Genomic DNA, 114,703 nt, shown 5'->3' on the forward strand with positions numbered 1-114,703 from the left:
CGGTCGGTTGCCGTCTGGTCGTGTGCGGCTCCGGTCGCCCGACTGTTCCTGTCGCTCACCGTCCGAATCGCGCGCCATCTTTCGGTCGCGCGCGGCTCGGGCTGTCGGTTGGCTCCGGTCGGTTGCCGTCTGGTCGTGTGCGGCTCCGGTCGCCCGACTGTTCCTGTCGCTCACCGTCCGAATCGCGCGCCATCTTTCGGTCGCGCGCGGCTCCGGCCGTCCGTTGTCTCCGGCTGTCGGTTGTCTCCGGCTGTCGGTTGCCTCCGGCTGTCGGTTGCCTCCGGCCGTCCGTTGCCTCCAGTCGCTTGCCGTCTGGTCGTCCGCTGCTCCGGTCGCCCAACTGATCCCGCCGCTCACCGGCCGGTCGCGCACCGCTCCGGTCGCCCACCCCGTTCCGGTCGCGCACCGTTCCGGTCGCGCACCGCTCCGGCCGCCCACCCCTCCACCCGTCCATTGCTCCCGTCACCCAGCCCCACCTACCGTAGACAGAGCTTAGACAGCGCTTTCCCCGTAAACCGCCGAGCCGGAAGGCCACCTCCTTGACCGAGCGCCCCCGGGCACTGTTCGCCATGACCCCCGAGAACGTGCCGCAGGTCTTCCCGCCGGAGGTGCTGGCCCGGCTGCGCGAGTCCGTGGAGGTCGATCCCGCCCTGGTCGCGGAGGACTTCACCGACCCACGGATCCGCGCGACGCTCGCCCGCACCGAGATCCTGATCACCGGCTGGGGCTGCCCGCGCCTGGACGCGGCGGTCCTCGACGGGGCCCCGCACCTGCGCGCGGTCCTGCACTCGGCCGGCTCGGTCAAGGGCTTCGCCACGCCCGAGGTGTGGCGGCGCGGCATCGCGGTCTCCTCGGCGGCCGCCGCCAACGCGCTGCCGGTCGCCGAGTACACCCTCGCGATGATCCTGCTCGCCGGGAAGGACGTCTTCGCCGCCCGCGAGCGGCTGCGCACCGAACGCACCTCGCCGGGCTGGGGAATCGTCTCCGGCATCGGCAACTACGGCCGCCGCGTCGGCGTCGTCGGAGCCTCCCGCATCGGCCGCCGCGTCCTGGAACTGCTGCGCCCGTTCGATCTGCGGCCCGCCCTGACCGACCCCTACGTCGACGAGCGGGAGGCCGCCGCCCTCGGCGTCCCCCTGCTGCCGCTGGACGACCTGCTGCGCACCTCGGACATCGTCACCGTCCACGCCCCCGAGACGCCCGAGACCCGTCACCTGATCGGCCGCCGCGAGCTGGCCCTGATGCCCGACGGGGCCGTACTGATCAACACCGCGCGGGGCGCCCTCGTCGACCACGACGCCCTCGTCGACGAACTCCGCGCCGGACGCCTGACCGCGATCCTCGACGTCACCGACCCCGAACCCCTGCCCGCCGACTCGCCCCTGTACGACCTGCCGGGCGCGTTCATCACCCCGCACCTCGCCGGTTCCCAGGGCAACGAGCTGGCCCGCCTCGGCCGGACGGTCGCCGAGGAGGCCGAACGGCTCGCGGCAGGAGGGGAGTTGGCGTACACGGTGGACCTCGCCGCGCTGGAGCGCACCGCCTGAGTGCTCTCGCTGAGATTTCACGTTGAGATTTCGCGCTGAGATTTCGCGCTGAGCTTTCGCGCGGATGTACCGGTGCGGCCGGTTCCCCGCCGCCGCACGGCCGTCGATCCGCTTGCGCGGCCGAAGGACGGCAGCCGGCCTCTGTCACGGCAGCCGGTCTCTGTCACGACAACCGGTCTCTGTCATCCAGCGGCCTCCCCGCACATCTGGCTGACCCCCGCTGCCCACGCGAAATACCCTGTTCAGTCAAGGCAAGCCATGCCTGCCTCCTGAGTTTCCTCTCTCCAACCTCTTGCCGACTCCGGAAGGCCACCCCTAGCTTCCATAGAGACCGGTTTCTACCGTCGGTCCCGGACACCCGGTATCCCCCTCTTCGCCGTTGTGAGGTACCCGCATGCCCGTCACCAGAAGATCCGTCCTGGCCACGGCCGCCGCCGGCACCGGCACGCTCGCGCTGACCGGCTGGTCCTGGACGGCGGCCGAGCAGGCGGCCGCCGCCGAGGGCGAGGACGCGGGCGCGGAGGGCGCCGGACGGCTCGACCTGCTGGACTTCGGGGACCCGGACTCCGAGTCCGCCCACGGTTTCCACGGTCCGGACACCGAGGTCGTCGACGGCCACGCGGGCGACCGGGCCCGGGTCGCCAAGCCGCTCGCCACCCCCGACATCAAGGGCGGAGACCTCCGCTTCACCCTCGCCGTCGACCCGGTCCACCAGAACTACCTCACCGTGAAGTTCTGGGGCGGCGACACCTCGGCGTACAAGACCATCGCGTACATCAACGGCGAACAGATCGGCTACCGCCGCTCCGGCGACTACGAGGCCCTGAACACCGGCACCAGCCGCCCGCTGCCCGGTCGCTTCTTCTACGCCACGGTGATGCTGCCGCTGGAGCACACCCGCGGGCAGACCCGGGCCGAGATCACCCTGCGGACGTACGACAGCGGTTTCAGCAACAAGGTCATGGCCGACTCCCGCGGCTACTACCGCGCCTACACCCACACCGGCGCGTACCTCGACCTCACCGGCGACCCGCAGGCCGGCTTCACCCCGCCGACGGACACCGTCCCCGACCTCGACGACACGGCCGAGCAGGCACTCGTGGACGGGTACGTCGCCGCCCAGGTGAAACTGTTCAACAGCCTCTCCGCGAAGGTCGACGCCTCGCCGACCGGCAACCTGTCCATCGTCCGGTACGTGGAGGAGCTGTTCTTCTACGCGGGCGCCCTCGCCCGCGCCTCGTGGTGCCCGGCCAGGACGCCCGCCCAGAAGAGGGCCGCGCTCCTGCGCGTCTTCAAGTGCGTCGACAACCACACCAAGGACTACTACGGCAACACCAAACTGCTGGCCCGCGGCGGCCACCAGGGCGACTGGGGCGGCTACTACGGCGCCCTCGGGCAGGCGCTGTACCTGGTCGAGAACGTCATCGCCGACAACGACGTCTACGGGCGTGACGCCTTCGAGGCGTTCCTCGACGAGCCGTTCACCACCGGCACCGACGAGGGCGAGACCTCGCTCAAGGACGTCGGCTGGGACGGCGGCCCGCTGACCCGGCGCGGCGCCTGGGAGCGCGTCCTGAAGGCCAACTTCGACTACGCCCGCTCCCGCCTGTCGTACATCTACAACCAGGTGATGTACACCTACGAGGGCGCCTGGGAGGCCCACGAGGGTCTGCGCGTCATCGGGTCGGGGTGCTACGAGGGCAGGGCGCGCAGCCACCGCATCGTGGGGGAGAGCCTGGGCTGGGAGCCCTTCCTCGGCGAGGAGGTCCTGGTCGGGCCGGACGGCCGGGAACTGGACCTGTTCCACTCGCTCTTCCACCACGACAGCACGGCCCGCTGGACCGACGACTACGTCAGGTACGTCATCAAGGGCCTCGCCAGGTCCAAGCTCGACGAGGACGGAAACGTCGTGCGCCGCCTGCCGCTCGGCCGGCACTACACGACCATGACCGAGGCCGGACACACCCGCGAAAACGGTTACGTCGCCAACTACGGCGAGGCCACCAACTACCTGCCCGAGTGGTTCCACCGCACCTGGGGCCACCAGGGCGACGAGGACCTCAACGACCGCATCCTGGAACTCGCGCTGCGCAACCTGCACGCCCGCTCCCACGCCCGCATGACCGACCTCGACGACACCCTCAAGCGCACCATGCGCATGGAGATGGTGATCGACGAGCGCAACACCAACTACCCCGGATTCCCCGGCTATGTGCTGCGGATCTCCGAGGGCAAGATCCTCCACTACGTCTCCCTGGCCCGGCACATCGCCGAGCACCCCGACCGGTACGCGGGCGAGAAGTGGCGGACCACCCGGGCGTACGCCCGTGAGGCGGTCGGCTTCGCCCAGCAGCAACTCGCCGACCACCAGTACTTCAGCACCTTCTCCTCGGTGCAGGCGAAGTACAAGTACGACCTCGAACTCGGCGAGACCTGGGGCTGGTTGAAGGCCCAGGAGCCGACCGGCATCGTCCACCCGCACACCGACTTCGCCTACTACACGCCCGCCGAACTGTCGGCGCTGGGCGTCCGGACGGGCGACTACGAGCGCTTCGCGTGGGTCGACGTGGACTGCATGTTCGTGTCGCTGCGCGACGGCGGCCTGCACCTGTGGGGCCACCTCAACGAGCGGCAGCGCGGCTTCGCCCGCAACGGCCGCCTGCACGTCCGGCACGCGAACCGCGACCACATCGTGCAGCTCCAGACCGACGGGCGCTTCCAGTACGAGGACTACTGGGCCCGCATGGACAACATCGACGTCGACTTCATGGAGGACCAGCAGACCCGCGACGGCTCCGCGCCCCAGGCCCTGGCGGGCGAGATCGCGCCGATCACGTACCAGCCGGGCGTCGGCACGGTCCACCGCGAGAACTTCGAGGCCGACCACGCGTACTCGGGCTATCCGGACCTGCTGACGGCCCGGTACGGCCGGTACGTCTTCGTCTTCAACACGACGCGGAAGGCGTACGGCAACGAGCGGACGTACGAGGTGGAGGTCGAGTCGGCCGGGCCGGCCGTCCTGGACCTGGTGAGCGGCCAGGAGCTCCCGGTGCGCGACGGCAGGGTGAGCGTGCCGCCGAAGACCGGGCTGGTGCTGAAGCTGCCCTCCGAGCGGACCGCCGAACTCCCGCCCTCGCACGTCGACTTCGTGCACACCCTGCCCGGCGACGGCTCCGTCACGGTCACCTGGCAGACCACGGCGGGCGCCACGCACTACGAGGTACGGCGGGCCACGCGGCGGCAGGGACCGTACGAGGTCGTGGCCGCCAGGGCGAGGGGCCGGCACTTCGTCGACGAGTCGGCGCGTGAAGGCGAGACGTACTACTACACGGTCACGGCCGTCAACGCCCACGGGCACGGCTGGACGTCCCACGCGATACGCACACCGGTGGAGCCTTGTGCCTCTCCCGGTCTGAAGAACTCCGGCTGGCGCGACGACGCCCTGTTCAAGGCGAGGCCGGGCAGCGCGGCCGTACGCGGTGCGACGATCCGCGTGCTCGGCGCCCACGGGGACGGGCTCGACGAAGGCGACGACTACAAGGTCGCGTCGCGCGGCATCGAGGACGAGCTGCACTTCGTGAGCCGTCCGGTGGCCGGCGGCTGCGTGCTCACCGCACGCGTGGACGGCGCGCGCGGCCCGGTCACGGCGCTGATGCTGCGCGACCGGCTCGCGGCGAACACGCGCCACGTCGCCTTCGGCGCGGACGCCGACGGCACCCTCGTCCTCCACAACCGCACCCGCGACAGCCGCCACGACTGGCAGGACGACGTGCGCTCCCCGATCACCGTCCGGCTCGACGGGCGGACCCTGGCCGCCACGCCGTACCTGCGGCTGGTCCGTGACGTCGCCACGCATCGCGTGCACGGCCAGGTCTCGGCCGACGGCGAGACGTGGGTGACCGTCGCGAGTCTCTTCACGCCGTTCCCGTACGCGGTCCACGTGGGCCTCGCGGCCACCGGTGACGCGGAGTTCACGCGGGTCGCCGTGGACCGGATCCCGGCGAACGCGGTGCTCGTGGGGGTCGAGCGGGACGGCGAGACCGTGACCCTGCGCTGGAACAAGCCGGAGGACGCGCTGACGTTCACCGTCTCCCGCTCGACGGACGGCGAGACGTGGGAGGTGACCGAGGCGGACAGCCGCGCCTTCACCCACGAGGAGAAGGGGCTGCGGCACGGCAAGCGGTACTACAGGGTCACCGCGGCCCTGGTCGGCGGTGGCACCCGGCCCTCCCCCGTCGCCGTCGCGGTCGCCGAGACACTGGCCGACGTGCTGGCCCGGGCCCGCCGGACCGGGGCCGCCGAGTGGACGAGGAAGAGCTACGCGGCGTTCGTCGCCGAGCTCGACCGCATCGAGCAGGACACCGGCACGGACGACGACTCCCGGATCGACCGGGTGTACGCGGCGTACGAGCTCCTCGTCTCCCGCGAGACGCTGCTGCGGCGGGTGCCGGTCACGGCGCCGATGGTGAAGGCGTCGACGATCGAGTGGCCGGGCCGAGGCACTCAGGCGTCCAACGGTTGGCGGGCCTTCGACGGCGACCCGGCCACGTACACCGACACGCTCGCGGCCGAGAGCTGGATCGACATCGACGCGGGCGACGCGGGCCCGCTGGTCGTCGACAGGCTCCGCGTCCTGCCGCGCGCGGGCTACGCGACCCGGGCGACGGGCACCGTGCTGCGCGGCTCGGCCGACGGCGGGGCGACCTGGACCGACCTCCACACGATCGGCGCCACGACCGAGGCCACCTGGTACGAGGGCAGGCTGCCCGCCACCGCGTCGTACCCCCGGCTCCGCCTCTACGACGGCCACAACGGGCGGTGCAACCTCGCCGAGGTCGAGTTCTGGTCCTACGCGCCCGAGGAGGACTGAGCACTGCGCGCCGCCCAGGGGCCGGTGCGCCGCAGTCCCGCCTCCGAGGGGACCCGGTCCCGCTCCCGCACACCCGTGGGCATACCGTGAGGAGTCGTACGCCTGAGCCGGGAGGAGACACGGGATGGGCAGCCGTACCGCGCTGGTCGAGGATCTGATGGAGCGATTCCCGCACGTACCGCGGGAGGCCGTCTTCAAGGAGGACCTGCTCCGCGGCGGTGTGGCCTTCGACCCGTCGGCGCTGAGCGACAACGAGAACGGTGAGGTCAAGCCGAAGTCGTACTTCATCTTCTCCTTCGACCACGGCACCCTGCCCGAGCTCGGCGAGGCGGCCCTCAGGCGCCCGCCGGAGGAGATCATCCTCACGGGCGGCCCGTACGACCTGCGCCGGACGGTGGTGTCCGTGCGCGTGAACCCGTCCTCGCCGTACCGCGTCGCCGCGAACGAGGACGGCATGCTCGGCCTCTACCTCGACGGCAAGCGCATCGCCGATGTCGGTGTGCCGCCGATGCCGGAGTACTACCGGCACACGCTCAGCAACGGAAAGTCGGTCATGGAGGTGGCCCCCACCATCCAGTGGGGCTACCTGATCTACCTGACGGTCTTCCGTGTCTGCCAGTACTTCGGCGCCAAGGAGGAGTGCCAGTACTGCGACATCAACCACAACTGGCGCCAGCACAAGGCGGCGGGCCGGCCGTACACCGGAGTGAAGGACGTCGAGGAGGTCCTCGAGGCCCTGGAGATCATCGACCGGTACGACACCCAGAAGGCCTCCACCGCCTACACCCTCACCGGCGGCGCGATCACCAAGACGGTCGCCGGGCGTGACGAGGCCGACTTCTACGGGCACTACGCCAAGGCCATCGAGGAGCGCTTCCCGGGCCGCTGGATCGGCAAGGTCGTCGCCCAGGCGCTGCCCAAGGCGGACGTGCAGCGGTTCAAGGACTACGGCGTGCAGATCTACCACCCCAACTTCGAGGTGTGGGACCGCCGGCTGTTCGAGCTGTACTGCCCGGGCAAGGAACGCTACGTCGGCCGCGACGAGTGGCACCGCCGCATCCTCGACTCGGCGGACGTCTTCGGCGCGCGCAACGTGATCCCCAACTTCGTGGCGGGCGTGGAGATGGCCGAGCCGTTCGGTTTCACCACCGTCGACGAGGCGATCGCCTCCACCACCGAGGGCCTGAGCTTCTTCATGTCGCACGGCATCACGCCCCGCTTCACCACCTGGTGCCCCGAGCCGACGACCCCGCTCGGCAAGGCCAACCCGCAGGGCGCGCCGCTGGAGTACCACATCCGGCTGCTGGAGGCCTACCGCGCCACCATGGACGACTTCGGCCTGACCTCCCCGCCCGGCTACGGCCCGCCCGGCCCCGGCCGCGCGGTGTTCTCCGTCAGCTCCTTCATGGACAGCCTCCCGGCGGAAGAACCGGTCGAGGTGTAACTCCCCCCGCCCCGCCGGACGTAGCAGGGTGTCACAACGGACGGCGGACGGAAGGGGGCAGGTGTGCCGCAGGACGCCAACGAGCTGCGCGGGCGGCGGCGCGACGGCCGGCTCGCCGCCCGTCTGGGCCGTACGGCACCGGTGGCGGCGGCCGCACCGGACCACGCCGGTGGAGTCGTCGAGGCGCTCCACGTATGCCAGGCGCTCGCTGCGCTGTCGACGCGCGACCAGGAGCCCCTCCAGCTCATCGGCCGGGACGGCCTGGACACGGCCGCCGCCGCCCATGGCGTCCACGGTGGCCCGCAGTCGATGTGGGCCGGGATCGATACTTCCTGGCCTTCCTTCCGTATGACTCTCGGAGCCAGGAGGACTGGATGCGGGGAGTACCGGGCCGAGGCGCTCGACGCGCGCGGACGGGTCGTCGAGGTGGTGTACTCCGACCGGTAGGAGCGGGTGGGGGTGCGCGGCCCGGGCCACGCACCCCCGGTTCCCCGGTTCCCGGGCCTCTGCCAGGATTTGAATAGCGCGCTTGTCAGTTGTGCGGGAGACGTGAAAGGCTCGTCTCCTGCCGCGAGGTTTCCCCCAACTCCATTGCCAGTATGGTGAGTTGACCTCGCTCGTGGATGCAGGAGACCCATGCCCGACCTGCCGACCCCCCAGGACGCCACCGAGGCCGCGCTGTTCTCCGAGTGCTGGGACGCGGTGCTCTCCTACGCAGATCTGTGCACGGCCGGTTCCACCGCCGCCGCCCAGCTGGCCCGGGAGGCGTTCGCACACGGCATACGCGAGGCCCGCGCAGCCGAGTCCGGCACGGCCCGCGGCGCCGGCCGCCGCGCGTCCCGGCTGCCCCGGATCCCCCAACTGCTCACCGCCGTACGCACCACCGCGGCGGCCTGGGAGGAAGAGGGGCAGGGACACAAGCTCGACCCCGACCTGCGCCTGTGGCTCAACTCGGACAAGGCCGCACGCTACACCGGACCGCCCCTCGAGCGTCCGCTCGCCCTGCGCGGACTGCGCGACCTGCAGCAACCGGACGCCGAACTGCTGTGGCTGGCCGAGGTGGAGGCGCTGCCGCTGTCCCTGGTGGCCCGCCGGCTCGGCCTCGACCCGGCCACCGCCGCCGACGAACTCGCCCAGGTGCGCAACCTGTTCCGGGACCGCTGTCACCGCAACCACCTCGACACCCCGATGGACGCCCGGTGCCGCAGCTACGCCCGGCTGCTGGACGCCGTCACCCGCTCGTCCGCCGCCGACGCCCCAGGCGACCTCTCCCGGCACCTCGCCACCTGCGTGCGGTGCGCCGAGGCCGCCGCCTGCCTGCGGCTGCACGGCGGAGGACTGCCCGGGGCGCTCGCCGGCGGAGTGATCGGCTGGGGCGGCCTGGCCTACCTGGAGCGCCGCCGCCGGGCCGCCGAGGTGCGCCTGGGCGCCGGGCGCCCCGACACGCCGGACGTGGACACCGAGGACCCCGGGGAGCAGAAGGCGCGCGTCGCCCGCAACGGCCTGCTCGTCGCCGCCGTCCTGGTCTCCCTGCTGGCGCTCGCCGTGTCGATGATGCCCTTCGGCGGCACCACCGACGACCCCGCAGCGCGCGCCGACGCCGACCGTCAGCCGGTGGCCGACCCCGGCGTGTCCCTGCCGAGCGCCGAGCTGCCGTCCCCGGACGGCTCCCCGGACGGCTCCCCGGACGACGCCGCGGAGCCGTCCGACCGTGCCCCGAAGGACGTGCCGGAGCCGAAGAACCCGGACCCCGAACCCCAGGGCAGGTCCTCCTCCACCGCCGGGCGGAAACCGTCCGAGAGCGAGAAGGCGACCTGCCGGGTCGCGTACGACCTCGTCAACCAGTGGCCCGACGGCTTCCAGGCCACGGTCACCGTCACCACCAGCGAGCCCCTCGACTCCTGGCGCGTCACCTGGTCCTTCAAGGACGGCCAGCAGGTCGGCCAGATGTGGGACGCCACCGTCGCCCAGAACGGCGACCGCGTCACCGCCACCGCCGCCGACTACAACAAGACCGTCCCCGCGGGCGGCGACGTCTCCTTCGGCTTCCTCGCCTCCTGGCGCGGCACGAACTCCCCGCCGTACGGCTTCACGCTCAACGACCGCCCCTGTGTGAAGGCTTGACGAAGACCGCCCCGGTGTGAAGCCCGACGAAGGCCCGGCACGGCGGCGGCGACCGGCACGGAAAACCGGTTGACGGGCCCGCACGGCAGCGGACTACTGTTGCGGCACGCACCGCGGTGGCCGCCGGCCGCCGCATGGGAACACGAGTGGACTGAGGAGGTGTCGACCGATGGCTGTCTCCGCGATGGGCGCTGCCCGCATCCAGGAATCCATCAAGTCCACCTCCGTGGCCGCCGGCTGACACTCCTTTCACTTCCGCGCGTGCGTATCCGCGTATCTCCGCGTGCGTACGCGGCTGCCGGGGCCACCCTCATGAAGGGTCACCCCCTTGAGTTCCACCTCTCTTCGCCCGGCGCTGGCTCCCTACGGCTGGGACGATGCCTGGGCCGACGCGTTCGCCCCGTACGCAGCCGAAAGGCTGCTGCCCGGACGGGTCGTCCGGGTCGACCGCGGGCAGTGCGACGTGGTCACCGCCGACGGGACCGTACGGGCCGACACCGCGTTCGTCACCCCGCACGACCCGATGCGGGTCGTGTGCACCGGCGACTGGGTCGCCGTAGAACCCGACGGCAACACCCCGCGCTACGTCCGCGCGTACCTGCCGCGCCGCACCGCCTTCGTGCGCTCCACCTCCTCCAAGCGGTCCGAGGGGCAGATCCTCGCGGCCAACGTCGACCACGCCGCCGTCGCCGTGTCACTCGCCGCCGAACTCGACCTCGCCCGCATCGAACGGTTCCTCGCCCTCGCCTGGGAGTCCGGGGCCCAGCCCGTGGTCGTCCTCACCAAGGCCGACCTCGTGCCGGACGCGGCGACCCGCGCGCACCTCGTGCAGGACGTCGAGACCAGCGCACCGGGTGTGCCGGTGCTGACCGTCAGCGCCGTGGACGCGGAGGGCCTGGACGTGCTCGCCGCGATCGTCTCCGGCGGTACGGCCGTGCTGCTCGGGCAGTCCGGTGCCGGCAAGTCGACGCTGGCGAACGCGCTGGTCGGCGAGGACGTCATGGACGTCCGGGCCACCCGGGACGTCGACGGCAAGGGCCGCCACACGACGACCACGCGCAACCTGCTCACCCTGCCCGGCGGGGGAGTGCTCATCGACACCCCCGGCCTGCGCGGCGTCGGGCTGTGGGACGCCGGCAGCGGCGTCGGCCAGGTGTTCGCCGAGATCGAGGAACTCGCCGAGCGGTGCCGCTTCCACGACTGCGCCCACGACTGCGAGCCGGGCTGCGCGGTCCGCGAGGCCATCGACACCGGGGAACTGCCGGAGCGGCGTCTGGAGAGCTACCGCAAGCTGCTGCGGGAGAACCAGCGGATCGTCGCCAAGACGGATGCGCGGCTGCGGGCCGAGATCCGCAAGGACTGGAAGAGGAAGGGGGCGATGGGGAAGGCGGCGATGGAGGCCAAGCGGGGGCGTCTGCGCTAGGCGGACGCGCCTGGCTGCCCCGGCGCGGGGTGAGCGAACCCGCCCCGCGCCGGCCCCGGTGGCGCTGAACCCACGCCCCGACGCCACGTCCGATTTCCGCCAGCGGCGCCTCCCGCGCAGGCGGAGACTGGACACGTGATGGAAGAAGACCCCCGGTACGAAGCCGTACGCAGCAGAGACGCCCGTTTCGACGGCGAGTTCTTCTTCGCCGTCGAAACGACCGGCATCTACTGCCGCCCCAGCTGCCCGGCGGTCACCCCGAAGCGCCGCAACGTGCGGTTCTTCACCACGGCCGCCGCCGCGCAGGCACACGGCTTCCGGGCCTGCCGGCGGTGCCGCCCGGACGCCGTCCCCGGCTCCGCCGACTGGAACGTCCGCGCGGACGTCGTGGGCCGCGCCATGCGGCTGATCGCCGACGGCGTCGTCGACCGCGAGGGCGTCGCCGGACTCGCCGCACGGCTCGGCTACAGCGCCCGGCAGGTGCAGCGGCAGCTCACCGCCGAACTCGGCGCCGGTCCTGTCGCCCTCGCCCGGGCGCAGCGGGCACACACCGCGCGCGTGCTGCTGCAGACCACCGAGCTGCCCATCACCGAGATCGCGTTCGCGTCCGGGTTCGCCAGCGTGCGGCAGTTCAACGACACCATCCGCGCCGTGTACGCGGCCACCCCGAGCGCCCTGCGCGCCGCCACGCCGAACGGCCGCCCGACCCGCCGCGCGGCCACCCCGGCCGCCGGAATCCCGCTGCGGCTCGCCCACCGCGGCCCGTACCAGGCAGGTCACGTCTTCGACCTGCTGGAGAGCGAGGCCGTACCGGGCGTCGAGGAGGTGAGCGGCCCTGCGGGCGCCCGCACCTACCGGCGCACGCTCCGCCTCCCGTACGGCACCGGGATCGTCGCCGTCGCCGAGCGGCACGGCGCGCCGAAGCCCGCCTCCGGCGCCCACCCGGGCGGCTGGCTCGACGCCCGCCTGCACCTCACCGACCCCCGGGACCTGACCACCGCCGTGCAGCGGCTGCGGCGGCTGTTCGACCTCGACGCCGACCCGTACGCCGTCGACGAGCGCCTCGGCGCCGACGCGCGGCTGGCCCCGCTGGTCGCCGCCCGGCCGGGGCTGCGCTCGCCGGGCGCCGCCGATCCGGAGGAGCTGGCGGTCCGCGCGCTGGTGGGGCGTACCCGGGCCGAACAACTCGTACGGCGCTACGGCAAGACGCTCGACGCGCCCTGCGGCGGCCTCACCCACCTGTTCCCCGAGCCCGCCGTGCTCGCCGAGGCCGAGCCCGCCGGCCCGCTGGGCGCGCTCGCCGTCGCGCTCGCCGACGGCGCCGTACGCCTGGACCCGGGCGCCGACCGGGACGAAGCGCAGCACGCCCTGCTCGCCGTGCCCGGCCTGGACGCCCGCACCGTCGCCGAGATCCGCAGCCGCGCCCTCGGCGACCCCGACGTGGCCCCGCCCGGCGCCGACGTCCCCGACAGCTGGCGCCCCTGGCGCTCGTACGCCCTGCACCACCTGCGCGCAGCAGGGGAGTTGGAGTCTTGATGACCGACGCGACGACCTCGACGGACGCGACGTACTGGACGAGTGTGGCCAGCCCCCTCGGGCTGCTGCTGCTCACCGCGGCCCCGACCGGCGAACTGACCTCGCTGTCCGTGCCCGGGCAGAAGGGCGGCCATACGGTGCGGGGCGGGTGGCGGCGCGACCCCGGCCCCTTCCGGGCGGCCGAGGAGCAGCTCGCCGCCTACTTCGCCGGGGAGCTCAAGGAGTTCCGGCTGGCGTGGCGCACCGCCGGCACCCCGTTCCGGGAGAAGGTGTGGGCCGCCCTCGACGCCGTGCCCTACGGCGCGACCGTGACGTACGGGGAGATCGCCGCCCGGATCGGAGCGCCCAGGGCCGCCGTACGGGCCGTCGGCGGCGCGATCGGCGCCAACCCGCTGCTGGTAGTCCGCCCGTGCCACCGGGTGATCGGCTCCGACGGTTCACTGACCGGGTACGCGGGCGGACTGGAGCGGAAGGTCCACCTGCTCCGGCACGAGGGCGTCCTCTAGTCGTCCCCTCGGACGTCCCCCTCGGACGTCCCCTTCAGACGTTCCGTCGAGGCCCCAGCTGTGGATCCACCGCGGATGGATCCGGATCAGCTCCTCGCTGAAGTGCGGGCCCAGGTCGTGCGGACCGGTGAGCAGTTCCGCCTCCCCGCGGATCTCGATGCCGCGCACCTTCCAGGGGCGCACACTGACGACGTCGTCGACGACGAGGGAGGCCTTCGGATTCTTCTGGAGGTTGCGCCACTTCTTGGTGCGGCCCAGCGCGTAGCCGCCGATCAGGATCGTCCCGTCGTCCTGCGGGAAGAAACCGACCGGGTTCGCCTGCGGCTGGCCCTTGGGATCGACCGTGGCCAGCCGCCCCAGCCGCTGCGATTTCAGATACGTCCGTTCCGCCTCGCTGAGTTCGGTCATGGCGGTCAGCCAAGCACGCGCCGCCCGCCCGGCGCATCGGTTCCTCGCCCTATGCACACCTAGGACCGGGGGCGTACGCCGGGGGCGGATCAGCCCCAGAACACCGCCCCCAGCCACGCCCCCAGGATCAGCAGACAGGCGAACAGCTCGGCCAGAACGCTGGAACCGCCGGAGCGCATCGCCGAGCGCAGGGACGCCACCGCCTCGCCGTGGCGGCCCAGGCGCAGGCGCTCGGCGAGGTAGATGCCGGCCAGGAAACCGAGGATCGCGCCGAGGACGGGGATCAGGAAGAAGCCGAGGAACGCGCCCGCACCCGCGTACCCCATCATCCGGCGGGTGGCGCCGGTCGCCCGCAGCCGCCGGGGCGGCAGCACCCAGCGCACCACCTGGGAGAGGAACAGCAGGACCGTCGCGCCCACGAGCACCCACCACGCGACGGGCTCCGGATCCTTCAGCGCCCACCACAGGACCGCGGCCCACACCAGCCACGACCCCGGCGCCCCGGGCAGCAGCACTCCGCACAGGCCGAGCAGGATCACCAGACCGACCAGCAGGAGGTCCCACGCTCCCATCTGTCCAGAGTGCCGGAGGACGAAAGGCCACGCAGGTCAGCAGCGCTGCCTTCGGGGCCCACCCGGCGCTCTTCGTCGTATGACCGTTCTACGACTCACTCGACACGCCGCTCGGCGCGCGGTCGGAGCGGCGGTTTTTCCGGATGCACCGTTTTCATCCGGCCCGTGCGGTGGACAATTGGGGGCATGAGCCAGCAGGGGGGAAGGCCCACCGGTCCCGAGGACGACTGGTGGGGGCAGCTGTACGACGACTCCACCGGCGACACGGGCCCCACGCCCGCGGCCGATTCCCTGGACGACCGATTCGCCTCGGCGGCCGGGGCGGTGAGCGGCCGGGCCGCCTCCGGGGCCGTGGTTCCGGCGCCGCGGGCAGGCACCGACGACTCCGCGGACGCCCCGGGCGCCGCCGGTCCCGCACCGCAGCGCGCCCCCTGGGAGCCGCCGCCCGCCCGGCCCACCGGTCCCGTGACCTTCCGGCCCGGACAGAAGCCACCGGATCGGAAACCGCCGGATCGGAAACCGCCGGATCGGAACACCCCGGATCGGGAATCGCCGGATCAGAAAACACCGGAACACAAGCCGCCCAGTCAGTGGCCTGCGGGGCAGGCCCCTGCCTCCACCGAGACCCCCGGCACGACGGTCGCCGCCTCCCGGACGCCCCCCGAAGCCGCGCCGCCCACGCCGTCGGCCCCGCCACCGCCCGCGCCCCCTCCTGCCCCGGACGACCGCAGGGACGACCGCCGGGACGGCCCCGGCTCACCGGCCGACCCCCAGCCCGTACAGGGCACACGGGCCGAGTCCCCTGGACCTCTCACCGAGCCGGACCCGCCGACCGCCCGCCCCGGCCCCCGCCTCGACCGTCCGGCTTCCCCGCCTTCGTCCCGCGCCTACGTCGGCTCCCGCCCGCCCACCTACGACGCCGAACCCACCGCGCTCCCGCCCGCCGACCCCGACGGCCTGGACGACCTCGTCGCGGACACCGTCCTGGACGGCGCCCGGTACGGGGCCTGCACGCTGCGCGCCGCCTCCGTGCGCGGGGACTCGGCGCGCTACCGCGGGGAGCCGCGCCGCGACTCGCTGCTCACCGCCCGGTTCGGCACGGGCGAGCAGGCCCTGGTCCTGGTCGCGATGGCGACCGGCACCCGGGCGACACCGGGAGCACACCGGGCGGCCGCCGAGGCCTGTCACTGGATCGGCCGGGCCGTGGGCCGCAGCCATCCCCGGCTCGTCGAGGACATAAGGGCCGGCCGGCGCGGCGACCTCAAGTCCGGCCTGCACCGCCTCACCGGCCGCAGCCTCGGCAAACTCCGCGCCAGCGCCGCCGAACAGGGCCTGGCACCGGAGGAGTACGCGGCCTCCCTGCGCTGCCTGCTCCTGCCCGCCGACCCCGAGTGCCGTACGCGGATCTTCTTCGGCGTCGGCGCGGGCGGACTGTTCCGGCTGCGGGACGGCCGGTGGCAGGACATCGAACCCCAGGCCGCCCAGGTCACCGGCGAACCCGTCGTGGGCTTCGGTTCCCCGCCCACCGAGACCCCCGAGGGCGACCGGCTCACCATGGACCTGGGCATCCCCACGCCTCCCAGCCCGTACGAACCGGCCCCGCAACCGCCCCCCGAGCCCTTCCGCTTCCGCGCCTCCGTCGCCCGCCCCGGCGACACACTCCTGATGTGCAGCGCCGGCCTCGCCGACCCGCTGCGCGGCGAGGCCGAACTGTGCGCGTACCTGACCGAGCGCTGGTCCGGCCCCGAACCCCCCGGCCTCGCCGCGTTCCTCGCCGACACCCAGGTCCGCGTCAAGGGGTACGCGGACGACCGTACGGCGGCCGCTGTCTGGGAGGCGTGACGTTCCGCGGGTTCCCGCAGGGCCTCCCGGGCGGGGCGGCGCGACCGTCGGACTTCGGCCAACTTCGCCGCCCCGCCGTGGGCCGGCACCACCAGCCCCACCTCTTCTTCGCGTACGGCCGGATGGGCAGACGGCACTCGGCAGATGGTCCGATTCCCGGCGGTCCGGTTCCGGGCCCCGGACGCGAAGGTCCCCAGGCGCGGGGGATCCGCTGACCCGCCGCCGTCTTTGGAACCACCCCCGCCGTCAGCAGCGGACGTACCGGCTCACCTCAGCCGCCGCGGTATCCCGCGCCGTTCCCCGGCCGTGCCGGGAACACCCTGCCCGTGGCCGAACACCTGGTCGTTGACGATTCGAGATGACTGGCGCGGTTTTGACCGGGCAAGGATCCCCGTGAACGTGTTCGAGCAGGAGGGGAACCGACATCGGCACGCGGGCGGGGGTCATGAAGAGGCAGGCACGAGGAGGCGGTCCCCTAGCGATCGGGGGCTCCTCGGCGGAAACGATGGAGGACAGGACCGACGGCGCCGCGGATCAGGCGCCGGCGCCTCAGCTCAGGCGCCGGCTCGGGCGGGCGGACCTGCGGGCGGTGCCCGAGGCCCGCAGGGCGCTGCGGGAACTGCTCAGGCACTGGGGGAGGCCCGGACGATCGGACATCGCGGAACTGCTCACCAGCGAACTCGTCACCAACGCACTCGTCCACACCGACCACGACGCCGTCCTGACGGCCACCGTCGGCCCGCGCGGACTGCGGGTGGAGGTACGGGACTTCGTGGCCCACAGACCCACGCCGCGCGCACCGGACGCCGGCGACGGCACGCACGGCAGAGGCCTGGCCCTGGTGCAGTCCCTCGCGGACGCCTGGGGGGTCCGCCCGCACGGGGTGGGCAAGGCCGTCTGGTTCGAACTCGACGCGGACGCCGCATGACGACGGGAGGGGTGCGGCCCGCAGGCCGCACCCCTCCCGCTGATCCCACTGAGGGCACCCGCTCCTAGCCGAACTGCTGCTCGAGGTCCTTGAGCTTGCGCTCCAGGGAGTCCAGGCGCGGCAGGGCCATCGTGTCGTCCTCCGCGGTGAGGTCGACGGTGACCGGATCAGATGCGCCGCGCACGGGCTGCAGGGAGGGACGCGAGCGGACGGGCAGCTGCTCCGGCGCGGATATGGCAGGCTCCGCGGAGACCATTTCGGAGCCGCGCTCCACGGCCTGCACCTCGATCTCGCGCCCGCCGCCGCGGCCGACGAAACCGCGGTGACCGCGGCTGATCGCCTTGAGCTGGGCGCGCTCCACGCGCTCCTGCTCGCGGCGGCGCCGCCGGGCCTCATCCTTCTGGCGCTTGTCCTCGCGCACCTCCTCGACCGCCTCGTCGAGGCTGCGGACACCCTCCAGGAGCATCAGCGACCAGGCCCGGTACGTCTCCCGGGGCGCCCGCAGCCAGCGGACGATGCGGATCTGCGGCAGCGGCCTGGGCACCAGACCCTGCTCGCGCAGGGCGGCCCGGCGGGTCTGCTTCAGCGCCCGGTCGAACAGCACCGCCGCGGACAGCGACATGCCGGCGAAGAAGTGCGGGGCGCCGTCGTGGCCCACGCCCCTGGGCGCGTGCACCCAGTTGAACCAGGCCGCGGCGAACGCGAACGTCCATACGAGTATCCGGGAGCCGAGCGCCGCGTCACCGTGGCTGGCCTCGCGTACCGCGAGCACGGAGCAGAACATGGCCGCGCCGTCCAGGCCGAACGGGACCAGGTACTGCCAGCCGCCGGACAGGCCGAGGTTCTGCTCGCCGAAGCCGACCAGGCCGTGGAAGGAGAGCGCGGCGGCCACCGCGGCACAGCAGAAGAGGAGGACGTAGGAGACGGTGCCGTATATGGCCTCCTTGCGCCTGCGGCGCTCTTCGGCACGTTCCCACGAATCGTCGGCGCTCGTGTCCTTGACCGAGGTGCGCTTGCCGCGCGCGAGCACCGCCACCGCCGCCAGCATGCCCAGGAGCAGCACGGCGCCCGGAAGCAGCCAGTTCAGCGATATGTCGGTCAGTCTCATCTAGGGGTCCCTTGCATTGGGATAGGGCGTAACGCCCGCCATAGTGGCCCAATCCCACCGGCCCTCAGGGGGTTTCGGGGCAAGAGGCCGCCAAGGAAGTGCAAGGGGATGCCCAGGGCGGCGTTCTGCTCGAACTGCCGCTTGAGGGGCGGGAGTTGAGTTCGAATAAGACTACCCGTACGGATGGTTCCACGGAAACTTCCCGCGACCGGTGAAGAAGGTGTGAATCCGTTGTGGCCGTGTGGGTGTCCCACTTGCGGATGATCTTACGGGACGCGGTGGAGTGCCGGGCCGTCCGCCGTTGCCTGAGGGGGCCTCAGCCGGTGGCGGCGGCCGTCGGTTTGGCGATGCGGTCCGTCTCGCAGGTGCGCGGGCAGGTGGCGCAGGTGTCCTCGGGGCGCAGTGTGTAGAACATGCAGCAGCTCACCCGGTCGCGGGTGTGACGGGGGCGCCCCCTGCCCGAGCGAAGTCGAGAGCTCGGGGGAGGCTCGCCACCCGGCCCGGGCAGCTCACGGAAGGCCGCCGCGCCGGCGTACGGCTTGGTCGACCCGGGCAGCAGCAGTTCCAGCTCGCGTACCGCCCGCTGCTCCGCCGCCTCGCCGAGCAGCTGGGCGACGTACCACAGCCCTTCGACGATCTCGTCGGTCGCCATGCCCCACAGGGCTCGGCCGCGGCGTCGCATGCGCGGGCCGAAGGCGACGAGGACGGGCTCCAGGTGCTCGGCGACCGCCGCGCGGACCTCGGCGCGCAGCGTGTCCTCGTCGGGGACGACGCGTGCGCCGGGCAGGGCGGCGGCCGGGTCGCCGGGCAGACAGGCGAAGCCGCCCGGGCGTACGGCCATGCGGCCGATGGCGAGACCGGGGGCCGTGCGGTCGTACGAGACGTGCGTCACGGGGTAGCGCGGCACCCGGCGGTGCAGGAACCAGGGCACGGTGATCAGGAGGCAGGCGGGCCAGGCGTAGCGGTGCAGGCCGAAGCCGGCGACCACGTCCGGGCGGGCCTGCCGGCCGTAGTCACGGCGTATCTGTGTGTCGTCCCACGCCAGGAACGCCTCCAGGGCCGCCCCGCCCTCCGCGAGCCGGTCGGCGCGGATCCAGCCGCCGCCGCTCGGGGGCTCCTGCCCGGGCTTCAGCTCGGTGACGGCCAGCCCCGGGAAGACCTCGCTCAGGCGGGCGTACGCCGCCGCGACGGGCGAGGGGGGCAGGGGCATGCGGACCACCGTTCCGTGTCGGGTCGAGGTCTGGGTGCGGCCTGGTCGAGCCTGGCTGGTTTCAGGTGAGCCTTACCTTACCCAAGATCGGCGGGATTTGAACTGACGGCTTGTGCGCTTATCGTGCTTGACGGGCGAGTAACAACTCGCCGTAATGACCCCATGTACTGACACAAGTGCTGACACGTCCGGAGGAGGACCCGTGAAGCAGGGCGCGCAGGGCTCCGCGGGCTCCGCCGAGACGGGCATACCTCAGGTCCGGGCCGGGCAGGCGCGGGTGCCGGCGCAGGGCAGGACCGTGAGCGGGGCCGCGAGCGGCGCCGCGCGGGGTGAGCACACGCACAGTGCGCCGGAGCTTCCTCGCCCCCGTCCCGTCGTCCAGCGGTCCTCAGTGCGCGGACAGATCCTCGACGCGCTGCGCACCGCGCTGGTGTCGGGGGAGCTGCGGCCCGGCGAGGTGTACTCGGCGCCGGTGCTGGCCGAGCGGTTCGGGGTGTCCGCGACGCCCGTGCGGGAGGCCATGCAGCAGCTGGCGCTGGAAGGGGCCGTCGAGGTCGTGCCCAACCGTGGGTTCCGGGTGGTCGAGCGGGGGGCGCGGGAGCTGGCGGAACTGGCCGAGGTACGGGCGCTGATCGAGGTCCCGGTGATGCTGCGGCTGGCGCGCACCGTGCCCGCCGAGTGCTGGGCCGAGCTGCGGCCGCTGGCCGAGGCGACGGTTCGGGCGGCGTCGTCGGGGTGCCGGGCGACGTACGCCGAGGCCGATCGGGCGTTTCACCGGGCGGTGCTGTCGTTGTCCGGCAACGCGCAGCTGGTCCAGATCGCGGAGGACCTGCACCGGCGCGCGCAGTGGCCGTTGGTCGGGGGCGGGCCCGGGGCGCCGCGCGGGCGGGCGGAGTTGGTGGCGGACGCGCATGAACACACGGCGTTGCTGGACGCGTTGATCGCCCGGGATCTGGATGTGGTGCGGGCGTTGGTCGGGGAGCATTTCGCAGGGGCTGGATAGGGGCTGTGTAGGGGCGGGTGTGGGTGCGGGCGCGGATGCCTGCGGCGGCCTGTGCGGCTTCGGCGGGGGTTGCTGTCGCGCCTACGCAGTGGGGGTGGGCCGGGGCCGCGCCGGGGGTGTCCGTCCTCGGTCTGCCGTTCCGTCCCCGGCCAGCACACGGGACGTCAACGGCATGCGCTGCGGGCGGCCCCCGACACGTCCCCTTGCCGCCGTAGGCGGCTGCGGGTGCGTCCACCCTGTCGCGTGCAGCCGCTCAGTGCCCGCGGCGCCGGGTTGCGCACCCACCCCGCCTCAGTACGAGTGCCGGGCACCTGGCACCGCTACCGCCCCGTCAAGCCGTCGCCGCCGGCGGAGCCAACTGTCCCGCCAGCCAGGTCGGTACGCCCCCGAGCAACCGGAACAACCGCCGTGCCTCGTCCCGCAGTCGGGACGCCTCCGGCTCCGTCTCCGTGTCCGCGAGGGACACCAGTGCGGGGGCCGTACCGACGAGGTAGCCCAACTCCTCGCGGATGCGGAGGGATTCGGCGAAGCCGTGGCGAGCCTCCGCCAACTCGCCTTCGCGCAGGGCCAGTCCCGCCATGTGCCGCCAGATGCACGAGAGCAGGAGCTGGTCGTCGTGGGCCGTGGCGCCCGCGTGGGCGCGGTGGAACGCGGCACGGGCCGCCTGCGGGGCCTCGGCGAGGTTCTGGGCCACCAGTCCGCGCCGGAAGTCCAGCAGGGCCCGGCCCGGCGCTCCCGGAGGGATCAGCGCGGCGGCGCGGCCGAGCGCGGCGCGTGCCTCGTCGGCGCGGTCGCGTACGCCGAGCAGGGTGGCGGCGTACGCCAAGTACCCGCGTTCACAAGCGGCCGCGCCCCGCTCGTCGTCGCTGTGGGCCAGCGCCTCGGCGGTGCGCAGCGCGTCCTCGGCCTCTTCCCAGCCCTGCCCGGTGTACAGGCACCGCTCCCCCAGCAGCGAGGCACGCTGGAGGGCGGCTGCGGGAGTGGCCGGTACCAGCAGGGCTGCCGCGTCGGACCAGCAGGCGCGGGAGCGCAGCCGCCACACCGCGGTCTGGAGGGGATCGTCACCGGCGGTCGTTCCGTTACCAGACATGGCGGTATGCGCCACGTTGCCCTCCCCGAGCACGCCATCGAGCTGTTGAGTGGTGGCGGCATCTCAGCACGAATCGCCCGGCCCGGCCAAGAGGGTGGGTGAAGGATTTCACAAAGTCATGGGACTCGGCGGCGTCGCGGGTTTCAGCTCATCCGGAGTGCCAGGAAGAAGTCCAGCTTGTCCTCCAGGCGGGACAGGTCCCGTCCCGTCAGCTGCTCGATGCGGCCCACCCGGTAACGCAGCGTGTTGACGTGCAGGTGGAGGCGGGTCGCGCAGCGGGTCCAGGAGCCGTCGCAGTCGAGGAAGGCCTCCAGGGTGGGAATCAGTTCGGCGCGGTGGCGGCGGTCGTAGTCGCGCAGGGGGTCCAGGAGGCGGGCCGTGAAGGCGCGGCGGACGTCGTCGGGGACGAAGGGGAGCAGGAGGACGTGCGAGGCCAGTTCCTGGTGGCCGGCCGCGCAGACCCGGCCGGGGCGGGCCGCCGCCACGCGGCGGGCGTGGCGGGCCTCCTCCAGGGCGCCGCGCAGGCCCTCCGCCGAGTGGACCGCCGCGCTGACGCCGAGCGTGACCCGGCCGTCGTCGTTCAGGCCGGCCGTGAGCGGGTCGCGGACCGAGGCCAGGAGTGCGTCGGCCAGGATTCCGGTCTCGGAGCCGTCGTGTTCGGTGGAGACCGCGGGGAGGGGGACGAGGGCGATGGCCTCGTCGCCGGTGTGGGCCACGGCGATGCGGTCGGAGGGCTCCGGGCCGGTGGAGAGCGGGTCGGCCAGGATTTCCTCCAGGAGGGACTGGGCCGCCGGGCCGCCGTCCATGTCGCCGCCGTCCCAGTCGACGCGGGCCACGACCACCTGCCAGTGCGGGGCGGCGCCCAGGCCGGGGAGGAGGACGGGGGCGGCCACGCGCAGACGTGCGGCGATCTCGGCTGGGGCCGCGCCCGTCTGCACCAGTTCCAGGACCTCCTGGGCGAGGCGCCTGCGGACCGTGCGGGCCGCGTCGCGGCGGTCGCGTTCGACCGCGATCAGCTGGGTGACGCCGTGCAGGAGGTCGAGGCGTTCCTCGGGCCAGTCCCCGGCGTCCGCCTCGACGGCCAGCAGCCAGTCGGACAGCACCGTCTCGCGGACGTCCCGGGCCGCCTGCGGGGCGCGGCCGCTGGAGCGGATCGGGAAGAGGGAGTAGGTGGTGGTGCCCAGGATCACCCGGTGGGGGCCGCGGCGGCCGGTGCGGGTGGCCGCCAGGTGTTCGGCCGCCAGCTTCGCGCACACGTCGGAGGGGAGGGCGGGGCCCGCGACCTTCGGGCCCGCGATGAGCCGGCCGGTGGGGGACAGGACCCAGGCGCGCAGGTCCAGGTCCGAGCCGAGGAGGTCGAGGACGACGTCGGGGCCGCCGCCTGCCGGGCCGGAGGTCATCATGCGGCGGTGCCGGTCGACGACCGCCGCCAGGTCCCCGGCGCGCTCGCCGGAGACCTGCCGTACGACGTGTTCGGTGATCGTCGCGAACGCCACCGACTCGTGCACCGCGAAGAGGGGGAGGCGGTGGCGGGCGCAGGCGACGATCAGGTCGTCCGGGACGTCGCCCAGTTCCGCCTCGCCGGCCGCCAGGGCGGCCACCCCGGCCTGGACCAGGGTCCGTACGAACGGCTCGGAGTCGGCGGCGTCCCGGCGCCAGGCCAGGCCCGTGAGCACCAGCTCGCCGCCCGAGAGGTAACGGCTGGGGTCCCGCAGGTCGGTGGTCATCACACCCCGGACGGTGCGGTCCAGCTCGTCCTCACCGCCGAGGAGCCTGAGGCCCAGCGCGTCGGTGTCCAGCAGTGCGCGCAGCCGCATACTCGTCGCCGCCGTTCTTTGTCTCGAAATCTTCGCTGAATTGTGCAGGGTGATGGGTGAGGGGCCCGTTCGGCGGGGTGGTGAGCGGTGCTCGCCGTCTCCCGAGCTGTGTCCCGGCTGTGTCCCAGGTCACGCGGCTGTGTCTCGCGTTTCCACAGGAAAACGAGGAGGTTACTGATGCCCTCCGTTCATACGAATCTACAAGATGACCGCGCTGGCCAGCCAACTCCTTCATGGTTTCCGTGACTGACCCCGGTGGAGGAGCGCGCTGTGTACTGGCTCTCATCCGAGTGAACAGCACATGAACGAGCCGGGCCCGCCGCACACGGATTGGCTCAATCTGTACGACCCACGAGACGAAGACGAAGAAGAGAGCCGGTCATGGACTTCCTTCGCCCCGCCAGCTGGGAGGAGGCGCTCGCCGCGAAGGCCGAGCACCCCACCGCTGTGCCGATTGCGGGTGGCACCGACGTGATGGTCGAGATCAACTTCGATCACCGCCGGCCCGAGTACCTCATGGACCTGAACCGCATCGGTGACCTCTACGAGTGGGAGGTCGGCGAGGAGAGCGTACGGCTGGGTGCCTCCGTGCCGTACACGAGGATCATGGAGAACCTGCGGGCCGAGCTGCCGGGCCTCGCCCTCGCCTCGCACACGGTCGCCTCCCCGCAGATCCGCAACCGCGGCGGCGTCGGCGGCAACCTCGGCACCGCCTCCCCGGCCGGTGACGCCCACCCCGCCCTCCTCGCGGCCGGCGCCGAGGTCGAGGTGGAGTCGGTGCGCGGGTCGCGGCGTATTCCGATCGACGAGTTCTACACAGGGGTGAAGCGCAACGCGCTCGCCCCGGACGAGCTGATCCGGGCCGTGCACGTGAAGAAGGCCGACGGTCCGCAGCAGTTCTCCAAGGTGGGGACCAGGAACGCGATGGTCATCGCCGTGTGCGCCTTCGGGCTCGCGCTGCACCCGCGGACCCGGACCGTGCGGACCGGGATCGGCTCGGCCGCTCCGACACCCATTCGGGCCAAGGCCGCGGAGGAGTTCCTGAACGCCGCTCTCGAAGAGGGCGGCTTCTGGGACAACGGAAAGATCATCACCCCGTCGGTCGCCAAGCAGTTCGCGGACCTGTGCTCCGCCGCCTGCAACCCGATCGACGACGTCCGGGGTACGGCGAGCTACCGCCGCCACGCGGTCGGCGTCATGGCCCGCCGGACGCTGACCTGGACCTGGGAGTCGTACCGCGGCGCCCGCCGCGCAACGGAGGGAGCTGCGTAATGCGCGTCAACTTCACTGTCAACGGACGTCCGCAGGAAGCCGACGACGTGTGGGAGGGCGAGTCCCTGCTGTACGTGCTGCGCGAGCGGCTCGGCCTGCCGGGCTCGAAGAACGCCTGTGAGCAGGGCGAGTGCGGGTCCTGCACCGTGCGGCTCGACGGCGTGCCCGTGTGTTCGTGTCTGGTCGCCGCCGGGCAGGTCCAGGGGCGCGAGGTCGTCACCGTCGAAGGCCTGGCGGACTACGCCAAGCAGCGGTCCTGCGGGACCGGCGCCTGCGGCACCTCGCTCGACGAGGCCAAGCAGTGGCAGGCCAAGGGCACCGACTCGCAGACCGGCGAGGGCACCGAACTCTCCCCGATCCAGCAGGCGTTCATCGACGCCGGCGCCGTCCAGTGCGGCTTCTGCACGCCCGGGCTGCTGGTCGCCGCCGACGAGATGCTGGAGCGCAACCCGAATCCGACCGACGCGGACATCCGTGAGGCGCTGTCGGGGAACCTGTGCCGCTGCACCGGCTACGAGAAGATCATGGACGCGGTCCGCCTGGCGGCCGCCCGGCAGGGAGAGGCGGTCTGATCATGTCTTCCCCCAGCGGAACCCCCACGAAGATCACCCAGGGCTCGCAGACCAAGGGCGGCATCGGCGAGTCCACGCTCCGCCCGGACGGCACCCTCAAGGTCACCGGCGAGTTCGCGTACTCGTCCGACATGTGGCACGAGGACATGCTCTGGGGCCAGATCCTGCGCTCCACGGTCGCGCACGCCGAGATCGTGTCGATCGACACCGGCGAGGCGCTGGCGATGCCGGGTGTCTACGCCGTGCTGACGTACGACGACCTGCCGACCGACGTGAAGAACTACGGCCTGGAGATCCAGGACACCCCGGTCCTCGCGCACGGCAAGGTACGCCACCACGGCGAGCCGGTCGCGATCGTCGCCGCCGACCATCCGGAGACCGCGCGCCGCGCCGCCGCCAAGATCAAGGTGGAGTACCGCGAACTCCCGGTCATCACGGACGAGGCCTCCGCGCTCGCGCCGGACGCGATCCTCGTCCACGAGAACCGCGACGACCACCACATCGGCCATGTCCCGCACCCGAACATCGTCCACCGCCAGCCGATCGTGCGCGGTGACGTCTCGGCCGCCCGGGAGCGCGCCGACGTCATCGTCGAGGGCGAGTACACCTTCGGCATGCAGGACCAGGCCTTCCTCGGCCCCGAGTCCGGTCTCGCCGTACCGGAGGAGGACGGCGGCGTCCACCTCTACATCGCCACCCAGTGGCTGCACTCCGATCTCAGGCAGATCGCGCCCGTGCTCGGCCTGCCCGAGGACAAGGTGCGCATGACGCTGGCCGGCGTCGGCGGCGCGTTCGGCGGGCGCGAGGACCTGTCGATGCAGATCCACGCCTGTCTGCTCGCCCTGCGGACGGGGAAGCCCGTCAAGATCGTCTACAACCGGTTCGAGTCCTTCTTCGGGCACGTCCACCGCCACCCCGCCAAGCTGTACTACGAGCACGGCGCCACCAAGGACGGCAAGCTGACGCACGTCAAGTGCCGCATCGTCCTGGATGGCGGCGCGTACGCCTCCGCCTCCCCGGCGGTCGTCGGCAACGCCTCCTCGCTCGGCGTCGGCCCGTACGTCGTCGACAACGTCGACATCGAGGCCATCGCCCTCTACACCAACAACCCGCCCTGTGGTGCCATGCGCGGCTTCGGCGCGGTCCAGGCGTGCTTCGCGTACGAGGCGCAGATGGACAAGGTGGCGAAGAAGCTGGGCATGGACCCGGTGGAGTTCCGGCAGCTGAACGCCATGGAGCAGGGCACGCTCATGCCGACCGGGCAGCCGGTCGACTCCCCGGCGCCGGTCGCCGAACTCCTGCGCCGCGTCAAGGCGATGCCGATGCCGCCGGAGCGCCAGTGGGAGAGCAGCGAGGGCGCGGACGTACGGCAGCTGCCCGGCGGTCTGTCCAACACCACGCACGGGGAAGGCGTCGTGCGCGGTGTCGGCTACGCGGTCGGCATCAAGAACGTGGGCTTCTCCGAGGGCTTCGACGACTACTCGACGGCCAAGGTGCGCATGGAGGTCGTCGGCGGGGAGCCCGTCGCGACCGTGCACACCGCCATGGCGGAGGTCGGGCAGGGCGGTGTCACCGTCCACGCGCAGATCGCCCGCACCGAGCTGGGTGTCACGCAGGTGACGATCCACCCGGCGGACACGCAGGTGGGCAGCGCCGGTTCGACGTCGGCGTCCCGGCAGACGTACGTCACCGGTGGTGCCGTGAAGAACGCCTGCGAAATCGTGCGGGAGAAGGTGCTGGAGATCGGGCGCCGCAAGTTCGGCTCCTACCACCCGGCGTGGGCGACGGCCGAGCTGCTGCTGGAGGGCGGCAAGGTCGTCACCGACGGCGGGGAGGTGCTCGCCGACCTGGTGGACGTCCTCGGCGACGAGGCCGTGGAGGTCGAGGAGGAGTGGCGGCACCGGCCGACCGAGCCCTTCGACCTGCGCACCGGGCAGGGCAACGGCCACGTGCAGTACTCCTTCGCCGCGCACCGGGCCGTCGTCGAGGTCGACACCGAGCTCGGCCTGGTCAAGGTCATCGAGCTGGCCTGTGCGCAGGACGTCGGCAAGGCGCTCAACCCGCTGTCCGTCGTCGGCCAGATCCAGGGCGGTACGACCCAGGGCCTGGGCGTGGCGGTCATGGAGGAGATCGTCGTCGACCCGAAGACCGCGAAGGTGAAGAACCCCTCCTTCACGGACTACCTCATCCCCACCATCCTCGACACGCCGACCATCCCGGTCGACGTGCTCGAACTCGCCGACGACCACGCCCCGTACGGGCTGCGCGGCATCGGCGAGGCCCCGACCCTGTCGTCGACCCCGGCCGTCCTCGCGGCGATCCGGAACGCGACCGGGCTGGAGCTCAACCGGACCCCGGTACGGCCCGAGCACCTCACGGGAACCGCGTAACGCAAGGCTCTCCGGGCGGCGCAGGGAACGTCACACACTCCGCCGCGCCGCCCGGAGCATCCCCGCGGACCGCCGCACCGCTCGCGGCGGTCGGGGAACCAGCGAGAACCAGCAAGTGCCAGTTGAAGGAACCCTGTTCGTTCGTCTCGGGCCGTCCCCCGGGTCGTGCGGCCGAAGCACCTTCCCAAATCCCGCAGCGGCTTCACAGCGGTGAGCAGCCGTCAGAGCGGTTTCGATGCGGGTGCCCCTATGAACCTTGGGAGTAGGCCCACATGACCCAGCAGTCACTGGAGCCGAAGACCGTCGCGGAGGACGCGGGCGAAGGCACCCGCGTTCCGGCCGGACGCTCTTGGCTCGACCGGTACTTCCACATATCCCACAGAGGCTCCACGGTCGCGCGTGAGGTGCGCGGCGGCGTCACCACCTTCATGGCGATGGCGTACATCCTCCTCCTCAACCCCCTGATCCTGTCCGGCAAGGACGCGGCGGGGGCCACGCTCGGCCAGCAGGCCCTGATCACCGCGACCGCGTTCGCGGCGGCCCTCACCACGCTGCTGATGGGTTTCGTCGGCAAGGTGCCCCTCGCCCTCGCCGCGGGCCTCTCCGTCTCCGGAGTCCTCGCCTCCCAGGTCGCGCCCCAGATGACCTGGCCGCAGGCCATGGGCATGTGCGTGATGTACGGCGTGGTCATCATGCTGCTGGTCGTCACCGGCCTGCGCGAGCTGATCATGAACGCGATCCCGCTCGCGCTCAAGCACGCGATCACCATGGGCATCGGCCTGTTCATCGCCCTCATCGGCTTCTACAAGGCCGGCTTCGTGCACCAGGGCGAGGCGACCCCGGTCACCCTCGGCCCGGCGGGCGAACTGTCCGGCTGGCCGGTCCTGCTCTTCGCCGCGACCCTGCTGGCGATCTTCATGCTCCAGGCGCGCGGCATCCCCGGCGCGATCCTGATCGGCATCGTCGGCGGCACCGTACTCGCCGTGCTCCTCAACGGTTTCGGGGTCATCGACCCCAAGCAGTGGGCCAGCGGAGCCCCCGAACTGCACGGCAGCGCCGTCTCCATGCCCGACTTCTCGATCTTCGGCAACGTCGAGTTCGGCGGCTGGGGAGAGGTCGGCGCGATGACGGTCGGCATGATCGTGTTCACGCTCGTCCTGGCCGGTTTCTTCGACGCGATGGCCACCATCATCGGCGTCGGCACCGAGGCGAAGCTCGCCGACGACAAGGGCCGGATGCCGGGCCTGTCCAAGGCGCTGTTCATCGACGGCGCGGGCGGCGCGATCGGCGGTGTCTCGGGCGCCTCCGGCCAGACGGTCTTCGTCGAGTCGGCGACCGGCGTCGGCGAAGGCGCCCGTACGGGCCTGTCCTCCGTCGTCACCGGCCTGTTCTTCGCGGCCTGCCTGTTCTTCACCCCGCTGACGGCGATCGTGCCGGGCGAGGTCGCCGCCGCGGCCCTGGTCGTCATCGGCGCCATGATGATGATGAACGCCCGGCACGTGGACTGGGCCGACCGTGCCACCGCGATCCCGGTCTTCCTGACCGTCGTCATCATGCCGTTCACGTACTCCATCACCGCGGGCGTCGCCGCCGGAGTCGTCTCCTACGTCGCCATCAAGACCGCCCAGGGCAAGGCACGGGAGATCGGCGTCTTCATGTGGGCGCTGACGGTGATCTTCCTGGTGTTCTTCGCCCTCGACCCGATCGAGAGCTGGCTGGGCGTGCACTGACGCCCGCCGCCGGACCGCTGCCTTAAGGAGACCGAGACAGATGCTGGACATCGCCGAGGAGCTGAACCGGTGGGTCGAGCAGGGCCGTGACTTCGCCGTGGCCACCGTGGTGGCGGTCGGCGGCAGCGCGCCCCGCCAGCCCGGCGCCGCGCTCGCGGTGGACGCCGACGGCACGGCGATCGGCTCGGTCTCCGGCGGCTGCGTGGAGGGCGCCGTGTACGAGCTGTGTCAACAGGCGCTGCAGGACGGCGACACCGTCCTGGAGCGCTTCGGCTACAGCGACGAGGACGCCTTCGCCGTGGGCCTGACCTGCGGCGGCGTCATCGACATCCTCGTCACACCGGTGCGGGCGGACGACCCCGCCCGCCCGGTGGTCGCGGCCGCGCTCGCCGCCGCGGCGCGTGGTGAGGCGGCGGCGGTGGCGCGGATCGTGAAGGGCCCGGCGGAGGTGTTGGGCCGCGCCCTCGTCGTACGTCCCGGTGGCTCGTACGGTGGCGGCTTCGGCGCGCATCCCGAGCTGGACCGGACGGTCGCGGCGGAGGCGGGCGCCTTTCTGGACGCCGGCCGCACCGGCACGCTGGAGATCGGAGAGCAGGGCTCACGCTGCGGAGCACCGCTCACGGTCCTGGTGGAATCGTCGGTTCCACCGCCCCGGATGATCGTCTTCGGTGCGATCGACTTCGCGTCGGCGCTGGTCCGCGTCGGCAAGTTCCTCGGTTACCACGTCACGGTGTGCGACGCCCGCCCGGTGTTCGCGACGCCGGCCCGCTTCCCGGAGGCCGACGAGATCGTCGTCGAGTGGCCCCACGAGTACCTGCAGCGGACCTCCGTGGACGCCCGCACGGTGCTGTGCGTCCTGACCCACGACGCCAAGTTCGACGTACCCCTGCTCAAGCTGGCCCTGCGGCTCCCGGTCGCCTACGTCGGGGCGATGGGCTCCCGCCGCACCCACCTGGACCGCAACAGGCGCCTGCGCGAGGTCGGGGTGACCGACTTGGAGCTGGCGCGCCTGAAGTCGCCCATCGGCCTGGACCTCGGCGCCCGTACGCCGGAGGAGACGGCCCTGTCGATCGCGGCCCAGATCGTCGCCGAGCGGCGGGGCGGCAGCGGGGTGTCGCTGACCGGGGCGCACATCCCGATCCACCACGACACGGCGTCGGCGCCGGCGGGGCGGATCGGGTCGGTGGCCTGAGCGCACGTGTTACGCGCACGCCACCGCGTCAGCCCGAAAAGAGGTTGCCGGCCGCGACGGAGCCCGTGCTTGCATGGGCCCATGGTGTCGACCGACCGTCTGCTCGCCTTCGCGGCCATGTCCTTCCTGCTGATCGTGGTCCCCGGCCCCAGTGTGCTGTTCGTGATCGGACGGGCGCTGGCGCACGGCCGCCGGGCCGCGTTGACCACCGTGGTGGGGAACACGCTCGGTGCCTACCTGCTCGTCGTGGCCGTGGCGCTCGGGATCGGGGCGGTCGTGGAGCGCTCGGTCCTGGCTTTCACCGTGCTGAAACTCGCCGGCGCCGCCTACCTGGTGTACCTCGGCGTCAAGGCGTGGCGGCAGCGCGGCTCACTGCGCGAGGCGTTCACCGAGGACAGCGGTGAGCACGGCACGCTGCGCACCCTGTGGGAGGGGTTCGCGGTCGGGGTGGCCAACCCGAAGACGATCGTGTTCTTCGCCGCCGTACTGCCGCAGTTCGTCGACCGGGACGGGGGCATGTCACGCTCCAGATGCTGCTGCTCGGCCTGGTCTTCAACGCCATCGCGGTGGCCTGCGACAGCGTGTGGGGGCTGGCCGCGGCCACCGCACGGAGCTGGTTCGCGCGCTCCCCGCGGCGGCTCTCCGCCGTCGGCGGGATCGGCGGACTCGCCATGATCGGCCTGGGCGTGACCGTGGCCACGACCGGCCGCAAGGAGTGACGCCGAGCCGTCACGGCCGCCGCAACAGCCTGTTCACGGCGCGCGCGAACACCGCTCGGGCCGTCGCCCTGAGCAGCCCGTCGAAGAGGGCGGGCAGGAAGCGGACCCGGAGTTCCTCCCGCCAGACGACCCGCGCACGACCCCCGGGCCCCGGCCGTACCTCGATCTCCGCCCAGCCCAGGACCACCCGGCCGCGTTTCTCCAGCCGGCACAGGCCCGGTGTGTCCTCGGCCGGCGGCTGCCAGACGGTGACCTCCATCCGGTCGTCGAAGGAGAGCGGGCCGAGCCCGGAGCGGGCCACGAAGACCGTGCCCTCGCCCGTGGGCGCGGGCGTGACCACCGTGACCCGGGTCAGCGGAACGACCTCGCCGTGCCGGGGCCACTCCGTGAGCCGGCGCCACGCCTCGTCGAGGGGGAGGGGCGCCGTGCGTTCGAGGAGGATGTCGACCACGCCCCGATCGTAGGGAGTCCGCCGTGCGGTCGCGTGCCCGGGCGCAGGTGTGCCCGGGCATGTGGGAGCCCGGCACCGGGTTACTCGCGCCGACGCAAGTGATGGCGAGAGTGAGGAGAGTCCCGTGAGCGGACGCGCCTGGCGCCGGGCCCTGGTGACCGGCGGAGCCGGATTCGTGGGATCGCATCTGTGCGCACGGCTGCTCGACGCCGGTGCGGACGTCGTGTGCCTGGACAACCTGGCCACCGGCTCCCGGGTCAACGTGGCCGACCTGGAGCAGCGGCGCGGCTTCCGCTTCGTGCGCGGCGACGCCACCGACCCGGCGGCCTGGCAGGCGCTGCCGGACCCCTTCGACCTGGTGCTGCACTTCGCCTGCCCCGCCTCGCCCGCCGACTATCTCCGGCTGCCCCTGGAGACCCTCGACGTCGGCAGCAGCGGCACCCGGCTCGCACTGGAGCGGGCCCGCGCCGACGGTGCCCGCTTCGTCCTCGCCTCCACCTCCGAGGTGTACGGCGACCCGCTGGAGCACCCGCAGCGCGAGAGCTACTGGGGCAACGTCAACCCGATCGGCCCGCGCAGCGTCTACGACGAGTCCAAGCGCTTCGCCGAGGCCCTGGTCACCGCCCACCGTCAGGCGCACGGCACCGACACCGCCATCGTCCGCATCTTCAACACCTACGGCCCCCGCATGCGCACCGGCGACGGCCGCGCCGTGCCCACCTTCATCGCGCAGGCCCTGGACGGCATGCCCCTCACGGTCGCCGGCGACGGCGGCCAGACCCGTTCGCTGTGCTACGTCGACGACACCGTCGACGGGGTGCTGGCCCTGGCCGCCTCGGACGAGACCGGGCCCGTCAACATCGGCGGCAGCGAGGAGATCACCATGCTGGAGCTGGCCCGGCGGATCGTGGAGATCACCGGGTCCGCCTCCCGGATCCGGTCCGTGGACCGGCCCGTCGACGACCCCGCCCGGCGCCGCCCCGACACCCGGCTGGCCCGGGAGCGGCTCGGCTGGCAGCCCCGGGTCGGATGGACCGAGGGCCTGCGGCGGACCGTTGGCTGGTTCTCGCGCTCCGTCGCCGCCTGAACCGGTCACGGAACGGTCGACAGACGTCCACATAGAGTGACAAATCCGCGCGCTTCGCGGTGAGTTGTCTCCAAGTGTTTGAGACAGCTGCGGTGCGGCACCCGGGACGCCTGTAGCCCCTCACGAGGCCCGGATGGAGCACAAGCCTCATGCGCATCCTTGGTATCAACGCCCTGTTCCACGATCCCGCCGCCGCTCTCGTCGTCGACGGCCGGACGGTGGCGGCGGCCGAGGAAGAGCGTTTCAGCCGACGTAAACACGGCAAGCGCCCCGTGCCGTTCTCCGCGTGGGAGCTGCCCGAGCAGTCGGCCCGCTGGTGCCTGGAGTACGCCGGCGTACGGCCCGAGGAGCTGGACGCCGTCACCTACTCCTTCGACCCGAAGCTCGCCCGGCCCGCCCGCGACATGGGCCTGAACGACCCCTGGGACCCGCTGCGGCTGGAGTACGCCCGCCGCGCCCCCGAGTTCCTCGCCGAGGCCCTGCCCGGCCTCGACCCCGAGCAGGTCGTCTTCGTACCGCACCACGTCGCCCACGCCGCCTCCGCCGGGCCCGCCTCCCCACACCCCGACAGCGCCGTCCTGGTCCTCGACGGCCGCGGCGAGGCCGCCTCCCACCTGGCCGGCCGCTACCGCGACGGCAAGCTCGACACCCTCGCCACGCAGGCGCTGCCCGACTCCCTCGGCCTGGTCTACGAGGACCTGACCGAGCACCTCGGCTTCCTGCGCAGCAGCGACGAGTACAAGGTGATGGCCCTCGCCTCCTACGGCACCCCGCGCTTCCTGCCCCGGCTGCGCCAGTACATCCACCCCACCGGCCACGGCGGCTTCCGCGCCCACGGCGTCGACTGGGCCGCCTTCGCCCCACCCCGCGCCAAGGGCGAGCCGTGGACCCAGGACCACGCCGACCTGGCCGCCAGCACGCAGGCCGTGCTGGAGGAGGTGCTGCTGGAGCTCGTCCACTGGCTGCACCGGGAGGCGGGCGGCGAGGCCCTCACCATGGCCGGCGGTGTCGCCCTCAACTGCGTCGCCAACTCCAAGATCGCCGCCCGGGGCCCGTACCGGCACGTGTGGGTGCAGCCCGCCGCCGGGGACGCGGGCACCGCGCTCGGCGGGGCCCTGCACCTCTCGGAGAACCCGCAGGCGATCCCCGGTGCCGACCTCGGCCGCGGCTGGAGCGACGACGAACTGCGCGCCCGGCTCGACGAGGCCGCGATCCCGTACGAGAAGCCGGACGACATCGCCGAGACCGTCGCCGAGGTACTGGCACAGGACGGCGTCGTCGCCTGGTTCCAGGGCCGCAGCGAGTACGGGCCGCGCGCCCTCGGGCACCGCTCCCTGCTCGCCCACCCGGGCCGCGCCGAGAACCTGGAGCGGCTCAACCACGTCAAGGGCCGTGAGGAGTTCCGGCCCGTCGCCCCGATGGTGCTCGCCGACCGGGCCGCCGAGATCTTCTCCGGCGGGCCGATCCCGAGCCCGTACATGCTCTTCGTCCACGACGTCGCCCAGGAGTGGCGGGACCGTGTCCCGGCGGTCGTGCACGTCGACGGCACCGCCCGCATCCAGACCGTCGAGGAGCGCCACGAACCGCTGGTGGCCCGCATGCTGCGCGCCTTCGAGCGGCGCACCGGACTGCCCGTCGTGGTCAACACCAGCCTCAACACCGCCGGACGGCCCATGGTCGACGACCCGCGCGACGCGCTGGAGTGCTTCGGCTCCGCGCCCGTGGACCTGCTGGCGATCGGGCCGTACGCGGTGCGCCGGGGGCGGGTTTTCGCAGGGGAGAGGGCATCCGCATGACCTCGTACGCCGTCGTGATCCCCACCCTCGCCCGGGACACCCTCGCCGACTGCCTGGCCGCGCTCGCCGCCGCGACCGGGCCGCGCCCCGAGCAGATCGTCCTCGTCGACGACCGGCCCGACCCCGAGGCCGAGCCCGGCGCGCTGGAGCACCCGCTGAGCGTGCTCGGCGACCTGCGCGAGCGGACGACCGTGGTGGGCAGCGGGGGCCGCGGGCCCGCCGCCGCCCGCAACACCGGGCTGCGCAGGGTCAGCGCGCCCTGGGTGGCCTTCCTCGACGACGACGTCCAGGTCGGTCCCCACTGGTGCGACCAGCTCGCCGAGGACCTCACCGAGGCGTCCCCCGACACCGCCGGCGTCCAGGGCGTCATCACCGTCCCGCTGCCCGGCGAGCACCGCCCCACCGACTGGGAACGCGGCACCGCCTCGCTCGCCCGGGCCCGCTGGATCACCGCCGACATGGCCTACCGCACGGAGGCCCTGAAGCAGGTCGGCGGCTTCGACGAACGCTTCCGGCGCGCCTTCCGCGAGGACGCCGACCTCGCGCTGCGCGTCCTCGACGCGGGCTGGCGCATCCGGCAGGGCCGGCGCACCACCCGGCATCCCGTGCGGCCCGCCTCCCGCTGGGTGTCCCTCAAGCAGCAGCGCGGCAACGCCGACGACGCGCTCATGCGGCGGCTGCACGGCCCCGACTGGTGGGACAAGGCGGTCGCGCCGCGCGGCCGGATCCGCGGACATGCCGCGATCACGGCCGCAGGTGTCGCCGCGTGTGCCCTCGCCGCCGCCGAGCAGCGCCGGGCGGCGGCCGTCTGCGGGCTCGTCTGGGCCGCCGGGACGGGCGAGTTCGCCTGGGCGCGGATCGCCCCCGGCCCGCGCACCCGCCACGAGGTGACGACCATGATCGCGACCAGCGTGCTCATCCCGCCCGCCGCGACCTGGCACCGGCTGGCCGGCACCTGGCGCCACCGCCATGCCCCCGCCTGGCAGGAGGTGAGCCGATGAGCCCGGTGAAGGCCGTGCTGTTCGACCGCGACGGCACCCTCGTGCACGACGTCCCCTACAACGCGGACCCCGACCGCGTCCGCCCCGTCGAGGGCGCCCGTGAGGCGGTCGGGATGCTGCGCGAGCACGGCATCCGCACCGGTGTCGTCACCAACCAGTCCGGCGTGGCGCGCGGTCTGCTCACCGACGCCGACGTGCGCCGCGTCAACCACCGCGTCGACGAACTCCTCGGCCCCTTCGACGTGTTCGCGATCTGCCCGCACGGCCCCGACGACGGCTGCCACTGCCGCAAACCCCAGCCCGGCATGGTGCTGTGGGCGGCCGGGCGGATCTGCACCCACCCCGCCGACGTCGTCGTGATCGGCGACATCGGTGCCGACGTCGAGGCCGCCCGCCGGGCCGGCGCCCACGGCATCCTCGTGCCGAACGACAAGACCCGTCCCGAGGAGACGGCGAGCGCCGACCACGTGGCGCCGAACCTGCTGACCGCCGTCCGCGCCGTGCTGAACGGACCGCCCAAGGGCCGCGTCCTGGCCGACGAACGCCCCATCCAGCAGGCGTACACGGAGCACCCCGGGCAGGGGAGGCGCGCGTGAGGGCCCTGGTCACCCGTCTCGACAGCTTCGGCGACGTGCTGCTCGCCGGACCCGCGATCCGCGCCGTCGCCGCCCGGGCCGACACCGTCACCCTGCTGTGCGGGCCACGCGGCGCGCCCGCCGCCCGCCTGCTGCCGGGCGTGGACGACATCCTGGTCTGGGACGCCCCGTGGGCCGGATTCCAGCCGCCGCCGGTCGACCGCGCGGAGGTCGAGGACCTGATCGGGACGATCGACGCCGACAGAGCGCTGGTCCTGACCTCCTTCCACCAGTCCCCGCTGCCCACCGCCCTGCTGCTGCGCCTGGCCGGGGTCGGCTTCATCGCCGCGGACAGCGAGGACTACCCCGGCTCCCTGCTGGACGTACGCCACCACCGCGCCCCGCACGCCCACGAGGCGGAGGCCGCGCTCGACCTCGCCGAGGCGGCCGGGTTCCCGGCACCCGACGACGGACGGCTGCGGGTGCTGCCCCCGCCGGACACGGGCGCGCTCACCGGTGACGGGCCGTACGTCGTGCTGCACCCCGGCGCCAGCGTCCCCGCCCGCGCCTGGAGCCCCGAGCGCTGCGCGGCCGCCGCCCGCGAACTGGCCGGCGCCGGGCACCGGGTGGTGGTCACCGGCGGCGCGGGCGAGCGGGTGCTGACCTCGTACGTCGCCGGAGCACACGCCCTCGATCTCGGCGGCCGGACCGGCGCCGCGGAACTGGCGGGCGTCCTCGCCGGGGCCGCCGCCGTCGTCACCGGCAACACCGGACCGGCCCACCTCGCCGCCGCCGTCGGCACCCCGGTCGTGTCCCTGTTCGCGCCGGTCGTCCCGGCCGAGCGCTGGCGGCCGTACGGCGTGCCGTACGTGCTGCTCGGCGACCAGAACGCGCCGTGCGCGGGCAGCCGGGCCCGCACCTGTCCCGTCCCGGGCCATCCGTGCCTGGACACCGTCACCGCGCACGACGTCGTCGCCGCCGTCGAGAAGCTCGTGGGGGAGGCATGAGGATCCTGCTCTGGCACGTGCACGGGTCGTGGACCACGGCCTTCGTGCAGGGGCCGCACACCTGCGTCGTCCCCGTCACCCCGGACCGCGGTCCCGACGGCCTCGGCAGGGCCCGTACGTTCGACTGGCCCGAGACGGTCGTCGAAGTGCCGCCGGAGCGGCTGGGGGACGAGGAGATCGACGTCGTCGTGCTGCAACGCCCGCACGAACTCGCCCTCGTCGACGAGTGGCTGGGGCGCCGCCCGCCGCTGGTGTACCTGGAGCACAACGCCCCGCACGGTGACGTGCCCGACACCCGCCACCCCGCCGCCGGCATCCCGGGCGTCACCCTCGTCCACGTCACGCACTTCAACCGGCTGATGTGGGACGCCGGTCCGACGCCCACCGCCGTCATCGAGCACGGCATCGTCGACCCCGGACCCCTGTGGACCGGCGAGCTGCCCCGCGCGGCCGTGGTCGTCAACGAGCCGGTGCGGCGCGGCCGTACCACCGGCACCGACCTGCTGCCGGCCTTCGCCGACGCGGCCCCCCTCGACGTCTTCGGCATGCGCACCGAAGGCGTGGCCGACCACCTCGGCCTCCCGGCCGACCGCTGCCGGTCGCACGACCTGGTGCAGCGCGAGCTGCACACCGCGATGGCACGGCGGCGCGTCTACGTCCACCCCGTCCGCTGGACCTCCCTCGGACTGTCCCTGCTGGAGGCGATGCACCTCGGCATGCCCGTCGTCGCGCTCGCCACCACCGAGGTCACCGAGGCCGTACCGCCCGGCGCCGGAGTGGTCTCCAACCGGATCGACGTGCTGACCGATGCCGTACGGGACTTCGTCGCCGACCCGCTGCACGCCCGCACGATCGGCGAGGGGGCACGTGCGGCGGCGCTCGCCCGCTACGGGCTGGCCCGCTTCCTGGACGACTGGGAGCGGCTCCTGAAGGAGGTGACCCGATGAGGATCGCCATGGTGTCCGAGCACGCGAGCCCGCTCGCCGCGCTCGGCGGCGTCGACGCCGGCGGGCAGAACGTGTATGTGGCACGCCTCACCGAGGAGTTGGCCGAACGCGGCCACGACGTCACGGTCTACACCCGCCGCGACTCCACCGACCTGCCCGACCGTGTGCCCCTGCCCGGCGGCGCCGTCGTCGAGCACGTGCCGAGCGGGCCGCCCCGACCCGTCCCCAAGGACGACCTGTTCCCCTACATGCCCGGCTTCGGCGCCTACTTGGCACGCGCCTGGAGCCGCTGGCGGCCCGACGTCGTGCACGCCCACTTCTGGATGTCCGGCATGGCCGCCCAGATCGGCGCGCACCCGCACGGCATCCCGGTCGTGCAGACCTTCCACGCCCTGGGCACCGTCAAGCGGCGCCACCAGGGCTGGCGGGACACCAGCCCGCACGAACGCGTCGGCATCGAGCGGCAGATCGGCCGCACCTGCGCACGCGTCCTGGCGACCTGCACCGACGAGGTGCACGAACTCGCCGAGATGGGCGTGCCCGCGCGCCAGGTGTCCGTGGTGCCGTGCGGAGTGGACGCCGAGCAGTTCCACCCCGGGGCGGACGGCCCCTCCGTGCCCGTACGGCGGGAGCGGCACCGACTGCTCGCCTGCGGCCGGCTCGTCCCCCGCAAGGGCTTCGACCAGGCCATCCGCGCGCTGGCCCAGGTGCCCGGCACCGAACTCCTCGTCGCGGGCGGCCCGCCCGCCGGCCATGTCGACGACGATCCCGAGGCCCAGCGGCTGCGGCGCCTCGCGCAGCGCACCGGCGTCGCCGACCGGGTCCGGCTGCTCGGCGCCGTCGACCCCCACGACATGCCCGCCCTGATCCGCAGCGCGGACCTCGTGCTGTGCACCCCGCTGTACGAGCCGTTCGGCATTGTGCCGCTGGAGGCGATGGCGTGCGGCGTGCCCATCGTCGCCACCGACGTGGGCGGTCACCGCGACACCGTCGCCGACGGCACCACGGGCCGGCTCGTCCCGCCGCAGGACCCCGAGGCGGTCGCCACCGCCGTACGCGAACTCCTCGACGAGGACCGGCTGCGGCGCGGCTACGGCGACGCCGGACGCGAACGCGTCCTCGCCCACTACACCTGGCGGCGCGTCGCGGACGGCGCGCAGCAGGTCTACCGCCAGGTCCTCGCCGGACACGAAGCCCGACACCAAGCCGCCGGACACCAAGCCGGACACCAAGCCGCTCACGCTGCCGGTCACGTACTGCCGAAGGAGGTGGCGTGATGACCGTCCACCCGCCCGTCACCGGGCACTGCGACGAACTCCAGGACGCGCTGACCGCGTTCCGCGCCTCGGCGCACGTCACCGAACGGTGGGGCGAGCGGCTGGCGGACGTGCTCACCGGCGGCGGCCGGCTGCTGGCCGCGGGCAACGGCGGCAGCGCCGCCCAGGCCCAGCACCTGACCGCCGAACTCGTCGGCCGCTACCGCGACGACCGGCCGCCGTTCTCCGCGATCGCCCTGCACGCCGACACCTCCTCCACCACCGCCATCGCCAACGACTACGGCGTCGACGAGGTGTTCGCCCGCCAGGTCCGCGCCCACGGCCGCCCCGGCGACGTCCTGATGCTGCTGTCCACGTCCGGCGCCAGCGCCAACCTGCTGTCCGCCGCCGACGCGGCCCGCGCGGCCGGGCTGCGCGTGTGGGCCCTGACCGGGCCCGCGCCCAACCCGCTGATGGCGGGCGGCGACGAGTCCCTGTGCGTCGAGGCGCCGACGGCGGCGACCGTGCAGGAACTGCACCTGGTGGCGGTGCACATGGTGTGCGCGGCGTTCGACGCGGCACTGGAGAGCGGGGCCGCGCGACGCGACGGCAGGAGGTGACATGAACGGCAAGGCACCCCTGGTCGTGGTCGGTGACGCCCTGCTGGACCGCGACCTGACCGGCCGCGCCGAACGGCTCGCGCCCGACGCGCCCGTGCCGGTCGTCGACGACCTCGGAGAACGCACCCGGCCCGGTGGCGCCGCGCTCGCCGCGTACCTCGCGGCCCGCGACGGCCGCGACGTCACACTGGTCGCCGGGGTCGGCGACGACCCGGCCAGCCGCGAGCTGCGGCGACTGCTGGAACCCTGGCTGAGGCTGGTCCCGCTCCCGCTGACCGGACCGCTGCCGGAGAAGACCCGCGTGCTGGCGCAGGACGCGCCCGTCGTCCGTCTGGACCGGGGCGACGGCCGCGTCCGCGAGGCGACCGACGAGGCCCGCGAGGCCGTCCGTTCGGCATCCGCCGTCCTGGTCTCCGACTACGGCCGCGGCACCGCGGACGCCCTGCGGGACGTGCTGGCCGCTCGCCCGCCCCTGGTGTGGGACCCGCACCCGCGCGGCGGCCCGCCCGTGCCCGGCACCCGGCTGGTCACGCCGGCGGAGAAGGAGGCGCACGCGTCGGCCCCCCAGGACGGCGCCCCACGACGCGGCCTGCACGCCGCCGCCCACAGCGCCGCCGCGCTCGTACGGCAGTGGCGGACCGCCGCCGTCGCGGTCACCCTCGGCGCCCGCGGCGCCCTGCTGTCGTACGGGGAGCACCCACTGCTCGTGCCCGCTCCCTCGGCCCACCACGGCGACAGCTGCGGGGCCGGGGACCGGTTCGCCGCCACGGCCGCCGGGCTGCTCGCCGACGGCGCGCTCGTCGGCGAGGCCGTCGAGGGCGCCGTCGCCGCCGCGACCGGCTTCGTCGGCGCGGGCGGAGCGGGCGCCCTGCCCCGCCCGGACGCCGGCCCGGAACCCCTGCCCTTGCCCGACGGCGACGACCCGTTCGACCTCGCCGCCCGCGTCCGCGCCGCCCACGGCACCGTCGTCGCGGCGGGCGGCTGCTTCGACCTCCTGCACGCCGGACACGTCGGCCTGCTCCAGGCCGCCCGGCGGCTCGGCGACTGCCTGGTGGTCTGCGTCAACTCGGACGCGTCGGTACGGCGCCGCAAGGGCGCCGGCCGCCCGGTCACCCCGCTCGCCGACCGCGTCCGCGTGCTGCGCGCCCTGGCCTGCGTCGACGCGGTCGCCGTCTTCGACGAGGACACACCCGAACACCTCCTCGCCGACCTGCGCCCCGACGTCTGGGTCAAGGGCGGCGACTACGCCGCCGCCGACCTCCCCGAGGCCGAGCTCCTGAAGGAGTGGGGCGGCCAGGCGGTCCTCCTGCCGTACCTCGACGGCCGCTCGTCGACAGCGCTGATGGAGCGGGCGGCGGAGGGGGTGCGGTGAGGGCCGGGACGGTCGGGACCGTGCCGCCCCGGGGCCCGGCAGGGCCCGCGAGGGCGGGGGATGGATACCTCATGACCGCCCCGCGACAGCGGAGGGTCCGCACCCCGTGACCCGGCCCGCCGCGGCGAAGGCGTGGCACCCGATGAGCCCCTCCGCAGCGGCGGGCACGTGATGTGCGGGGCAGGCTGCTGACCATGGATGAGCGAAGGAGCGCGATGCTGTCGGTGGATGCGAGTGACGGGCAGGCCGGCCCGGGCGGCGCCAAGCCGCCCCGGCTCCTCGTCCTGCGCGCCCTCGGCCTCGGTGATCTCCTCGCCGGTGTCCCCGCCCTGCGGGCGCTGCGCCGGGCCCTCCCCGGCCACGAACTCGTGCTGGCCGCGCCCGCCGAGCTCGCGCCGGTCGCGGCGGCGTCCGGGGCCGTGGACCGGCTGCTGCCCGCCTCCGCCCCGGCCCGGGCTGTCCCCGAGGCCCTCGACTGGACCGGCCCGCCCCCGGACATCGCGGTCGACCTGCACGGCAACGGACCCCCCAGCCACCGCCTCCTCATGGCCCTGCGCCCGCTGAAGCTCCTCGCCTTCGCGCACCCGGACACCCCGGAGGTCGACGGCCCGCCCTGGTACGCGGAGGAGCACGAGCGCGACCGCTGGTGCCGGCTGCTCCAGTCGTACGGCATCGACGCCGACCCGGCCGATCTGCGGCTGCCCCGCCCGCCGACCGCGTCCCCGGCGCCCGGCGCCGTCGTCCTGCACCCCGGCGCGGGAGCGCCCGCCCGCTGCTGGCCCGTCGAGCGGTACGCGGCTGTCGTCACCGCCCTGCGCGGGCGCGGCCTGCGGGTCGTGGTGACCGGCGGACCGGACGAGGGCGACCTCGTGGCGCGGCTCGCCAAGCGGGCCGGGCTGCCCGACACGGACGTGTTCGGCGGCGGCCTGCCCTTCGACCGGCTCTCCGCGCTCGTCGCCGACGCCCGCGCCGTGGTCAGCGGCGACACCGGCATCGCCCACCTGGCGGTCGCCCACGCCACCCCCTCCGTCACCCTCTTCGGCCCGGTCGCGCCCAGCCGCTGGGGCCCGCCCCCGCATCCCCGTCACCGCGCCCTGTGGCACGGTCCGGAGGGCGACCCGCACGGCCGCCGCCCGGACCCGGCGCTGCTGCGCATCACCACCGACGACGTCCTGAACGCCCTCGACGACCTCCCGGAAGCCTGACGCCCGTGAAGGGGAACGCACCATGACCACCCCGCCCACGGACCGCGCGGACCGCACCCCCATCGGCATCGTCATCGCCACCCGCAACCGCTCCGCCGGCCTCGCCGTCACCCTCCGCCACCTCCTCGCCCTCCCCGAGCGGCCCGAGATCCTGGTCGCGGACAACGCCTCCACCGACGACACCCGGGCCATGGTCGCCCGCGACTTCCCGAAGGTCCGGGTCCTGGCACTCCCGTTCAACCGCGGGGCCCTCGCCCGCAACCACGGCGCCCGCGCGCTGCGCACCCCGTACGTGGCGTTCAGCGACGACGACTCCTGGTGGGCGCCCGGCGCGCTCAGCACCGCGGTCCGCCTGTTCGAGGAGCATCCCCGGCTCGGCCTGATCGCCGCCCGTACCCTGGTCGGCCCGCAGGAGGAACCCGACCCGCTCAACGACGTCCTCGCCACGTCGCCGCTCGGCCCGGCCACCGACCTGCCCGGCACTCAGGTCCTCGGCTTCCTCGCCTGCGCCTCGGTCGTCCGCCGCAGCGCCTACCTCGACGCGGGCGGCTTCCACCGGCTGCTGTTCTTCGGCGGCGAGGAAACCCTCCTCGCCTACGACCTGGCCGCCCGCGGCTGGGGCGTCACCCACTGCCCCGACGTGGTCGCCCACCACCACCCGGCGCCCGCGCCCCGCACCGGCCGCCCCGTCGTCCAGCGCCGCAACGAACTCCTCACCGCCTGGCTGCGCCGCCCCCTGCCCTACGCGCTGGCCCGCACCCGCGCCCTGGCCGCCGAGGCCCGCCACGACGGCCAGGCCCGGCGCGCCCTGCGGGAGACCCTCGCCCGCCTGCCCGCCGCCCTGCGCGAACGCAGGCCGCTGCCCCCGCATGTGGAGCGCGCCGCCAGCCTGCTGGAGGGGGCCACCGCATGACCGACACCAGGACGACCGCCATGCCCGACACCCGCACGACCGTCGTCGTCATCACCCACAACCGGCGCGACGAGCTCCTGCGCACCCTCGACCGGCTCGCCGAACTCCCCGAGAAACCCCCGGTGATCGTCACCGACAACGGCTCCACGGACGGCACCGCGGCCGCCGTCGCCCGCCAGCACCCCGAGGTACGGCTGCTCACGCCCGGCCGCAACCTCGGCGCCGTCGGCCGCAACCTCGCGGTACGCCAGGTCCGCACGCCCTACGTCGCCTTCTGCGACGACGACTCCTGGTGGGCGCCCGGTTCGCTGTCCGGGGCCGCCGACCTGCTCGACCAGCACCCCGCGCTCGGCTCGGTCACGGCCCGCATCGTCGTCGAACCGGGCGGCACCGAGGACCCGATCGTCGAAGAACTGCGCAACTCGCCCGTGCCCGGGCCGAGTTGGCTGCCCGGACCGGCGCTCGGCTCGTTCCTGGCCGCCGCGACCGTCCTGCGCACCGCCGCCTTCCGGACCGCCGGCGGCTTCCACCCCCGGCTGTGGCTCGGCGGCGAGGAGGAGCTGCTCGCCGCGGACCTGGCGGCCGACGGCTGGTGGCTGACGTACGCCGACCATCTGACGGTGCACCACCACCCGTCCACCGCACGCGACGCCACGCTGCGGCGCACGCACGGCATCCGCAACACCCTGTGGTTCACCTGGCTGCGCCGCCCCGCCGGCCCCGCACTGCGCCGCACCGTGAACCTGGCCCGCACGGTCCCCCGCGACGCCGCGTCCCTGCGCGCCTTCGCCGAGGCGGCCGCCGCCCTGCCGTGGGTGCTGCGCGAACGCCGCGTGGTGCCCCCGGAGGTCGAGTCACGGCTGCGCCTGCTGGAGCCCGCACAACGCTCGTCCAGGGCCCGCCGCTACACGGGCTGAGCCCGGACGCACGGGCCGAGCCCGGCTACGAACGTCGTAGCCGGGCTCAGGGCGTTCTTCGCTCCGTCGGTGTTCTTCGCTCAGTCGGAGCTCCCCGGGCGCTCGCCCTTCGGGCCCCGGCCGCGTTCGGTGCGCGGGCCGCCGCTGCGCCACTCGTCGCCCTCCTGCAGCTCCTCGTTGGCGGCGGCGTTGGCGTCCTGGTCGGTGACCCCGGACCGTTCGGCCTCCTTGCGGGCCCTGGCCCGCCGGGTGTCGTACTTCTTGCTTCCGGGTTCGGGCACGACGATCACCTCCTGCGGGCCGGGTCCCCGGGGCCCGCCGGGGGCAAACAGCTCAGCGCCCGTCGCACCACCGGCACATCAGCCGGAACGCCGCGAACAGCGTCGCCGGCCACACGGCGGCGAAGGCCCAGATCACACCGGGCTGGGACGTGATGATCCCGGCCACCATGAGCGCGACCGACACCGTCAGCAGCACGGCCACGGTCCGCGGGCGGGGGTCGTAGTGCGCCAGGCGGGTCAGTGCGCGCGCCGGGTCGGGCCGGCGGCTCGGCCGGAAGGTGCGCAGCCGCCGGTCCAGGCGGCGGTCGCGGCGCAGGGCCCGTTCCATCTCGTCGAGGATGCGCTGCTCGTGATCGGGGAGTCGGTCGATGGACACTGTCTCTCCTTCCGGGGCGGCCCCACACGGACCACCGGGTGCCCCGGACGAGCGGCGGGCTAACCGGGGGCCGGCCGTGCCAGCACCTCGACGAGCCGGTCCGCGCTGTCCGGCACGGTGCCCTCCCGGAAGGCGTCCCTGATCTGCCGGGCGGCCACCCGGCCACCGGTCAGGCACCAGTCCCACCAGCGGTCCAGCTGCCGCACGTCCAGCCGCTCGGCGGCCACCAGCGCGGGCCAGCCGCAGGCCCGGGCCTGCGCGGTCACCTTCGCACCGCCCGCGACCGGGTCGACGGCCAGCACCGGCGTCCCCACCCGCAGCGCGAGCACCAGCCCGTGCAACCGGTCGGTGACGACGAGATCCAGCCGGGCCAGCACCGACTGCAGCTGCGCGGGCGTCGCGCTCAGGTGCCAGTCGTGCGTGTCGAGCCGGGTCTCCAGCTCCAGCCGCGCGCAGTCCTTGGCGGCCAGCCAGCCCGTCACCTCCTCGGCGACCTGGCCGTGCCGCCGCTGCTCCCCGTACTCGTGCTGCCCGTGCGTGAGGATCACCCCGACGACCGGCCGGGCGGGCGCCGCCGGGGCACGGGCCGCCAGGTCCTCCACCGGCTCACTGTCCGGCCCGTCCCGCGGCAGTACGCGGTGGAAACCGGTCACCGCCGGGCTGTCCGGGTCGATCACCGAGGTGCCCACGGCGATCCGCACACAGTGCGCGAACCGCCGGTGCAGCTCCTCGACCTGCGGCCCGTGCAGCGGACCGCACACGAACACCAGGTGGGAGTAGTCGCCGGGCCGTACCCGGTCCAGATGCAGGGCCTCCGGCAGGAACCCCGGGCTCCACGCCACGTCGTACGGGATGCCCGTCCCCCGCAGCACGTCCTCCACCCGGCGCAGCGCCAGCACGTCGCCGGCGGTCGCCTCCCCGTCCCGGAAGCTGAACCACCCGGTCAGCAGAACTCGCCGCGGTCGTATGCGCTGATGCGTCTGCTGATGCGTCTGCTGATGCGTCTGCTGTGTCTGCACAGTGCCGGAGTGCCCGCTCACAGCAGACGCAATCAGTGCATATGACCCGTTGTGTCGCGTCGCGGTGGGGCGTCACTGTGCGTAGAACGTGGCGTCCGCCCGGTCCGTGGCCGTGCTCGGGGTCTGCACGTACAGCAGGTACTCGTAGTGACGGATGTAGCGCCCCGGGTAGTTGTACGACTCGTATGACACGCCCGCCGGGTCGGCCAGGCCGGAGCGCCGGTGGAAGGTGGCGTCGGCCGCGAACCGCGCGGTGCCGTCGTTCTTCTCCAGCCACACCTCGAAGTTCTTGTGCCGCAGGTAGTAGCCGGGGAAGTTGGCCGACTCCAGCGAGACGGTGCCGCTGCCGGCCAGGCCGGGGACCACGCGGAACTGCGAGTCGGCGAGCTTGGTGACGTTCGCCTCGATCCGGGCCCGGTAGTCGTAGTGGCGGACGAACCGGTCCGGGAAGTTGTACGACGACAAGCGCTGCGGGGTGACGCCGTCGGCCACCGGGATGCCGAAGTTCGGGGTGCCGTCGGCGTTCCAGTACAGCTTCTGCACGCGCGTGCGGCGGTTCGGGTCGTTGAGCGGGTCGCCGCTGATGTCCTTGTAGTTGCGGTCGTGGTAGACGAGGATGTCGCTCTTTCCGTCCTCGGAGACGGTGAAGGAGTTGTGGCCCGGGCCGTACTGGCCGGTCGCGGCGCTGCTGGTGAACACCGGGGTGGAACTCTTGCTCCAGGACGCCGGGTCGAGCAGGTCGGCGCTCGCGGACGCGGTCAGCATGCCCAGGCAGTAGTTGCTGTCGGTGGCGCTGGCGGAGTACGTCATGAAGACCTTGCCGCCGCGCTGGATGACTGCCGGGCCCTCGTTGACGGCGTAGCCGACGGTCTCCCAGGAGTACGTGGGCCGGGAGATCCGCACCGGAGTGCCGGTGATCGTCCACGGGCTGGACATCTTCGCCAGATAGAGATCGGTGTTGTTGTTCACGGACGGGTCGTGCTGGGCCCACGCCAGATAGCGCACGCCGCCCACGACGAAGGTGGTGGCGTCGAGCGAGAAGCTCTCCCACTGCGTCCTGATCTGCCCCTTCTCCGTCCAGGTGGCGGTGAGGGGGTTGGCGCCCGTGCCCTCCAGGACGTACATCCGGATCGCCCAGATGTCGTTCGTGGCGCCGGCCGCGAAGTACACGTACCACTTGCCGTCGATGAAGTGGATCTCCGGTGCCCAGATGTGGGCGCCCATCACGCCGCTGGCGTGCTTGGTCCAGATCGTCGTCTCGGGGGCCGTGGACAGTCCCTGGATGGTCGTCGCCCGGCGCAGCACGATGCGGTCGTACTCCGGCACGGTCGCGGTGAAGTAGTAGTAGCCGTCGGTGTGCTTGTGGATGTGCGGGTCGGCGCGCTTCTCCGCGATCGGGTTGGTGTACGTGACGGCGGGGGAGTCGGGGACGGCTGCGTGGGCGGTGGCGCCGGGGCCGGCGAGAGTGGCCGCGAGGGCGACGAGTACGGCCATGAGGAGGCGTACGGCGGTGCGTACGGCGGTGCGTCTCAAGGTGGTTCTCCAGTGCGGGTGTCCGGGAGATCGGCTGGGCGATGGCGTGATGGGGGGCGATGGGGTGGTGGGGTGGTCCCGCGCGGCGGATGTCCGTGATTTCGAACGTGGTTCGTGAATTCGGTCAGGAGATAAGTGGGGGTCATATTCCCGTCAACGGTTCTGACGGCCGCGATTCGAGGGGTGCGCCGCCCGACGCTCTTCGTCGACGTGAAAACCATGTTCATTTAGCATGGGTGGCGACAGCACGCCGGGACGAGCGAGGAGTCCAGTGATGGGGGAAGCGGAGGAGGAGGCGCCGAGGGGCGGCCGGGCCGCCGCGCCGGGGCTGCTGCGCAGTACGCGTCAGCGGCGGGCCGTGCTCGACACCCTGGGCCGCTGCGGCGAGTTCGTCTCCGCGCAGGAACTGCACGCGCTGCTGACGGACTCCGGCAGCACGGTCGGGCTCACCACCGTGTACCGCACCCTGCGCGAACTGGACCGGGCCGGGCTCGTCGACGTCGTGCGCGACGAGGGCGGCGAGCGGTTGTACCTGCGGCGGCCGACCGAGGAACACCGGCACTACCTCATCTGCCGCTGCTGCGGCCGCAGTCGCCCGGTGGACTCGGAGGCCGTCGAGGAGTGGGCCGCCCGGCTCGCGGAGACCACCGGCTTCACGGAACTGGAGCACACCCTCGAACTCAGCGGGGTGTGCGGGCGTTGCGCGGCCGGGGAGCATGGGCCGGCTGCGGTGCAGTGTGAGCGGGTGCGGGGGTGAGGGTGCCTCCGGTGGTGGGGCGGGCGCAGCAGCACCCCGCGGTGCCGGGTTGCGCGACTCCCTCCGCGACCGGGCTCAGGCCGCCCGGTCTTCCATTGCGTCCGGCTCGGCAACGGTTCGCTCTTCGCGCTGTGGGGCGCCGCCCCGGACCAGGCGCAGGTGCCGTTTGCGCGCGGCATGCCGGCCTTTCGCGGGGACGGGCTCGAGCAGGCGCTCCTCGATGCGGTCAATGACCAGGAGCAGGACGCTCAGAAACGGCAGCAGTAAGACGGCGACCCAGACCATGGCGGACCCCTCGACCAGGAAACACCGCTACGGGTGCTCCGACCCGGGCCGCCGATGCGTTCGCAACCTGTGAAGAACCGGTGACGATTCCCTCGGCTCGACGGATGACGAGACCGGTGACATTGCCGGTCCGCGCGTGGCCGCCGCACGCCGACAGTGGCATCCCCCAGCCGTCGGCGGCGCTCGTCGGCCGGTGCACGGACGCGTTCCCCACGCGCCGCGCCCGGTCGAACGGCTCGCCACGCCAGTGAGAGGACCACTCGTCGTGCAGCACCCCCACAGCAGCACCGCACGCCCGCTCCCGGCAGCCCGTGCCGCGCGCCGCCGCACCGGCAGACTCGCCGGCGCGGTCGCCGCCGCCGTCCTCGGGCTCGCCACCCTCAGCGGTCCCGGCGCCCACGCGGCGGACAACCCGTACGAGCGCGGCCCGGCGCCCACCACCGCGAGCATCGAGGCGGAGCGCGGCCCGTACGCCGTCTCCCGTACGACCGTCTCCTCGCTCGCCGTCACCGACTTCGGCGGAGGCACCGTCTACTACCCGACCAGCACCGCCGACGGCACCTTCGGCGCGGTGGCCGTCTCGCCCGGCTACACCGGCACCCAGTCCTCCATCTCCTGGCTCGGGCCGCGCCTGGCCTCGCAGGGATTCGTGGTCTTCACCATCGACACCCTCAGCACCCTGGACCAACCGGACTCCCGGGGACGCCAGTTGCTCGCGGCCCTGGACTACCTCACCCAACGGAGCTCGGTCCGCGGCCGTATCGACGGCAGCCGGCTCGGCGTCATGGGCCACTCCATGGGCGGCGGCGGCAGCCTCGAAGCCGCCAAGTCCCGGCCCGCGCTGCAGGCCGCGATCCCGATGACGCCGTGGAACCTCGACAAGACCTGGCCGGAGATCAGCACCCCGACCCTGATCTTCGGGGCCGACGGCGACTCGGTCGCACCGGTCGGCTCCCACGCGGAGCCGTTCTACTCCAGCCTGCCGTCCTCGCTCGACCGGGCCTACCTGGAGCTGAACAACGCCAGCCACTTCGCGCCCAACACGTCGAACACGACGATCGCGAAGTACAGCATTTCCTGGCTGAAGCGGTTCATCGACAACGACACCCGCTACGAGCAGTTCCTGTGCCCGCTGCCCCAGCCGGGCCTGACGATCGAGGAGGCCCGCGGCAACTGCCCGCACACCTCCTGACGCATCGCCAGGCGCCGCCGACCCGGTGGCGGTCCGCGCGGCCGCCACCGGCGTTGTGCGGGTGCAGCGCGCCGGGCCGCGGTCGTTGGGCAGCGGCACACACCGCGCGCCGCCCGCACACCGCGAACGCGCAGGTGACACGGCCGATACAGCGCCGCGGCGGCGTGGACGCCCCCCTTCCCCCTCCCGTTACCCACCCGTAACGTCGCGGGCATGACGGGCATGACCGGACAGACGACGCCGAGACCCGCTCGGCTCCCGTACCGCGCGGGCGCGCAGGGGCAGGCCGTGGCCGAGCTGCTGGAGCGGCTGCGCACCGACGGCGGCGTCGGTGTCGTGACCGGTGAACCCGGTTGTGGCCGCACCGCCTTCCTGGCGTTCGCCGCCGGTTCGTTCGCGGTGGGACCCGTGGTGCGCGTGCGGGCCGATCCCGCGCGCTCCCGGCAGCCGTACGACGGTCTGCGCGCGCTCCTGCGCGCGACGGGCCGGCCCGATCGTGGCCTCGGAGCCGGGACGGCGGGGGAGGCGCTGCTCGGTGCCCTGCACGCGATGGGCGCGCAGGGCCCCGCCCTGGTGTGCGTGGACGACGCGCACCTGTGGGACGCCCACGCGCGGGCCGCCCTGGGACACGCGGCCGCACACCTGCACGCGGCGGGCCGGGCGGGCCTCGGCCTCCTCCTCACCGTCGCCGGACACCGTCCCGTCGACCGGGAGTTCACCGGACTGCCCGTGCTGCGCCTCGGGCCCCTGCCCCCGGCGGACGCGGCCGCCCTGCTGGACGACGCGACCGACTCGGCCGTCGATCCGGCCGTCCGCGACGAGCTCGTCGCGGCGGCGGAGGGCAGTCCCGCCCTGCTGCTGGCATCGGCCCGTCGCCTCTCGCCCGCCCAGCTCCGCGGACAGCGGTCCCTGCCACGCCCGTTGGCCGACGCCGAGCTCCTGACCGCCGTGGCCGGGGGATGCCTGGCCGGGCTGCCGCGGCGATGCGACGACCTGCTGCTGACCCTCGCGGCCGCCGTACGGGTCTGCGGGGACCCGGACATCGACGCGGAGCTGGTGCTCAGGGCGGCCCGGGGGCTCGGACGGGGTGGGGGTGTACCGCTGCCGGAGCCGTTGCCCGACGTGCTCGTCCTGACGGACGGCCGGCTCCGCTTCCGCAGCGCGCTGCTCGGCAGGGCGGTGTACGCCGGGGCGCGGCCCGAGCGACGCCGTGCCGTGCACCGCGCGCTGGCCCGCGCACTGCCCGACGGACACGGCGTCCTGGCACTGCTGCACCGCTCGTGGGCCACCACGGCACCCGCTCCCGCCCTCGCGGCCCACCTGGCGGCAGCCGCCACCGGCGCGCTCCCGCCCGCCCTGCGCTGCACGGCCCACACCCGGGCCGCCGAGCTGACCCCGGACGGGGCGCAGCGGGCGCACCGGTACACGGCCGCCGCCGAACAGGCCCTGCTCGCGGGGCAGACGTCCAAGGCCCTGCGCCTGCTCGACGCGGCCCGCGGCCGCCCGGGCCCCGCGGTGTTACGGGGCCGAGCCGAGCTGCTGCGGGGGACGGTGCTCCTGGCGGACGGTCCCGTGGACGACGCCCGCGAGTCCCTCCTGCTCGCCGCCCGCCTGCTCACGGCCCCCGCCCCCGAACAGGCCCAGGCAGCCGCCCTGGCCGCGGCGGCCGCCGCGTGGGCCGCGGGTGACATGGCGGCGTGCCTGCGGGCGCTCGACTCCGACGGGGACGCTCCGCGGGAGACCGTCGGGGCGGTTGCCACCGAGGCCGCGGGCCCTGTCGACGTGCCGTCGCCCGGCGCCACCGGGGCAGCGGGCCCCGACGGCCCGCCGTCGCCCGGTACCACCGGGGCAGCGGTCCCCGACGCCCCACCGTCGCCCGCCGCCCCCGGAACCACCCCACCACCCCCCACCCCGAAGCTCACCGGCACACCGAGCCCCCACAGCCCCCGGCATGCCCTCCTCCTACGTGACCACCGGTCCGGCATGCGCGCCGTCCTGCAAGCGCGCTTCGACCTGGCGGCCGTGCCGCTCAGGCGCGTGGTGGACCACGGCCTCGCCGCCGACGACCCCGAGCAGCTCCTGCGCTCGGCGGCCGCCGCCCTGCTGCTCGGTGACGTGGCCGGCGCGCGCCGGGCCGGTGCGCGGGCGCTGGCGGCGGCGCGAACGCTGGGGTCGGCCGTCCTCGAACCGCGGGCCCTGGAGTACCTGGCCTACGCCGAGCTGCGGGCGGGACGGCACGCGCTGGCCCGTACCCACGCCGAGGAGGGGCTGCGCGGCGCGCGGCGCACCGGGCAGCGCAACACGGCCGCCCACCACCACGCCGTACTCGCCCTGGCCGCGTCGATCGAGGGGGAGACGGACCTGGTCGCCGAGCACGTGGCGGCCGCGCTGGAGACGGCCCGGCGGCACGGCCTGGCGCAGGCCGCCACGCTCGCCCAGTGGGCCGCGGCCCGCGCCGACCTCGGACGCGGCCGCCCCCGCGAGGCCGCCGACCGGCTCGGCCCGCTGGTGTGCCCCGGCCCCCGGCGCGGCCACTTCGCCGTGTGGATGCTCGCCGTGCCCTGCTTCGTGGAGGCCGCCGCGTCCACCGGGCAGGCCGACCATGCCCGGACGGCCGTCGAGGCCTTCGCCCGCTGGGCGGCCTGCGGCGCCGATCCCCAGGCACCCGCCCAACTGCTGCGGTGCCGCGCCCTGCTGGCCCCGCCGGAGGCGGCCGACGAGCTGTACCGGCGGGCGCTGGACCGGCACGAGGACGCGGCCGGCGACTTCGAACGGGCCCGTACCGCACTGCTCTACGGCAAGTGGCTGCGGCGCCGCCGCCGACTGCGCGAGGCACGCACACACCTCGGGGCCGCGCTGCTGGGCTTCGAGCGCTGCGGCGCGCACCGGTGGGCCCGGCAGGCGGACGCGGAACTGCGCGCGAACGGCGCCGCACCGGGCCGGACGGCGGCCGGGGAGCCGGGCCGGGCCGGAGCGGGGGAGCTGTCCCGGCTGACCCCGCAGCAACTGCGCATCGTCCGGTACGTCGCCGAGGGCGCCACCAACCGGGAGGTGGCCCTCAGCCTGTCCGTCAGCACCCGCACGGTCGACTACCACCTGCGCAACGTCTTCGCCGCCCTCGGCGTCCGCTCCCGGGTCGAACTTGCCCGCATGGTCGAGCAGGCCGACAAGGCCGCTGCACGACGCCAGGGACCCGTGCCCCGGGAAAAGACCCGTGCACAACTCTAGGGACCGACCGGACGGTATGCCATTCTTCGGGGGCAGGACAGTCAGGTGGCGGCCGGCCCGGGGCTCCGCGGCCGGCCGGGCGCCGGTGCGGAGCCGCCGCGCGGGCGCCGCCGGCAAGCCGACCCTGGGGAGAACCACGATGCACCACGCCGTACGGCCCCGAACCGTGCTCCGCCCCGGACCGACGCCCGCTCCGCCCGTACGGACACCGCGCGTGCGGTCGCTGATCGACGCCGACGCCCCGCACGTGCTGCACCGCGCGGCCCGCGTCCTGCTGGCGGACCTGCCCCAGCTCACCGACCGGCTGATCGCCGCCCTGCAGGAGCAGGAGCCCGCCTACCGGGCCGCGCTGGAGAGCGACCCCGCCGGCATCTGGCAGGAGGTGCACCGCTCGCTGCGGCACAGCGTGTTCTCCCTGCTCGACCCCCGCGGCACCCGGGACGCGGCCCGCCGCTGCTCGTGGCGGATCGGCGCCACGCGCGCGGAGCAGGGCCTGCCGCTGGACGCGCTGCTGCACGCCTTCCGGCTGGGCGGTTCGCTGGTGTGGCAGGGGCTGGTCGACGAGACGGTCCGTACGGCTCCCGAGGACGTACGGCTCCTGGTGCACGTGGCGTCCGACGTGTGGGACTTCGTCGACGAGCACTGCACCCTCGTCGCGGACGCCTACCGGCAGGCGGAACGGCAGCTGGCCTGGCGCCGCGAGAACCGGGTCCGGCTGCTGGCCACCGCCCTGCTGGACGGCACCAGCCGCATCGCCGACCTGCCCGAGGCAGCGCAGGCGCTGGACCTGCCGGAACACGGGCGGTACGTCGTCGTCGCGGTCGCGGGCGCCGACCCGGGCGGCGCCGACCGCGCCGCGCTCGTGCCGGGCAAGCGCGCGTACTGGCACACGGGCGTGGACACGGACTACGGCATCGTCCTCGTCAACGACAGCCACAACGACAACCACAAGGAGAACAACCACGACAAGTACAAGGAGAACAACAAGGACAAGCACAACGACAGGCACAACGGCGATCACCACGGTCGTCACAACGGCGATCACCACGGCGACAAGGACCATGACGGCGAGGGCGACCGTGCGGCACCGCCCCGACCCGTGCCGGGCCCCCGCATCGGCGTCGGCAGCGCCGTCGACGGCCTGGCCGCCGTCGGCGAGGCCCGCAGACTCGCGGACACCGCCCTCAGCCTGTGCCCCGCGGGCGGCGGCACCGTCCGGCTGACGGACCACCTCCCCGAGGCGCTGGTGGTCTCCTGCCCCGAGCTCGGCGCCGCCCTGGCCGACCGGCTGCTCGGCCCGCTGGCCCACCTGGAGCCCGCCGACGCCGAGGTGCTGCTGGACACCCTGGCCACCTGGCTGGCCTGCGACGGCTCCGCCCAGCGGGCGAGCAGGCGCCTGTACTGCCACCGCAACACCGTCCTGAACCGCCTGCGCCGCTACGAGCACCTCACGGGGCGTTCCCTCTCCCGCCCGTCCGACCTGGTCGAGGTCGCCCTGGCCCTGGCCGCCCACCGGCTGCTGCCCCGCTGAGCCCCTCCCCGTTCCCACCGGCCGACCGGGCACTGGGCACCCGCACAACACCCGCCCGCAGGCGTTGGGACCCCGCAGCGACCCCGCCCCGGAACCTGTACCGCCAACCGGCCCCCGTGCTGTCGTGAGCTCCCCTTCCCCCGAAGCCCTGTGCCGATCCAGGCACGGCCTTGAGGAGCCGCGATGCCCCAGGCACCACCGGACGACCGGCCCGCGCTGCACGTCGAGCGACTCGACGTGACGTACGGGCGCGCCCTGTCCGCCCTCCGCTCCGTGTCCCTGACCGTTCCCCACGGGGCCGTCGTGACGCTGCTCGGTGCCAACGGCGCCGGCAAGACGACCCTGTTGCGGGCGGTGTCGGGCACGCTGCGCCTGCACCGCGGCGCGATCACGGCCGGTCGCGTCCGCTACGGCGACACGGTCCTCGACGGCCGGGACCCGGTCGCGGCGGTCCGGGCCGGAGTCGTCCAGGTCCCCGAGGGCCGGCGCGTGTTCGCCGGTCTCACCGTCGAGGAGAACCTGCGCAGCGGCGGGCTCGGGCTCGGGCGGCGCAGTCCCGCCCAGCGCCGAGCGGCCCGCGACCGCGTCTTCGCGCTGTTCCCCCGGCTCGCCGAGCGCACCCGCCAGGCCGCCGGCCTGCTGTCCGGGGGAGAGCAGCAGATGCTCGCCATCGGCCGCGCCCTGATGGCCGCCCCGCGCCTGCTGCTCCTCGACGAGCCCTCCCTGGGCCTGGCCCCGCGCATGGTGTACCGGATCGCCGAGGTGATCCGCGAGATCAACGCCCAGGGCACCGCCGTGCTTCTCGTGGAACAGAACGCCGGCATGGCGCTGTCCCTCGCGGACCACGCGCACGTGCTGGAGGTCGGCGAGATACGGCTGTCCGGCCCCGCCGACGACCTCGCCCGCACGGACGCGGTGCGCCGCCTCTATCTGGGCGAGACGGCCGACGGGCAGGGGGCCGCGTGAACGACTCTGCTCAGGATCAGGAGCCCCACAAGGACCGGGACGAGCTCCCCGAGCTCCACGTACACGACATCACCGTGCGCTTCGCCGGTCTCACCGCCCTCGACGGCGTCTCCCTCACCCTCGCGCCCGGCTCGGTGCACGCCCTCATCGGTCCGAACGGGGCCGGCAAGTCCACCTGCTTCAACGTCCTGTCGGGCCTCACCCGCCCCGCCTCCGGCACGGTCCGGCTCGGCGCGCAGGACCTGACCCGGCTCGCCCCGCACCGCATCGCCGCGCTCGGCGTGGCCCGTACGTTCCAGAACATCGTCACCACCGAGGGCACGGTCGGCGACAACCTCATGCTCGGCCGCCACGCCCACTCCCGCGCCGGCTTCACCGCGAGCGCGCTGCGGCTGCCGTGGGCCGTGCGCGAACAGCGCGAGCAGCGTGCCCGGGCCCGCGAGATCGCCGAACTCACCGGTCTGGCCGGGCACTTCGACCGTCCCGTCGGGCTGCTGTCGTACGGCGACCGCAAGCGCGTGGAGCTCGCCCGCGCCCTGTGCCTGGAGCCCCGCGTCCTGCTCCTCGACGAGCCCGTGGCCGGGATGAACGCCGCCGAACGCGCCCGCACCGCCGAGGTGGTCCAGGAGGTGCGTGCCGAACTCGGCCTGTCCGTACTGCTCGTGGAGCACGACATGGGTCTGGTCATGCGCCTGGCCGACGAGGTCACCGTCCTCGACTTCGGCCGGGTCATCGCCCACGGCACCCCGGACGAGGTCCGGCGCGACCCCGAGGTGCTGCGCGCCTACCTCGGCACACCAGGGGAGGAAGCCGCATGACAGGCCTGTTCGGCCATCTTCTCGACGGAATCGCCCTCGGCGCGGTCTACGCTCTGGTCGCCCTCGGCTTCGTCGTCATCTTCAAGGCGTCCGGCGTCCTCAACTTCGCCCACGGCTCGCTGCTCCTGCTCGGCGGCTACCTCACCGCCGTCCTCCACGACGACCTCGGCTTCGCCGGGGCGCTGGCGGCGGCGATCGTGACGACCGCCGCCGTCGCGGGTGCCCTGGACCGCTTCCTGCTGCAACCCGGCGGGATGGATCCGCGCGCCGCCCACGTGCAGACCATCGTCACCATCGGCGTCGACATCGTCCTGCTCACCGACCTGGCCCGGCGCATCGGCGGCGACCTGCTGTCCCTCGGCGACCCGTGGGGCGACGCGGTGACGAACCTCGGCCCGGTGACCGTCGCCGACAGCCGGCTCGCCGCGATCGCGGTGTCGGCGGTCGTGATCGCCGCGGTCTTCGCGCTGTTCCGGTTCACCGCCTGGGGGCTGCCCCTGCGGGCGGCCGCCGAGGACCTGGAAGCGGCCTCCCTCATGGGCGTGCGGCTGACCCGGGTGCGCACCCTCGCCTGGTGCCTGGCGGGGGCGCTCGCCGCGCTGGCCGCGGTGTTCCTCGCCGCGTTCCCGGCGCCCGGCCTGGAGCGCAGCACCGGCCAGATCGCGCTGAACGCGTTCCCGGCCGCGATCCTCGGTGGCATGGCCTCACCGCCCGGCGCCCTGGCGGGCAGCCTGCTGATCGGGCTGACCGAGGCGCTCGTCGTCGGCTACCAGTCCGAACTGCACGTGCTGGGCGAGGGCTTCGGCGACGTGGCCCCGTACGCGGTGATGGTCCTGGTGCTCCTGGTGCGGCCCACCGGGCTGTTCGGCACGAAGGCGGCGGCCCGTGTCTGACCGCCGCCTCCCACGCCCGGCCGGGACGATCCTGCTCGTCCTCGCCCTCTGCCTGCCGCCGTTCTACCTGGACGCCTTCTGGCTGCGGATCGGCCTGTTCGCCATGGCAGCGGCCATCGGCGCCATCGGCCTGGCCCTGCTGACCGGCACCGCGGGCCAACTCTCCCTCGGCCACGCCTTCTTCCTCGCCGTCGGCGCGTACGGCTACGCCTGGCTGGCGGGCGAGCCCGGCCCCGGCCTGCCGCCCGCCCTCGCCGCGGTCCTCGCGGTGCTGCTCGCCGGAGCGGCGGGCGGCCTGTTCAGCCCCGTCGCCGGCCGGGTCCGCGGCATCTACCTGGGCATCGCCACGCTCGCGCTGGTCTTCCTCGGCCACCACGTGCTGCTCACCGCCGACTCCGTCACCGGCGGCTTCAACGGCCGCTCCGTACCCCCGCTGGAGCTGGGCGGCTTCACCTTCGCCGCGGGCGGCCCCGAACTGACCGTGCTGGGCGTGCCGTTCGGCGCCGAGGAACGCCTGTGGTACCTGGGCCTGGCCCTGTTCGCGCTCACCTGGTTCACCGCCCGCGGCCTGCTGCGCTCACGCCCCGGCCGGGCGCTGGCCGCGCTGCGCGACAGCGAGACCGCGGCCGCGGTGATGGGCGTCGACGTCGCCCACCACCGCTCGGCGGCCTTCGTCGTGTCGTCGATGTACGCGGGCCTCGCGGGAGTGCTGCTGGCGCTCGCCTTCCGCCGCGTCGTCCCCGACTACTTCTCCCTCGCCCTCTCCGTCGACTACCTCGCCATGATCGTCATCGGCGGCCTCGGCTCGGTCGCCGGAGCCACCGCGGGCGCCGTCTTCGTCACCGCGCTGCCGCTGCTGATGACCCGTTACGCCGACCAGCTGCCGCTGGTGACCGCCCCCGGCTCCGCCGAGGGCTCGGTGGGCCCGACCGAGGCGGCCCGCTACCTCTACGGCGCCGCCATCGTCGTCGTCCTGCTGTACGCACCGGACGGCCTGACCGGCCTGGCCCGGCGCACCCGCGACCGCGTACGCCGCCGACGCACCCGGACCCCCTCCCCGGACCTCACCCCGTCCGAGTCTCCCGCCGCACCCGTACGACCCAAGGAGCACACCCCGTGACCACCACGCCCCCCAGGCACCGCACCGCCACAACCGTCCTCGCCGGGGCCCTCGCCGTCCTGCTCGCGGCCACCGGATGCAGCTCCAAGGCGGACGGCAAGGGCGGCGGCGACGCCGCCGACGGCGTCCGCACCGGCCCCGGCGTCGGCGCCGAGACGATCAGACTGGGCGCGCTCACCGACCTGACCGGCCCCTACGCCACCCTCGGCAAGAGCATCGTGCAGGCCCAGCAGATGTGGGCCGACGAGACCAACGCCAAGGGCGGCATCTGCGGCCGCAAGGTCGAGATCGTCGTCAAGGACCACGGCTACGACGTGCAGAAGGCGGTCACCGCGTACGCCGACATCTCCCCGGACGTCGTCGCCCTGCCCCAGGTCATCGGCTCCCCGGTCGTCGCCGCCCTGCTCGACGACATCGAACGCGACAAGGTGCTGACCTTCCCGCAGGCCTGGGCGGCCTCCCTCCTCGGCAAGGACCCCGTCCAGGTCCTCGGCACCACCTACGACCTCGACATGATCGCCGCGGTCGGCTTCCTCACCCGCGCCAAGGGCCTGAAGAAGGGCGACACCATCGGCCACGTGTACTTCGAGGGCGACTACGGCGCCAACGCCCTGGAGGGATCCACCTGGGCGGCGAAGAGGGCCGGGCTGAAGGTGTCCGGCCAGAAGATCAAGGCCACCGACACCGACCTGTCCGCCCAGGTCTCGGCGCTCAGCAAGAAGGGCGTGAAGGCGATCCTGATCAGCGCGGGACCCGCCCAGACGGCCTCCCTGGTCGGCGTCGCCGCCTCCCGAGGCCTGCGCGTACCCGTCGTCAGCAGCGCCCCGGGCTTCGCACCCCAGCTGATGAAGACGCCCGCCGCACCGGCTCTGGCGGCCATGCTGCACGTGGTGAGCGCCGCCCCCGCGGTCAGCTCCGACCTGCCCGGCGTGCGGCGCATGGTGGCGTCGTACGGGAAGAAGTACCCGGACTCCCCGGTCGACTCCGGCGTCCTGTCCGGCTACAACGCCGCCCAACTGCTGGGCGCGGACCTGAAGAAGGCCTGCGAGGCCGGCAGCCTCGCCCGCGAGGACGTCGTCAAGGCCCACCGCTCCCGCACGAACGCCGACACCGGCCTCGGCACCCCGCAGAACTTCTCCGACGTCTCCCGCCCCGCGAGCCTCGCCACCTACGTGCTGCGGCCCGACGCGAAGGCGGTCGGCGGCCTGGTCGGTGTCGAGGACGCGCACCGCGCCCCGGGCGTCGAGGAGTACCTGGCGTCGCGCGACCGGTGAACGCGGTGGCGAGGGGGGGCGTCGCCCTCGCCACCGGCCGCGCCGGCCCCCACGTCGCCGTGCTCGACGGCGGACGGGTGTGGGGTGGCGGATCTGCCGCCACCCCACACCGGGCAGGTGCGCCCGCCGTTCGTCGGCGCCCCGCTCCCGGGGTGCGGCCGACGGGCGATTGTCAGTGCCTGGTGTCACGCTGAGGTCACACAGGATCCGCGAAAGGGAATCGCATGATCACCACTGACTTCGCACCCGGCTCCCCCTGCTGGCTCGACCTCGGCGCCCCCGACGTCCGGTCCGCCGCGGCCTTCTACGGCGCGGTGCTCGGCTGGGAGTACGAGTCCATGGGCGAGGGGGAGGACATGGAAGGCGGGGTGTTCCGCAACGACGGCAAGATCGTCGCCGGGCTCGGCAAGCTCACCGAGCAGGGCGCGCGCCCGGCCTGGATGATCTACTACATGGTCACCGACGCGGACGCGACGACCCAGGCGGTGCAGCGCGCGGGCGGCACGGTGCGGGTCCCGCCGATGGACCTCGACGAGTGGGGCCGGATGGCGCAGTACAGCGATCCGCTGGGTGGCCAGTTCGCCGTATGGCAGCCGGGGACGAACAAGGGCGTCGAGCTGGTCGACGAGCCGGGCTCGCTGTCCTGGACCGAGCTGTACACGAGCGACGCGGCGGCCGCGAAGGAGTTCTACGGCGGCATCTTCGGCTGGCAGTTCAGCGACATGGAGCTGCCGGGCGGCGGGGGCACCTACTCCCTGATCACCCCCGCCGGGCTGCCCGAGGAGCGGATGCACGGCGGCCTCATGGAGGTCCGCAAGGAGGACCTCGCGCTGGCGAACGGGCGGCCGTACTGGCACCCGGTCTTCGCGGTCCCCGACTGCGACGCCGCGGTCGCCAAGGTCACTGAGAACGGCGGCAGCGTGCAGATGGGCCCGGAGGACGCCGAGGGTGTCGGCCGGCTGGCCGTGTGCCTCGACCCGGCGAGCGCGGACTTCGTGGTGCTCACCCCGCCCGGCCGCTGAGCCCCGCCGACGAGGTGCCAGGAGGCGGGGACCCCGCCGCAGCCGCGGCAGGGTCCCCGGGAGAACGGTTCGGTTGTCCGGCCCGGCCCCTCCGGGGGAGTTCCGGGGGGCGTGGGCGTCAGGTGCCGCCCGGCCCGGAGGTGTCCGGCGCGGGCCCCAGCTTCACCCACTTCGCGACGCTCGGCACGCCCCGCTCGTCCAGCAGGAACAGCATGTACCACCCGGGCGGAGCATCGGCCGCCGTCGCCGGGGTCTGCAGGCCGAGCCGGTTGCCGTCACGGGAGTTGATCCTCAGCCGCAGATGGCGCTGGCTGGAGTTCGTCGAGTGCGTGGCGGTCGACGGCGCCACCAGGACGGCGCTGTCGACGCGTCCCGGCGTGGAGGTCAGCACCCGGAAGGCGGAGTCGTAGGACAGCGGATCGGCCGGGACCCGGTTGAGCTGCGGCCGGTTGCCGACGTGCAGGTACCACGGCTCGAACATCTCGATGCTGCCGTGCATGTCGTCCTTGATGTCCGGGTCGTTGGCGATCTGCTGCGCCTCGTCGCCGGTGACCAGGATCCGCCCGTCGGGCATCAGGACCGCGTTGGAGTGGTAGCCCCGCGGCAGCCGCTGGACCGGGCCGAGTTTCCAGGTGCCGTCCTCGTCGCGGGCCTCGGTGTGGCGGTACTTCGGCAGGGCGTTGGGGTTGTACATGCCGTTGCCGTAGTTGCGGATGTGGAAGGAGCCGTTGACGGTGAACAGCTTGCCGTCCGGCAGGGTGACGGTGCTGCGTTCGCCCGGCCGAAGGCCCGGGGCTGGCGTTTCGTCCAGGTCTTGCCGTCGACCAGCTCGTAGGTGTTCGGGTCGTCCCGGTTGCCGCCGAGGACCAGCACCGAGTCGGGCCCGTTCACCCCGTTGGGCAGCGCCACCGCGGAGCCGTTGATGCGCTCGGGGTTGCAGCCCTCGCCGTTGTTGTCCCGCTGGTCCTTGCAGGGGACGCCGATGGGCCGGTCCGGCAGCTGCGCCCGGGTCTCCGTGCCCAGGTCGAAGACGTACTGCTCGCCGGCCATCCGGCCGAGGCCGTAGATCCTGCCGTCGCGCAGCGAGAACAGGTGCGGGTAGTCCTTGGTGAAGGGCGCCTCGGCGCGGAACGTGTCGACCGGCACATCGTTCGGCACGTCGTTCCTGAGCCACGGCACCGGGTGCGACTTGGCGGGGAAGCGCTCGACGAGGGGCGTCGGCGTGCCCCAGCCGAGCTCCGACTGGCCCGACATGATGAGCAGCCGGCCGTCGGGGCCCTCCACGACGCCGGGATACCACCGGCCGACCGACATGTCCTTGTTCCGGTGCCAGGTCTCCGTCCAGGGATCGAAGACCAGCGACAGCTTGGCGCCGCTGCCCCCGTTGCCGCCGAGGTTGCCGCCGAACACGCCCAGCATGCCGTTGGGCAGGAACGTGTGGCCGGAGCAGAAGAACGGTGCCGGGCGGGCCTCGTTCTTGCCGTCGGGCATCACCACCGTCGGCGGGGGGACGTTCTTGAACGCGTCGTGTCCCGTGCCCTTGTCCGGGTCCCACAGATACGCCCGGCCGGCGTTCTCCTTGCCGATGACGTCGGTGGGGGCGGTCTCCTTCTGGGGGTTGTCCTCGACCGGTTCGAACGAGAACAGCAGCACCTTGCCGGTGGGCAGCGTGGCGATGTGGTCGCCGTAGTCCGGTGAGGGGAAGTACTCCGCGAACCGGCCGAACTCCTCGGGCGCGTACTTCTTGTTGGTCTCCGCCTGGGTCTCGGTCAGCTTCCGCAGCCGCGCCGTACGGGTCGACTGGGGGTACTCGCTCAGGGCCTTGGCCGTCGCACGCAGGCTGGCGTGCTCCCGGGCGTGCTCCTCACCGAGGGCGGCGGCCTCGTCGTCTCTCATCTCCTTCTTGACCTGCCGCTCGGTCACCCGGACCTTCCCGGACCCGCCCGTGTCGCCGAGCACATCGTGATGGGCGCCGCCGTCGGCGCCGTCGTGGGCGTACGCGGACGGCGCGGCCACCCCTGTGGTGACGGTCACCGCGGATACCAGTGCGCACGCCAAAAAGGCAGCGGAAATCTTTCGTGGGGGCATGGGTCTCCTAGCCGCCTGAGGAAATCAGGGAAGTCAGGGAAGAGAAGAGCGAGGAAAGGGAATTCGGCGGGAACCCGCAACGAGCACATGCTCCGGGGCGCTCCCATTCTTTCCGTAAACCGCGCCTTTCAACATCCGAAAATGCATACGGGCAGTCACTCACTCACCTCACGGTGAAACACCGCCCGCGCCGGTGGCGGCGGCGCGAACTCCGGCGTGAATGCCGAGGTCCCGCGCCCGAACTGCGCCCCGGTGCGGGGGAACACCGCATTCACACGGGTGATGGCGCGCAGCGATTTCTACAAGGAATTCCGGCTGGGTAACAGGGCTGTCGACACCCACCCGCCGAATTTTCCGGAGAGAAGGGCACCTATGACCACGGCGACGAACGACCCCCGACATTTGTTCCTCCGTGAGGACACCGAGATCCAGGGCGACGTACTCGCCGGGTTCAAGAAGGACCACATGCAGCTGCTGTTCCTGCGGTTCGAGGACCAGCAGGCGGCGCGGACGTGGCTGAAGCAGCTGCGGCCGCTGCTGGCCACCACCAGTCAGGTGGCGAGGTTCAACAGGGAGTACTCCCGGGCCCGTTCGTACTCCGGGGGCGACGACCCGAAGAACCTGAACGCGCTGTGGTACGGCCTCAGCTTCACCTTCGAAGGGCTGGCGTTCCTCACCGGCCGGAACCCGCTGCCCGGCGTCGACAACAACAGCACCGACGGCCCGCTGAAGGCTTTCGCGGAGGGCCCCGCCAAGCGGGCGGAGGCGCTCGGCGACACCGGCCCGAACGCTCCGAAGAACTGGCTCTTCGGCAACGTCGGCGACGGACGCGTCCACGCGGTGCTCACCCTCGCCGCCGACCAGCCCCACGTGCTGCGGGCCACCCTCGGGGACGTCCGCCAGGACCTGGCCCGCGCCCGGATCGTCACCGTCTTCGAGCAGGAGGGCGCCACCCTCGAAGGGCCCCGCCGGGGACGGGAGCACTTCGGCTTCAAGGACGGCGTCAGTGAACCCGCCATCAAGTACCTCGACGAGCCCGACCCCGAGAACCCGGTCTACGAGAAGGGTCACCCCGGCACCATCCTGGTCAACCCCGGCGAGTTCGTCGTCGGGCTGGAGCGGGAGCGCCCGCACCCCCTGCCGTATCCGGAGTGGGCGCAGAAGGGCTCCTTCCAGGTGGTGCGCCGGCTCGCACAGGACGTCCCCGGCTGGTGGGCGGGCGTAGCCTCACAACTGGAGGCGCTGAAACGGGCGAACGCCGCGCCCCCGCAGGCCACGACCGAGTGGCTGGCGGCCCGGCTGGTCGGACGCTGGCGCTCCGGGACGCCCGTGGCGAAGTGCCCGCACGCGGACATGTCGTACAACGCGGAGTCGTCGAACGACAACCTGATCTCGTTCAAGGACGACCCGAAGGGGACGACCACCCCGCTCTGGTCCCACCTGCGCAAGACCAACCCCCGGGACGGCTTCCCCGACCCGAAGGGCGGCACCTTCCCGGACACGAAGTTCAACCACCGCCGGATCATGCGCCGCGGCATCCCCTACGGCCTGCCGTTCGACCCGTCCGCCTCGGCGCTCAACGGCCCGGACGCGCCCCGGGGGCTGGTCTTCGTCTGCTACCAGGCCGACCTGTTCCGGCAGTTCGAGTTCATCCAGAGGTTCTGGATGAACGACGAGACGTTCCCCAAGCCCAACCCCAACACCCACCACGAGGAGATCGACCCCGGCCCGCTGCCCGCCGGCGCCGACCCAGTGGCGGGGGAGGAGACCCAAATCTCCTGGGAGCGCCCGGAGGGCGGCGAACCGGTCGCGCTGAAGTTCTCCCAGTTCGTACGGACCGAGGGGGCCGTGTACGCCTTCCTGCCGTCGATCCCGGTCATCGACGAGCTGGCCGAGGGCCGGTTGAACACCAACATGGTCGTCCACGGGAACACGGTGTTCACCTCGGACAGCTTCGACAACACCGAGCGTGACACCGTCGACTCGGGCACGGTACGCCTGTTCCTGACGGAGGACGGCGACCTCCAGGTCGTCGACAGCAGGACCAACAGGGTCCGCTGGTCCGCGAAGACCGCCGCCGGGCCGACGGCGCAGGCCTGGTTCAAGGACGGGGAACTCTTCGTCGTCGACCCGGTGAAGGACAAGAACATGAAGCTCTTCAGCTCCGGCACCGCGGGCCACCCGAACGCCCGGCTCGTCGTCCAGACGGACGGCAACGTGGTGATCTACGACGCGGGCCGGGCGATCTGGCACACCAACACCGCCGGCTGACGCCTTGGGCACGGCGTGTCCCCGTCACCGCCCACCCGCGCCGAGGCCGGGTGGGCGGCGGCATTCAGTTTTGAGAGGCGCAGCAGGAACTCGGTCGGCCGGATGATCCGTTCCGCGCATTCCGTCACCTTGGGAACGGCATTGTCGTCGGTTCCCCGTCGTCGCTCGGTGTCAGGCGCAGGTAGGCGGTGATCTGCTTTCCCCTGGTGCGGGGTGCGACGTCGACTCTGTCGCTGACCGTGTGCACCAGACGCAGTCCATGGCCGCCGAAGCGGTGCGGGTCGTGCTCCTTCACTGTGGGTTGGTCGGTGGAGGTGTCCCACACGGTGATGGCCAGTGCGTCACTGGAAAGCTGCAGGATCAGCCCGCAGGGGCCGGGGGCGTGCCGAATGGCGTTGGTGACCAGCTCGCTGATCACAAGTTCGGCGTCCAGCCCCATCGGGGCCGGCACGGGGTCGCGGCCAGAACGCGCAGCGTGGGCGAGGGCGGCACGCAGGGCCTGGCGCGCCTCGACAGCCCAGGCAGCGCCCTCGGCCCAGGCCACGCCAAAACAGAGTGTGGCGTTCTCGTCCGTACCCTGCTCATCTGCCGCCTGCTTCATAAGCGGGATGACCATGCGGTGCTCTTTCGTTGTGTTCGCCGCGCTCGGGCGGCTTTCCGCCGTGCGCTTACCCCGGCACCGGCCGCCCACACCGAGGCAGCCTCCCCCACCCCGAACGGCGGCATGCCGCGGGAGGTGTGCGCACAGCCGTGGCCGGGTGAGGGTGCGTCCCCTGACCGGGCCCGGTGAGCGGGTGCACAGCTGCCTGGCCTCACCTTCTGAGGATGGCGGCTCTCGCCTGACCGCCTGAGCGAGCCCCTGGCGAAAGGCAGCCGTTCTGGCTGGGCCGGGCAGCTGGACTCTCGCGTGCTTTCACGCTGTCATCACCCCAGCGCCCCGTACCGGGACCAACGGGCACTCGTGTTCCCTCTTGGCGGCCCTTTGACTTCGGGGCGTGCAGCCGAGACGCTGACGGTGTGGACAGCGATCCCGGCAAGCGGCCCGGCGAGCGGTTGCGTGTGTGCAGCAGCACCGTGGCCGGCCGGACGGTGGTGGCGGTGGCGGGCGAGGTGGACCACCTTACCGCGGCCCGGCTGAGCGACGAACTGGAAGCCGCTGTGATCAACGGTGCTCGATGCGTCGAGGCGGACTTCAGCCGGGTCGCGTTCTGCGACTGTTCCGGACTGAGCGTCCTGCTGGCAGCCCGCAGCCACTGCCAGGTTGCCGGGGTGGGCTTCGCGGCATCCGGACCGGTGACCCCCGCTGTCAGGCGACTGCTGCAGGTGACGGATACCGGCCCTCTGCTGCTGGCGGAGGCCGCCTGATCAGCATCGGTGAGGCCGTCACGGCCCGCTCCTGTGGGCGGTGCGGCACGGCGGGTGTGACACGTGCGGTGCCCGGTGCGCTGTCACCAGTGGGCCGTGACCACGGCTCCGCAAGGCCCGCGTCCCCCGTTGTGCGGGTCGTTGCCCTCGGGGCGGGCAGGCGTTCCCCCGTCGCCTGCCCGCCCCGTTCCCAGGCCCGCCCGCCCAGTTCGTCAACGCTCCAGGACAACGCACCCACCGCTGGCGGCAGCGCGATGAGGGAACGGGAGCGCGCCGGGTGGTCAGGTCGGGTCGGTGCTGCCAGCCCGGATCCGCTGAGCTACGTCGCACGTAGTTTGGTGTTGTGCAAGGTCACGTAATTCTCACGGCTGCGGTCACCGTATTCCCAGTGCTCCATACTGCTGGGGCCGTCGAGCTCCGCTAGGGCCTGTCGTCTTTCCAGTAGGTCTCGATGCAGGCGGCTGGTGAGCCCGGCCCATACCGCCCTTGAACGCCTGCAAAGCCGACGGTCAGTGCCTCCCTCCGCTCGGCAGGTGTGCCGTGGGTTTGAGGGTTGTCACCGAGCGCCTCGAGCGCGGTGGCAGCCTCTTCGAAGTCATTTGGTTCCAAGTAGCCGCTGTGGTAGGCAGTTGCCGCCCAGGCCCCTGCCATACAGTCCGCGATGAGCTCGTTCCACTTCCCGGCGGGCGGGGGGAAGGGCATGCCCTTCTTCTGGTACTGGATCTGGAGCTCATCGGTCACGTGATGGCCGAACTCGTGCGCGGTGAGGATGGCAGCGGCGAAGTCCCCGGTCCGCTTCGACTGACGCTCGAAGATGTTGCCGGTCCACATCTTCTGCATGGTGGTGACCGGCAGATAAATCGTGCCTGTATGCCCCGGGGACAACTCGTCGGCGGGGCAGTAGTAGGCCATGGGGGTGTCGTGACTGACCACCAGCGGCACCGGCCCCTGTTCGGTTTGCATTGTGCACTTGCTTCGAATCGGCGTCTGGTCTGGTGTGACGATGGCGTAGCTCACCAACGGTTCGTCGAGGCCGATCTGGCGGAAGAAGTCGGTCCACACCTTGTCAGCGTTCTGGACGACATCAGTCAGGTACGAATGGACCGTCTTCTCGTTGGTGCCGGGGGAACTCTCCGGCACCGCCGCGCCCTGAGGTGCGATCGGTACCTGCTCGTCCTCCAGCTCGTTGGCGAGGTCCGGCGGCGTCGTAGCCGTCGTCTGCGCTGGTTGGGGTGGCGAGGCGACGCTGTCGCGGCCGCAGCCAGTTGTGGCGCCTGCGGCCAGGGCGAGAGTAGCCGCCAGAGATATGCCTGCTTTCCAATCCATGGGTACTGTCTAAACCGTTCGGCCAGAAACATGAGCATTTGGACGGCCGAATGGGTGATGACGCTCAACCTGCTGCATTTACCTGAGCACCCAGGCAAATTTCTGGGATGTCGAAAATTCCCGCATGCCCGCCACGCCCGGCACCCGCCAAGGCCGCGGGACCCGCCCTTCAGGCGGACGACGGGAATTATCAGACATGCCCTAGAACTAGATTATCAATTCCAAGGGGGCGACTGAGCGCTTCATCTGGCGGGTGAGGGCTCGAATCGGCGGCGGTCGCTCCGGCCAGGTCCAAGCTGCGTTCGACGCACGGAGGGAATCCCTACGACATCCAGCCCCTCGGGGACGGATCCTGGCTCACCACGGATCCATCCGGTCACCCGATCCGCTGGACCGACTCATAGGAGACCCCGGTGCTGACCTGGTCGAACCATAACGCGTGTGCCGTAGTCACACGCGAAGAGCGTGCGCCCCGCAGCCGAGTTCTTCGAGAGCGGCGTAGACGGGGTGCCTGGGGCCGCCGCGGGTGAAGCGCCGCAGCACCTGCTCGGCCTCGGCCGTCCGACTTCTTCGCGTCCGACGCGCACGCGGTGCCCTGTCCCCACCAGGCGGCATCCCGGGGGCGAAGGTGGCGTTCACCAGCCTGGTGACGGCGCCCGCAGGTTGTCGACGGTGATGGAGTGCCGACGCACACGGCCCGCTCACCAGGTGACGGGCAGGGCGGCGAGCACCTGGAGGCGCTGGTGCTCGGTCCAGTCCGGGGACGCCTCGGGTGCCGCCGGCCGCAGCCCGGGGAAGCGGGCGAGCAGCGAGGTCAGGCCGGTCCGCAGCTCCGCGCGCGCCAGATGGGAGGCCAGGCAGCGGTGGATGCCGTGCCCGAAGGCCACATGCGGGTTGGGGTCACGGGCCAGGTCGAGGCGCTCGGGGTCGGGGAAGACGTCCGTGTCGTGGTTGGCGGAGTTGAGGGAGACCACGACGGACTCGCCCGCGCGGACGGTGACCCCGGCGATGTCCACGTCCTCGGTGGCCACCCGTATCTGGCCGTCCCTCAGGACGAGGTGGTAGCGCAGCAGTTCCTCCACCGCGTGCTCCGCCAGCGACGGGTCGTCCCGCAGCCGTGCGAGGTCGGCGGGCCGGTGCAGCAGTGTGCACAGGGCGGAGGTCAGGACGGAGGAGACCACCGTGTGGCCCGCGAACAGCAGACTGATGCCCATTCCGAGCAACTCGGCGTCGGACAGCGCGCCCCGCTCGTCGTGTGCGGTGACCAGGTCGCTGAACAGGTCGTCGCCGGGTGCCGCGCGCCGGGAGTCCATCAGCGCGGCCAGGTAGTCGCACATGCCCCGCTGGGCCGCCGTGACCCGCTCCAGGGGGCCCTTGCCGTTCATCGTGTCCATCAGGGTCAGGATCCGGTCGCTGTCCTGGACCGGGACCCCGAGCCAGGTGCAGATCACCTGCATGGGCAAAGGGCGGGCGAAGCCGGTGACCAGGTCGGCGGGCGGGCCCGCCTCGGCCAGGGTGTCGAGCAACCCGTCGGTGACCTTCTGGATCACCGGCAGCGACCGCTGGACCTGCCGTGCCCGGAACGCCGGCATGACCAGCCGGCGCAGCCGGGCGTGGTCCGGCGGCTCGGTGTCGCGCAGGAGGGTGACGCCGGGCGGGAACGGCGTCGTGAACAGGCGGGGCGCGTCGTGCGTGGTGGTCGCCGTCACGGTGAACCGCCGGTCGCGCAGCACCCGCCGTACGTCGGGCGGCGGGCCCGTCGGTGCCCGGCCCGCCCGGGGGAGTCCCGTGCCAGGAGATGCGCCGCCGCTGAGCCGGGACGGCGGCCAGCAGCTCCGGCCGCGCCACGTCGCCGGGCCATTCGAGATCGACCATGTCGTAGTGGTCCGCGGCGCGCAGCAGCCGTCTGAACCGCTCGGCCGGGACCGGGTCGCCGCCCCCGCCGGGGGCCGGGCTGCGCAGGCAGTACGTCAGGGTGCCCGTGAAGTGCTTGCGCAGTCGGCCGGGGTCGGGGTCGCCGAGCAGGTCGGCCCGTACCTCCACGCTCTCGGCGACGCCGTCGAGGCCGCGCAGCCTCGTGCTGCCGAGGTCGTCGGGTTCGGTGGCCACGGCCACCAGCCGGGCCCGGCGCACGGCGCCGGCGTGACCGTCGCCGCCAGGGGTCAGCTCCACCGCACGTACTCCTCAAGACCGGCCCGCCGTGGGACGAACCGGTTGACCGGGGCCGCCTCGTCGGGGTAGCCGACGGCCAGGGTGCAGACGATGATCCGGTCCGCGTCGATGTCCAGCTTCCGGCGCAGCGCGTCCGCGTAGCCGGCGACGCTGAACTGCGGGCAGCTGCCGAGGCCGCGGGCGACCAGGCCGAGCATGACGTTCTGCAGGAACAGGCCGGTCTCCAGGAACGTGCCGGGCACCGCGTCGCCGGGGAGGTGGCAGACCAGGGCGGCCGGAGCGCCGTAGAAGCGGGTTGTCACGGAGATGGGCCCGGGTGGCCGCGGCGTCGTCGGCGGTGTGCCCCTTGGCGCGGAGCACTCCGGCCAGGGCCGCTCGGGCGCGTTCCGTAGCGGTGTCGTCGAGCGTCGGCAGCCGGTGCGGGTAGTCGGGCCGTGGTGGCTCTCCGCGGTCGAAGACTTCAACGAGGGTGCGGGTCAGCGCGTCCAGGGCGCTGCCCGTCACCACGGTCACTCGCCACGGCTGGATGTTGCGTCCGGAGGGCGCCTGGCCCGCGGCCAGCAACACCTCCTCCAGCACGGCCCGTGGCACCGGCCGGTCGAGGAAGGCGCGCTTGCAGTGCCGGGACGCGATCAGCTCCAGACCGTCGCACGCGGGGACGGGACCGTCGTACACGGGGGCGGGGACGTGATGATCCGTCATGGGCGCCTCACTCCTCCCACGCCTCAGCCGAGCCCGGCGGCGCGGACACCGGGACCGGGGCCGGCGCCGAGGAACTCGGGCAGCCGGGTGCGGACCAACTCATCGATGCGCAGGGCGCATTGGCGGTAGACCTCGGGCGGCTGACCGTCGGGGTTGGGGACGTCGCCGTGCGGGTCCAGGCACAGGGTGCGGCCCTGGGTGTCGGGCGCCAGGGCGACCACGGCGTCGCGGTGGGCGCGCGTCATGCAGTAGATGACGGAGCTGTCGCGGCACAGCTTGGGGGTGATCGGCCGCGCCCGGTGGCGACGGGGGTGTACGCGGCCCGGCAGGCCCCGTATGCCCAGGTCGGCGAGCGCGGCCCGGGCGGCTGGGGCCAGCGGGGCTCCGGGCCGCGCGGGGCGGACCCCCGCACTGGCGAAGCGCACGCGATGCGCGGAACTCCCCGTCTGTGCGGCGTGGGTGCGGGCGATGACCTCGGCCATCGGCGAGCGGGACGTGTTGCCGCCGCACACGAACAGCACCCGCCGCGTACGGCTGCCCCGTTCCCGCCACCAGGAGACCGTCGCGGGATACGACAAGGACGCGATGGCGACGGTGACGAAGACGAGCCCGAGAAGCTGCGCGTCGCCCGGGACCGGCAGCCCGGCCAGCCCGGCGAGGGCGTAGGAGGCGACCAGGCCGGACAGCAGGCTGGCGCACCGGTTGGCCGGGACGCACCAGGTGTACTCGCGGCGGTCGAGGTAGATCAGCGTGCCGAGGACGAACAGCACCTCGTACGCCACGCCGATGCCGGCAGCCGCCCAGGCGGTGGGGGTGCCGAGGAAGGTGGTGAATCCGGTGCGCAACTCCGGCTGTCCGGCCAGGGCCGCGAACGCCAGCATTCCGACCAGGAAGACCGGTGCGGCGGCGTGCTCCTCCACGAAATACCGGCGATCGGTTTCCCACATTCCGGTTTTGGCCGCACGGCTCATGATCTCGAATCGCCCCACATAACCGGCGAGATAGACGAGCACGCTCGCCACCGTCGCCAGGGTGAGGTGATAACTGCCCACATCGCCGAGAGCCACCGAAACCGCCAGCAGACTGAACGTCAGCCCGGCCCACGCCGACCCGGAGACCTTCCGTTTGCGCGCCGCGTCGATCAGCGGGGAAAGGACTAGTACACCTCCGCGCATCAGCAGCAGCACGAGGAGGATGGAGACGCCGGCGAACGTGAAATTCAGTGTGGTGGTGCCGATGATGAGCGCGGTGCAGAATCCCGCCAGCAGCGTTTCCCCGCCCGGTGTCCGGACCCGGCCCACCCCGGGAATCTCCCGCTGCCGGGCATGGCGCCACCAGCCGCTGGCCAGCAGGAAGAAGGGCATGACGGCGAGTTGTCCGAGGGCGGCCGCCGGCAGCAGCACCAGCCCGTCGACCGGTTCCGCGGCAAGCGGGGACACCCCGCTGGACACCGCTTTCACGAGCATGGCGTAGGGAATATAGGCAAGGAAATATCCGAGCGCGAGCCAGGCCATACGCGTGATCCTCCGGAAGTGCCCCAGCGGAAATGTCGATTCATCGGCGGTGGAACGTACGGAAGGAAATGCGTCGGCGATCTACAACGCCCGGCGAACTCATGCGTCGATCAGCGCGCCAACTCATTCGAGTGTGCAGGCATCCGTAGTCCCCCGCAAGGGCCTCAAGTCCCTCTCGTACGAAGGGAATTTCATTCCCGATGCCAGCGGCGGGCATATTATCGGAGTGCTGTGCGGACGCACGATTGGCGTAGAGCGACATGCGCCCCGCGCGCGCCGGTCGCATGCCTCTATTCTCCCCTGCTGCCGACTTGTGGGGCTGCGGGAAAAATGCGGTGCCGAACGCGAAGCCGCCCTGGCCGCCCGCCGGTGACCGGCAAGCGTGCGCAGCCGTTCCGGGCCGAGTTGGTTCGACGGCTGAGCAGAATCCATTATTCCGCTTTTCCGCCGCGGTCTGGTGGGGACCGACCGTTTTCCGCCTTCTGCGCCCCGGCGCGTTACTCCATGTTTCGGGTGGTAACCCGTCGGGACGTCGCCGACCGGAGCCGAGTGGGTCGCCGGCGACAGGAAGAATTCGGCTTTGCTCACACGATCGGGAGGGTGGCCACAGTGCCGGCTAGGACTCGCGGAGTTCGGTTAGGAGCGGCGGGCGTCGTCGGCGTGCTCGCGTGCGTCGTGCTGACGGGGTGCGGCGATAACGACTCGTCCGACGGGAAGAAGTCGAGCGGCAACGCGCGGGCCGGCAGCCCCGGCGCCCGCGAAGAGGGAACCCAGGACGTCCGCACGGCGTACCGGAAGACGGAAGAAGCGGAATCCGCGCGGATGACGATGCGCGTGCGGACTTCCGCGGAAGGGAAATCCGTCACTACCCAGGGCCAGGGCGCCATCGACTTCCAGGACGGCGAAAGCAGCATGACGGTCCGGGTCGCGGACCAGACGTTCGAGCAGCGGGTTGTCGACCAGATCCTGTATCAGAAACTGCCCGCCGGGCAGAAGTCGCAGGTGCCGGGAAACAAGCCCTGGATCAAGATCGATCTGAAGAAGGTCGCCGCGCGCGGGGGCCTGGGCGCCGACCAGGGGATCACAGACCCGGCCGACTCGGCCGCGTTCGCCAAGGGCGTCACCGACAAGGACGTCAAGAAGGTCGGCACCACCACGATCGACGGTGTGAACACCACGCAGTACCGGGTCATGGTGGACGTCGCCAAGCTGCCCGACGGAGCCGCCCTGCGGCAACAGGTCGGCTCCACCATGCCGATGAACCTCTGGCTCGACGACGAGGGCCGGATCCGGCGCCAGCAGGTCGACATGACCTTCAAGGCCCCCGCGAACAAGGGGACTTCCGCGGCCGACGCGGCTCAGCAGGCCACGGTGCGGATGCTCATCGAGTACTCCGACTTCGGCACGGACGTCGAGGCCGACGAGCCGCCCGCGAACCAGACCGCGGACATGACGGACAAGGTTCTGCGACAGAGCAAGCAGGCGAGCTGATCCGGCCGTCTCGGCTGACCCGGCTGACGGGAGCTGATCCGGCTGATCCGGCTGTCCTGGCGCCGGGCGAGTCCGTGGTGCACAGCGTCGCGCCGTGTCGAGCCCGGCCGCGCCTCGCGTCACCGCCGCCGCACCGGACAGGCTGGTCATCCGGTGCGGGCGACCGTGACGAGGACGGTGACCGGGGCGGGTGTGCCGTACTGGTTCAGGTGGGCGGTCACGGCGGCGTGGACGTGGGCGCGTACCTGCCGGGCGACGTCCAGGGCGCGGTGGTCCTGTTCTATGGCGCAGCGCACCTCCACGTGCCAGCCCTCGTCGGCTGTGTGCTTGAGCCGGATGCCGGCCTCGGTGGAGGGGATGCCGGCGCCCGCCATGGCCCGTCGGGCGCGGGGGGCCGCGGTGGCCAGACGGTCGGCGAGGCTCGGCTGGAGCGCGCTCACGCCGGGAACCTCCAGCGCCGCCCGGACAGCGGCCCGGCGGACGTCCGCGTCCCGCGCGCCGGTCATCGCGGTTCGCTCCGCTCCGGCAACGCGTCACCGAACGCGTCGGCGGGGTCCAGTACGGCGTCGACGCGCAGGTCGACCTCGGTGACGGCCAGGCCCAGCTCCTTCTCCGCGGCGTCGAGGACGGCCCGGCGCACCTGAGCGGCCCGGTCGGTCAGCGGCTGGTCGAGCGTGGTGGCCAGGGTCATGGTGGCGTGCACGGCGGTGCCGTCGCCGGTGGGGGTGAGGCGGCAGCTGGCGGCCCGGGCCCCGGGGACGCGGTCGGCGGCGCGGCGCAGGACCTTGGCGGCGGCGCTCTCGGCGATCCGCAGGTCGAGAGCGGGGTCGTCCAGCGGCAGCATCCCGCCCAGGCGGACCTCGGCCCGTACGGCCTTGATGACGCGGTCGGCGAGGCGGTGACCCTTCGGGCGCTGGGCGGCCCGCAGGGCTCGGGTGGCCCGGTCCAGGGCGGCCAGTCCCTCGACGGCCTGCCGGCAGTGCGGGCAGTGACCGGCGGGTGCCTCTGTCCCGGCCTCGCTGTCACGCGCCTGCTCCCAGGCGCGGCTGAGCGGATGCCCGCAGGGCAGCAGCTCGTCTCCCGCGCGCAGCCGAGGGTCGTCTAGCGCCATGGGCCCATCGCCTCCTGCAGTGCGCGCCGTGCGCGGAACAGCCTGCCGCGCACCGTCTGTTCACTGGCCCCGGTCACCTGCGCGATCTCTTCGTAGTGCAGGCCGTGCAGTTCCCGCAGGACCCAGCAGGCCCGTTGCTCGGGACGCAGTGCGCGCAGCGCGTGCGACAGGGCGGCGGCCGCCGCGTCCGCCTCGGCGACGGACGGCGGGGAGACGGACGCGTCGCGGTCGGCGGGCTCAGGAACCCCGTCCAGGGGGACAGCGCGAGGGCGACGCAGGATGTTGAGACAGCGGTTGGTGACGATGCGGTACATCCAGGTGCCGAACGAAGCCCCGTGGCGGAACTCCGGGAGCCGCCGCCAGGCGCTGAGGAACGCCTCCTGGACGGCGTCCTCGGCGTCGGCCCGGTTGCCGAGGAGGTGGTGGGCGAGCGCGAGCAGCGGGCTGCTGTGCCGGCGGACCAAGAGGGCGAAGGCGTCGTCGTCGCCTTCGGCAGCGCGCACGGCCAGCACCCGGTCGGGGAGTGCGGTGGGGACAGGCTCCTGCGGGCGGTGCGCAACCGGGTGAACCGGGTGGCCGGCCCGGTCACCGCCCACCGCTCGCTTCCTGGTCCTGCCGGGGGCCGTGACCCCGCCGCCCGCGCACACCCCCTCATTCTATGTGGTGTCCGTCACATGAATCGCGTGAGGAACGCGGCCGCGATGTGTCCAATCCTTGACGGGCACCGCACCGGCGCCCGCAGGACACCCTCGGGAGGTCCTCATGTCAGACACCCTCAGCCGCCCCGCCGCCAACGAGAACAAGGCCGGCCCAGCAGGCAGGACCCTCCAGGGCCGCAGCGGCGCCGACGCCGCGCCCGAGACGCGCGGGCGCACGACCATCGCCGACAGCGTCGTGGAGAAGATCGTGGGGATGGCCGCGCGCGAGGTGCCGGGCATCCACAGCCTCGGCGCCGGTATGGCCCGGACCTTCGGAGCCGTACGCGACCGCGTCCCCGGCGGACGCCCCAGCGTGACCCGCGGAGTGAGCGTCGAGGTGGGCGAGCGCCAGGCGGCCGTGGACCTCGACCTGATCGTGGAGTACGGCGTGTCCATCGTGGACGTCGCCGGTGACGTCCGTACCAACGTCATCACGGCGGTCGAACGTATGACCGGTCTGGAGGTCGTCGAGGTGAACATAGCCGTCGACGACGTCCACCTGCCCGACGAGGAAGCGGAGGAGGAGGAAGAAGCCGAGGGCCGCGTGAAGTAGCCACGGATCGTCGACAGCCCTTACCAGGCGGCGGCCCGGAGTACCTCCAGGGCGATGTCCTGAACCGTGCGTCCGTCGGTGGGAATACGTACCGTGTCCGCGGGAGCGTGCTCATCCAGATGCCGTGCCATCCTCAGGCTCCGCTCGATGTGAGCGGCCAGCTGGGATCCGATCTCCCGCTGAGCGAGCCGCTCTGTGACGGTGGTTTCCTCGGCCGTGAGCAGGACACAGGTCGCCCTGGTCCCGCCGCCGCCCATGGTGCGGGTGATCATCGGCTCTTCCAGGACACTCACCGTGTTGGTGTAGATGAGGCGGCGCTGACCGAGAGCGGCGTAGTTCGACCAGACGGCGGCGATGTTACGTTCCGTGATCGCTGTGCGGTGAGGGTCGCCTTCGGGGGCGGGATGGATCTGGTCCATGTAGTCCCCCTCGATCAGGCAGTGCGCCGTTCCCCTCGCCTGCAACGCCGCGGACACCTCCCAGGCGACCGTCGTCTTCCCCACGCCCGCGCCACCGCCGATGAGTAACAGCTCGTACGTAGTCACGGCCGGCAGCGTAATCAGTCGTCGACGGCCGGGGCACGACGCCCACCCCGGGCCCTGCGAGAGGTGCCCGGGGCGTGCGCCGGTGCCGGTGCGGGACGGCACTGGCGGCCGTCCCGGCCCGGTGCTTCTCGCTATGCGAACTGGCCGACCCGGTAGTCGCCGGCGGGCTGCCGGACGATGACGTTGACGCGGTTGAAGGCGTTGATGAGGGCGATGAGGGACACCAGCGCGGTGAGCTGGTCCTCGTCGTAGTGCTTGGCGGCGTTCGCCCACGCCTCGTCCGTGACACCGTCGGCCGCGTCGGCGAGACGCGTGCCCTGCTCGGCCAGTTCCAGAGCTGCGCGCTCGGCGTCGGTGAACACCGTGGCCTCGCGCCAGGTCGCGATCAGGTTGAGGCGCGTCGGGGTCTCCCCGGCGTGCGCGGCTTCCTTGGTGTGCATGTCGGTGCAGAAACCGCAGCCGTTGATCTGGCTGGCGCGGATCTTCACCAGTTCCTGCGTCGCCGCCGGCAGCGTCGAGTCCGCGAGCACCTTGCCCGCCGAGGTGAGGTGCTTGAGGATCTTGGTGGCCTCCGGGTTGCCGAAGAGGTTCAAGCGAGCGTCCATGGTGAACTCCTCTGCCGTTGCTGGTGGTTACACAGCTCTGACGGAGCAGCTCGGCGGGATGTGACAGGAGTGGATGTGACGTGCGTCTCCCCGGTCGCACGGCGGCGTCCTCATCGGCCGCACGGCGACATGCTCGCGAGCCAGCGTGGCGGGGACGTCACAGCGCGCCGCCCGAGGCGGCGCGGATGTGACGCGACGGTGCTCCAGCGGCGGCTGCCGGGGTGAACGGCCGGTCCGGCAGCACGCGTTCACCGACGTGGTCGCCGGATCGGTTGTCCTGGGATGCGCCGGGGGATCGCAGGCACGGTAGGTCCGCGCCGGTGGCATCGTGTCCATGTGGGGTGCCGCAGGGCCGGGGTGCCCTCTCGAAAAGCGAAGTCCGCGGATCGGGCGGGCGGATGGCCAGGAAGGGTCCGGCCTGTCATGTGCGCGCTGCGGCCGAACGGGAGACGGGAGTCACCCCACTGCCGGACGTGCGGCCGGATCGAGCACCTCATGCGCTCCTTCGGAGTCCCGGACCGTCTCCATGGCCCGGTCGGACTCCGCCACCGTCGGCAGGCGCTCCGCCTCCTCCACCAACCGGCTCGCGCGCGACGTGCGCCGTGGGTCGCTCGCGGCCGCCATCAGCCACGCGGCCGCAGCGGGAGCCATCTGCGGCGGGATCACCAGCAGGTTCCAGCGGCCCACGCGGTACGAGAGCAGCAACAGCTCGTGCGGGTCCTGCTCCGCCAGGAACCAGCCCGCCTTCAGCACATGTCCGGCCACGGCCACCTGGCGCGGGATGACGGGCCAGTGGACGGGATTCACCGCGACCCGGGTGATGCGCCCCCACAGCGGATCGAGTACGGCCGTGAGTGAGGGGAGTTCCGCCTCGAGATCACGGGAGCGGGGCCACCAGGCGCCGTCCAGGAAAGCCGGTGCGGAACCGGCGGGAGCCAGTGACAGGCGGAGAGACGGAGAGGAGGACCGGTCCTCGAGTGTCGGCGGGTGAGAAGTGGTCGCAGTCATGACGCGAACCCTGCCCCAGGCCGGTCGCGACCGGCCCGGTGTCGTCGATCGCCGAAAACGACACAGGCATGGAGGCCGGTGCGCGGAATATCCTCGGTGTGTTCACCGTACTCCTCGGACCAGCCGAACGGACCTCCCCCCCGGGCCTGGGATCATCGCGGCACACGGCAGTGTCCGGTGCGGCTCGACAAGCCCGATGCCGAGCCGCCTTCCTGGCGCCCCCCGGCGCGAGCGCGTCACGGTGTCGGCGTCGGCGTCGTCCACTCAGGTACCCCTTCGAGCCACGCCGGTCGTCGTTGGCGTAGTCCTCGTGGCCGGTCAGCGTCGCCAGCGGCGCGCGCCTGGCCACGTCCCACAGGCGGATCGTACGGTCGGCGCCGGCCGAGGCCAGGGTCCGGCCGTCGGGCGCGCAGGCGACGGAGACGACCTGCTCGGTGCGGCCGTCAGCGTCGCCAGGGGCGCGTTCGGCCATGTCCCAGGCGGATCGTGCCGTCGGAACCCGCCGACGCCAGGGCCCGTCCGTCGGGTGCGAAAGCCACCGAGAAGTACGACTCGCCCGAGACGTTTGCCGACCCTGGTGCCTGCGACGAGAGCGGGACCAACTGGGTGGGAGGCTGCCGACCAGCGGGACTTGCTCCTGCCGCCGTCCAATCCGGCCGAGCGCCCCGACACGGCAATCACACCGCGTGACCGGCGGCGGCTGGACCTGCCGCGACCCTGACCGCGGCCGGCATTCCTCCCTGCCCCGGGGACCGGGAAGCCATCGAACAGCTCAGCGCCCTGCCCGACAGCATCAACGCCACCCTCCAGCGGTGGCTGCACCACACCGGATGACACAGCGGCCCGTCCAGCCGCTGTGCGCCCGCCGACCGGACCGGCGCGGGGCGCATGGCTGGAGACACCCCGGTGAAAGGACCTCCAGCCGTCCATGGACGCTCGCCCGCCGCCGGGTGTGTCACCGGCGCACCCGGCGGCGGGCCGTCTTCCTCATCGTGGTGACGGGGCCGTGCCAGCCCCGGTATCGAGGCGTCCGAGGAAGAGTTTGCGGAGCCGGCGGCGCGGACCGTGGGCGCCGCACGCCTTGGTCAACGCGTGTCGCCCGGCTGGCCGAGGGGGTTCAGCCGACCAGGGCCGCGTCACTCAGCGATGCGGAGCGGGAGGCGGCGTGCCTGCTGGTGTTCGCCTCGTTCACCCATCCCTCCAGCAGGGTGACGAACTCGGCCGCCCTGATGTGCCAGTTCAGGCCGGACAGGGCGGCCTCACGGCCCCGCCGGGCCGCGCGGGCCCGCAGCTCCGGGTCGGCGCGCAGACGGCGTAGGGCCTTGGCCGCGGCCGCCGGGTCCTCGTACGGTACGACCAGTCCGCAGCCGTGCCGCTGGACCAGCTCGGACGCGAGCGGGGTGGGTGTGGTGACGACCGGCACGCCGTGGGCCATGTACTCGACGACCTTGGTGGGGCGCGAGTGACGGTAGTTGGGCTGGTCGTGCAGGAGGGAGAGGCCGGCCAGAGCGCCCGAGAGCCGGGCGAGCGCACGGTCGTTGGGCAGGAAGCCGTACCAGCGCAGCACTCCGTCCCGGTCGGCCTGCGCGAGCACGTCTCGTACGTCAGGGGTCGCCTCGCCGATCACCTCGACCCGCACGGCAGGTCCCAGCAGGCGTGCCGTTTCGATGACGTCCAGTGCGCCGCGCGCCCGCGACAGGTGGCCCAGATAGACCACTCGGTGGTCGCAGGGTGGCTCGGGCGCAAGAGGCGGTACGGTCGCGAAGTTCGGCACGACGGGGTGGACATGGCGGAAACGGGCCTGGTACGCGTCCTCGGCCAGAAGGAGCCGCAGATGCCGCTCCGCCAGCCGTTCGGCGGCCCGCACGCCCAGCCGCAGCGACGGCCGCAGCACTCCCGGCAGCCAGCGCTTCATCACCAGTGCCGCTGCCGTGTCCTCGTGCACGTCCCACACCGTCACCGGAGCCCGCCCGGCACGCCGCCAGCGGCGCATCGCGGCGGGCAGAGCCAGCAGTAGTTCGGGGTCGTGCAGCAGCACCACGTCCGCTTCCGGCCCGCGCTCGGCCAGCAGCCTGCCGGCCGCGCGCAGTGCCGTGCGACGGTCGCGGCCGGCGGCCCGGGGCAGCTCCAGGCCATGGACGCCCGGCCGCGGCTTCACGCCGCTCGCCGCGAACGGCGCGGCGTAATCGATCTGGTGGCCGCGCTCGCGCAGGGCGGCGATCTGCCGGTGCAGGATCCGTGCATCCTCGGGGTGATGCACGATGGTGACGACGAGTACACGCATCAGAGAACCTCATAACTCCCCGGCGGCCCAGGGACGTTCGGACGTGCGGGATGGCGGCCTACAGAACTTCGACCCCGGGGTGGAAGATCCGCCCCCGCGTGTCGAACAGCAGGCGGGCCTCGTCGGCGAGCAGGGGCAGGTCGTAGGCGGAGTGGTCCTGCAGCAGGATCGTCAGGTCGTGATCGCGCACGGCCGCCAAGAGATCGCCGACGCGAGGAACGGTCACCCCGTCGACGGTCCACAGCGGCACGTGCGGGTCGTGGAAGGACACCTCGGCCTTCCGCCCCCGCAGCAGCCGGGCCACCGGAAGGGCCGGGGTCTCGCGCTGGTCCGCGACGTCGGGCTTGTAGGTGACGCCGAGCAGCAGCACCCGGGATCCGCGCAGCGGCCGCCCGGCGGTGTTGAGGAGGTCCTGCGCGCGACGCACGACGTACTCGGGCATCCGCCGGTTGATGTCCTGGGCCAGCCCGACGAAGCGGAAGTCGTAACCGAGTGAGGAACGCACCTTGTAGGACAGGTAGTTGGGGTCGATGGGGATGCAGTGCCCGCCCACGCCGGCGCTCGGCCGGAAGGCCTGGAAGCCGAACGGTTTGGTACCCGCGCAGCGGATGGCGTCCCAGACGTCGACATTCAACTCACGGCTGATGATGGCCAGTTCGTTGACGAGGGCGATGTTCACGTGCCGGTAGGTGTTCTCCAGCAGTTTGGCCATTTCGGCCTCGCGGGCGCCCTTCGCCTCGACGACCGTGTCGACGAGCTTTCCGTAGAAGGCGACCGCCTGGGCGGCGCACGACAGGGTGCAGCCGCCGACCACCTTGGGTGTCTCGCGCAGTCCGTGCGTGGTGTTGCCGGGGTCGATGCGCTCCGGTGAGAAGGCCAGCGCGAAATCCTCGCCCGCCCGCAGCCCCGACTCTTCCAGCAGCGGCCGTACGACCTCCTCGGTGGTCCCAGGGTAGGTGGTCGACTCCAGAACGACGAGCTGTCCGGGTCGCAGCCTGCGCGCGACCGCGCGGGCGGCGGAGGTCACCGCGTTGAGGTCGGGCCCGCCGTCCGCACTGAGCGGGGTCGGTACGCAGATCACCACGGTCTGCGCCCGGGCGAGGCAGGCGTCGTCGGCGTACGCCGCGAATCCCGCCTCCCGCATCCGGCGGACGTCCTCGTCCGACACGTCGTCGACGTGGGAGCGGCCGGCGTTGAGTCCCGCAACGACCCGGGGGTCCCGGTCCAGGCCCACGACTCTCAGGCCGACGGAGGCCGCCTCGCGCGCGAGTGGCAGCCCGACGTAACCGAGCCCGATCACCGCGAGTTCGACGCGGTCCTGACGTTCTTCTTCCACCAGTTGGGCCCTCGATTCTCCGAGTGGTTCGGCCGGTGACAGTTGCATTGCGATTCACTCCGCCTCAGGACAGGCCCCGCCGAACGGCAGGACGTGATGGACCGAAGGTGCAGGCTGGCGGCGGGGGTCAGACGCATCCGAGACTGCGGTATGCCTCATGGGTCGTGGCCGCGACCCGTTTCCAGGTGCGTTCGCGCGCGACCAACTCGCGAGCGGCCGCTCCCCATTCTTTTCGCCGCTTTTGACAGTAAAGAAGTTCTTCTAGAAGATCTGCCCAGACACGGGGTGATTTAGAATGAATTAGTTGTCCGTTCACTCCCGGCTCGACCAGTTCCCGCAGGGCCGTGAGGTCGCTGCCGACAACGGGAAGGCCGCTCGCCATCGCCTCGACCGGCTTGAGAGGGGTCACCAGGCGGCACACGCGCTCGTCGGCGCGTGGCAGCGCGAAGACGTCCAGCACGGCGTAGTAGTGGCGCACTTGGGAGTGCGGCACCCGGCCGGTGAACAGAGCGACGCCGTCGTCGAGCCCCAGTCGAGCGGCAAGTCGTTGCAGTGATGGGCGTTCCGGACCGTCACCCACGATCAGCAGTCGCAGGGATACTCCCCGGCGCCGCAACTCGGCACCCGCATGGAGCAAAGTGCCGATGCCCTCGTGTGGCGTAAGACTGCTGACGGTGCCGACGACCAGGTCGTCCGAAGCGATGCCGAGCCGGGCGCGCAGCGGCGCGCCGTCCGGCAGCGGAGTCAGGAACGTCTCGTCCACCGCGTTCGGAGAGATCAGCACCCGCTCCTCGGGTACTCCGCGCGCCACGATCTCGGCCTTCATCGCCGCGCCCAGAGTCAGCACCAGATCGGCCTCGCGCATGCAGTACGTCTCCAGCTCGCGCCGGGCCCGGTAGGTCTCGTCGTCCCGTGACCGCCCCGGTGCCTGTGTCAGCCAGGTGTCCTCCAGGAAGCCCCGTACCTCGTAGACCACGGGCAGCCCGTAGGTCGCGCGCAGGGCCAGCGCTACGCGCCCGTTGCCGTGGTCGGTGGCCGCGTGCAGGACGCTGGGCCGCAGCCGCTCCACCAGACGGCCGGCCAGCTCGGCGTTGCGTGCCAGCACCGCGCTCTGCCCGTACGGCAGGCTCAGCGGCAGCAGCCGGTGCTGCGGCACGTCGCCCACGATCTGCAGCGGGCGGGCGTCGAGCACCCCCTGCGCCACCGGGAACCCGATACGCGTCACGACGTGCGGATCGAGCCCGGCCGCCCGTTGCGCCTCGGCCAGCGCCTGGGTGCGCACCGTGTAGCCGGCGTGCTTGAACGGCAGCCCGTTGGTGACGAGATGGAGCACCCGGCCCGCCACCGGCCGGACGGTTCGCCCGGCGGGTGTGGGCGTCCGCGCCGCGGACGGCGTTGCGGTCGGCCCGGCCGTCCGGGCGCGGACGGCGAGCCGTCGCTCCAGTCGCCGCAGCCGGTGCCGGACGGGCGCCGGCGACATCCGAACGCCGAGCAGTATCGCTCGAACGGGGTCGTGGCGCAGCTCAGCCCAAGCGACGGATACCGCCAGGATAAGCGCATGTGGGATATGACGGGACATATCGTAACGGTAGGCCGACGGAGCGGAGACCAACGGAAATGAACGGCCCTGTACTCCATGTCGTCGGCACTCGGCCGAACTTCGTCAAGGCCGCACCGGTCATCGCCGCCCTGCGCACGGCCGGCTGCGACCAGGTGCTCGTCCACACCGGGCAGCACTACGACGCACGCATGTCGGACATCTTCTTCCGCCAACTCGACCTGCCCGAACCGGACACCGACCTCGGTGTCGGCTCCGGCAGCCACGCTCGGCAGACGGCCGACCTGGTGGTGGCCCTGGAAGCCGAGCTGACCGCGCGGGCGCCGGTCGTTGTCGTGGTCTACGGGGACGTCAACTCCACCCTGGCCGCAGCCCTCGTCTCGGCCAAGCTGTCGATCCCCGTCGTCCACGTCGAGGCGGGCCTGCGCAGCTTCGACATGTCGATGCCGGAAGAGGTCAACCGGCGTCTGGTCGACCAGCTGTCCGAGGTCCTGTTCGCCACCAGCCCGGAGGCTGTGGGTCACCTCTGCCGGGAAGGCATCGACCCCACCCGCGTCCACTTCGTCGGCAACCCGATGATCGACACCCTGGTCGGTCACCTGGATCGTTTGGACCCGGTCGCTGCCCGCGCCGCCTGCGGACTGCCCGAACGCTACGGCGTGGTGACGCTGCACCGGCCCGCCAACGTCGACGACCCCGGGGCGGCCAGCGCCGCCGTCCGCGCCCTGGCCGAGGCCGCTGCCCACCTCGACCTCGCCGTACCGCTGCATCCGCGCGGCGGGGCGGCGCTGCGCGCGGCGGGCCTCGCGGACACGCCCGGCGTCCACCTCCTCGAACCGCTCGGCTACGTGGAGTTCATGAGCCTGGTCCGCGGGGCAGCCGCCGTGATCACCGACTCGGGCGGAGTCCAGGAGGAGACCACCATGCTGGGCGTACCCTGCCTGACCCTGCGCGGCACCACCGAGCGCCCGGTGACCGTCACCCACGGCACCAACCGACTGGTGCGGCACGACGAGTTGGCGCCCGCGCTGCACAAGGTGCTGGTCGGCGCGGTGACGGCGCCCGCCGAGGGCCCGCCGCTGTGGGATGGAAAGGCCGGTCCCCGCATCGCCCGGGTGCTCACCCACTGGCTGGAGAGCCATGGCTGACTCGACCACGTCGGACGACCTCGCCACGACCGTCGCCCCCGCTGACGATCGCACCCGCGCCTACTGGAACACCCGCCACCGCCAACGCGACGACCTCGCCTCCGGCGGACACATCGGCCTCGACCGCCCCGGCAACGAGATCTTCTACGCGCTGCGGCTCGGTGCCCTGCTCACCCTGATCGGCGACCTGTCCAACCCGCCGTCCCCGGTGTTCGTGCTCGACGCGGGCTGCGGCAAAGGCCATTTCGCCCGGGCACTGGCGCGCTGCGGCCACCGCGTCGACGCCTTCGACACCAGCCCCGCAGCCATCGCGCAGGCCCGCGCCGAGGGCGGCGGCCCGCGCTACGCGGAATCCTCGCTCACCGACTGGCGCAACCCCTGGCCGTACGACGTCGTGGTGTGCGTGGACGTCCTCTTCCACGTCATGGACGACGCGCAGTGGTCGGCCGGCCTGCGCAACCTCGCGTCCCTCGTGCGGGTGACCGGCCGGCTGATCGTCGCCGACGAGGACGCGCAGGACCGCTCCCCGCTCGGCGACTACATCGTGCACCGACCGACAGCCGCCTACCGCCGGGAACTCGAACCCCTCGGCCTGCGCCACACCCTGTTCGAGCCCTACGGGTTCCGCGAGAACCCGGTCGGCTTCCACGTCTTCACGAGGATCCGCTGATGCGCCTCATCGATCTGCTCCATCCCCATCTGGACGGCGTCACCACGGTCGTGGACGCCACGGCGGGCCGCGGTCTGCGCCTGGACCGCTATCTCCATCTTCCGCAGGGCGTCGAGTTGAGCCACCACGAACAACCTGTCGGTCCCGGCCAGTTGGTGCTGCTGTCCTACGGTCCCGATCCCCAGCTGCACGGTGACGAGGCAGCCTGTCTCGCCGTACTGGAACGGATGCGCCCTGGAGGCAGAGGCCTGATTCTGTTCGGCCACCGTGGCCCCGACCTGCCCTACCACCGGCTGCTCGACCACCTGGTGACCCACCGATGCCAGGTGCTGCGGGCCGCCGCCCTCGGTTACACCCACCTGCACGCGGGCGCGGTCTTCGCCTGCACCGAGGAACTCCTGCCGCTCCACGACTGGTTCGGCCGTGCCGTCCCGTCGGACGGTTTCGCCACGGCGCTGCGGATGGCCGACGAGTACGTCCTCGCCGACTTCGTCTCCCGTTCCCTGCGTGCCCGTACGCTCGACCTGGAGCGTACGGCCGAGGAGACCACCCGCGCCCTGGACGTCGCCCGTGCCGACGACGCGGCCGAGCGTCTGGCCGCCGTCACGCGGGAGAAGGCTCAGCTGGACTCCGCACTGCGAGGCGCCCGAGACCGGGTCGCGCTACTGGAGGCGCGGGTGGCCATGCTGGAGGGCTCGACCTCGCTGCGGATCGGGCGGGCGCTGGTCGCCGCGGCTCGGTCACCCGGGCGCGGCATGACGCGGCTGCCGAGGGAGCTGTACGGGCTGTGGCGCGGACGCGGCCGCGGAACGACGACCCGTCCGGTGACACCGGCCCGGGAACCCGACACCGCGGTGTCCGACGGCCGGCTCCACCTCGCCCATCGTGCCCTGTCCTCGGCGCCCCGCGACCGACTGGTGATCGCGGGAGTGCTCAGCGACAGCACCGCCGAGGACTTCGCGGCGGAAGCCGTCGTCAACCGGCTGCTGCCGCACGACGGACGGCTGCTCCTGGAGCGCACCGACCCGGACGCGCTCGTCGTGCAGCTGAGCGCCTGTTGCGATGCCGTCGGCCCGTGGTCGCTCGCGGGCACCGGACTGGCCCCCGACCTCGACCGCAACCTGGCCGAACTCATCGGCCAGGCGAAGGCCTTGGGGCGAAAGTCGGTGCTGTGGCGGGACGCACCGGCGGCAGCCGCGCCGGGGCTCGCCCACCTCCCCTTCGACGCCGTCGTCGACGGCGACACCGGCGTACGGCTGTCCCGCCTGGACCCCGTGGCGGATGGCAGAGCACGGCTGTGGGAGGCGTTCCAGCAGGACAGCACCCGGGTACGGCTGGCGCGGCTCGCCGGGCTGACCGCAGCCCCCGATCCGCTTGACGGGCGCCGCGTCGCCGTCCTGGCCGCGCCCCGGGACGACACCGACCTGGCCCGCCTCACCGACCAGGTGCTCGGGCAGGTGCACCGGCCGACCGAGGTGGTCGTGCCCGGCCAGGTCGTACCCGCGCTCGAGGAACTCACTGGCGCGGGCGTCGCCGTCCACGCCGGAGAACCCACCGCCCCGTGGGTCGCCGACTGGACCGACCCGTCCGAGGACCGACCGGACACCCTGCTGCTCGACCTGATGTGCGCCCAGGAGTACTCCGGCGCGGACGCCGTGGGCCACACGCCCACCGACGACGACTACGCCTTCGTACCGGTCCTGCGGCCGGTCCTCGTCCGCCGGTCCCTGGTCCTGGCCGGCACGTCTGCGGACACCTGGTTCCGCGCGGGGTACCGGCTGTTCGCCGTACGCGGAAAGGAGAACGCATGACCCGCACGTTCCATGCGCTCGTCTACGGCGACGTCGACCTCAATGTCATCGACGGTTCCGCCGTGTGGGCCCAGTCGACGGTGCAGGCGCTGTCGCTGGCGGGCTGTCGGACGCGGCTCGTCCTCAAGTCGCCCGTCCGCACCGAACGGTTGATCGGACCGCTGGCCGGGCTGCCCGGCGTCACAGTGGTGCGTCCCTACGAAGAGAGGTTGGTGCCCGAGCAGGGGCCACGCCCCTCCCTCTCACCCGCGCAGGCCTCGCAACTGCTTGCCCGGCTGGACGGTGACGAGCCCTGCGACCTGCTGGTGCTGCGCGGCCGGAGAGTGGTCACTCGTCTGGTCGCCGACGGCGCCTTCGACGGGCGGATCTGGGCCTATCTGACCGACATCCCGCAGTCGGCCGCCGAGATGAGCGAGGCGGTCCGCACGGACCTTGGCCGCGTCGCCGCCGCCTGTTACCGAATCCTCTGCCAGACAGAGGAGCTGCGCTGCTTCCTGGAGACCTGGGTGCCGGAGGCCTGCGGCAAGAGCGTGCTCAGCCCACCCGCCGTACCTGTCCCCGGCTTCCCTCTGCCGGAGCGCGACAGGCCGCACGACCCGCTACGGCTCGTCTACACCGGCAAGTTCGCGCCGCGTTGGAATACATTGCCCATGACGCGCCTGCCGTCTGTGCTCCGTGAGCGGAACATCCGTGCCGAACTCCACACGGTGGGCGACAAGATCCACGATGACCGCACCCACCCCGAGTTCAAGTCCGAGATGACCCAGGCGCTGCGCACCGCACCCGGCGTCCACCACCACGGCGGACAGCCTCGCGAGGAGGCCATGCGCATCGCTGCCGACTGCGACCTCGGCCTTGGCTGGCGGGACCCGTCCCTGGACGCCAGTCTGGAACTCTCCACCAAAGTACTGGAGTTCGGGTCACTCGGTCTGCCCGTCGTCCTCAACCGCACGCCCGCCCACGAGGCGCTGCTCGGCAGCGACTACCCGCTGTACGTGCCCCGGAGCGCCGCGCTCGACGACGTCGGCGAGGCCGTCGCGCTCGCTGTGCACGAGCCCCAGGCCCGGAGGCTTGCGGCCGAGCGCTGCCGGGAGGCCGCCGGGCGGTACACCCTCCAGGCCGCGGCGGACCGGTGGCGCAAGCACCTCGCCCGCGCCTTCCCGCCCGCGCCACCTGCCGTGGCCGCACGGCAACGGCCGCTGCGGCTCGGTGTCGCGGGCCACGACCTGAAGTTCCTCACCCGGCTGCTCGACCACTTCCGGGCACTGCCCGGCCTCGACGTACGCGTCGACGCCTGGCCCGCGCTCGCCCGCCACGACCCCGCCGCGAGCAGGAAGCTCGCCGACTGGGCCGACGTCGTGTTCGTCGAGTGGTGTGGACCAGCCGCCGTCTGGTACAGCCGCCACAAGCGGCGCGGCAGCCGCCTCGTCGTACGCCTGCATCGCTTCGAGCTGACCGGCCCCTGGCCGCGGCAGGTCGACATCGACGCAGTCGACCGGGTGGTGTGCGTCAGCCCGTGCTACGCCCGCCGCACCCGGGAGCACACCGGCTGGCCGGAGTCGAAGATCACGGTCATCCCGAACTGGGTCGACACCGCCCAGCTCGACCGTCCCAAGGTGCCCGGCGCCCACTTCCGCCTCGGCATGATCGGCATTGTGCCCAGCCTCAAACGCCTCGACCTCGGCCTCGATGTCCTGGAGAAGCTGCGCGCCCGTGACCGGCGTTGGCACCTGTCGGTCAAGTCCAAGCCCCCGTGGGAGTACTGGTGGATCTGGAACAAGCCCGGGGAGCGTGCGCACTACGATGCCGTCCTGCGCCGCATGCAGACCTCGCCGCTGCTCGAGGGCGCCGTCGTCTTCGACTCCTTCGGGCCCGACGTGCCGAGCTGGCTGCGCCGCATCGGGCACGTGCTGTCCACCAGCGACCTCGAGAGCTTTCACCTCGCCACGGCGGAAGGCATGGCCTCCCGTGCCGTACCGGCCCTGCTGCCCTGGGAGGGTGCGGACGAGATCTACGACCGGCGGTGGATCCATGAGACCCCGGAGGCCATGGCGGACGCCATCGCCGATCTGGGGCCGGACGAATGGCGGTCGGCCGGGGAGGCGGCCCGCACTCAGGTGCACGAGTCCTTCTCGCTGGAACGCGTGACCGGGGACTGGGCGGATTTGCTCCTGTCCGGATGATGACCGGGCCCCCGGAGCGCTCGTCATGGTGGGCAAGTCGAGTGCGTCTGCGGGCCGTGCCGGCGGTGCCCTCGGCGATGTCCGCGGTGAGACACGACCGTGGGGGTCTTCGACTGCCGAGGCAGCGCCGACACCCGCGGTCGCCTAGGCGGTCGCGGTGCCCGTTGCGCCAGGTTGTGCGCTCTCGGAATGCTCGTACGGGCGGCGCGTTCCCGCAGGATGCGCTCGCACAACACCCCTGTCGACTTCAGTGGTGCGGTGTTCTCCAGCGGCACGGTCCAGTTCGTCGGTGCGGTGTCCTCAAGCGGTTGGGTCAGGTTCAGCCGCGCGGTGGCCACACAGCTCACGCTCGGCGCGTACGGGGTCGTTCGGAAAGCGGAAAGTGGTGCGCTGCCAAGCTCCGGTGAGATTACGCAGGAAACGGCCGAAAGTGAGCGGTTCCGTGGTGGCGGCGCGCATTTCGGCGAGGGGCCCACAGCGCAGGGCGCGCCGAGCTGCCTCGATCTTCGCGGGGTCGAGTCCGCGCGGCGCACTGCCTCTGGCACCACGGTCGGCGACGATCCATTCCGCCGGTAGGTTCTTGCCGTGCCCGGGCCGGGCGCCATTGATCCGCTCTGAGTGGGCGGCAAGCGGGTAGGCCAGGCCGATCGGGTCGATCGCAGTGCCGGAGAGAGGCACCACAGTGCCGTTGTAACCGAGGACTCCCTTCACGCCGGTGACTCCCGGAGCGCCGGCTTTCAGCCGCGTGTTGTGCAACATCAGGGTCGGCGTACCGTCGCGCTCCGCCTGTTGTACCAGGTGCTTGTACGCGACGATGTACGGGACGCCGGCGAACGTGTGGTGCACCGGATGTTGTGCGGCGTGCGCACGGATGGTGGTCGCCCGGGCGTCGTCGATTCCGGGAGGCCAAGCGCTCAGTTCGTACGGAGTGCGCATCCAGATCGCGCACACAGCCGCCCACATGCCGACACCGATCGTGGCCATCGTCACGGCACGCGAGACAGGGACGATGAAGACGGGCAACAGCATCAGCAGCAGCCCGGGCAGGAGCATCCGGCCGTGCATGAAATCCCCGCCCACCTTGACGACGAACGCCCAGGACAGAAGTCCCGCGACGATGGGCGCGAGGACGGGGACGAGCGGTGCCGAAGCACGCCTGCCTCGTACCAGTAGCCCGGCGGCGAGCACCGTCACCGCGGGCAGCCACAGCAGATAAGGAACCGTGAAGTCCGCCAAGTAGCCGAAACCGCGCCCCCACATGCTCTGGGAGGCGTCCTTGGAGATCGCGGGCAGCGGCACCAGAAACCCATAATAGCCCGCGCGGAAGATCTCGTACGCCGTGGGGAGCGCGACCGCCGCGCCGCAGCCCACGAGCGTTTGCCGCCCTGCGGGCCTCACGGTGAGCCACTGCGCGCCAAGGAAGACGGCAGACACCAGCGCGAGGTCCGGCCGCACGAGGGGGCCCAGCCCGAGAACGGTACAGGTCCCCAAGGACCCGGGCCGGGCAACGAGAAGCAACCAGGCCCCTGCCAGCCAGCACGTCGTGAGCCCGGTCTCCAGACCTGAGGTCGCGAAGTCCCACACCGGCGGCAACGCGAGCAGTACCAAACAGCCGAGGGGCAGGCACGCCTCGGTCGAGTACAACCGTCGGCATCCCAGCCCGGCGAGCGCGAACCCCGTGGCGGTGAGCAGCGCTCCGCCGTACACGGCCGCAGTGGGGATGTCGACACCCGACATTCCGGCGAGCACCAGCAGCCACTGCCACAGGGTGCCGGTGGACGCCTCCACCCGCTCCCCCACGTTGAAGGTGGGTCCGTTGCCGGCCAGAACTTGCCGAACCGTACGCACGTAGATGTGCGCATCGTCCGCCATCCAGCGCCGGTGTACTCCGACGATCAGGATGACAAGGGCAGGCAGTACCCACGGAGCGACGCGACGCGGACGGAGTGACGTCCGCATCCTCCGGCGGCGCGCAGGTGGGTCGGAGACACCATCAGAAGGACGAGCGGGGGAGAGGACCATATTCGCACCAACCCCCGCCCTCTGCTGCGCGTCACTTCACTGAAACCGAATGGACTAACACCGTGTCCTCCATGGTCAGTGGAGGCGCTTGTGGCACCACAGGGCTGCGGCATGGCCGAGAAAGGTTCAGCGGAGGGGCAGTCCGTTCGAGTTCGGCAGGACGTGCATCTTGGAACCCGGCTGCCCCGGTCCACGGGGCTCGGAGCTGTGTATTCGCCCTTTCTTGGAGCTCATCTCGTTTGGCGAGTCTGCGGTGGCCAGATGAGGGTGCAGGCGATGGCGGCGAACGCGAGGCAGTGCTCGGCTTTGTTAGCGACGGTGCAGGCGGCGGCAGCCGCCCAGCCAGGCCGTGGTGCGCTCGGTCGTCCAGCGGTGGCGGCCGAGCCGTTTCGATGACTCGATGCCCTTGCGTGCGACGCGGTGGCGGATGACGCGCTTGCGGAGCCGGCGGCGCAGGTGGTCGTCGTAGCCCTTGTCGTCGTGGAGCTTGGCGAGGCGTCGGCGGCGTGCGCCGCGGCGGGAGCGGACCGGCGGGATCCCCCGTAGCAGGGCTTGCAGGGCCTGACTGTCATGGAGGTTGGCGCCGGAGATGCCGATCGAGGTGTGACGCACCCTGCGGGAGTCCACGGTGTACGGCGCCGAAGCCCACCACGTGATCAGTAGTGCGCGGCGGGTGCTCGGCAGCCGGTGACGGTGTCTGCTTCCGATGGAGTAGTGAAGGTTCCCTACTACGGGCCCGAGGAAGGCCGGCGAACCTGCTTCTTCGTCGTCGACATGAAGGACAGCTCCGACCTTCCGCCCACGGCTGAGCCTTCGTCTTCCCGGTCATGAACAACGAGGACCTGGGGACGGGGCTGTCGAAACTGCCGCAGCCACTCCCGGTTCTTCTAGGGATTCCGGCTGTACCTGGTCACCACCGCCGAGGGCATGCCCGTCACCTGGTGCCTGGCCAACCCGAAACTCGGAGAGCGGGAGGTTATGGCCGCTCTGCTGGAACGCGACCACCACCTGATCCGGGCCGGGCAGGTGATCCTTGCCGACAAGGGTTTCGCAGGCCGGGAGTTCGAGGCCTTCGTCGCCACTGCCCGCCGCCTGCCCACCGTCCTCTCCCGCCACCCGCCTGGCCTGGCACGCCGATCGCCGTGCGCTGATTGCCATGCTCCTCGCGAAGACAGCCGCCGACGTCCTGGCTGCAGTCGCCCTGACCGGCACCACAACCGGGCGGACGTCCGACAGGCCGGGGCCGCCCGCCGTGGCGGACCGTGATGACGAAGTCGGGGCCGATGAAGACGTGCAGCTCGCCGAAGTCGACCTCCTCCGGAGCGTCGAGGTGGCGGGCGGCCCTCAGGACGACGAACAGCGTGTCGCCGTAGCGCTCCAGCTTCGGCCGCTGGTGAGCCTCCATCCTCGACCGCCAGCGGGTGCAGTTAACTTCGCGGCCAGGGAGGGGCGTTCACCGTCCGTGGGACGGGCCAGGCCGATCATGCCCGAGACCCGGACACCGTCGCGGTACAGGGCCGCCTCGACGACGCCGCCCACCTCGGCGGGCTGCGGGGCCGCGGGGGCGGGATCAGCGTGGCGCGCGGCTGCTGCGGGGTCAGGGGCGGCGCAAGCCCGACTTCCCGGACTTGTGCTTCACCCGGTTGCGGCCGACCGGGGTCCCGTCCGTCTGGGGCCCGTCCGGGGCCTCGTTCTTGGACTTGTCGTCCGGGGCTTGATGCGTCGGGACGGCGGCGCGGGCGCGTCGCTGGGGCAACGCGGCTGCCTCTCGGTCGAGCCTGCGTTCGTGTGTTCACGGAGCGGGAGACGAGCAGGATGTACGGGGGCAAACGACATCGGGACGGGGGCCGGTCCAGGGTCCGGTGAGAGTCGCGGACAGAAGGTGGCCGCAAGCGGCACTAGCGTGCGGGGCATGACGACGAAGCGGACGACAACGGAGCGGACGACGACGAAGCGGACGGCAACGGAGCGGACGGCGACGAAGCACACGTCGGCGCGGAGCGCCACGCACCCGGCCGCCGCCGTGCTCGGCACCCGCGCACTCAACCGCGCGACCCTCGACCGGCAACTGCTCCTGCGTCGCTCGCCGATGTCCGCCGAGGCCGCCGTCGCGCACCTGGTCGGCCTCCAGGCCCAGAACGTCAAGCCCCCGTACTACGCGCTCGCCGCCCGCCTCGACGGCTTCACCCCCGAGGCGCTGTCCCGGCTGATGGCCGACCGCGCGGTCGTCCGTATCGTCACCCTGCGCTCGACGATCCACACCCACACCGCCGAGGACTGCCTGACCCTGCGGCCCCTGGTGCAGCCAGCCCGGGAACGGGAGCTCGGCATCTTCCGCAAGGGGCTCGCCGGCGTGGACCTGGACCGGCTCGCCGCCCTCGCCCGCGACCTCGTCGAGGCCGAGCCGCGCACCATGAAGCAGCTGCGCGAGGCCCTGCTCGAGGAGTGGCCGGACGCCGACCCGCAGGCCCTGGGCATCGCCGCCCGCTGCACACTGCCCCTGGTCCAGGTCACTCCGCGCGGACTGTGGGGCAGGAGCGGGCAGGTCGCCCTCACCACCGCCGAGCACTGGCTGGGCCGCCCCGCCGAGCCCGCCCCCGAACCGGACGCGGTCGTGCTGCGCTACCTCGCCGCCTTCGGCCCGGCCTCGGTGAAGGACATGCAGACCTGGGCCGGACTGACCCGGCTGCGCGAGGCCTTCGAGCGTCTGCGCCCGCAGCTCCTGACCTTCCGGGACGAGCACGGTGTCGAGCTGTTCGACCTTCCCAATGCTCCCCGACCCGACCCGGACACCCCGGCCCCGCCGCGTTTCCTGCCGGAGTTCGACAACCTGCTCCTGTCCCACGCCGACCGCACCCGCGTCATCCCGCCCGAGCACTGGGGCCGCGCCTGGCAGGGGAACCTGGTCCACTGCACGCTCCTCGTCGACGGCTTCCTGGCCGGGGTGTGGCGGCTGGAGAAGGACGCGCTCGTCATCGAGCCCTTCGGCCGGCTGAGCAAGGCCCAGCGGGACGCGGTCACGGCCGAGGGGGAGCGGATGCTGGCGGTGCTGCACCCGGAGTCGTCGTACGACATCCGGTTCGGTGCCGTACGGCAGTGACGCTCGGTGCCGTATGGCAGTGACGACTCGGTGCCGTACGGCAGTGACGGCGGCGGTCGGTCACTCCGCGCGGCCCGTCACCGCCACCGTCACGCCGAGCCCGATCATCGTGCAGCCGCCCGCCCCGCCGATCAGGGACAGGCGCCGGTCGGAGCAGGCGAACCAGGTACGGGCCGCCGACGCGGTCAGGCCCCACAGGGTGTCCGTGACCAGGCCGATGGAGATCGGCACCAGGCCCAGTAGCAGCATCTGCACCACCACATGTCCTGCCGAGTGGTCCACGAACTGCGGCAGGACGGCGGCGAAGAACACCACGCCCTTGGGGTTGGTGACACCGACCAGCACGCCGTCCAGGACCGTACGGAGATCACCGCGCGCCGGTCCCGCCGGCCGGGTGCTGATCTGAGCCGCCTTCAGCTCCTTGCGGTGCCGGAAGGCCTGCACGCCGAGGAAGACGAGGTACGCGGCCCCGGCCAGCTTCACCGCCATGTACACCGTCACCGACCGCTCGACCAGCGAGCCGATCCCGACCGCGACCGCCACCACCAGCAGGTACGAGCCGACGACATTGCCCAGGGCGGTCGCCACGGCGGTGCGGCGGCCGTGGGCGAGGGCCCGGCCGATGACGAACAGCACGCTGGGACCCGGAATCACGATCACCAGCAGCGACATCGCGGCGAAGGCGAGGAAACGGTCCGCGGACACCATGTGCATCACTCCCATCCGCCGCCGATTGAAACAGCAGCGAACCGGTCGCGGCCATGGGCGCGCATGGAAAGGGGGCGTTGCGGGCCGCTCGTGGAGGCCCGCAGCGCCCCCTGGCACTGCACCTGAGGGATACTCAGGAGTCCTTCGGATACTGCTGGTCCCTCTCGCCTACGAGTTGACCTGCGCGGTCACCAGGCTCGAGAAGGTGGTCAGCCGGGTGTAGACGCCCGGGTAACCGGCCTGGGCGCAGCCCTCGCCCCAGGAAGTGATCCCTGCCAGGACGCCCCCGATGATCAGGGGACCGCCGCTGTCGCCCTGGCAGGTGTCCACGCCGCCGGAGGTGTATCCGGCGCACACCATCTCGCTGCGCACGAAGGAGGAGCCGTACGAGCTGCCGCAGCTGGAGTCGGACACGATCGGCACGGTCGCGGTGCGCAGCTGGTTGGAGGAGGAGCCGCCCGAGGACGTGGTGCCCCAGCCGAGGATGCGGGCGGTGGTGCCGGCCGCGTACACGGAGGTGTCCGAGGACGACACGTACTTCACCGTCGTGTACGGCATCGGCGTCGACAGCGTCAGCACGGCGACGTCCTCGCCCCGGGTGGCCGTGGTGTAGTTCGGGTGGATCCAGATGCGGCTGACCTGGCTGACGGTGCCGTCCGTGCCGTTGCGGTACGTGCGGCCGCCGACGACACGGGTGTTGCTCGTGGTTCTGCCGACCATGCAGTGCGCGGCCGTGACCACCTTGGTCGGGGACACCAGGGTGCCGCCGCAGAACTGGCTCTGCGAGGCGTTCGTGATCTGCATGACGTAGGGGTACGCACTCGCGGTGGTCGTCGTGCCGCCGACTATGGGCTGCGGCGCGGCGACGGCGGCGGGGGCGGTGAGCAGCGCGGTCGCGGCGGCGGCAGCGGTCGCCGCGGCGAGGGCGGCGGCCTTCTTGGCACGGGTGAGCCCGAACATGAGTCTCCTCATCGGATTGCCGGTGGGGGGTCGCGCGGGTGGGGGGTGGTGCACCGGGGGTCTCGGGAGGGACCCCCGTGTGCCCGGCGAGCGGCACGCCCTTACGCTAGGACCGGGCGCACGGGCTCCCAATGAGGGAACCCCCTAAGGGAGTTGGGCAGGGAAAACCCTCGGTCGCCCTCGGCAAACCCGCGCCGTCACCACCCCCGGGCGCCCTGGCTGAAACCGTGCCGTCGGTACACCCTCGTGGGGCTCACCGCGGTCGGCAGGACCGCCCCGGGCTCAGTCCCCGCGGCGCCCCGCCGCCAGTCTGACGATGTCGACCCGCGATCGGATCCCGAGCTTGCGATAGACCCGGGTGAGCGTCGCCTCGACGGTCTTGACGCTGATGAACAGCCGCCCGGCGATCTCCCGGTTGGTGGCGCCCTCCATCACCAGCGCGGCGACCTGACGCTCCATCGAGGCCAGGCCCTCCAGGGCGTCGAGCGTGGGGGTGGGCACGGCGGCCGGTTCGGCGGGACCGGCCGCGGCGGCCTGGTCGACCTGGCGCAGCCAGGGCAGCGCGCGGCAGCGCCGGAACAGCCGCGCCGCCTCGTCGTAGGTGGTCGGTCCCGGCCGCCTGGTGCGCAACCGGGCCTGTGCGAAAGCGGCCCGTGCCTCCTCCAGGCCGTAGCCGAGCCTGGCGAGCCGGTCCTGAGCCGACGTCAGCTGGGCGAGCGCGGCCTCCTGCTGTCCGCGTGCCGCGCGGACCAGCGCCTCGGCCCGGTCGAGGACGGCCAGCACGCTCTCCCGGCCCAGCCGCAGCGCGTGCACGCGCGTGACGTCGATGACGTCCTGTGCCTCGCCGGGCTCGCCGATCCGCACCAGGGCCTCGGCGAGGTCGCCCTGCCAGCGGCCGCGCGCCGGGTCGGTGATGCCCAGGCCGTACTCCAGTTCCCGCACCCGGCGCAGCGAGCGGACCGCGCCCGCCGGGTCCCCGGCCACCAACTGGGCGTAGCCGAGCGCGGCCAGGGCGCGGGAGAGGTACATCTGGTCGCCGTCCACCTCGGCGTGGTCCGCGGCCTCCCGGGCCAGGGCCAGCGCCCGGTCCACGTCCCCGGCCGAGGCCTCGGCGAGGGAGGTGAGCATCGCCGAGGCGCCCTCGCCGATGCCGCAGTCCCGGGCCAGGCGCAGGCTTTCGTGGGCGAGGTCGAGGGCCCGGCCGCAGTGCCCGAAGCGCAGTTCGGTGTCGGCGAGGCAGCGCAGGAAGTGCACCTCGCTCTCGACCATGCCGCGCCGCCGGGCCTCGCGCAGCAGCGCGGTGATGGTGGCCCGGGCCTCGGGCAGCCGGTCGCTCATGATCAGCCAGCGGAACCGGGCGGAGCCGACGCCGTTGTGGTGGCACGCCACGTACGGGTCCTGGGGTTCCTTCAGTGCCCGTTTGATGGTCGCGGGGGCGTCCGGGTGTCCCATCAGGGTTTCGGTGGAGGCCTGGAAGGCGAGCGCCATGAGCTCGGTGCGCCGGTCCTCGCCGCGCGCGGCCAGCTCGGCGGCGTGGGCGGCCTCCTGCCGGGCCTCGGCGAAGTCGCCCTCCACGACCAGGCCGCGCCAGGCCAGCTGGTAGTGGACCAGGGCGAGCAGCCGCGGGTCGTCGCCCGCGTCGGCCAGCACCTGAGGGAAGACGGCGTCGACCTCGCCGAGGGCCTGCCCGGCGGCCTCGATGACCACCATCCAGGCCCGCACCCGCTCCGCGGGCACCGTGGCCCGGGTCAGCACGTCCCGGGCGATGTCCCGGGCGAGGTCCACCTCACCGGCGGTGATCGCGTCCTCGGCGGCCTGCAGCCGCCGCTCGTCGGGGCCCGGCGTGCTGTCGGCGGGGGTGTGCCCGGCGGCGAGCAGCCCGAGCGAGGCGGCCACCGACGGGGCCCCGCGGTCCCGGGCCAGCGCGGCGGCCTCCGCGAGCCGGGCCGCCACCTCCGGGTGGGTGCCGCTGGTCGCCAGAGCCAGGTGCCGGGCCCGCTCGATCGGGTCCGAGGCGGCCGTGGACAGCGCGGCGTGCGCGGCCCTGCGCTCCTGCGCCGGGGCCTCCGCGTACAGCGCGGCCGAGATCAGCGGATGCGCGAACCGTACGGCCGGTCCCTCCGGCTCCGTCGCGAGCAGCCCCAGCGCGGCGGCCTGGGCGGTCTCGGCCTCGGCGTTGTCCCGGCCGGCCGCGTGCAGCAGGGCCAGGGTGGGGCGGGCGCCCGCGCTGGCCACCAGGAGGGTGCGGCGCGCCTCGTCCGACAGCATCTCCAGGCGGTTGAGCACCAGGGCCCGCAGCGAGGTGGGCACCGGCAGCGGATCACCGGGCCGGGGCCGGGCGGGGCTCTCGGCCAGGGCACGGCCCAGTTCCAGGGCGAACAGCGGGTTGCCGCCGCTGGTGCGGTGGATGTCACGGACCGTGGAGCGGGACAGGCCGGTGTAGCCGCGGTGGTCGAGCAGCGCGGAGACCTGGGTGCGGGTCAGTGGGCCCAGCCGCACGGCGAGGGTGTCCGGCGGGGAGGCCCGCAGATGACGGTCGTACTCCTCGTCCTTGGTGCGCACCGCGCACAGCAGCTGGACGGGGGTGTCGCCCAGGCGGCGGGCGGCGAAACCGAGCAGTTCGGCGCTGGCCGAATCCAGCCACTGCAGGTCGTCGGCGACCAGGAGGACGGGGCCGTCGGCGGCGAGCGCGCGCAGCGCCGACAGCACGGCCAGCCGCAGCGCCAGCCCGTCGCGCTGGAGGGTGGACTCGCCGCGGCCGGTGAGCGCCGACTCCAGGGCGGTGCGCTGGGCGGCGGGCAGCTTGCCGGACACCTCGTCCAGGACCAGGCCGAACAGATCGGCCAGGGCCAGGAACGGCAGATGGGATTCGGACTCAGTGGCCGAGCAGCGCAGGACGATCCGTGCCGTACCGGCGTAATCCGCCGCCAGTGCCCGCAGCACGGTCGACTTTCCAATTCCCGCGGGGCCGTGGAGCAGCACACTGCCGCCTCGGCCGAGCTGCTCACGCGCCGTGGTGAACAGGTCTTCCCGGCCGATGACCAGGTCGGGGCGGCTCCTGGCAGGCTCCTGGAAGTCCCGTCGCACGGTCACCGCTCCCCTCCTGTGTCGTGTCCTGGCCAATATTAGGCAACAACTCATTGAATTTCGGACGGACGCTGTGGTGAGGGAAACGACAGCGGGTGAGGCAGGACGAAATTCAAAGCGTGCCTGAGCGAATAGAAGCACCTCAGGGCTACGGCAACCAGCCTGCCCTGCGCGCGGCGACGACGGCCTCCCCACGGGTCCGGGCCCCCAGCTTCCGCATGGCCGACCGAAGGTACCCCTTCACGGTCTCGGCGGTCACTCCCAGCCGTTCGGCGACGGCCGCGTTGGTCGCCCCCGTCGCGACACACGCCAGCACGTCGACCTCGCGGGGAGCCAGCCGGACCGTCGCCGTCGGCTGTTCGGTCAGCAGCGCGCACGCGTCGAGGAGTTCGGCCCGCACCTGCGGGTCGGCGATCCGCTGCGCCAGGGCCCGCAGGGCCGCGTGCGCCTCCCGCACCTGCTCGGCCCGCGCCGCACCGAGCGCCTCCCGCGCCTCGTCCCGTACGACCAGCGCCCGCTCCACGTCCCGCGCTGCCTCGACGGCGGCGTCGAGTGTGCGGTCGCCCAGAGGCTGGGCCGTGCGCAGGGCGCCGTACAGCACACCGCGCACCCGGCGCCGTACGACGACGGGTACCGCCAGCACCGACCGCAGCCCCTCCGCGGCGACCGGGGCGTCGTACTCGTGGCTGATCTGCCGCGACGACGAGTAGTCCGTCACCACGCAGGGCCGGGCGAGCGCCACCGCCTTGCCGCCCAGCCCGTTGCCGGAGGTCACCGCCAGCGACCTGAGCGCGTGCGTCGCCGTGCCGTCGAGTTCGCTGATGCGTATCTGCTGCCGACCGGCCTCCAGCAGGCCGCCGAAGGCGACCGGGAGTCCGGTGGAACGCCGCAGGCGTGCCAGTGCGTTCCGTATCTCCACCGCTTCGGCCGTCACCCGCTCGCCCTTTCCCCGCGGCTGTCCTGCCGCACACACCCCCGTTCGGGGGTAGTGAGACCCGCATCACGGATTACACGATGGCGGGGAGCCGCCCGGCAATGGTCCGGTACCGAGGAGGACAGAGATGACGACGGCGACGGAGCTCTTCCGCAGGGCGCGGGACTTCCTGCTGGAACACCGCGAGGACTACGCCACCGCCTGCGAAGGCTTCGCCTGGCCGCGCCCGCAGGAGTTCAACTGGGCGCTCGACTGGTTCGACGTGATCGCGGACGGGAACGACCGCACCGCCCTGCACATCGTCGAGGAGGACGGCTCCGAGACCCGCCTGTCCTTCGCCGAATTGTCCGACCGCTCCGACCGGGTCGCGAACTGGCTGCGCGACCGCGGGGTCACCGCCGAGGACCGCGTCCTCGTCATGCTCGGCAACCAGGCGGAGCTGTGGGAGACCGCGCTCGCCGCGATGAAGCTGCGCGCCGTCGTCATCCCGGCCACCCCGCTGCTCGGCCCCGCCGACCTGCGTGACCGCGTCGAGCGGGGCCGGGTCCGGCACGTCGTCGTACGGGCCGGGGACACCGCCAAGTTCGACGAGGTGCCCGGCGCCTACACCCGTATCGCGGTCGGCGGCGCGCCCGAGGGCTGGCTGCCGTACGAGGAGGCGTACGACGCCCCCGCCGGCTTCGCGCCCGACGGCCCGACCCTGGCCGACGATCCGCTGATGCTGTACTTCACCTCGGGCACCACGGCCCGCCCCAAGCTGGTCGAGCACACCCACGTGTCGTATCCCGTCGGGCATCTGGCGACCATGTACTGGATCGGCCTCAGGCCCGGCGACGTGCACCTGAACATCTCCTCGCCGGGCTGGGCCAAGCACGCCTGGTCCAACCTCTTCGCCCCGTGGAACGCCGAGGCGACGGTCTTCCTCCACAACTACACGCGCTTCGACGCCGCCCGGCTGATGGCGGAGATGGACCGGGCGGGTGTCACCACCTTCTGCGCGCCGCCGACCGTGTGGCGCATGCTCATCCAGGCCGACCTCAGCCAGCTGCGCACGCCCCCGCGCGAGGTGGTCGCCGCCGGTGAGCCGCTCAACCCGGAGGTCATCGAGCAGGTCCGCCGGGCGTGGGGCGTGACCATCCGGGACGGCTTCGGACAGACCGAGACCGCCGTGCAGATCGCCAACAGCCCCGGCCAGCCGCTCAAGACCGGCTCCATGGGACGGCCCAGCCCCGGCTACCGCGTCGTACTCCTCGACCCGGTGACGGGCGCGCCGGGCGCCGAGGAGGGGGAGATCGCCCTCGACCTGTCCGACCGGCCGGTGGGCCTGATGACCGGCTACCACGGCGACGCGGACCGTACGGCGGAGGCGATGGCCGGCGGCTACTACCGCACCGGCGACATCGGACGCCGCGACGAAGACGGATATGTCTTCTATGTCGGGCGAGCCGACGATGTCTTCAAGGCCTCCGACTACAAGATCAGCCCCTTCGAGCTGGAGAGCGCCCTGCTGGAGCACGAGGCGGTCGCCGAGGCGGCCGTGGTGCCCGCCCCGGACGAGCTGCGCCTTGCCGTGCCCAAGGCGTACGTCGTGCTGGCGGACGGCTGGGAGCCGGGCTCCGACACCGCGAAGGTGCTGTTCGAGCACTCCCGCGAGGTCCTCGCGCCGTACAAGCGCATCCGCCGCCTGGAGTTCGGTGACCTGCCCAAGACCGTCTCCGGCAAGATCCGCCGTATCGAGCTGCGCGAGGCCACGGCTGCGGGCTCCGGGAACGAGTACCGCGAGGAGGACTTCCGGTGACCTCCTACACCCACGGCACCAGCGAGGTCCCGCTCCTCGGCGACACCATCGGCGCCAGCCTCGACCGGGCCGTCGCCGCCCACCCCGACCGCGAGGCACTGGTCGACGTGCCCTCCGGGCGGCGCTGGACGTACGCCGAGTTCGGCGCCGCCGTGGACGAGGTGGCGCGCGGACTGCTCGCGAAGGGGGTGGCCAAGGGCGACCGGGTCGGGATCTGGGCGGTGAACTGTCCCGAGTGGGTGCTCGTCCAGTACGCCACCGCCCGCATCGGCGCGATCATGGTGAACATCAACCCGGCGTACCGCACCCACGAGGTCGAGTACGTCCTCAAGCAGGCCGGCGTCTCCCTGCTCTTCGCCTCACTCCGCCACAAGACCAGCGACTACCGGGCGATGGCCGAGCAAGTACGGGGTGACTGCCCGCGGTTGCGCGAGGTCGTGTACTTCGGCGACCCGAGCTGGGAGGAACTGCTGGGCCGGGCCGCGCCCGACGCGCGGTACGAGGAGCTGTCCTGCGACGACCCCGTCAACATCCAGTACACCTCGGGCACGACCGGCTTCCCGAAGGGCGCCACGCTCTCCCACCACAACATCCTCAACAACGGCTATTTCGTGGGGGAGATGATCGGCTACACGGAGAATGACCGGGTGTGCGTCCCGGTGCCGTTCTACCACTGTTTCGGCATGGTGATGGGCAATCTGGCGGCCACCTCGCACGGCGCCTGCATCGTCATCCCGGCCCCCTCCTTCGATGCGAAGGCCACGCTGGAGGCCGTCCAGCGGGAGCGGTGCACGTCCCTGTACGGCGTCCCGACCATGTTCATCGCGGAGCTGAACCTCCCCGACTTCGCGTCGTACGACCTCACCTCCCTGCGCACGGGCATCATGGCGGGCTCGCCCTGCCCGGTGGAGGTGATGAAACGGGTGGTCGCCGAGATGCACATGGAGCAGGTCTCCATCTGCTACGGCATGACCGAGACGTCCCCCGTCTCGCTCCAGACCCGCATGGACGACGATCTGGAGCACCGCACCGGCACCGTCGGCCGGGTCCTGCCGCACATCGAGGTCAAGATCGTCGACCCGGCGACCGGAGTGACCCAGCCGCGCGGCACGGCAGGTGAGCTGTGCACCCGCGGCTACAGCGTGATGCTCGGCTACTGGAACGAACCGGAGAAGACCGCCGAGGCCATCGACGCCGGCCGCTGGATGCACACCGGCGACCTCGCGGTGATGCGCGAGGACGGATACGTCGAGATCGTCGGCCGCATCAAGGACATGATCATCCGGGGCGGGGAGAACATCTACCCGCGCGAGATCGAGGAGTTCCTCTACGGCCATCCGGGGATCCAGGACGTGCAGGTCGTGGGCGTGCCGCACGAGCGGTACGGCGAGGAGGTGCTGGCCTGCGTCATCCCGCGCGACCCGGCCGACCCGCCGACGCTGGAGGAACTGCGCGCGTACTGCGACGGCCGGTTGGCGCACTACAAGGTCCCGAGCAGGCTGCGGATCCTCGACTCCTTCCCGATGACGGTGTCCGGGAAGGTGCGCAAGGTGGAGCTGCGGGAGAGGTACGCCCTCCCGGAGGGGGACGGCTAGCCGGCCACCCGGCGCCGGGCGCGGCGAACGGGCCCGGCGGTGGGCGGTCCGGTCACGGTAGTCGGGTCACACGGACGTCAGCTGCCGCAGATCGGTGGCGTACTTCTGGAGGAGTGAGGGCGATATGTGGGGGATGTCCCGCTCCGGGCCCACTCCGGCCTCCCGGACCGCGGAGCGGAACCGGTCGGAGGGGATGACGGACCCGCGGACCGGTTCCTCGGGCTGCCGGAACCCGTGCAGGAGCGGCAGGACCGAGTACTGCCGCTGGGCCTCGGGGAGTGCGCGCATCGCCGCCTCGAACCGGACCAGTCAGTCCTCGTAGCCGTCCACCCGCTCGATGCGGTGGCCCGCGTCGGCGAGCCAGTCCACGAAGGTGTCGAGCGAGATGCCGTCGTCGTGCGGGTTGACGAGACTGAACGTCCGGTACTCCGCGGCGGGCTGCGCGCCTCCCAGGGCGGCCACGGCGGCGGCGGTGAAGTCCACGGGCAGGCCGTCGTAGTGGGCCCGAGGGGCGCTGCCGTCGCCGTCGGTGCGGTAGAAGGAACGTGGGGCGATGCCGGTGGCGAGGACGCTGAACAGCAGGCGGCTGAACATGTCGGGCACGTTGAGCTGCCCGCGGTACCGGCTGTGCGCGAGGATCATGTTCGAGCGGAAGGTGGCGACCGGCAGGTCCGCCCGTGCTCCGCACGCACACGGATACGCCGGTGCCGCGTAGCGGTGCTCGCGCCGGCAGGCCGGGCAGTGCACCGGCACGCTCTCGGACATGGCCCACTCCAGGACGGCGTCACCTGAGGACAGCGGATCCATCGTCCTCCAGGGAGCCGCCGCTTGTCCGCCGCTTGTCCGTCCCTTGACGGCCTTCGCCCACCCCACCTACATTCATTCCAGATCGTAGAAAATACTTTCCGCTATACGGAAAAGCTCACCGCGGGGCGCGACGGGAGTGCTGATCCGACAGCCGAAGCAGTCGAAGCAGGAGTACTCGATGGCTCGAATGACCGCTGCCCGCGCGGCAGTTGAGATCCTCAAGCGTGAGGGCGTCACCGACGCGTTCGGTGTCCCCGGCGCGGCGATCAACCCCTTCTACGCGGCGCTCAAGGCCTCCGGCGGCATCACCCACACCCTCGCCCGCCACGTCGAGGGCGCCTCCCACATGGCCGAGGGCTACACCCGCACCCACCCGGGCAACATCGGCGTCTGCATCGGCACCTCCGGTCCCGCCGGCACCGACATGATCACCGGCCTGTACTCCGCGACCGGCGACTCCATCCCCATCCTCTGCATCACGGGCCAGGCTCCGACCGCCGTGATCCACAAGGAGGACTTCCAGGCCGTCGACATCGCCTCGATCGCCAAGCCGGTCACGAAAATGGCCGTGACCGTCCTGGAGGCCGCCCAGGTCCCCGGCGTCTTCCAGCAGGCCTTCCACCTCATGCGCTCCGGCCGCCCCGGCCCGGTCCTCATCGACCTGCCGATCGACGTCCAGCTGACGGAGATCGAGTTCGACCCGGAGACGTACGCACCGCTCCCGGTCTACAAGCCCGCCGCGACCCGCGCCCAGATCGAGAAGGCGATCGGGATGCTGAACGCCTCCGAGCGCCCGCTGATCGTGGCCGGCGGCGGCATCATCAGCGCCGACGCCGCCGACCTCCTCGTCGAGTTCGCGGAGCTGACCGGTACGCCGGTCGTCCCGACCCTCATGGGCTGGGGCGTCCTCCCCGACGACCACGAGCTGAACGCCGGCATGGTCGGCCTGCAGACCTCGCACCGCTACGGCAACGCGACCTTCCTGGAGTCCGACTTCGTCCTCGGCATCGGCAACCGCTGGGCCAACCGACACACGGGCCGCATCGACGTGTACACCCAGGGCCGGACCTTCGTCCACGTCGACATCGAACCCACCCAGATCGGCAAGATCTTCGCCCCCGACTACGGCATCGCCTCCGACGCGAAGGCGGCCCTGGAGCTGTTCGTCGAGGTGGCGAAGGAACTGAAGGCGGCCGGCGAGCTGCCCGACCGCTCCGCCTGGGCGGCGGCCGCGCAGGAGAAGAAGGCGACGCTCCAGCGCCGTACGCACTTCGACGACATCCCGATCAAGCCGCAGCGCGTCTACGAGGAGATGAACAAGGCCTTCGGCCCCGAGACCCGGTACGTCTCGACCATCGGCCTGTCCCAGATCGCCGGCGCCCAGATGCTGCATGTCTACAAGCCGCGCCACTGGATCAACTGCGGCCAGGCGGGCCCGCTAGGCTGGACCATCCCGGCGGCGCTGGGCGTGGCGAAGGCCGACCCGGAGGCCTGCGTGGTCGCCCTCTCCGGCGACTACGACTTCCAGTTCATGATCGAGGAACTGGCGGTCGGCGCGCAGCACAAGATCCCGTACGTCCACGTCCTCGTCAACAACTCCTACCTGGGGCTGATCCGGCAGGCGCAGCGGGCGTTCGACATCGACTTCCAGGTCAACCTGGAGTTCGAGAACATCAACGCGCCCGAGCTCGGCGTCTACGGCGTCGACCACGTGAGGGTCGCCGAGGGCCTGGGCTGCAAGGCGATCCGGGTGACCGACCCGAACGAACTGGGCGCGGCCTTCGAGCAGGCGAAGAAGCTCGCCGCCGAGTACCAGGTCCCGGTCGTCGTCGAGGCGATCCTGGAGCGCGTCACCAACATCTCCATGTCGACGACCAACGACATCGGCAACGTCGTGGAGTTCGAGGAGCTCGCGACCGAGCCGGGGCACGCGCCGACGTCGATCAAGACGCTGAAGGTCTGACGCGTACGGGGGTGTGAGCGGCCGGAGCGGCCTGTCCCGAGTCGAGGGGACGGGCCGCTCTTCGGCATGCTCAGTCCGCGCCACCGCCTCCGCCTCCGCCGCTGCCGCAGAAGTGGGCGGTGGAAGGGGAGCCGCCGCCTCCCATGCCGGCGCGCGGGGAGTGCCGCAGGAGCCCCTTGTCCGCCACCTCGACCCGGGCCGTCAGACCCGCCCGGAGGGCGAAGCGCGGCACGACCACCTTCAGGGCCGCCTCGCCGTGCAGCGCGACGGCCAGCAGCTTGTCGTGCTCCGTCAGGCCACGCCTGCTCGTGGGCGGCGGGTGCCGCTCGCGCAGGGCCCGTACCAGGCGGCGGGCGGCGCGCGTCGGGCCGAGCAGCGGGAACCTCAGCAGTCCGGCCTCCGCGAGACCGACACGCGTCTCGGCCACCGCCACGCGGACGTCCGGACGCTTCACCAACTCCCGTATGCCCGCGGGCTCCTGGAGGGACGCGAGCACCGCGTCCGTCAGGGGCGGGAGCGGGGGCAGGGAGCGGCCCGCGGGTGTGGTGCCGGGTGCCGGGTCCCCTCCCGGGGCCGCCTGCGCGACCCGTATCGTGCCCGGCCGGCCCGCCTCGACGGCGCCTCGCAGATACAGGGCGGCCACGGCGACCGTCACGGCGGCGCGCGGACCACCGCGCAGGAGTGCGAGCTCGTGCGGTCGCAACCGGGCCGTGGTGTCGCGTGTGCCGCCGCTCATGAGATCCCCGATCCTGAGGGCCGTTGCCGTGGGTCGTGTGCCGGGCGGGGAACGCCGTCACGTCGCACCGGTCTGTGGGACGCCGGCCGGTCCCCGTCGTCCGGGACCGGTTCCATCCTCATCCGCAGCCCGGGCGCCTCGTCCTCGTCCGGGGCCCGGTCCCTCCCCCGTGGTGGGACCGGGCCCCGCCCCGTTACGGGGACCGGGCCCCGTTTCCCCCGTGCCGGGCCCGGCCCCGTTCCCCCGTCGGCGGGGCCCGCCGCCCCCGTGCCGGCGGGCCCCGTGTGACCGAGAATGTGCCCGCGGGTGGGGGCTGTTGAAGCCCCTTGCGCCGGGTTCAGAGGTTGATTTGAGGGTTCCGTAGGGGGTGTACGACCGGTGGCGTAGGCGGCGTCGTACCGCTCGGTCAGGGCTCGTGGTGCTCCAACGGCCCCGGCCAGTCGTCCGGGCCGCCGCCCTGCCGCTCGATGGAGACGCCGAGGAGCGCCGGATGCGGGACCGTCCGCATCCGGCGCTCGCCGGGTCTGGCCGTCCGACAGCGCGAGGCTGGGCGCGACAGGACGTTCGCGCCGCCGGACGGGGTCTTCGGGTGGGGCTGGGACCGCGGCGGCTGCGACGGAGCCGGGGCCTCCTTCCCTCAGGTCGAAGAAGGAGGGCCGGGACCTTCACCACCGCACTGGCTCGCACGCCGCCGCGGTCCGCACCGGGCCCGCGGTGCCCTGGACGGCCACCCCTCATCCGGGCCGCACCAGGTCACGCGGGCTGCGCGTACGGTCTTGACCTCCCCGCCAAGTCCCGTACGCGAGCGGGGGGTTCAGTCCTCGCGCAGGGCGTGGACCGCCTCCTCCACGCGCTTGCCGTAGTCGGGGTCGGCGGCGTGGAAGTGGGCGAGGTTCTTCTCGATCACGTCGTCGCGGGAGACCTGGGACAGGCCGCCGGCGATGTTCGCGACCAGGCGCTTCTTCTCCTCCTCGGACATCAGCCGGTACAGCTCGCCCGCCTGGAAGAAGTCGTCGTCCTTGGTGTGGAGCGGGGCCACGTGGGTGCCGGTCCACCCGCTGACCGCCAGCGGGGCCGACAGGGGGCGGCCCGTCTCGACCGGGCCGTCGTAGGAGTTCGGCTCGTAGTTCTTGGCGTGGCGGCCCTGGGAGTTCAGCGCCATGAAGCCGTCGCGGCCGTAGTTGTTCGTGCCGCCGGGGACCGCCTTCGGGGCGTTGACGGGCAGCTGGGTGTGGTTGACGCCCAGGCGGTAGCGGTGGGCGTCCGCGTAGGCGAACAGGCGGCCCTGGAGCATCTTGTCGGGGGACGGGCCGATGCCCGGCACGAAGTTGTTCGGGGAGAACGCGGCCTGCTCGACCTCGGCGAAGACGTTGTCCGGGTTGCGGTCCAGCACCAGGCGGCCGACCCGCCGCAGCGGGTAGTCGGCGTGCGGCCAGACCTTCGTCAGGTCGAAGGGGTTGAAGCGGTAGTCGGCCGCCTCGGCCGCCGGCATGATCTGGACGTAGAGCGTCCAGGACGGGTGCACCCCGCGCTCGATGGCCTGGAGCAGGTCCGTCTGGTGGGAGTTGGGGTCCTTGCCCGCGATCTCCTGGGCCTGCTCGGTGGACAGGCAGCGGATGCCCTGGTTCGTCTTGAAGTGGTACTTGACGAAGAAGGCCTCGCCCTCGCTGTTGGTCCACTGGTAGGTGTGCGAGCCGTAGCCGTTCATGTGGCGGTACGACGCCGGGATGCCGCGGTCGCCCATCAGCCAGGTCACCTGGTGTGTGGCCTCGGGGGAGTGGGCCCAGAAGTCCCAGACGTTGTCCGGCTCCTGACGGCCGGTGAACGGGTCGCGCTTCTGCGAGTGGATGAAGTCCGGGAACTTGATCGGGTCCTTGATGAAGAACACCGGGGTGTTGTTCCCGACGAGGTCGTAATTGCCTTCCCGCGTGTAGAACTTCACCGCGAAACCGCGCGGGTCGCGCACCGCGTCCGCGCCGCCGAGGGAGTCGGCCACGGTGGAGAAGCGCACGAAGACCTCGGTGCGCTTGCCGATCTCGCTCAGGAAGTCGGCGTGGGTGTGGCCGGTGACGTCGTCGGTCACCTCGAAGTGGCCGCACGCGCCGGAGCCACGGGCGTGCACCACGCGCTCCGGGATGCGCTCGCGGTTGAAGCGCGCGAGCTTCTCCAGCAGGTGCTGGTCCTGGAGCAGAAGCGGTCCGCCGACGCCTGCGGTGGCGGAGTTCTGGTTGTCTGCGACCGGGGCGCCGGACTCCGTAGTGAGTGTTCCCGCGGTGAACACGCGCTTCGACATCGTGACCTTCCGTACGAGGGGCAGCGGCAGTCTGTGGAAGACGACTTCCGCTTTGTGGAGCTTCCGCTTGCGGGGAGCCTAGGTTCGGGACGATCTGGGCGTCAACAGTTTGTTGAAGTTTCGGGTGGGGGTTCCGGGCGGCGCCGCCCCTTTGGGCGCGACAGGACAGGTGTCAGCGGCGGCGCCGCCCGGGGTCCGGAGGGGCCGGTCAGACCTGGGCGCCCGACAGGCGCTCCACGGCCCGCAGCAGGGCCGAGTGGTCCAGGCCGCCGTCGCCCTGCGCGCGCAGGGACGCCACCAGCTGGGCGACCACGGCGCCGACGGGCAGGGCCGCGCCGACGTTGCGGGCGGCGTCCGTGACGATGCCCATGTCCTTGTGGTGCAGGTCGATACGGAAGCCCGGCTTGAAGTCGCGGTCGAGGAAGTTGTCCTTCTTGCGGGTCAGCACGGTGGAGCCCGCGAGCCCGCCGTTGAGGACGTCCAGCGCCGCCCTCAGGTCGACGCCCGACTTCTCCAGGAAGACCACGGCCTCGGCGCACGCCTGGATGTTCACGGCGACGATCAGCTGGTTGGCCGCCTTCACGGTCTGGCCGGAGCCGTGCGGACCGCACAGCACGATGGTCTTGCCCAGCGCCTCGAAGATCGGCTTGGCGTAGTCGAAGTCGGCCTGCTCACCGCCCACCATGATCGACAGTACGGCCTCGATGGCGCCCGCCTCGCCGCCGGACACCGGGGCGTCGAGGACCCGGATGCCCTTGTCCTTGGCGGCCGCGGCCAGGTCGACGGAGGTCTGCGGGGTGATCGAGGACATGTCGATCAGCAGGGCGCCGGACTTCGCGTTCTCCAGGATGCCGTCCGGGCCGTACGCGATGGCCTCCACCTGCGGGGACGCGGGCACCATCGTGATGATGACGTCGGCGTCGCGCACGGCCTCGGCGATCGAGGAGGCGGCGGTGCCGCCGGCGGCGGCCAGGCGGTCCAGCTTCTCCCGCTCCAGGGTGTAGCCGGTGACGTCGTAACCCGCCTTGATCAGGTTCTCGGACATGGGGGAGCCCATGATGCCGAGGCCGATCCAGGCGATCTTGGGAAGTCGAAGGGTCATGCGGGGTGCCTCTTTCTCACTGCGGTTCTCGGAATTCAACGGGCGGCGGCGCGCGCCTCGCGGGGCAGCCAGTCGAAGGCCTCCGCGCTCGGGCGGTCGCCCGGCTTGTACTCCAGGCCGACCCAGCCGTCGTAACCGGCCTTGCGGAGCCGGTCGAGGAGGTCCTCCAGGGGCAGCACACCGGTGCCGGGGGCGCCGCGGCCGGGGCTGTCGGCGATCTGGACGTGGCCGGTCCTGGCCGCGTACCGCTCGATGACGGCCGGCAGGTCCTCACCGTTCATGGCCAGGTGGTACAGGTCCATCAGGAACTTCGCGTTGCCGAGGCCGGTCGCGTCGTTGACCTTGTCCACGACCCCGACGGCGGCGGGTGCGCTCACCAGCGGGTACAGCGGCGACTCGGGCCGGTTCAGCGCCTCGATCAGCAGGATCGCGCCGATCCGGTCGGCGGCCCGGGCCGCGAGGGCCAGGTTCTCCAGCGCGAGCGCGTCCTGCTCGGCCGGGTCCACGCCCTCGACGCGGTTGCCGTACAGCGCGTTGAGAGCCGTACAGCCGAGGGACTGGGCGAAGTCCGCCGCCACGTCGATGTTGGCGCGGAAGCGCTCCGACTCCTCACCCGGGATCGACAGGGCGCCGCGGTCCGGGCCCGGGAGCTGACCGGCGTAGAAGTTCAGGCCCGTGAGCTGTACGCCCGCGTCCTCGACGGCCTTCCTCAGGGCGTCGAGCTCGGACCGCTCGGGGGTGGGTGAGTCGACCCAGGGCCACCACAGCTCGACCGCGGTGAAGCCGGCCGCGGCGGCGGCCGCGGGGCGCTCCAGGAGCGGGAGTTCCGTGAAGAGGATCGACAGGTTGACGTTGAAGCGCTGGTCTGCGAATCCCATCGCGGCGGCGCTCCCTTCCCTCGGTGTTCCGTATCTATATTTCGTATTGCGGAAGTTCATTTCTGCTTAATGGAAGATTGCCTGTGGTGGGGAAGGACTGTCAAGAGCGCACGCGAAAAAGCGCCCCCGCGCGGGCGGCGCGGGGGCGCAGAGGTACGGGCTGATCAGAGGGCGTCGACGGCGCTGACCTTCCAGCCGTCGGAGGTGCGGGTGAGGGTCATCCGCACCCGGTTCAGGTCCAGGCGGGGCGCGGAGACCTGGGTGCTCCGGGTGACCTGGTTGACGAACAGCAGCACCACGACCCGGTCCGGCGAGGCCGACACGACCGACGCCGCCGGGGTGCCGCCGCCCGGCGGTTCCACGACCGTCGCCTTCACCACCCCGCGGTACTTCTCGGCGGTCGGCGCGACCACGGTCCTGGTGGTCTTCCCGTACTCCTCGCGGAAGTCCCCGGTCAGATGGGCGCGGGCCCGGGCGAAGTCCCGGTCCAGATGCCGGTAGTCGTACGACAGCACGACCGGCGCCGCCTTGCGCGCGGCCGCAAGGGCCTGGCCCCGCGCGTCCTGGGTGCGAAGCCCTTCCCGGTACTGCCACCCGAGCACGGCCACCGCGACGAGGCCGGCCGCGAGGAGGAGGCCGAGCACGACGGTGGGCAGCCTCCGCCACCTCCTGACCGGTCGCTCCTCGGCGGACTCGGACGACTCGGAGGACTCGACCGGCTCGGACGACTCGGCCGATTCGACCGACTCGTGCGGTTCCGGGGACTCCGGGGACGGCTCGGGCGGGTCGTCCCAGCCGTCGGGGACCTCGATCACGACGGTGCGCCCGGAGATCCGCTCGTCCGGCGGCCCGTCGACGCTCTCGCGGTGCCGCGGGTCCTCCGCGCGCCGGGTGCGCTTGGCCGCCGCGCGGGCGGCCGCGGTCAGGGTGCGGCGGGCCGGGGCGCCGGCGCCGCGGGCTCGGGAGGTCGGGTTCGCCATGGTCTGTCTCCTCACGGGGGTGCCGGTCAGCCGACGAACTCGACGTCGGAGGTCAGCCAGCGCCCGCCCTCGAGCACGAGGTCGAGCTGCAACCGGTAGGTGCGTGCCTCTCCCTGGGGCACGGCGGTGTTGGTCACCTTGCTGTCGGCGACGACCAGGACCCGGGCCGAGCGGTCGTCGGACCGCACGATGCCCGCCTCCAGGACCTGTCCCTCGGACACCGACTTGTTCGCGGCGACCAGCCGGGTCAGTTCCTCGGTCTGCGCGGCGAACTCCTTCCTGAAGTCGCCAGTGGCGTTCTTCAGCACGTTGCCGCTGTCCCGGTCGTAGTGCCGGTAGTCGAGCGAGGTGAAGTTCAGCGCCGACTGGCGGGCCGCCGCCAGGATGTCCTGGTGGCGCTGGTCCGCCTCGCGCTGTGTGTACAGGCTGAGGCTCAGCCAGACCGCCAGCGCGGTGGTGAGGACGGTGGCCACGACGAGGCCCGCCGTCACCGCCCGGCCCGGCAGGGCCCGGCTCATGCCATCGGACCGACGAGCAGCCATTGCCACGACTCCTTTCCGAACACGCTCTGTTCGCCGCCGGCCGAGCCGATCTCGACGGGCTTTCCGTCCGGGCCGGTGGCGATGCCGGTCTCCGGGTCGTACGGGGTGACGTACGCCGCCCGGTCGGCACCGCCCGTACGGGACGTGGCGCCGGGGGCGTTCTGCGCGCCGCGCACCGAGGTGTCGCTGCCGCGCGGTGCGGTGCAGCGGGCGTCGGTGTTCGCCGCACGGGTGCTGGTGTCGGCGGGGTCGCGGCGCCGGGTGTCGTAGCCCTGGGTGCATGGCGGCGGGTCGTCGGCGTTCAGGACGAGCCCGAAGTGGGTCGTGCCGTCGCCGGGGATGACGGTGTAGCTGCCCGCGACCACCACGGGGAACGTCACCAGCGCCTGTTCCACGCCGGGCAGCCGCGCCACCATGACCCGGCCGCCGCTGATGAGGTTGGCCAGTAGCACCGGCAGGCTCGACTTGGTGGACTTCAGCAGGGAGTTCACCTCCACGGCCGCCGGTGTCGAGGTGTCGATCAGGCGGCGCAGGTCGCCGTCGCTCGACTTCAGCTGCGCCGTGAGCACCGCCAGGTCACGCGAGAACGACTTGATCGCCGAGCCCTGGTCGGCCTGTGTCTTGAGCACCGTCCGCGAGTCCTCGATCAGTGAGACGGTCTCCGGGAGCGCGTCGGAGGCCGACTCGACGAGCGCGTTGCCCGAGTCGACCAGACGGCTGAGGGACGGGCCGGTGCCGGCGAAGGCCTTGCCCAGCTCGTCGACGGTGGTGCGCAGATCGTCCTTGCCGACGGAGTTGACCAGCCGGTCGAGGCTCAGCACCAGCTCCGTGTTCGGCAGCGGCACCCGGGTGCGGCCGCGCGGGATCGTGCTGCCGTCGAGCAGGTACGGCCCGCCGGACCGGCGCGGCTGGAGGTCGACGTACTGCTCGCCGACCGCCGAGCGGTGGGCCACCACGGCCAGCGTGTCGGCCGGGATGCGCGCCCCGTCGTCGATCTCCAGGTCCGCCGTCACACCGGAGCCGGTCAGCCGCAGCGGGCCCACCCGCCCGACCGGCACGCCGCGGTAGGTGACCTCGGCGCCGGAGAAGATGCCCCCGGACTGGGCGAACTCGGCCCGCACGGTGTAGCCGCGGCCGAGCAGGCTGTCCACGAGGCCGGTGTACTCGGCGCCCACGTACGACACCCCGACCGCGGTGACCGTGGCGAAGGCGACCAGTTGGGCCTTGACCGTACGAGTGATCACGGCTGCATCCCCTTCAGCATCAGCTCGGCGAGCGCGAGGTCGATCCCCGGCGGGAGGCGGCGGGCGTCCGCACGGTGGTTGGCGGTGCACACCGGCGGGCACAACAGCCCGCCGTCCGAGGGCGGCGAGGGCTGCACGGACGGGGCCCCGGGCAGGTCGGGCGCGTCCGGTACGTCCGGCAGGTCGGGCGGCGTCGGCAGGGGTACGTCCGGCAGCTCGGGAAGGTCCGGGGTCCCGGGCGTGTCCGGGCCGCCGTCGCCCTGGCCGGGCTTGTCGGTGAGGTTGCCGTAGATGCTCGCCAGGTCGAGGTCGGCGGTGACCTTGAGGTTGACGTAGTCGCCCTTGATGGCGTCGGTCGCGTTGCGGGGGAACGGGTAAGTGGTCAGCAGTTCAAGGGAGTTGGGCAGATCGTCGCCCGCCTTGTTCAGCTGTTGGAGGATCGGGCGCAGCTGCCGGAGGTTGGCGACGGTGTCGTCCCGGGACGCGTTGACGACCCGGGTGCCCGTCTTGCCGAGTTTCGACAGCGCGGTGAGCATCTTCGTCAGGTCGCGCCGCTGGTCGGCGAGGACCTTCAGGGCCGGCGGCATGGTGTCGACGGCCGTGGCGATGGTCTTCTTCTCCTTGCCGAGCCGCTTGGCGAGCCGGTCGATGCCCTTGAGGGCGCGGACGATCTCCATGCGCTGGTCGTCCAGGCCGCCGAGGAACGTGTCGAGCTCCTTCAGCAGGGACTTCACCCGGTTCTCGCGGCCCTCCAGCGCCTTGTTCAGCTC

93 protein-coding genes and 6 pseudogenes (1 of these 99 running past the window's edge) are annotated in these 114,703 nt (G+C 72.6%); 52 read left to right on the forward strand and 47 right to left on the reverse strand.

Annotation, left to right across the window (positions count from 1 at the left end):
- Positions 1–539 precede the first annotated feature (539 nt).
- The 8 genes from ACYVMZ_RS14130 to ACYVMZ_RS14165 all read left to right on the forward strand — a co-directional run bounded on the left by ACYVMZ_RS14130 (position 540) and on the right by ACYVMZ_RS14165 (position 13,450).
- Positions 540–1,547 carry a hydroxyacid dehydrogenase gene (locus ACYVMZ_RS14130; RefSeq protein WP_461079312.1) on the forward strand — a complete coding sequence of 336 codons (1,008 nt, stop codon included), beginning with the start codon at positions 540–542 and terminating at the stop codon, positions 1,545–1,547.
- A 394-nt stretch (positions 1,548–1,941) separates the two neighbouring features.
- Positions 1,942–6,417 carry a Tat pathway signal protein gene (locus tag ACYVMZ_RS14135; protein ID WP_461079314.1) on the forward strand — a complete coding sequence of 1,492 codons (4,476 nt, stop codon included), beginning with the start codon at positions 1,942–1,944 and terminating at the stop codon, positions 6,415–6,417.
- A 124-nt stretch (positions 6,418–6,541) separates the two neighbouring features.
- Complete coding sequence (locus ACYVMZ_RS14140) at positions 6,542–7,861, forward strand: radical SAM protein (RefSeq protein ID WP_461079316.1); 1,320 nt, start codon at positions 6,542–6,544, stop codon at positions 7,859–7,861.
- A gap of 63 nt (positions 7,862–7,924) precedes the next feature.
- Positions 7,925–8,308 (forward strand): hypothetical protein, encoded by a 384-nt coding sequence (locus ACYVMZ_RS14145; RefSeq protein WP_461079318.1) that lies wholly within the window; start codon positions 7,925–7,927, stop codon positions 8,306–8,308.
- 189 nt (positions 8,309–8,497) lie between these two features.
- Positions 8,498–9,985, forward strand: a complete 1,488-nt coding sequence (locus ACYVMZ_RS14150; protein WP_461079320.1) for a cellulose binding domain-containing protein — start codon at positions 8,498–8,500, stop codon at positions 9,983–9,985.
- Between the two features lie 328 nt (positions 9,986–10,313).
- Entirely contained in the window at positions 10,314–11,408 is a 1,095-nt protein-coding gene (gene rsgA / locus ACYVMZ_RS14155) for a ribosome small subunit-dependent GTPase A (protein ID WP_461079322.1), read from the forward strand.
- 138 nt (positions 11,409–11,546) lie between these two features.
- Complete coding sequence (locus ACYVMZ_RS14160; protein ID WP_461079583.1) at positions 11,547–12,944, forward strand: DNA-3-methyladenine glycosylase 2 family protein; 1,398 nt, start codon at positions 11,547–11,549, stop codon at positions 12,942–12,944.
- Positions 12,944–13,450 (forward strand): methylated-DNA--[protein]-cysteine S-methyltransferase, encoded by a 507-nt coding sequence (locus ACYVMZ_RS14165; RefSeq protein ID WP_461079324.1) that lies wholly within the window; start codon positions 12,944–12,946, stop codon positions 13,448–13,450. Before ACYVMZ_RS14160 ends, ACYVMZ_RS14165 begins: the two co-directional genes overlap by 1 nt.
- Before the next feature lie 45 nt (positions 13,451–13,495).
- On the opposite strand, the pseudogene ACYVMZ_RS14170 reads toward ACYVMZ_RS14165, so the two are convergent.
- Both ACYVMZ_RS14170 and ACYVMZ_RS14175 read right to left on the reverse strand, forming a co-directional pair.
- Positions 13,496–13,858 (reverse strand): annotated as a pseudogene (locus tag ACYVMZ_RS14170) (PPOX class F420-dependent oxidoreductase); the annotation flags it as partial.
- Between the two features lie 89 nt (positions 13,859–13,947).
- Positions 13,948–14,430: a DUF456 domain-containing protein gene (locus ACYVMZ_RS14175; protein ID WP_461079326.1), complete on the reverse strand. Its 483-nt coding sequence runs from the start codon at positions 14,428–14,430 to the stop codon at positions 13,948–13,950.
- A 186-nt stretch (positions 14,431–14,616) separates the two neighbouring features.
- Between ACYVMZ_RS14175 and ACYVMZ_RS14180 the strand changes: the two genes are divergently transcribed.
- Both ACYVMZ_RS14180 and ACYVMZ_RS14185 read left to right on the forward strand, forming a co-directional pair.
- On the forward strand, positions 14,617–16,272 hold the full coding sequence (locus ACYVMZ_RS14180) for a protein phosphatase 2C domain-containing protein (protein WP_461079328.1): 1,656 nt from the start codon (positions 14,617–14,619) through the stop codon (positions 16,270–16,272).
- 505 nt (positions 16,273–16,777) lie between these two features.
- Positions 16,778–17,200 carry an ATP-binding protein gene (locus tag ACYVMZ_RS14185; protein WP_461079330.1) on the forward strand — a complete coding sequence of 141 codons (423 nt, stop codon included), beginning with the start codon at positions 16,778–16,780 and terminating at the stop codon, positions 17,198–17,200.
- 64 nt (positions 17,201–17,264) lie between these two features.
- Here ACYVMZ_RS14185 and ACYVMZ_RS14190 read toward each other — a convergent pair whose 3' ends face one another.
- Together ACYVMZ_RS14190 and ACYVMZ_RS14195 are read right to left on the reverse strand one after the other, a co-directional pair.
- On the reverse strand, positions 17,265–18,308 hold the full coding sequence (locus ACYVMZ_RS14190) for a DUF2637 domain-containing protein (RefSeq protein WP_461079332.1): 1,044 nt from the start codon (positions 18,306–18,308) through the stop codon (positions 17,265–17,267).
- Positions 18,309–18,624: 316 nt separating this feature from the next.
- Positions 18,625–19,518, reverse strand: coding sequence for a (2Fe-2S)-binding protein (locus ACYVMZ_RS14195; RefSeq protein WP_461079334.1), 894 nt, complete (start codon positions 19,516–19,518; stop codon positions 18,625–18,627).
- Between the two features lie 202 nt (positions 19,519–19,720).
- Between ACYVMZ_RS14195 and ACYVMZ_RS14200 the strand changes: the two genes are divergently transcribed.
- Positions 19,721–20,521: a GntR family transcriptional regulator gene (locus tag ACYVMZ_RS14200; protein ID WP_461079336.1), complete on the forward strand. Its 801-nt coding sequence runs from the start codon at positions 19,721–19,723 to the stop codon at positions 20,519–20,521.
- 331 nt (positions 20,522–20,852) lie between these two features.
- On the opposite strand, the gene ACYVMZ_RS14205 is transcribed toward ACYVMZ_RS14200, so the two are convergent.
- Together ACYVMZ_RS14205 and ACYVMZ_RS14210 are read right to left on the reverse strand one after the other, a co-directional pair.
- Positions 20,853–21,626, reverse strand: coding sequence for a hypothetical protein (locus ACYVMZ_RS14205; RefSeq protein WP_461079338.1), 774 nt, complete (start codon positions 21,624–21,626; stop codon positions 20,853–20,855).
- Positions 21,627–21,754: 128 nt separating this feature from the next.
- Entirely contained in the window at positions 21,755–23,428 is a 1,674-nt protein-coding gene (locus ACYVMZ_RS14210) for a PucR family transcriptional regulator (RefSeq protein ID WP_461079340.1), read from the reverse strand.
- A gap of 381 nt (positions 23,429–23,809) precedes the next feature.
- Between ACYVMZ_RS14210 and ACYVMZ_RS14215 the strand changes: the two genes are divergently transcribed.
- The 6 genes and pseudogenes from ACYVMZ_RS14215 to ACYVMZ_RS14240 all read left to right on the forward strand — a co-directional run bounded on the left by ACYVMZ_RS14215 (position 23,810) and on the right by ACYVMZ_RS14240 (position 31,303).
- The gene (locus ACYVMZ_RS14215; protein ID WP_461079342.1) at positions 23,810–24,700 is read left to right on the forward strand and encodes an FAD binding domain-containing protein; all 891 of its coding nucleotides are present in this window, start codon (positions 23,810–23,812) and stop codon (positions 24,698–24,700) included.
- Positions 24,700–25,272: a (2Fe-2S)-binding protein gene (locus tag ACYVMZ_RS14220; RefSeq protein WP_461079344.1), complete on the forward strand. Its 573-nt coding sequence runs from the start codon at positions 24,700–24,702 to the stop codon at positions 25,270–25,272. Before ACYVMZ_RS14215 ends, ACYVMZ_RS14220 begins: the two co-directional genes overlap by 1 nt.
- Positions 25,273–25,274: 2 nt before the next feature.
- Positions 25,275–27,662, forward strand: coding sequence for a xanthine dehydrogenase family protein molybdopterin-binding subunit (locus ACYVMZ_RS14225; protein WP_461079346.1), 2,388 nt, complete (start codon positions 25,275–25,277; stop codon positions 27,660–27,662).
- A 272-nt stretch (positions 27,663–27,934) separates the two neighbouring features.
- A complete protein-coding gene (locus ACYVMZ_RS14230) occupies positions 27,935–29,392 on the forward strand; it encodes an NCS2 family permease (protein WP_461079348.1) in 1,458 nt (485 codons plus the stop codon).
- A 40-nt stretch (positions 29,393–29,432) separates the two neighbouring features.
- Entirely contained in the window at positions 29,433–30,584 is a 1,152-nt protein-coding gene (locus ACYVMZ_RS14235; RefSeq protein ID WP_461079350.1) for an XdhC family protein, read from the forward strand.
- An 81-nt stretch (positions 30,585–30,665) separates the two neighbouring features.
- Positions 30,666–31,303: pseudogene (locus tag ACYVMZ_RS14240) on the forward strand (LysE family translocator).
- 10 nt (positions 31,304–31,313) lie between these two features.
- Here ACYVMZ_RS14240 and ACYVMZ_RS14245 read toward each other — a convergent pair.
- Positions 31,314–31,754: an SRPBCC family protein gene (locus ACYVMZ_RS14245; RefSeq protein ID WP_461079352.1), complete on the reverse strand. Its 441-nt coding sequence runs from the start codon at positions 31,752–31,754 to the stop codon at positions 31,314–31,316.
- A gap of 124 nt (positions 31,755–31,878) precedes the next feature.
- Between ACYVMZ_RS14245 and ACYVMZ_RS14250 the strand changes: the two genes are divergently transcribed.
- The 12 genes from ACYVMZ_RS14250 (at position 31,879) to ACYVMZ_RS14305 (ending at position 44,450) form a co-directional block, all read left to right on the forward strand.
- Entirely contained in the window at positions 31,879–32,841 is a 963-nt protein-coding gene (locus ACYVMZ_RS14250) for an NAD-dependent epimerase/dehydratase family protein (protein ID WP_461079354.1), read from the forward strand.
- 149 nt (positions 32,842–32,990) lie between these two features.
- A complete protein-coding gene (locus ACYVMZ_RS14255; protein WP_461079356.1) occupies positions 32,991–34,637 on the forward strand; it encodes a carbamoyltransferase family protein in 1,647 nt (548 codons plus the stop codon).
- Positions 34,634–35,638 carry a glycosyltransferase family 2 protein gene (locus ACYVMZ_RS14260; protein WP_461079358.1) on the forward strand — a complete coding sequence of 335 codons (1,005 nt, stop codon included), beginning with the start codon at positions 34,634–34,636 and terminating at the stop codon, positions 35,636–35,638. The genes ACYVMZ_RS14255 and ACYVMZ_RS14260 overlap by 4 nt, the downstream gene beginning before the upstream one ends.
- A complete protein-coding gene (locus ACYVMZ_RS14265) occupies positions 35,635–36,234 on the forward strand; it encodes a D-glycero-alpha-D-manno-heptose-1,7-bisphosphate 7-phosphatase (protein ID WP_461079360.1) in 600 nt (199 codons plus the stop codon). Before ACYVMZ_RS14260 ends, ACYVMZ_RS14265 begins: the two co-directional genes overlap by 4 nt.
- Positions 36,231–37,220 carry a glycosyltransferase family 9 protein gene (locus ACYVMZ_RS14270; RefSeq protein WP_461079362.1) on the forward strand — a complete coding sequence of 330 codons (990 nt, stop codon included), beginning with the start codon at positions 36,231–36,233 and terminating at the stop codon, positions 37,218–37,220. The genes ACYVMZ_RS14265 and ACYVMZ_RS14270 overlap by 4 nt, the downstream gene beginning before the upstream one ends.
- A complete protein-coding gene (locus tag ACYVMZ_RS14275; protein WP_461079364.1) occupies positions 37,217–38,167 on the forward strand; it encodes a glycosyltransferase in 951 nt (316 codons plus the stop codon). The genes ACYVMZ_RS14270 and ACYVMZ_RS14275 overlap by 4 nt, the downstream gene beginning before the upstream one ends.
- Positions 38,164–39,444 (forward strand): glycosyltransferase, encoded by a 1,281-nt coding sequence (locus ACYVMZ_RS14280; RefSeq protein ID WP_461079366.1) that lies wholly within the window; start codon positions 38,164–38,166, stop codon positions 39,442–39,444. The genes ACYVMZ_RS14275 and ACYVMZ_RS14280 overlap by 4 nt, the downstream gene beginning before the upstream one ends.
- Positions 39,444–40,043 carry a D-sedoheptulose-7-phosphate isomerase gene (locus tag ACYVMZ_RS14285; RefSeq protein WP_461079368.1) on the forward strand — a complete coding sequence of 200 codons (600 nt, stop codon included), beginning with the start codon at positions 39,444–39,446 and terminating at the stop codon, positions 40,041–40,043. The genes ACYVMZ_RS14280 and ACYVMZ_RS14285 overlap by 1 nt, the downstream gene beginning before the upstream one ends.
- 1 nt (position 40,044) lies before the next feature.
- Positions 40,045–41,415, forward strand: a complete 1,371-nt coding sequence (rfaE2, locus tag ACYVMZ_RS14290; RefSeq protein ID WP_461079370.1) for a D-glycero-beta-D-manno-heptose 1-phosphate adenylyltransferase — start codon at positions 40,045–40,047, stop codon at positions 41,413–41,415.
- A gap of 215 nt (positions 41,416–41,630) precedes the next feature.
- A complete protein-coding gene (locus ACYVMZ_RS14295; RefSeq protein ID WP_461079585.1) occupies positions 41,631–42,620 on the forward strand; it encodes a glycosyltransferase family 9 protein in 990 nt (329 codons plus the stop codon).
- 22 nt (positions 42,621–42,642) lie between these two features.
- Entirely contained in the window at positions 42,643–43,533 is an 891-nt protein-coding gene (locus ACYVMZ_RS14300) for a glycosyltransferase family 2 protein (protein WP_461079372.1), read from the forward strand.
- A gap of 20 nt (positions 43,534–43,553) precedes the next feature.
- Entirely contained in the window at positions 43,554–44,450 is an 897-nt protein-coding gene (locus tag ACYVMZ_RS14305; RefSeq protein WP_461079587.1) for a glycosyltransferase family 2 protein, read from the forward strand.
- 80 nt (positions 44,451–44,530) lie between these two features.
- On the opposite strand, the gene ACYVMZ_RS14310 is transcribed toward ACYVMZ_RS14305, so the two are convergent.
- From ACYVMZ_RS14310 to ACYVMZ_RS14325, 4 genes are all read right to left on the reverse strand, one after another.
- Entirely contained in the window at positions 44,531–44,731 is a 201-nt protein-coding gene (locus tag ACYVMZ_RS14310) for a hypothetical protein (RefSeq protein ID WP_461079374.1), read from the reverse strand.
- 52 nt (positions 44,732–44,783) lie between these two features.
- A complete protein-coding gene (locus tag ACYVMZ_RS14315; protein WP_461079376.1) occupies positions 44,784–45,107 on the reverse strand; it encodes a DUF3040 domain-containing protein in 324 nt (107 codons plus the stop codon).
- Positions 45,108–45,166: 59 nt separating this feature from the next.
- A complete protein-coding gene (locus ACYVMZ_RS14320; protein WP_461079589.1) occupies positions 45,167–46,075 on the reverse strand; it encodes a polysaccharide pyruvyl transferase family protein in 909 nt (302 codons plus the stop codon).
- A 123-nt stretch (positions 46,076–46,198) separates the two neighbouring features.
- A complete protein-coding gene (locus tag ACYVMZ_RS14325) occupies positions 46,199–47,620 on the reverse strand; it encodes a family 43 glycosylhydrolase (protein WP_461079591.1) in 1,422 nt (473 codons plus the stop codon).
- Between the two features lie 313 nt (positions 47,621–47,933).
- Between ACYVMZ_RS14325 and ACYVMZ_RS14330 the strand changes: the two genes are divergently transcribed.
- The gene (locus ACYVMZ_RS14330) at positions 47,934–48,416 is read left to right on the forward strand and encodes a Fur family transcriptional regulator (RefSeq protein WP_461079378.1); all 483 of its coding nucleotides are present in this window, start codon (positions 47,934–47,936) and stop codon (positions 48,414–48,416) included.
- 75 nt (positions 48,417–48,491) lie between these two features.
- Here the strand turns inward: ACYVMZ_RS14330 and ACYVMZ_RS14335 are convergent, their stop codons facing one another.
- Positions 48,492–48,701 carry a hypothetical protein gene (locus tag ACYVMZ_RS14335; protein WP_461079380.1) on the reverse strand — a complete coding sequence of 70 codons (210 nt, stop codon included), beginning with the start codon at positions 48,699–48,701 and terminating at the stop codon, positions 48,492–48,494.
- Between the two features lie 265 nt (positions 48,702–48,966).
- Between ACYVMZ_RS14335 and bdeA the strand changes: the two genes are divergently transcribed.
- From bdeA to ACYVMZ_RS14380, 9 genes are all read left to right on the forward strand, one after another.
- The gene (bdeA, locus tag ACYVMZ_RS14340; protein WP_461079382.1) at positions 48,967–49,893 is read left to right on the forward strand and encodes a bis(hydroxyethyl) terephthalate hydrolase; all 927 of its coding nucleotides are present in this window, start codon (positions 48,967–48,969) and stop codon (positions 49,891–49,893) included.
- Positions 49,894–50,115: 222 nt separating this feature from the next.
- Positions 50,116–53,121 (forward strand): LuxR C-terminal-related transcriptional regulator, encoded by a 3,006-nt coding sequence (locus tag ACYVMZ_RS14345; RefSeq protein WP_461079593.1) that lies wholly within the window; start codon positions 50,116–50,118, stop codon positions 53,119–53,121.
- Between the two features lie 139 nt (positions 53,122–53,260).
- Positions 53,261–54,652, forward strand: a complete 1,392-nt coding sequence (locus tag ACYVMZ_RS14350) for a PucR family transcriptional regulator (protein WP_461079384.1) — start codon at positions 53,261–53,263, stop codon at positions 54,650–54,652.
- Between the two features lie 183 nt (positions 54,653–54,835).
- Positions 54,836–55,618, forward strand: coding sequence for an ABC transporter ATP-binding protein (locus ACYVMZ_RS14355; RefSeq protein ID WP_461079386.1), 783 nt, complete (start codon positions 54,836–54,838; stop codon positions 55,616–55,618).
- A 68-nt stretch (positions 55,619–55,686) separates the two neighbouring features.
- Entirely contained in the window at positions 55,687–56,436 is a 750-nt protein-coding gene (locus ACYVMZ_RS14360; protein ID WP_461079595.1) for an ABC transporter ATP-binding protein, read from the forward strand.
- Complete coding sequence (locus ACYVMZ_RS14365; RefSeq protein WP_461079388.1) at positions 56,433–57,329, forward strand: branched-chain amino acid ABC transporter permease; 897 nt, start codon at positions 56,433–56,435, stop codon at positions 57,327–57,329. The genes ACYVMZ_RS14360 and ACYVMZ_RS14365 overlap by 4 nt, the downstream gene beginning before the upstream one ends.
- Positions 57,322–58,449, forward strand: a complete 1,128-nt coding sequence (locus tag ACYVMZ_RS14370; RefSeq protein WP_461079390.1) for a branched-chain amino acid ABC transporter permease — start codon at positions 57,322–57,324, stop codon at positions 58,447–58,449. Before ACYVMZ_RS14365 ends, ACYVMZ_RS14370 begins: the two co-directional genes overlap by 8 nt.
- A complete protein-coding gene (locus tag ACYVMZ_RS14375; protein WP_461079392.1) occupies positions 58,446–59,723 on the forward strand; it encodes an ABC transporter substrate-binding protein in 1,278 nt (425 codons plus the stop codon). The genes ACYVMZ_RS14370 and ACYVMZ_RS14375 overlap by 4 nt, the downstream gene beginning before the upstream one ends.
- A 224-nt stretch (positions 59,724–59,947) precedes the next feature.
- Positions 59,948–60,745 carry a VOC family protein gene (locus tag ACYVMZ_RS14380; RefSeq protein ID WP_461079394.1) on the forward strand — a complete coding sequence of 266 codons (798 nt, stop codon included), beginning with the start codon at positions 59,948–59,950 and terminating at the stop codon, positions 60,743–60,745.
- Between the two features lie 118 nt (positions 60,746–60,863).
- Here ACYVMZ_RS14380 and ACYVMZ_RS14385 read toward each other — a convergent pair whose 3' ends face one another.
- Both ACYVMZ_RS14385 and ACYVMZ_RS14390 read right to left on the reverse strand, forming a co-directional pair.
- Positions 60,864–61,319, reverse strand: a complete 456-nt coding sequence (locus ACYVMZ_RS14385; RefSeq protein ID WP_461079597.1) for a galactose oxidase early set domain-containing protein — start codon at positions 61,317–61,319, stop codon at positions 60,864–60,866.
- Positions 61,319–62,779, reverse strand: a complete 1,461-nt coding sequence (locus ACYVMZ_RS14390) for a Kelch repeat-containing protein (RefSeq protein WP_461079396.1) — start codon at positions 62,777–62,779, stop codon at positions 61,319–61,321. The genes ACYVMZ_RS14385 and ACYVMZ_RS14390 overlap by 1 nt, the downstream gene beginning before the upstream one ends.
- A 426-nt stretch (positions 62,780–63,205) precedes the next feature.
- On the opposite strand from ACYVMZ_RS14390, the gene ACYVMZ_RS14395 reads away from it, so the two are divergent.
- Positions 63,206–65,104, forward strand: coding sequence for a Dyp-type peroxidase (locus ACYVMZ_RS14395; RefSeq protein ID WP_461079398.1), 1,899 nt, complete (start codon positions 63,206–63,208; stop codon positions 65,102–65,104).
- Between the two features lie 124 nt (positions 65,105–65,228).
- Here ACYVMZ_RS14395 and ACYVMZ_RS14400 read toward each other — a convergent pair whose 3' ends face one another.
- On the reverse strand, positions 65,229–65,720 hold the full coding sequence (locus tag ACYVMZ_RS14400) for an ATP-binding protein (protein WP_461079400.1): 492 nt from the start codon (positions 65,718–65,720) through the stop codon (positions 65,229–65,231).
- 401 nt (positions 65,721–66,121) lie between these two features.
- Between ACYVMZ_RS14400 and ACYVMZ_RS14405 the strand changes: the two genes are divergently transcribed.
- Positions 66,122–66,469 (forward strand): STAS domain-containing protein, encoded by a 348-nt coding sequence (locus tag ACYVMZ_RS14405; protein ID WP_461079402.1) that lies wholly within the window; start codon positions 66,122–66,124, stop codon positions 66,467–66,469.
- Between the two features lie 420 nt (positions 66,470–66,889).
- Here ACYVMZ_RS14405 and ACYVMZ_RS14410 read toward each other — a convergent pair whose 3' ends face one another.
- From ACYVMZ_RS14410 to ACYVMZ_RS14430, 5 genes and pseudogenes are all read right to left on the reverse strand, one after another.
- Positions 66,890–67,795: a neutral zinc metallopeptidase gene (locus ACYVMZ_RS14410; RefSeq protein ID WP_461079404.1), complete on the reverse strand. Its 906-nt coding sequence runs from the start codon at positions 67,793–67,795 to the stop codon at positions 66,890–66,892.
- A 701-nt stretch (positions 67,796–68,496) separates the two neighbouring features.
- Entirely contained in the window at positions 68,497–69,528 is a 1,032-nt protein-coding gene (locus ACYVMZ_RS14415; protein WP_461079406.1) for a cytochrome P450, read from the reverse strand.
- 429 nt (positions 69,529–69,957) lie between these two features.
- Complete coding sequence (locus ACYVMZ_RS14420; protein WP_461079408.1) at positions 69,958–70,269, reverse strand: nitroreductase family protein; 312 nt, start codon at positions 70,267–70,269, stop codon at positions 69,958–69,960.
- A 124-nt stretch (positions 70,270–70,393) separates the two neighbouring features.
- A pseudogene (locus ACYVMZ_RS14425) lies at positions 70,394–70,669 on the reverse strand (nitroreductase family protein); the annotation flags it as partial.
- A gap of 23 nt (positions 70,670–70,692) precedes the next feature.
- A complete protein-coding gene (locus ACYVMZ_RS14430) occupies positions 70,693–72,183 on the reverse strand; it encodes an arsenate reductase/protein-tyrosine-phosphatase family protein (protein WP_461079410.1) in 1,491 nt (496 codons plus the stop codon).
- A gap of 369 nt (positions 72,184–72,552) precedes the next feature.
- Here ACYVMZ_RS14430 and ACYVMZ_RS14435 point away from each other — a divergent pair, with 369 nt between their 5' ends.
- Positions 72,553–73,674 carry a LolA-like protein gene (locus ACYVMZ_RS14435; protein ID WP_461079412.1) on the forward strand — a complete coding sequence of 374 codons (1,122 nt, stop codon included), beginning with the start codon at positions 72,553–72,555 and terminating at the stop codon, positions 73,672–73,674.
- Positions 73,675–73,820: 146 nt separating this feature from the next.
- Here ACYVMZ_RS14435 and ACYVMZ_RS14440 read toward each other — a convergent pair whose 3' ends face one another.
- The 3 genes from ACYVMZ_RS14440 to ACYVMZ_RS14450 are packed head-to-tail and all read right to left on the reverse strand — an operon-like array spanning position 73,821 to position 75,288.
- Complete coding sequence (locus ACYVMZ_RS14440) at positions 73,821–74,180, reverse strand: Asp23/Gls24 family envelope stress response protein (RefSeq protein WP_461079414.1); 360 nt, start codon at positions 74,178–74,180, stop codon at positions 73,821–73,823.
- Entirely contained in the window at positions 74,177–74,785 is a 609-nt protein-coding gene (locus ACYVMZ_RS14445; RefSeq protein WP_461079416.1) for an Asp23/Gls24 family envelope stress response protein, read from the reverse strand. The genes ACYVMZ_RS14440 and ACYVMZ_RS14445 overlap by 4 nt, the downstream gene beginning before the upstream one ends.
- Positions 74,776–75,288, reverse strand: coding sequence for an RNA polymerase sigma factor (locus tag ACYVMZ_RS14450; protein WP_461079418.1), 513 nt, complete (start codon positions 75,286–75,288; stop codon positions 74,776–74,778). The genes ACYVMZ_RS14445 and ACYVMZ_RS14450 overlap by 10 nt, the downstream gene beginning before the upstream one ends.
- Positions 75,289–75,547: 259 nt before the next feature.
- On the opposite strand from ACYVMZ_RS14450, the gene ACYVMZ_RS14455 reads away from it, so the two are divergent.
- Entirely contained in the window at positions 75,548–76,036 is a 489-nt protein-coding gene (locus ACYVMZ_RS14455; RefSeq protein ID WP_461079420.1) for an Asp23/Gls24 family envelope stress response protein, read from the forward strand.
- 20 nt (positions 76,037–76,056) lie between these two features.
- Here the strand turns inward: ACYVMZ_RS14455 and ACYVMZ_RS14460 are convergent, their stop codons facing one another.
- The 7 genes from ACYVMZ_RS14460 to ACYVMZ_RS14490 form a co-directional block, all read right to left on the reverse strand.
- Positions 76,057–76,581, reverse strand: a complete 525-nt coding sequence (locus ACYVMZ_RS14460; protein ID WP_461079422.1) for a nucleoside/nucleotide kinase family protein — start codon at positions 76,579–76,581, stop codon at positions 76,057–76,059.
- A gap of 131 nt (positions 76,582–76,712) precedes the next feature.
- Complete coding sequence (locus tag ACYVMZ_RS14465; RefSeq protein WP_461079424.1) at positions 76,713–77,186, reverse strand: carboxymuconolactone decarboxylase family protein; 474 nt, start codon at positions 77,184–77,186, stop codon at positions 76,713–76,715.
- Between the two features lie 456 nt (positions 77,187–77,642).
- A complete protein-coding gene (locus tag ACYVMZ_RS14470; protein ID WP_461079599.1) occupies positions 77,643–78,131 on the reverse strand; it encodes a DUF5994 family protein in 489 nt (162 codons plus the stop codon).
- Entirely contained in the window at positions 78,064–78,666 is a 603-nt protein-coding gene (locus ACYVMZ_RS14475; RefSeq protein WP_461079426.1) for a WD40 repeat domain-containing protein, read from the reverse strand. The genes ACYVMZ_RS14470 and ACYVMZ_RS14475 overlap by 68 nt, the downstream gene beginning before the upstream one ends.
- 645 nt (positions 78,667–79,311) lie before the next feature.
- Positions 79,312–80,478, reverse strand: a complete 1,167-nt coding sequence (locus ACYVMZ_RS14480) for a glycosyltransferase (RefSeq protein ID WP_461079428.1) — start codon at positions 80,476–80,478, stop codon at positions 79,312–79,314.
- A gap of 58 nt (positions 80,479–80,536) precedes the next feature.
- Positions 80,537–81,814, reverse strand: coding sequence for a nucleotide sugar dehydrogenase (locus ACYVMZ_RS14485; protein WP_461079430.1), 1,278 nt, complete (start codon positions 81,812–81,814; stop codon positions 80,537–80,539).
- A 127-nt stretch (positions 81,815–81,941) separates the two neighbouring features.
- Positions 81,942–83,294, reverse strand: a complete 1,353-nt coding sequence (locus ACYVMZ_RS14490) for a glycosyltransferase (protein ID WP_461079432.1) — start codon at positions 83,292–83,294, stop codon at positions 81,942–81,944.
- Between the two features lie 137 nt (positions 83,295–83,431).
- Here ACYVMZ_RS14490 and wecB point away from each other — a divergent pair, with 137 nt between their 5' ends.
- The 4 genes from wecB to ACYVMZ_RS14510 are packed head-to-tail and all read left to right on the forward strand — an operon-like array spanning position 83,432 to position 89,184.
- Complete coding sequence (wecB, locus tag ACYVMZ_RS14495) at positions 83,432–84,520, forward strand: non-hydrolyzing UDP-N-acetylglucosamine 2-epimerase (protein ID WP_461079434.1); 1,089 nt, start codon at positions 83,432–83,434, stop codon at positions 84,518–84,520.
- Positions 84,513–85,190, forward strand: coding sequence for a class I SAM-dependent methyltransferase (locus ACYVMZ_RS14500; protein ID WP_461079436.1), 678 nt, complete (start codon positions 84,513–84,515; stop codon positions 85,188–85,190). Before wecB ends, ACYVMZ_RS14500 begins: the two co-directional genes overlap by 8 nt.
- A complete protein-coding gene (locus tag ACYVMZ_RS14505) occupies positions 85,190–87,001 on the forward strand; it encodes a hypothetical protein (RefSeq protein WP_461079438.1) in 1,812 nt (603 codons plus the stop codon). Before ACYVMZ_RS14500 ends, ACYVMZ_RS14505 begins: the two co-directional genes overlap by 1 nt.
- Positions 86,998–89,184, forward strand: a complete 2,187-nt coding sequence (locus ACYVMZ_RS14510) for a glycosyltransferase (RefSeq protein ID WP_461079440.1) — start codon at positions 86,998–87,000, stop codon at positions 89,182–89,184. Before ACYVMZ_RS14505 ends, ACYVMZ_RS14510 begins: the two co-directional genes overlap by 4 nt.
- Before the next feature lie 300 nt (positions 89,185–89,484).
- Here the strand turns inward: ACYVMZ_RS14510 and ACYVMZ_RS14515 are convergent, their stop codons facing one another.
- Both ACYVMZ_RS14515 and ACYVMZ_RS14520 read right to left on the reverse strand, forming a co-directional pair.
- Entirely contained in the window at positions 89,485–91,056 is a 1,572-nt protein-coding gene (locus ACYVMZ_RS14515; protein WP_461079442.1) for a hypothetical protein, read from the reverse strand.
- Between the two features lie 388 nt (positions 91,057–91,444).
- Positions 91,445–91,824, reverse strand: a pseudogene (locus ACYVMZ_RS14520) (transposase); the annotation flags it as partial.
- A 246-nt stretch (positions 91,825–92,070) separates the two neighbouring features.
- Between ACYVMZ_RS14520 and ACYVMZ_RS14525 the strand changes: the two are divergent.
- Positions 92,071–92,283, forward strand: a pseudogene (locus ACYVMZ_RS14525) (IS982 family transposase); the annotation flags it as partial.
- Between the two features lie 163 nt (positions 92,284–92,446).
- Here ACYVMZ_RS14525 and ACYVMZ_RS14530 read toward each other — a convergent pair.
- A pseudogene (locus tag ACYVMZ_RS14530) lies at positions 92,447–92,745 on the reverse strand (CorA family divalent cation transporter); the annotation flags it as partial.
- A 373-nt stretch (positions 92,746–93,118) separates the two neighbouring features.
- Here ACYVMZ_RS14530 and ACYVMZ_RS14535 point away from each other — a divergent pair.
- On the forward strand, positions 93,119–94,306 hold the full coding sequence (locus ACYVMZ_RS14535) for a winged helix DNA-binding domain-containing protein (protein WP_461079444.1): 1,188 nt from the start codon (positions 93,119–93,121) through the stop codon (positions 94,304–94,306).
- A 60-nt stretch (positions 94,307–94,366) separates the two neighbouring features.
- Here the strand turns inward: ACYVMZ_RS14535 and ACYVMZ_RS14540 are convergent, their stop codons facing one another.
- From ACYVMZ_RS14540 to ACYVMZ_RS14555, 4 genes are all read right to left on the reverse strand, one after another.
- Positions 94,367–95,014: a LysE family translocator gene (locus ACYVMZ_RS14540; protein ID WP_461079446.1), complete on the reverse strand. Its 648-nt coding sequence runs from the start codon at positions 95,012–95,014 to the stop codon at positions 94,367–94,369.
- A 168-nt stretch (positions 95,015–95,182) separates the two neighbouring features.
- Positions 95,183–95,974: a S1 family peptidase gene (locus ACYVMZ_RS14545; protein WP_461079448.1), complete on the reverse strand. Its 792-nt coding sequence runs from the start codon at positions 95,972–95,974 to the stop codon at positions 95,183–95,185.
- Between the two features lie 282 nt (positions 95,975–96,256).
- A complete protein-coding gene (locus ACYVMZ_RS14550; protein WP_461079450.1) occupies positions 96,257–99,067 on the reverse strand; it encodes a helix-turn-helix transcriptional regulator in 2,811 nt (936 codons plus the stop codon).
- A gap of 142 nt (positions 99,068–99,209) precedes the next feature.
- A complete protein-coding gene (locus ACYVMZ_RS14555) occupies positions 99,210–99,995 on the reverse strand; it encodes a response regulator transcription factor (protein ID WP_461079452.1) in 786 nt (261 codons plus the stop codon).
- Between the two features lie 127 nt (positions 99,996–100,122).
- Here ACYVMZ_RS14555 and ACYVMZ_RS14560 point away from each other — a divergent pair, with 127 nt between their 5' ends.
- Both ACYVMZ_RS14560 and ACYVMZ_RS14565 read left to right on the forward strand, forming a co-directional pair.
- Positions 100,123–101,793: an AMP-binding protein gene (locus tag ACYVMZ_RS14560; protein ID WP_461079454.1), complete on the forward strand. Its 1,671-nt coding sequence runs from the start codon at positions 100,123–100,125 to the stop codon at positions 101,791–101,793.
- Complete coding sequence (locus ACYVMZ_RS14565) at positions 101,790–103,388, forward strand: AMP-binding protein (RefSeq protein ID WP_461079456.1); 1,599 nt, start codon at positions 101,790–101,792, stop codon at positions 103,386–103,388. Before ACYVMZ_RS14560 ends, ACYVMZ_RS14565 begins: the two co-directional genes overlap by 4 nt.
- Before the next feature lie 66 nt (positions 103,389–103,454).
- Here the strand turns inward: ACYVMZ_RS14565 and ACYVMZ_RS14570 are convergent, their stop codons facing one another.
- The gene (locus ACYVMZ_RS14570; RefSeq protein ID WP_461079458.1) at positions 103,455–103,676 is read right to left on the reverse strand and encodes a hypothetical protein; all 222 of its coding nucleotides are present in this window, start codon (positions 103,674–103,676) and stop codon (positions 103,455–103,457) included.
- A gap of 21 nt (positions 103,677–103,697) precedes the next feature.
- On the reverse strand, positions 103,698–104,153 hold the full coding sequence (locus tag ACYVMZ_RS14575) for an SDR family oxidoreductase (protein WP_461079460.1): 456 nt from the start codon (positions 104,151–104,153) through the stop codon (positions 103,698–103,700).
- Between the two features lie 220 nt (positions 104,154–104,373).
- Between ACYVMZ_RS14575 and gcl the strand changes: the two genes are divergently transcribed.
- Positions 104,374–106,158: a glyoxylate carboligase gene (gene gcl / locus ACYVMZ_RS14580; protein WP_461079462.1), complete on the forward strand. Its 1,785-nt coding sequence runs from the start codon at positions 104,374–104,376 to the stop codon at positions 106,156–106,158.
- Positions 106,159–106,228: 70 nt separating this feature from the next.
- Here gcl and ACYVMZ_RS14585 read toward each other — a convergent pair whose 3' ends face one another.
- The 8 genes from ACYVMZ_RS14585 to ACYVMZ_RS14620 form a co-directional block, all read right to left on the reverse strand.
- Positions 106,229–106,894, reverse strand: a complete 666-nt coding sequence (locus ACYVMZ_RS14585) for a TIGR04222 domain-containing membrane protein (RefSeq protein WP_461079464.1) — start codon at positions 106,892–106,894, stop codon at positions 106,229–106,231.
- 814 nt (positions 106,895–107,708) lie between these two features.
- Positions 107,709–109,187: a catalase gene (locus ACYVMZ_RS14590; protein WP_461079466.1), complete on the reverse strand. Its 1,479-nt coding sequence runs from the start codon at positions 109,185–109,187 to the stop codon at positions 107,709–107,711.
- 208 nt (positions 109,188–109,395) lie between these two features.
- Positions 109,396–110,328 carry a 2-hydroxy-3-oxopropionate reductase gene (locus tag ACYVMZ_RS14595; protein WP_461079469.1) on the reverse strand — a complete coding sequence of 311 codons (933 nt, stop codon included), beginning with the start codon at positions 110,326–110,328 and terminating at the stop codon, positions 109,396–109,398.
- Complete coding sequence (locus ACYVMZ_RS14600; protein WP_461079471.1) at positions 110,325–111,167, reverse strand: TIM barrel protein; 843 nt, start codon at positions 111,165–111,167, stop codon at positions 110,325–110,327. Before ACYVMZ_RS14600 ends, ACYVMZ_RS14595 begins: the two co-directional genes overlap by 4 nt.
- A gap of 164 nt (positions 111,168–111,331) precedes the next feature.
- Positions 111,332–112,147, reverse strand: coding sequence for a hypothetical protein (locus ACYVMZ_RS14605; RefSeq protein ID WP_461079473.1), 816 nt, complete (start codon positions 112,145–112,147; stop codon positions 111,332–111,334).
- Between the two features lie 26 nt (positions 112,148–112,173).
- A complete protein-coding gene (locus ACYVMZ_RS14610; protein WP_461079475.1) occupies positions 112,174–112,689 on the reverse strand; it encodes a hypothetical protein in 516 nt (171 codons plus the stop codon).
- Positions 112,662–113,933 carry an MCE family protein gene (locus ACYVMZ_RS14615; RefSeq protein WP_461079477.1) on the reverse strand — a complete coding sequence of 424 codons (1,272 nt, stop codon included), beginning with the start codon at positions 113,931–113,933 and terminating at the stop codon, positions 112,662–112,664. Before ACYVMZ_RS14615 ends, ACYVMZ_RS14610 begins: the two co-directional genes overlap by 28 nt.
- Positions 113,930–114,703 carry the 3' portion of an MCE family protein gene (locus ACYVMZ_RS14620; RefSeq protein ID WP_461079479.1) on the reverse strand. The gene runs 504 nt beyond the window's last position, so the window shows 774 of its 1,278 coding nt (coding positions 505–1,278); the start codon falls outside the window, past its right edge; it ends in the stop codon at positions 113,930–113,932. Before ACYVMZ_RS14620 ends, ACYVMZ_RS14615 begins: the two co-directional genes overlap by 4 nt.

Source organism: Streptomyces deserti, assembly GCF_054782695.1.

What these genes read in the sequence shown, in the direction of transcription:
- ACYVMZ_RS14135 (WP_461079314.1), top strand. Translation starts at nt 1,942, where the DNA reads ATGCCCGTCACCAGAAGATCCGTCCTGGCCACGGCCGCCGCCGGCACC.
- ACYVMZ_RS14140 (WP_461079316.1), top strand. Translation starts at nt 6,542, where the DNA reads ATGGGCAGCCGTACCGCGCTGGTCGAGGATCTGATGGAGCGATTCCCG.
- ACYVMZ_RS14150 (WP_461079320.1), top strand. Translation starts at nt 8,498, where the DNA reads ATGCCCGACCTGCCGACCCCCCAGGACGCCACCGAGGCCGCGCTGTTC.
- ACYVMZ_RS14160 (WP_461079583.1), top strand. Translation starts at nt 11,547, where the DNA reads ATGGAAGAAGACCCCCGGTACGAAGCCGTACGCAGCAGAGACGCCCGT.
- ACYVMZ_RS14165 (WP_461079324.1), top strand. Translation starts at nt 12,944, where the DNA reads ATGACCGACGCGACGACCTCGACGGACGCGACGTACTGGACGAGTGTG.
- ACYVMZ_RS14175 (WP_461079326.1), bottom strand. Translation starts at nt 14,430, where the DNA reads ATGGGAGCGTGGGACCTCCTGCTGGTCGGTCTGGTGATCCTGCTCGGC.
- ACYVMZ_RS14180 (WP_461079328.1), top strand. Translation starts at nt 14,617, where the DNA reads ATGAGCCAGCAGGGGGGAAGGCCCACCGGTCCCGAGGACGACTGGTGG.
- ACYVMZ_RS14185 (WP_461079330.1), top strand. Translation starts at nt 16,778, where the DNA reads ATGGAGGACAGGACCGACGGCGCCGCGGATCAGGCGCCGGCGCCTCAG.
- ACYVMZ_RS14190 (WP_461079332.1), bottom strand. Translation starts at nt 18,308, where the DNA reads ATGAGACTGACCGACATATCGCTGAACTGGCTGCTTCCGGGCGCCGTG.
- ACYVMZ_RS14195 (WP_461079334.1), bottom strand. Translation starts at nt 19,518, where the DNA reads ATGCCCCTGCCCCCCTCGCCCGTCGCGGCGGCGTACGCCCGCCTGAGC.
- ACYVMZ_RS14210 (WP_461079340.1), bottom strand. Translation starts at nt 23,428, where the DNA reads ATGCGGCTGCGCGCACTGCTGGACACCGACGCGCTGGGCCTCAGGCTC.
- ACYVMZ_RS14215 (WP_461079342.1), top strand. Translation starts at nt 23,810, where the DNA reads ATGGACTTCCTTCGCCCCGCCAGCTGGGAGGAGGCGCTCGCCGCGAAG.
- ACYVMZ_RS14220 (WP_461079344.1), top strand. Translation starts at nt 24,700, where the DNA reads ATGCGCGTCAACTTCACTGTCAACGGACGTCCGCAGGAAGCCGACGAC.
- ACYVMZ_RS14225 (WP_461079346.1), top strand. Translation starts at nt 25,275, where the DNA reads ATGTCTTCCCCCAGCGGAACCCCCACGAAGATCACCCAGGGCTCGCAG.
- ACYVMZ_RS14230 (WP_461079348.1), top strand. Translation starts at nt 27,935, where the DNA reads ATGACCCAGCAGTCACTGGAGCCGAAGACCGTCGCGGAGGACGCGGGC.
- ACYVMZ_RS14235 (WP_461079350.1), top strand. Translation starts at nt 29,433, where the DNA reads ATGCTGGACATCGCCGAGGAGCTGAACCGGTGGGTCGAGCAGGGCCGT.
- ACYVMZ_RS14255 (WP_461079356.1), top strand. Translation starts at nt 32,991, where the DNA reads ATGCGCATCCTTGGTATCAACGCCCTGTTCCACGATCCCGCCGCCGCT.
- ACYVMZ_RS14260 (WP_461079358.1), top strand. Translation starts at nt 34,634, where the DNA reads ATGACCTCGTACGCCGTCGTGATCCCCACCCTCGCCCGGGACACCCTC.
- ACYVMZ_RS14265 (WP_461079360.1), top strand. Translation starts at nt 35,635, where the DNA reads ATGAGCCCGGTGAAGGCCGTGCTGTTCGACCGCGACGGCACCCTCGTG.
- ACYVMZ_RS14275 (WP_461079364.1), top strand. Translation starts at nt 37,217, where the DNA reads ATGAGGATCCTGCTCTGGCACGTGCACGGGTCGTGGACCACGGCCTTC.
- ACYVMZ_RS14280 (WP_461079366.1), top strand. Translation starts at nt 38,164, where the DNA reads ATGAGGATCGCCATGGTGTCCGAGCACGCGAGCCCGCTCGCCGCGCTC.
- ACYVMZ_RS14285 (WP_461079368.1), top strand. Translation starts at nt 39,444, where the DNA reads ATGACCGTCCACCCGCCCGTCACCGGGCACTGCGACGAACTCCAGGAC.
- rfaE2 (WP_461079370.1), top strand. Translation starts at nt 40,045, where the DNA reads ATGAACGGCAAGGCACCCCTGGTCGTGGTCGGTGACGCCCTGCTGGAC.
- ACYVMZ_RS14295 (WP_461079585.1), top strand. Translation starts at nt 41,631, where the DNA reads ATGCTGTCGGTGGATGCGAGTGACGGGCAGGCCGGCCCGGGCGGCGCC.
- ACYVMZ_RS14300 (WP_461079372.1), top strand. Translation starts at nt 42,643, where the DNA reads ATGACCACCCCGCCCACGGACCGCGCGGACCGCACCCCCATCGGCATC.
- ACYVMZ_RS14305 (WP_461079587.1), top strand. Translation starts at nt 43,554, where the DNA reads ATGCCCGACACCCGCACGACCGTCGTCGTCATCACCCACAACCGGCGC.
- ACYVMZ_RS14325 (WP_461079591.1), bottom strand. Translation starts at nt 47,620, where the DNA reads ATGGCCGTACTCGTCGCCCTCGCGGCCACTCTCGCCGGCCCCGGCGCC.
- ACYVMZ_RS14330 (WP_461079378.1), top strand. Translation starts at nt 47,934, where the DNA reads ATGGGGGAAGCGGAGGAGGAGGCGCCGAGGGGCGGCCGGGCCGCCGCG.
- ACYVMZ_RS14335 (WP_461079380.1), bottom strand. Translation starts at nt 48,701, where the DNA reads ATGGTCTGGGTCGCCGTCTTACTGCTGCCGTTTCTGAGCGTCCTGCTC.
- ACYVMZ_RS14345 (WP_461079593.1), top strand. Translation starts at nt 50,116, where the DNA reads ATGACCGGACAGACGACGCCGAGACCCGCTCGGCTCCCGTACCGCGCG.
- ACYVMZ_RS14350 (WP_461079384.1), top strand. Translation starts at nt 53,261, where the DNA reads ATGCACCACGCCGTACGGCCCCGAACCGTGCTCCGCCCCGGACCGACG.
- ACYVMZ_RS14355 (WP_461079386.1), top strand. Translation starts at nt 54,836, where the DNA reads ATGCCCCAGGCACCACCGGACGACCGGCCCGCGCTGCACGTCGAGCGA.
- ACYVMZ_RS14365 (WP_461079388.1), top strand. Translation starts at nt 56,433, where the DNA reads ATGACAGGCCTGTTCGGCCATCTTCTCGACGGAATCGCCCTCGGCGCG.
- ACYVMZ_RS14380 (WP_461079394.1), top strand. Translation starts at nt 59,948, where the DNA reads ATGATCACCACTGACTTCGCACCCGGCTCCCCCTGCTGGCTCGACCTC.
- ACYVMZ_RS14385 (WP_461079597.1), bottom strand. Translation starts at nt 61,319, where the DNA reads ATGCCCGACGGGCGGATCCTGGTCACCGGCGACGAGGCGCAGCAGATC.
- ACYVMZ_RS14395 (WP_461079398.1), top strand. Translation starts at nt 63,206, where the DNA reads ATGACCACGGCGACGAACGACCCCCGACATTTGTTCCTCCGTGAGGAC.
- ACYVMZ_RS14400 (WP_461079400.1), bottom strand. Translation starts at nt 65,720, where the DNA reads ATGGTCATCCCGCTTATGAAGCAGGCGGCAGATGAGCAGGGTACGGAC.
- ACYVMZ_RS14410 (WP_461079404.1), bottom strand. Translation starts at nt 67,795, where the DNA reads ATGGATTGGAAAGCAGGCATATCTCTGGCGGCTACTCTCGCCCTGGCC.
- ACYVMZ_RS14430 (WP_461079410.1), bottom strand. Translation starts at nt 72,183, where the DNA reads ATGGCCTGGCTCGCGCTCGGATATTTCCTTGCCTATATTCCCTACGCC.
- ACYVMZ_RS14440 (WP_461079414.1), bottom strand. Translation starts at nt 74,180, where the DNA reads ATGACCGGCGCGCGGGACGCGGACGTCCGCCGGGCCGCTGTCCGGGCG.
- ACYVMZ_RS14445 (WP_461079416.1), bottom strand. Translation starts at nt 74,785, where the DNA reads ATGGCGCTAGACGACCCTCGGCTGCGCGCGGGAGACGAGCTGCTGCCC.
- ACYVMZ_RS14455 (WP_461079420.1), top strand. Translation starts at nt 75,548, where the DNA reads ATGTCAGACACCCTCAGCCGCCCCGCCGCCAACGAGAACAAGGCCGGC.
- ACYVMZ_RS14465 (WP_461079424.1), bottom strand. Translation starts at nt 77,186, where the DNA reads ATGGACGCTCGCTTGAACCTCTTCGGCAACCCGGAGGCCACCAAGATC.
- ACYVMZ_RS14475 (WP_461079426.1), bottom strand. Translation starts at nt 78,666, where the DNA reads ATGGCCGAACGCGCCCCTGGCGACGCTGACGGCCGCACCGAGCAGGTC.
- ACYVMZ_RS14480 (WP_461079428.1), bottom strand. Translation starts at nt 80,478, where the DNA reads ATGCGTGTACTCGTCGTCACCATCGTGCATCACCCCGAGGATGCACGG.
- ACYVMZ_RS14490 (WP_461079432.1), bottom strand. Translation starts at nt 83,294, where the DNA reads ATGTCGCCGGCGCCCGTCCGGCACCGGCTGCGGCGACTGGAGCGACGG.
- wecB (WP_461079434.1), top strand. Translation starts at nt 83,432, where the DNA reads ATGAACGGCCCTGTACTCCATGTCGTCGGCACTCGGCCGAACTTCGTC.
- ACYVMZ_RS14500 (WP_461079436.1), top strand. Translation starts at nt 84,513, where the DNA reads ATGGCTGACTCGACCACGTCGGACGACCTCGCCACGACCGTCGCCCCC.
- ACYVMZ_RS14505 (WP_461079438.1), top strand. Translation starts at nt 85,190, where the DNA reads ATGCGCCTCATCGATCTGCTCCATCCCCATCTGGACGGCGTCACCACG.
- ACYVMZ_RS14510 (WP_461079440.1), top strand. Translation starts at nt 86,998, where the DNA reads ATGACCCGCACGTTCCATGCGCTCGTCTACGGCGACGTCGACCTCAAT.
- ACYVMZ_RS14515 (WP_461079442.1), bottom strand. Translation starts at nt 91,056, where the DNA reads ATGGCGGACGATGCGCACATCTACGTGCGTACGGTTCGGCAAGTTCTG.
- ACYVMZ_RS14535 (WP_461079444.1), top strand. Translation starts at nt 93,119, where the DNA reads ATGACGACGAAGCGGACGACAACGGAGCGGACGACGACGAAGCGGACG.
- ACYVMZ_RS14540 (WP_461079446.1), bottom strand. Translation starts at nt 95,014, where the DNA reads ATGGTGTCCGCGGACCGTTTCCTCGCCTTCGCCGCGATGTCGCTGCTG.
- ACYVMZ_RS14545 (WP_461079448.1), bottom strand. Translation starts at nt 95,974, where the DNA reads ATGTTCGGGCTCACCCGTGCCAAGAAGGCCGCCGCCCTCGCCGCGGCG.
- ACYVMZ_RS14560 (WP_461079454.1), top strand. Translation starts at nt 100,123, where the DNA reads ATGACGACGGCGACGGAGCTCTTCCGCAGGGCGCGGGACTTCCTGCTG.
- ACYVMZ_RS14570 (WP_461079458.1), bottom strand. Translation starts at nt 103,676, where the DNA reads ATGCGCGCACTCCCCGAGGCCCAGCGGCAGTACTCGGTCCTGCCGCTC.
- ACYVMZ_RS14575 (WP_461079460.1), bottom strand. Translation starts at nt 104,153, where the DNA reads ATGTCCGAGAGCGTGCCGGTGCACTGCCCGGCCTGCCGGCGCGAGCAC.
- gcl (WP_461079462.1), top strand. Translation starts at nt 104,374, where the DNA reads ATGGCTCGAATGACCGCTGCCCGCGCGGCAGTTGAGATCCTCAAGCGT.
- ACYVMZ_RS14585 (WP_461079464.1), bottom strand. Translation starts at nt 106,894, where the DNA reads ATGAGCGGCGGCACACGCGACACCACGGCCCGGTTGCGACCGCACGAG.
- ACYVMZ_RS14590 (WP_461079466.1), bottom strand. Translation starts at nt 109,187, where the DNA reads ATGTCGAAGCGCGTGTTCACCGCGGGAACACTCACTACGGAGTCCGGC.
- ACYVMZ_RS14600 (WP_461079471.1), bottom strand. Translation starts at nt 111,167, where the DNA reads ATGGGATTCGCAGACCAGCGCTTCAACGTCAACCTGTCGATCCTCTTC.
- ACYVMZ_RS14605 (WP_461079473.1), bottom strand. Translation starts at nt 112,147, where the DNA reads ATGGCGAACCCGACCTCCCGAGCCCGCGGCGCCGGCGCCCCGGCCCGC.
- ACYVMZ_RS14610 (WP_461079475.1), bottom strand. Translation starts at nt 112,689, where the DNA reads ATGGCTGCTCGTCGGTCCGATGGCATGAGCCGGGCCCTGCCGGGCCGG.